This window comes from Humidesulfovibrio sp. (assembly GCF_031082295.1).
In the GTDB taxonomy this organism is placed as follows: Bacteria; Desulfobacterota; Desulfovibrionia; order Desulfovibrionales; family Desulfovibrionaceae; genus Humidesulfovibrio.
The window spans coordinates 1-115343 of sequence record NZ_JAVHLD010000001.1; the positions used below are offsets into that span (position 1 = coordinate 1).

The window sequence follows — 115343 nt, forward strand, 5'->3', positions numbered from 1 at the left end:
CTTCTTGGCGCCGCAGGCCAGGTGCTTGGCCAGATCCTCGCGCTTGGTCAGCTTGCCTGTGGTCTCGATGACCAGCTCGACGCCCAGCTCCTTCCAGGTCCACTCGCCGGGGGCGCTACGGGTCACGAGCACCTGGCGTCCGTCGATGAGCATGCCCTTGTCGTTGGGCTCCACGCGCAGGAAGCGGCCATGCACGGAGTCGTATTTCAGGAGATGCGCCAGGTCCTTGTTCTCGGCCCGGGCGTTGATGGCGACAAGCTCAACGTCTTTCACGTCGGCCAGAAGCCGGGTCAGGTAGCGGCCGATGCGGCCAAAACCGTTGATGCCTACTTTCATAGCCATGATCTCTCTCCTTGCGGTATTGGGGTGGCTAGGCCTTGCCGGAGCAGCCGAGCACGTTCTTGATCTTGCGCTGGACCATTTCCTTGACCGCCGTGCGGGCCGGGGCCAAGTACTGCCTGGGGTCGAAGTCAGCCGGGTTCTCCACGAAATGCTTGCGGATGGTGGCAGTCATGGCCAGGCGGATGTCGGTGTCGATGTTGATTTTGCACACGGCCATGCTTGCGGCCTTGCGCAGCAGGTCCTCGGGCACGCCGCGAGCGCCGGGGATGTTGCCGCCGTACTTGTTGGCCATCTCCACGAACTCCTGGGGCACGCTGGACGCGCCGTGCAGCACGATGGGCACGCCGGGCAGAAGCTTGCCGACTTTTTCCAGGCGGTCGAAGTCGAGCTTGGCCTCGCCCTTGAACTTGTAGGCGCCGTGGCTGGTGCCGATGGCGATGGCCAGGGAGTCGCAGCCGGTGCGGGTGACGAAGTCCTTGGCCTGTTCAGGGTCGGTGTAGATGTGCTCGTCGGAGTGGACGTCGTCCTCCACGCCGGCCAGGCGGCCGAGTTCGGCCTCGACCCAGACGCCGCGAGCGTGGGCGTATTCCACGACTTTCTTGGTCTCGGCGATGTTTTCCTCGTAGGGCAGGTGCGAGCCGTCATACATGACAGAGGTGAAGCCGCCGTCGATGACATCCTTGCACAGCTCAAAATTCGGGCCGTGGTCCAGGTGCAGCACCACGGGCAGGTCGGCCAGCTGCAGCGCGGCCTCCATGAGCTTCATGATGTAGACCTGCCCGGCGTACTTGCGCGCCCCGGCGGACACCTGAAGAATGAGAGGCGCGTTTTCGGCCTTGCCCGCCTCCATGATGCCCTGGACGATTTCCATGTTGTTCACGTTGAAGGCGCCGATGGCATAGCCGCCAGCGTAAGCTTTCTGGAACATTTCCTTGGGTGATACGAGTGGCATGGACTCCTCCTTGGGGCTCGAAAGGACGTAGTGTGGTAATGGCTCGTTCAATCAGTACATATTCTTGGCACGCAGACCAGATTCTGTCAATCGGGCTTACGTAATTATTGATTCCAACAGGCTCAAAGTCTCATGGTCGTTGAAGTCGAAACGCAGGGCAGTCAGGGTGATGAAGCCCTCGGAAAGCAGCCTGCGGTCGCGCCCCTGGCTGATGGACTCCGGCTTGAGCTCGCCGCACATCCAGTAATACTTGCGCCCGCGCGGATCCAGACGCTCCTCGTACCAGTCGGTGTAGGCCACGCGGGTGTGCGCGCAGACGCGCAGCTCACCGGCCTCGTCTATCGGGCGGTTCGGAAAGTTCAGGTTCAGCACGCACTTCCGCGGCAGTTCGGCAAAGGGCAGCCGGGGCAGCAGCGCCGCGGCATAGGCCGCCTGGCCGGAGAGCTCCGTCGGGTTGTGGTCGTCCATGGACACGGCCAGCGCCGGGAAGCCCATGAGCGCGCCCTCCGTGGCGGCGGAAACCGTGCCGGAGTACATGATGTCCACGCCGACGTTGGCACCGGCGTTGATGCCCGAGACAACGAGGTCCGGCGCAGGCGAAACGAGGGTCGAGATGCCGAGCTTGACGCAGTCGGCCGGGGTGCCGGAGACGCCCAGTCCGAAGAAGCCCTCCTCGCGGAACTCCTTCACGCGAAGGGGGGCAAGCAGCGTGATGGCGTGCCCCACGGCGGACTGCTCCGCGATGGGCGCGACGACCTGCACGTCGTGCCCGGCAGCCACCAGCGCCTTGTACAAAGCCCGCAGGCCTACGGCCTGGATGCCGTCGTCGTTTGTGAGGAGGATGCGCATGGAGTCTCCCTGGCTCACGCCTTAGAGCGCCCTTCGGTTTTACAGCAGAGTTTGACAATCAAGGCTGTCGGGGGCAATGAATTCTGTTCAAGACATAATCGCCGCCGCCTGAACGCGGTAGGCTTGAACTATCCCAACACGATGGAGAAGGCAAGGCCGTGATTGCGAAAGCCGTGTACATACGGGACATTAGCCCCGGGCAAACGATACAGGACACCTTCCTCCTGGCCGACGCCCGCACCGGCCAGTCGCGCAATGGGCCTTACTGGAGCCTGGTCCTGCAGGACTCCACCGGACAGATGGACGCCAAGGTCTGGAGCCCGCTCTCGCAGCAGCACCCGGGCCTGAGCGCCGGGCAGTTCGTCACGGTGCGCGGCCTGGCTGCAAACTACCGCGACAAGTGCCAGCTCACCCTCGACCAGCTCGCCCCGGTCTCCGAAGCCGAGGTCGACCCGGCGGACTTCCTGCCGCCAAGCCCCGTGAGGCCCGTCGAGCTGCTGGCCGAGATTGAGGCCTTGTGCCGCCGTGAGCTCACGCACAAGCCCTGGCGCAATCTCATGAAAAAGATCCTCGGCGACGAGGAGATCCGAGCGCGGCTGCTGCCCGCCACCGGTGCCAAGACCGTGCACCACGCCTACGTGGGCGGCCTGCTTGAGCACACCCTCTGCGTTGCCCGCACCTGTCTGGCTCTGTGCGACCTCTACCCCCAGCTCGACCGGCAGGTGCTGCTGGTCGCGGCCATCCTGCACGACATGGGCAAGGCCTGGGAGCTGACCAGCGGCCTCACCACGGACTACACCGACGAGGGCCGCCTGCTGGGCCACGTGCAGCTCGGCCTGGAGCGCCTGGAAGGCTTCCTGGCCAAGGCCAGGGACCTCGACCCGGCGCTCATCCTGCACCTGAAGCACTTGATCATCAGCCACCACGGCGAGTACGAATTCGGCGCGGCCCGGCGCCCCAAGACCCCGGAAGCGTTCATCCTGCACTTCGCGGACAACATCGACGCCAAGATGAACACCATCCGCGGCGCCTATGAAGAAATCGAGGGCACCGGCCAGGCGTGGACCCCCTTCCAACGCTATCTCGACCGGTTCATCTACCGTCCGGTTCAAACCCCGGCCCCGGAGCAGCAGACGAAGCCCGATGCGCCCAAGCCAGACGCCCGCATCCTGCTCCTGCCGCTGAGCCCGGAATAGAACCACCGCCGGTGCCGAGCGCCCAGGATTTTGATAAGAAGGAACCGCATGGCCGCTGCCGCTCAAGACACACCGAAACTGACCGCGATCAGGCTGTTCCAGCGCCTGGTCAAGAGCTTCAGCGGACTGCACACCAGCGACGCCCTGCGCATCATCGTCCTCGGCAGCATCATCGGCGTGCTCTCGGGCTTGCTGGCTGTAGGGTTCTATGCCGCACTGAACGCGCTTCAGGAGTTGCTGCTGGGACAGCTGGCTGGCGCCCCCATGCCCACCCACGGCGTTGAAGCGCTCACCGCGTCCACCTCCTCGCCCCTGTACATCCCGCTCATGACCACCGCCACCGGCGCGCTCATCGGCCTGTGCATGCACTACATCCTGCCGGACAATCCAGACCTCGGGACCGACGGCACGGACATCATGATCCGCGCCTTCCACGGCGCCACCGGCCGTGTGAGCGGGCGCATCACCACCGTGCGCGGGGCGGGCGCGATCCTGACCATCGCCAGCGGCGCCAGCGCGGGCCAGGAAGGCCCGATCTCGCTCATCGGCGCGGGCGCGGCCTCCTGGCTGGCCGACAGGCTCAAGCTCACCGCGCGGGAACGCCGCACGCTGCTGCTGGCTGGAGCCGCGGGCGGGCTCGGCGCCATCTTCCGCGCGCCCTTGGGCGGGGCGCTCACAGCCATCGAGGTCATCTACCGCGAGGACTTCGAGGCCGACGCCTTGCTGGCAGCGCTGTTCTCCTCCACCACTGCCTATTCCATCTTCACCATCTTCTACGGAGCCGACCCCATCTTCCACGTGCCGGACCTGAAACTGCACAGCGTGGCCGAGCTGCCCTTCTATGCAATGCTGGCGGTGGTCTGCTCGGTGGCGGCCTGGGCCTTCGTGACAGGCTTCCGCAGGGCCAAATATCATTTCTTCGCCCCCCTGCGCTCACGCATCGGGGTCATCGGCACCACGGCCCTGGGCGGCTTCATGGCCGGTGTCGTGGGCATGCTCTTTCCGCAGCTGCTGGGCGGCGGGCTGGAGTGGGTGGAGCTGGCCCTGCGCGGCGACCTGCCCATGCTGGCCCTGTGCCTGCTCGCCCTCGGCAAGACCGTGGACACGGCGCTGACCATCGGCTCAGGCATGAGCGGTGGCATGTTCGCGCCCTCGCTCTACGTGGGCGGAATGACCGGCACGGCCGTCGGCACGCTCTTCCAGTCGTGGTTCCCCGAGATCATCACCAAGCCCGCCGCCTTCGGCATCGTGGGCATGTCGGTGTTCTTCTCCTGCGCCACAGGAGCCTCCCTCGGGCCGCTGGTCATGACCTGCGAGCTCACCAGCAGCTATGGCCTGCTCGTGCCCCTCATGCTGGCCACGGGCTGCGGGCTGCTTTTGTCGCGCAACGTCTCGCTCTACAACAACCAGTTGCCCAACCGCCTGGCCTCCCACGCCCACACCCACGAGGCCGCCGTGAACATGCTCAAGGGCAGCACCGTGTCCAAGCTCTCCCTGGCCCCGCCACCGCCCGTGCTGCTGGAATCGACCAAGCTGGGCGACCTGCGCGGGCTGGTGACCAGCTCTCAGGCCCTGTGCTTCCCGGTGTTCAACGCCCAGGGCGACCTGACCGGCATCGCCACCCTTTCCGACCTGCGCGAGGTGCTCTACGAGACCTGCCTGTTCGACATCGTTGTGGTGAAGGAAGTGGCACGCGCACCGGTCTTTGTGACGCCCGACGCCGACGGCTACGAGGCGCTGCTGACCATGCTCGACACGGGCCTGGACGAACTCCCCGTGCTCGACACCGCCACCGGGAAGATCATCGGCATGCTCGACCGCAAGGCGCTGCTCAGCATCTATCGCCAGACGCCGCCCCAGGCCGCAAACGTACAAGACCCCACAGGGCTCGCATGTTCATAACATTTGAAGGCATCGAAGGCACCGGCAAGTCCACGCAGATCGCCCTGCTCCAACAGCACCTGGAGTCGCAGGGACACAAAGTGCGCGTGACGCTTGAGCCGGGCGGCAGCCGCATCGGCGCGGAGCTGCGGCGCGTGCTGTTGTCGCTGGAGAACCGCGACCTGACGCCCCAGGCTGAACTGTTCCTGTACCTGGCCGACCGCGCCCAGCACGTGGCCCAGGTGGTGCGCCCGGCGATCGCCGCCGGTGCCGTGGTGCTCTCGGACCGCTTCGCCGACTCCACCGTGGCCTACCAGGGCTACGGGCGCGGCATGGACCCGGAGCTGCTGCACAGGCTCAACGCCGTGGCCGTCGACGGCCTCTGGCCCGACCTCACGCTGCTGCTGGACCTGGACCCGGTCATCGGGCTTGAGCGGGCCATGTCGCGCAACAGCCGCGAGGGCAAGACCAATGCCGAGGGACGCTTCGAGGCGGAGAGCATCGCCTTCCACACCCGCGTGCGCCAGGGCTTTCTGGACCTCGCCGCACGTTCGCCAGAGCGCATCAGCATCGTGGACGCCACGGGCGCGCCGGAGGACATCGCCCTGCGTGTGCGCGCCCTGGTGGAGGCCAAGCTTCATGCATAAGGGAACACATGCCTGAGCCTTCCGGCAGGCCCGCACACCCCCTCTCTTCCGTCCTGAGCGACTGGCTGCTCTTCCTGCTTGCGGCAACCGGCTTCGTGTGGCTGGTGCTGCGCGGCGCCGAAAATCTCGGCTACAACTGGCAATGGTACCAGGTGCCACGCTCCATCTTCCTCAGCCAGGACGGTTCCCTTGCCCCTGGCCCGCTCATGCAGGGCCTCTCTGTGACGCTCAAGCTCACGGCCCTGAGCTTTGCCGGGGCCTTCGCCGTGGGGCTTGCAACAGCCATGCTGCGGCTCTCCGGCTCGTGGTCCGGGCGGGCGCTGGCGCGCGGCTACATGGAACTGGTGCGCAACACGCCCCTGCTCATCCAGCTCTTCTTCCTCTACTTCGTGCTTTCGCCTGTGCTTGGAATGGACGCCTTCGGCACCGCCGTGCTCGGCCTGTCGCTGTTCGAAGGGGCCTACGTGTCGGAGATCCTGCGCGCCGGGGTGCGCTCCATCGAACAGGGCCAGTGGGACGCCGCCCGCAGCCTCGGCATGGGGCCGGTCACGGCATATTCAACGGTGATCCTGCCCCAGGCCATGCGCCGCGTGCTGCCGCCCCTGGCGGGCCAGGGAGTGTCGCTCATCAAGGACTCGTCCCTCGCCAGCGTCATCGCCATCAACGAACTGACCCTGCGCGGGCAGAATATCGTGTCCGAGACCTTCCTCAGCTTTGAAATTTGGTTTACGGTTGCGGCCATATACTGGCTTGTGACCACGATCCTTTCCGGCGCGGCGGATGCCCTGGAGCGCCGTCTGGCCTTTCCCGCTTGATCAAACTCGCTCAAGGAGGAACCCATGCGCACAGCCCTTTCCACCAAGCATTCCCTGTGGTTCGCCGCAGCCGTCCTGATGCTGCTGTTGGCCGCGAGCGCGGCCAGCGCCGCCACCCGCGCCGACCTTGCGCGCGAAAGCACCCTTGAGCAGGTGCTCCAGCGCGGCGTGCTGCGCGTGGGCTTCAGCACCTTCGTGCCCTGGGCCATGCAGGACAAAAAGGGAGACTTCGTGGGCTTCGAGATCGACGTCGCGCGCAGGCTGGCCAAGGACATGGGCGTGCAGGTGCAGTTCGAGCCCACCCAGTGGTCGGGCATCATCCCGGCGCTTTTGTCCGGCAAGTTCGACATCATCATAGGCGGCATGAGCATCCAGCCCCAGCGCGGCCTCAAGGTCAACTTCACCATCCCCTACGAGTACTCTGGCATGTCGCTTGTGGCTGGCAGGAAGCTGGCGGGCAAGCTCAAGACCCTGAACGACTTCAACCAGCCGAGCATCATCCTGGCCGTGCGCCAGGGCACAACCGCCGTTGAGGCCGCCAGGAAGCATCTGCCCAAGGCCCAGCTGAAGTTCTTCGACAACGAGGCCCAGACCGTGCAGGAAGTGCTCAACGGACGCGCCCACGCCGTGGTCGCCTCGGAGCCCTTCCCGGCCTTCCAGGCGCTCAAGCACAAGGACCAGCTCTTCCTGCCCGTGACCAAGGCCTTCACCCGCGAGCCCATCGCCTTCGCCGTGCGCAAGGGCGACCCGGACTTCCTGAACTTCCTCGACGGCTGGATCCGCGTGGTCGACGACGAGGGCTGGCTGACGGAACGCCACAACTACTGGTTCCGCACCGACGCCTGGAAGGGCATGGTGGAGTAGCCCCGCCCAATGCCGCAGAGCAAGACGAGCCCGTCCGCAAGCGCACAGGCCGCCGCCCGGAGCAACCCGCTGGCCCGCCTGCACATCGTCGACCTGGCGGTGCTGCTACTGGCTGGCGCGGGCCTGGCCTGGCTGGTGCTGCGCGCCCGCGCCACCCTGCCCTACAGCTGGGAATGGTCCGTCATTCCGCAGTTCCTGGCCTACGTCGGGGAAGACGGCGCGTGGCACGCGGGCCGCATCGCCACAGGCATGGCCGCCACCATCCGCCTGAGCCTCTGGGCCGGGCTGCTGGCGCTGGCGCTGGGCACCTGCGCCGGGCTCATGCGCGTGAGCAAGCGCCTGTTCTGGCGGCTCAGCGGCGGCACTTACGTGCTCTTCGTGCGCAACACGCCGCCTCTCGTGCTCATCTTCCTGTTCTCGTACTTCCTGAGCGGCCAGCTCATCAACGCGCTGGGCCTGGACCTGGCCGTGAACAACATGCCGCCGGTCCTGCGCCCGATCGCCGAGACGCTGTTCGGCCCCCTCCGGCAGATGCCCGCGTTCCTCACCGCCATCGTCACACTGGGCCTCATCGAGGGCGCGTACATGGCCGAGATCGTGCGCGCGGGCGTGCAGTCCGTCGAGCAGGGCCAGTGGGACGCGGCCTACGCCCTGGGCCTGTCGCGCCGACAGACATTGGCCACCGTCATCCTGCCGCAGGCCTTCCGGCGCATGCTGCCGCCGCTCACCAGCCAGTTCGTGTCCACGGTCAAGGACTCGGCCATCGTGTCCGTCATCTCCATCCCCGAGCTGACCTTCCAGGCCCAGGAGCTCGTCAGCGCCACGTACCGCAGCTTCGAGGTCTGGACGCTGGTGCTGGTGCTGTACCTGGCGCTGAACCTGCCCTGCTCGCTGGCGTCCAGGTGGCTGGAGCTACGGCTGCGGCGCTCGGACACGAGCTTTGGCCAGGGCGCCACGCAGCGCTAGCCGCGCGGCATCGCGACACCACGAAAATAGTCAGCGGCACGACTGCGCAACATGGCTTTGACAGCCGTGGGTATTTCGCGCATTAGGAAATTATTCCGAAAGGATGTTGACCCCCTGTTTGCCCGCGCCACCGGCGCAGCACCTACCAGCAAGGAGAACCGCATGGCCCCGGAAATCAAAGTCTACGCCCTGTCCACCTGTGTGCATTGCAAGAACGCCAAGGCCTACCTGGACCAGTGCGGCGTGAAGTACGACTGCGTGCATGTGGACCAGCTCACCGGCGACGAGCGCAAGGCCATGATCGAGGAAGTGAAGAAGCTGAACCCGAGCGTGTCGTTCCCCACGCTGGTCATCGACGGCAAGACCCTGGTGGGCTTCGACAAGGCCAAGGTCGACGAGGCGCTGGGCAAGAAATGAACGCGCAACAGCTCTTTGATGCGCTGAAGAAGATCCAGGAGGCCAAGGGCTGCTACTTCAACGCGGACATGGACATGACTATGGCGCTCATGGAGAGCCTGCTTACGAACAAGGAGCGGCTTGGCTACATGGCGTGCCCGTGCAGGCTCGCCAACGGCACCTTCGAGGCCGACCGGGACATCGTGTGCCCGTGCGAGTACCGCGAGCCGGACATGGCCGAGTACGGGACTTGTTTTTGCGGACTATATGTGACAAGCGATTGGAACGAGGGCAAGCGGGAGAAGGTGTACGTGCCGGAAAGAAGGCCGGTGGAGAAGATATTGGGGTAGTGACCAAGTCTAAAGGACACCCAATTTAAGCCCAGTGCATTTCTTACAGGATAACCATATATGCCATTCCATTTCAAATTCGACAACCCACCAGTTGGCTACTCCTTGGAGGATGCAGCAAAGGAAGATGCAACTATCAAGATAATCTCACGTGAATTTGTCTCTTCTGAAGATGGCGACATTTTTATTTCAAGGCTTGATGGCTTTCCTTCCGAAGTATTAAGAAAACTTCCACAGAACATAGATCTAAAGCGCTCAAACGTTGACCATTTACTAGCAATAATTGATAAGGATGGCAACTGCAGTGCATATGTAAATGAATTGCAAATAATTGCATTAACAAAAGTTAGGCGTTCACTTGAAAAGGGTGAAACAATTTTTGAAAATGACATCTATGATATATTACAGGTCAAATTTGAGGATGTTGAGATACCGAACGATTGTGGCATTGCTTTTGTATTTTCTAAGGGCTGGAGAAAAGGGTATTTCTATGATTTTACACCACTAGTTCCAGGGAATAAACCAAGAAGCATAGACCTACACACACTGCTTGGAAGCTACTACAATTATTTAATATTCCAAGATTTTTTCAAAATTTGCGATGATGATTGGGCAAAATTCTATATGGAAGGCTGGTTTCCATTTATCTCGCTAGATCATGACACGGCCTTAAATTTGATAAAGCACATAAAATACAACTGGAACACTGACGAATTGATACAAAGCATCACTGGAGAAGTCAAAAATAAAGCCAACTTATTATTAAATAACTGGATACTCAATCCCGTATTTGCTGAACATGAAGAATTCCTTAAAACTGCAATTGATCGATACTTAAACAACGACTATATTAGTTGCCTAACCATACTCTACACAAGAGCAGAAGGCATTCTCAGGGCTATAGTTAAAAATCTTAACGAAAAGGATTACAAGCAAGACAACCTTGCCAATGCTGCAAGGAAGGCGTTTGACGACAATCGTTCTTTTTCAAAAATTCTTCCACACCGATTTAGCGAATATCTTCAGAAGGTATTATTCTCATCGTTTGATCACAACAAAATTATTAATCTATCTCGCAACTCTGTTTCACATGGCGTAGCACCAAACCACCTATACAATGCCAAGTCAGCAACAATTGCAATTTTAACGATTGAACAGATATACCAGCACCTTCAGTCGTACAGTTAGAACTTTAGCATTCCCAAACCAAAAAAGCCCCGGTCCGCTTGCGCAGACCGGGGCCAATTAATGTGCTTCGTTAGATCTTAGTAATCGCGACGGGGCGGACGGGACTCACGTTCCTGAGCCTCGTTGACCTTCAGGGCGCGGCCGCCGAGCTCCTTGCCGTTCAGGGCCTGCACGGCCTCACGAGCGGAGTTGTCGTCCATCTCCACGAAGCCGAAGCCGCGGAAACGGCCGGTCTCACGGTCGCTGATGAACTTGACGGAGTTGACTTCACCGAACTGGGAGAACAAGTTGCGGATGTCGTCCTCGGAGGTGCTGAAAGCGATGTTACCGACGTAGATAGACTTAGGCATGTGATAAAACTCCTAAAGAGAAACTGTAAAATTTTGTCGCCCATTTCGCCTGAGCAAAAAGCCTCCAGAACTCAAATCCAGATGTTGTTAACTAGGCTCACTCTGCGCACTTGTAAAGCCCTAAATCGCAGAAATTAAAATTATTTTCGCGTCCATAAACCCCGTTATCCATGCACTTCTCCAGGGCATGAAAATACTGCATCTTCTACTTGCAGTAGCAGATGCAGACTTTACTCACCGCCGATACAGTCCTTTTTCCACTCCGCGAATGCATCTCTGGCCCGCTGGCCGTACAATTCTTTTCTGATCTTTTTTCCCGCGCGGCGGTTCAATTCAGGCGTGAGCCCGAAGTGCGCGTTGGACGGCTGGAAGTTCTTTGGCGGCGGCGTGCGCAAGTGGCCCAGCAGCGCGCCCAGGGCAGTGGTGGTGGGCGGCGGCGGCAGGGTCTCGCCATTGAGCTTCCTGCCCAGCATGAGGCCCACCCACAGCCCGCAGGCCGCGCTCTCCAGGTAGCCCTCCACCCCGGTGATCTGCCCGGCGAGGTGGACGTTCGGGCGGAGCTTGAGCGCCAGCTCCTCGTTCAGCACCTGGGGCGCGTCGACGAAGGTGTTGCGGTGGATGCTGCCCAGGCGCAGGAACTCGGCCTTTTCGAGCCCCGGAATCAGCCGGAACACGCGCTCCTGCTCCGGGTACTTGAGCTTGGTCTGGAAGCCCACGAGGTTGAAGGCGGTCTTTTCCTTGTTCTCCGCGCGCAGCTGGACGACGGCGAAAGCCTCCTCGCTGGTGCGCGGGTTGGGCAGTCCCACGGGCTTCAGCGGGCCGAAGGCCAGGGTGAGCCGCCCGCGCTCGGCCATTTCCTCCACGGGCAGGCAGCCCTCGAAGTGGATGTGCTTCTCGAACTCGTGCGGGGCGACCTTTTCGGCCTTGATGAGCGCGTCGAGGAAGGTGTCGTACTGCTCCTCGGTCATGGGGCAGTTCAGGTAGTCGTCTTCCTCCGGCCGGTAGCGGCTGCCCCAGAAGCAGATGTCCATGTCGACGCTCTCGCGGCTGATGATGGGCGCGATGGCGTCGTAGAAATACAGGCGCTTGCCGCCGCCCTCGCCGCCGGTCATGTCGACGGTCAGGTCGGCCAGGCTGGCGGCCAGGGAGTCGCTCACCAGCGGCCCGGCGGCCACCACGATGGCCTCGAACCCGTCCAGCAGCGGGGAGTCCAGGCTGTCGATCTCCTCGCGCACCACCTCGATCTTGGGGTCGTGCTCCACGATGGCGGTGATGTAGTCGGCAAAGAGCTTGCGGTCCACGGCCAGCGCCTTTCCGGCGGGGATGCGCGTCTCGTCGGCCACCTTCATGACCAGGCTGTCCAGCTCGCGCATTTCGGCCTTCAGCACGCCGATGGCGGTGGTCAGCTCCTCGGAGCGCAAGGAGTTGGAGCACACCAGCTCAGCCAGCTTGCCGGTTTCGTGCGCGGGCGACATCTTGTGCGGGCGCATCTCGAACAGGCGCACGCCGATGCCCGCCTTGACCAGGGCCAGGGCGCACTCGCATCCGGCAAGGCCGCCGCCGATGATGGCCACGCGCGCGACGGCGTGGGCCTGGGGCTTGTCGTTCAGGAGCTTGTCGTTCTGGGCCACGTTCGCAGGAGACTCGTTGTGATCTGGCATGTTTTCAGCTATCCTCATGAAAGATTTGCATTGTGCGACATTCACGCAGCGACAGGCGACGGCAGATGAGCGAGATTCTACTGGACATACGCGGACTCACCACGGCTTTTGCCGCGCACACCGGCGCGGGCGGCGCCGTCGCCAAGGCTGTGGATACCGTGAGCCTGACGGTTCGGCAAGGCGAAACCCTGGCCGTGGTCGGCGAATCGGGCTGCGGCAAGACCGTGCTGGCGCTCTCGGTGCTGGGGCTGATCCCCGACCCGCCGGGCCGGGTCATCCACGGGCAGGCGCTGTACAAGGGCCGCGACCTCGCCGCCATGGACGAGGCCGAACTGGAGAGCGTGCGCGGCAACCACATCGCCATGATTTTCCAGGAGCCCATGACCTCGCTGAACCCCGTGTTTCGCGTGGGCGAGCAGATCGCCGAGGGCTACCGCCTGCACAAGGGCGCCAGCAAGGCCGAGGCCGACGCTAGGGCCGTGGAGATGTTGCGGCTGGTGGGCATCCCCAACCCGGAGGAGCGCGCCGGGAGCTACCCTTTCGAGCTGTCCGGCGGCATGCGCCAGCGGGTGATGATCGCCATGGCGCTGGCCAACGACCCGGACCTGCTCTTCGCCGACGAGCCCACAACCGCCCTGGACGTTACCATCCAGGCCCAGATTTTGGACCTCATGCGCGAGCTGCAGCGACGCCGGGGCTCGGGCATCCTGCTCATCACCCACGACCTGGGCGTGGTGGCCGAGATGGCGCATCAGGTGGCCGTCATGTACGCCGGGCAGGTGGTGGAGCAGGCCCCGGTGGCGGAGCTGTTCGCCTCTCCGCGTCACCCCTACACCCAGGGCCTGCTGGCCAGCGTGCCGCGCCTGGGCCAGCGGCGCACCCTTTCGCCCATCCCCGGCATGGTGCCGGGCATCTTCAACCTGCCCTTCGGCTGCCGCTTCCGTCCGCGCTGCGCGCACGCCTTCGGCCGTTGCGAGTCCTGCCCGCCCCTGTTCGAGCTTGGCCCCGGGCACTCTGCCCGCTGCTGGCTGCACGACGGCGCGCCCCTGGCCGAACCGGTCCATTGCGACCACAGGGAGGCCGACGCATGAGCGCCCTGCTGGAACTTGAGAACGTGTCCCGGCACTATGCCGTCAGCGGCGGGCTGCTGGGCCTCCGGCACGGGCTGGTGCGCGCCGTGGACGGCGTGAGCCTGACCGTTGACGCGGGCGCGAGCCTGGGCCTGGTGGGCGAGAGCGGCTGCGGCAAGTCCACCCTGGCGCGCTGCATCCTCGGCCTGGAGCAGCTTGAGGGCGGGGCAATCCGCTTCCAGGGCCGCGACATCACCGACTGGCCGCAGACTGAACTGCGCCGCCAGATGCAGATGGTCTTCCAGGACCCTTACTCGTCCCTCAACCCGCGCATGAGCGTGGGGGCAATCGTGGCCGAGCCGCTGACCATCCACGGCCTCGGCACGGCGGCGGAGCGCAAGGCCAAGACGCTCGCGCTGCTGCGCACCGTCGGCCTGGACACGGACATGGCCCGGCGCTACCCGCACCAGCTCTCCGGCGGCCAGCGCCAGCGCGTGGCGGTTGCGCGCGCCCTGGCCCTCAGCCCGGCGCTTGTGGTCTGCGACGAGCCCGTGAGCGCGCTCGACGTCTCCATCCAGGCCCAGGTGCTGCTTCTGCTGCAGGACCTTCGGACGCGCCTTGGGCTCACCTACCTGTTCATCTCCCACGACCTGGCCGTGGTGGGCCAGATCTGCGACCGCATCGCCGTCATGTACCTGGGGAGAGTGGTGGAACTCGGCCCGGCCGAGACGCTCATCAACGATCCCCGGCACCCGTACACGCGCGTGCTGCTCTCCGCCGTGCCAGTGCCGGACCCCGGCCACAAGCGCAACCGCGAGAACCTGACAGGCGAGCTGCCCAGCCCGCTGAACCCGCCCAGCGGCTGCCCGTTCCACCCCCGCTGCCCGCAGGTCATGGACATCTGCCGCCATGAGTTCCCCCAGGCCTTCAGCACCGGCGAGGCCCGCCTGGCCCACTGCTGGCTGCACAAACCGGCGTAGCCACGCCAGACAAGGAGTTCCCCTTGCGCGTTTCCGTCATCCTCGGCCATCCTGACCCCAAGAGCCTGAACCACGCCATTGCCGCCGCCGCGGTGAACACGTTGCGAGAGCTGGGGCATGAGGTACGCTTCCACGACCTCCAGGCCGAGGGGTTCGACCCTGTGCTGCCCGCTGGCGAGGCCGCCCGCGATGCCGAATTGCCGCCGCTGGTTGCGCTGCACTGCGCGGAAATCGCCGAAGCGGACGGGCTCATCCTTATGCACCCCAACTGGTGGGGCCAGCCGCCCGCAGTGCTGAAGGGCTGGGTGGACCGCGTGCTGCGACCCGGCGTGGCCTATGAATTTCTGCCCGGCGACGGCGGCGAGGGCGTCCCCGTCGGGCTGCTGAAGCCAATGACAGCCCTGGTGCTGAACACCTCCAACACCCTGGCCGCCCGTGAGCAGGCCGTCTTCGGCGATCCTCTGGAGCGCCTGTGGGCCGACTGCATACTCCGCTTTTGCGGAGTCGGTAAGGTGGTCCGGCGCATGTTCGGGGTGGTCTGCACCAGCACGGCCGAACAGCGCCACGCATGGCTTGCCGAGGTGGCCGAGCTGGTGCGCCGGGAGTTCCCGGCCTAGGCCTTTTTTCCGCATCACAACCAAGGAGATTCGCCCATGCTCACCCGCGACGAAGCGCTCGCACTCCTGCACAAGCATGTCCCCGACCCCCAACTTGTCTGCCACAGCCTGGAGTCCGAGGCAGTGCTGGCCGCTCTGGCCCGCAGGCTAGGCAAGGACGAGACCCTGTGGGGCATCACCGGGCTGCTGCACGACCTGGATTACGCCACCACCAAGGACCAGCCCGAGCGGCACGGTCTCGCGTCTGCGGAGCTGCTCGCCGGGCTGCTGCCGGACGAGGCTCTCACTGCCATTCGCGCTCACAACGGCGAGCGCACGGGCGTCGCGCCGAGCACAGAGCTGGACTTCGCCCTGCGCTGCGGCGAAACCGTCACCGGCCTCATCCACACCAACGCCCTGGTGCGCCCGGCGCGCATGGACGGCATGGACGCAAAGAGCCTGAAGAAGAAAATGAAAGACAAGGCCTTCGCCGCCAGCGTCTGCCGCGAGACCATCGGCGAATGCCAGAAGCTTGGGCTTGAACAGGCGGAGTTCTTCACCATCGCCATCGGCGCGGTGGCGGGCATCGCCGGACAGGTGGGCCTGGCCTAACGACGCGCCGTGCCGGACATCGCTTGCATTCATGCGCCGGTTCGCGCAGAATGGGTAGGATTGATATCAACCCTCTCACCAGGGAGCGAGACATGAAACGCATACCGACAATCGTCGCCAGCCTGGCTTGCATGGCGCTCTTCGCCGTGCCTGCGCTGGCCCAGGACAAGCTCTTCGTCGCCTCAGAAGGGGCCAAGCTCAAGGCTGACAAAAGCGCCAGCTCAGACACCGTGGCAGAGCTGCCCGTGGGACAGGAGCTCAAGGTCGCAGGCCAGGAGGAGAGCTGGTACAAGGTCAGCGCCAACGGGAAATCCGGCTGGATATATCGCGGCAAAGTCTCCGCCACGGCGCCTGAGCCCTCCAGGCAGGGCGGCGACAACCTCTTCGGCGGCGCGGGCTCAAGCACCATCATGGTCAGCGAGGCCGACAGCGCGCGCAGCATGCGCGGCCTGAACGAGAGCGAGCAGGCCGCGGCCAAGGCAGCCGGACGTCCGGCGCGCCCCTTGTCCGACTACAAGAACGCCCTGGACAAAATCCTGGCGGAGAAGGTGGACAAGAAGGAGATCGAGAACTTCCTCAAGGCCGGCCACATCGGCGAGTATGCGAAATAGGGGGCCTGAAATGAACGCCAAACGCATTCTCACCACCCTTGTCCTGTTTGTCCTTGTGGCCCTGCCCGCCATGGCGACAGCCGGGTTCCTCGACGCCATCCTCGACCCCAACTCCAAAGAGGCAAAGATCCTCTCCGGCGCGCAGAGCGTGCTCAGCAGTTCGCAGCAGATGGACTACAAAAGCGAGCGGGCCATCGGCGAACGCCTGGCGGTGGAAGGCCTGCGCCGCTACGGAATGCCCACAACGAACCAGCAGATGCAGCACTACGTGAACCTGGTGGGCATCGCCGTGGCCATGAACTCGCCCCGGCCCGACATCCCCTACCGCTTCGTGGTGGTGGACAGCCCGGTGCAGAACGCCTTTGCCTGCCCCGGCGGCATCATCTTCGTCACCTCCGCGCTCATGCACACCATCCAGAACGAGGCCCAGCTCGCGGGCATCCTGGCCCATGAGGTCGGGCACGTTGCCCTGCGCCATGCGCTGAAGAGCATTCAGCGGGCGCAGTTCTTCTCCGGCGTAGGCCAGATCACCGCCGCCACCATGAAGGGCGACAAGGGCGCGCAGTTCGAGAGCATGATCGCCGACATGCAGAATGTGCTCTTCGACAAGGGCCTGGACCAGAACATGGAGTACGAGGCCGATGCCTCGGCCATGGAGACGGCCTACCGCACTGGCTACAACCCGGCGGGGCTCATGGAGGTGCTGGTGGAACTCAAGCGCATCGAGGCCAGCTCGCCCGACAAGAAGGGCTCCTGGTTCTCCACGCACCCGCCTTTGGCCTCACGCATCGCCAAAAACCAGACCCAGATGAAGAAATATCCCGACGCCGCCAAGCTAGCCGTGCTGGCCGACCGCTTCAAGGCCAAGGCCCGCTAGATCATTCGCACTTCCACGTCAGGGGGCGGGGGCTGAAAGGCCTCCGCCCTTTTGCGTGGGAGGCGGGCCAGGGTCCAAATACCGCCGCAGCCCTAAAGATAGCGCCAAACCGGGCCGATAAGAGGGATGTCAACGTCTGAAAAGCAATATGGAGAGCCCCATGTCAAAGAAACTGCTCCACGCCACTGGGTTCGGAAGAATCCACCAGCTCATTACCGAGGGCAGGGATGACGAGGCCAGGGAACTTCTCAAGGCCTTGCAGGACGAATACATCGGTCTTGTTGAGGAAAACGAAGCCCTCAAGAACCAGATCATCGAGGTGGCGCAAGTCTTGGACATGGCCGAGTGCATGGAGTTTGACGGCCAAAAGTACTGGCTGACGGACGACCTGCGCCACAAGGGCCCCTACTGCCAGCTCTGCTATGACCGCGACGGCCTGCTCATGCGCTTGCAGAAGCAGCAGCGCCACTGGAAGTGCCAGTGTTGCGGCAACGTGTTCGTGGACACCAAGGCCGTGAAGGAAACCGCCGCCAAGCGCTCGTTCCCCGCCGCCGTGCCCCGGCCGCCCATCCCGCTGTTCATGAAATAGTCGCAACCCCTGCAAAAGCGAAGGGCCGCGGAGTGATCTGCGGCCCTTTTTTGTCGGCGCAAGCGCGAGGCCTGCCGGAGTCGAAACGCAGCCTAGCGTTTCGGCAACAGCACCACGTCACGCCACCAGAATTCCTTGAGGCGACCATCCTCGTAAAACCGGGCCACGGCATAGGCCAGCCCGGCCTTGTCCATGCCTTGCAGCAGCACCTCCACCTGAAGGTCCTCGCCCTTGCGGCGCTCGGCCTTCCAGATCTCACGCACGATCTTGCGCAGGGCCTCGGTCGTGGGGGCCGTCGACGCCTCGATGCGCACGCGCAGCACCACGGGCGCCAGGGGGCGAAGGCTGTCGCCCTGGCGGCCAAGCACGGAATAGGCAACCGTGTCGCTGTCCGCGGCGTTGTGCTTCGGCTTCTGGGCAGAGGCGTCCGGCGTTTCCCTGGGCGCGGCGGACTTGGCCGTGGCATCGCCAGCGGTGGAGGCGGATGCCTCCGGCTGGGGCTGTCCGGCGTAGTCCTTCTCCGGCACCAGGTACTTGTCCCGCCCATAGCCCCAGGCTCGCTTCAGGTCGCGCACCTTCTCGTCCGGGTCGAAGATGGCGAACCAGCCATCCTCGTGGAAGTCGACGCGCACACGCCGCCCGGCCTGCAGCAGGCGCACGAAGTCCGTGTCCTTGTCGCGCCCGGCGCGGATGGCCATCTTGCGGTCCGCCACGCGGATCTCGCCGAACTCCTGGCCCTGCGCGGCCTTCTGCGGAGGTTTCTTCGCGGCCTTTTCAGATGTTGCCGATTTGCCGGACTTGGCGGACTTCTCTTGCTTTTCGGAGCTGTCGGCGCGGGGGGCAGGCTCGGCCTGGGCGCCGGAGCGCAGCTCGGCCAGGCGGACGTATCCCTGGGCGCGGGTCTCGGCGCGGACAGTCTCTGCCGGGTCGAACACCGCGGCCCAGCCGTCGGATTCGAAATCCACGCGCACCTTCTGGCCGCGCTTGAGCACGCGCACGGCTATGGCGCCCTCGGACGGGTTCTCGCGCACCGTGACCTTGCCGCTGGCGGTGTACACCCTGCCCCAGCCCGCGTCCTTGGCCTGGGCCACGGCTGCGGTGGTCACGGCCAGCAGCGCGAAGATGAGGAGAAAGACAGCTCTGCGCATGGCTATTTGCTGCGACCATCGAGTTCGCGGGCCACGCGCTCGGTCAGGTCCGTCGAGGCCTTGTCCACATAGCCGACTGAAGCCGGATCCGTGAAAATGATGGCGTAGCCGCCCTTCTTGCCCAGCTCCTCAAGCACGGCTTCGGCCTTGCGCATGACGTACTGCAAAAGCTTGGTCTCCTCGGCCTTGATGTCGCGGGCGTTCTCGGCCAGCAGCTGCTCGTGCTGGGCGGCCTTGCGCCGCAGCAGGTCCTCGCGCCGGGTACGGTCCTGGGGCGAAAGCCCGTGCGCCTCGGCCTCCTTGCGCAGGGTCGCCACCTGTGCGGCGCTCTCCTTGGCAAGGCGGTCCTTTTCGGCCACGTAGCGCGCCAGGTCGGCCTTGGCCGACTGCCCCAGGCGCGTCTCGTTGACCACGCGCTGCGGGTTCACGAAGCCGATCTTCTGCTCTGCCAGCGCAGCCGGAGGAGCGAGAAGAAACACAAGCATTACAGCGAGGAAGCACGGCGCGAAGAAGATGTTGGAGCGGCTCATTGGGGTTTGATACATGCGTGCGCCCGTCTTGTCGAGAGCCACGGAAACGGTGTGTGGCCCGACACGCTCACAGCATGTTCACAGGATCCTGGTCCAGCTCCAGGCGGAAGCCCGCAGGCGCGACGCTCCCGCGGGACACGGCGGCGAAGAGCGTGCGTATGGGCTGCCAGTCGGCGCACTTGAGCAGGCAGTTGAAGCGCTTGCGGCCCCGGAGCATGGCCATGGGCGCGGGCGCAGGGCCGAGCACATCGACGCCGAGGGGCCGTGCCTTCTCGCGCAGGGCCTTGGCGAAGGCCAGCATGGCCTCGTGCAGATGCTCCTGATCCGCAGGGCAGGAAAGGCGCAGGAGCGCCAGCCGCGTGAAGGGCGGATAGCGGAAGCGTTGACGCTGCTCGATCTCCCTGGCGTAGAAACCAGGATAGTCGGCACGGAGCACGAAGTCCCAGAAGGGGTGCGCCGGGTTGCGCGTCTGCACCAGCACGCGCCCGGGCTTTTCTCCGCGCCCGGCCCGGCCGGAAACCTGGACGAGAAGCTGGTAGGTGCGCTCAGCCGCGCGGTAGTCCGGCAGGTACAGGCCCATGTCCGCGTTGGCCACCACCACGAGCGTCACGCCCGGAAAGTGGTGTCCCTTGCTGAGCATCTGGGTGCCGACGAGCACCTGGGCCTCTCCCTCGCGGAAGCGGCGCAGAATCTCCTCCAGGCGCTCCTGCCTGCGGGCGCTGTCGCGGTCCATGCGCAGCACGGAAACCTCGTGCCCCAGCGTGCGCAGGAAATACTCCTCCAGGCGTTCGGTGCCCTCGCCCATGGGCACGAAGGTCACGCCGCCGCACTTGCCGCAGGGGATGGGATACGGGTAGGTCAGGCCGCAGTAGTGGCAGACCAGGCGCTCGCGCAGTTTGTGGTAGGTCAGGCCCACCTGGCAGTCCGGGCACTGGACCACCTCCTCGCAGGCCATGCAGTACATCACCGGGGCGTAGCCGCGTCGGTTCAGCATGACGATGACCTGATCGCCCGCGTCGAGGGTTTCCTTGATGGCCGCGAGAGTCTCCGGCGCAAAGGGCTCGTCCGGGTCCTTCTGGCCCGCTATGTCCACCAGCCGCACATCTGGCATGGCCCGGCTGCCAACGCGATTGGCCAACGTCTGCACGGGCAGTTGCCCGCTCTGCCCCGCGTGGAAGGTCTTCACATCCGGCGTGGCCGAGCCCAGCACCAGCAGCCCGCCCGAACGCTTGATGCGCGAGTACGCCAGTTCCTTGGCGTGGTATGGCAGGCGCTCCTCCTGCTTGTAGGATTCGTCATGCTCCTCGTCGAGCACGATGAGCCCAAGGTCACGGATGGGCAGGAACAGCGACGAGCGGGTGCCGACCACAAGCACGGGGCCTCTTTTCATGCTGGCGGCCGCGGCGATCTTCGAGAAGGTCTCCTCGCGGCGGCGCGGGGTCTGGTAGCCGTGGGAAAAATAGGCCTCCGCGTGCGGCAGCGCAGCCTTGGCCTGCCGCCACAAGTGACAGGCCAGGGCCACCTCCGGCGCGAGCAACAGCGCCGAGCGCCCGAGCTCCAGGCAGCGCCGCGCCAGCTCCAGGTACACGTGCGTCTTGCCGCTGCCTGTGACCCCGTGCATCAGCGCCATGCGCGCCGAAGCGGACGCAAGCGCCGGCAAAAGCTCATCCAGGGAGGCCTGCTGCTCCGGCGTGGCGGAAAGGGCATCCATGTCGTCGTCGGGAAGGGGCGCGCAGGCAGGCGCCTCGTCGGCGGCGTCCGTCGTCTCCAACGGTTCGCCCAGGCGCACAATGCCCGCCGTGGCCAAGCGCTTCATGGCCTGGATGCCGGGGTCGCCGTAAACCGCGCGCACCGCGCCAAGGCTCATGGGGCCGGACTCGAACAGGCGCTCCAGCAGGCGGATCTGGTTCACGGCGTTGGGCCGCACGGCCCAGGGCGGGTCCGCGTTCAGCATGACGAAGAGTTCTTCGGCCTGCCTGCGCGGGGCCAGCCGCACGCGCATGCGGCCCTCGTCCCAGAGCAGCGCCAGGGCCTCCAGCCGGTCCGTGGGCAGCTCCTGCAACGCCTTGGGGCTGTATGTGGGGCGGAAGTCCGGGTGCTCGACGGAGTACGACACCTGCGAGGTGCGCAGTCCGCGCGGCAAAATCAGCTCCAGCACCCGGCCCGGATGCGCCATGTGACGGGAGGAGAGGTCGCGGACAAGCTCCAGCATGCCGGGGTCGAGCACGGGTTCCTGCTCAAGCGTCCAGACCAGGGGCTTCAGGTCCACCCCCTCGGGCGGCACCTTGGTGGGTTCCTGCAGGATGCCCACGCGCAGCCCGCGACCGAGCGGCGCGAGCACGCGCAGGCCGGGCCTGGGGTTCGGGAACCAGGCCGGGCAGAGGTAGGTGAGGGCCGCGTACGGCGGGCTGGCCAGCCAGACCTGCCAGGCTGTCGGCTGCACGCCGGGCCGGGCGCTGCTCACGAGAGTTCCACGCATGTCCCCAGCGGGGCCTTACCTGCCCTTGCAGGGCACGAGCTCCTGGATGCGCTTCACCAGATCGTCGTGCAGGTCTTCGTCGTGCAGGGCGAAGTAGATGTTGGCCGTCAGGTACTCCACCCAGTCGCCCGCGTCGAAGCGCTGCCCGCGCAGCTTCACGGCCAGCAGGCGGTTCTCGTTGGCCAGGCCCTGGAGGGCGTCGGTGAGCTGGAGCTCGCCGCCAACGCCGGGTTCGAGCTTTTCCAGGTACTTGAAGATCTCCGGCACAAGCACATAGCGGCCCACGATGGCCAGGCGCGACGGGGCCGTGCCAATGGCCGGCTTTTCCACCAGGTTGCGCACGCGGAAGACGCCGGGCCGGAACTCCTCGCCCTGAATGATGCCGTAGCGGTCGACCTTGTTCTCCGGCACCTCGATGACGCCGACAACAGCCATGTTCTCGGTCCTGGCCACGTCGAGCAGCTGCTGGATGCCGGGTTCCTTGCCGAACATGAGGTCGTCGCCCACCATGACCGCGAACGCCTCGTCCTTGCAGACCTCCTTGGCGCAGAGCACGGCGTGGCCCAGGCCCAACTGGACCTTCTGGCGCACGGCGATGATGTTGACCATCTCCGACACGTCGCGGACTTCCTGCAGCAGCTGGGACTTGCCCTTGCGCTCCAGCAGGTTCTCCAGCGTCAGGTTGTGGTCGAAATGGTCCTCGATGATGGTCTTGTTCTGGCTGGTGACGAGCACCACCGTGTCGATGCCCGCGGACTGGGCCTCCTCGACAACGTACTGGACCACCGGTTTCTTGAAGATGGGCAGCATTTCCTTTGGAATGTTCTTCGTCGCCGGAAGTGAACGGGTTCCCCAGCCAGCAACGGGAATGACGACCTTGCGCACTTCCATGGACTTCCTCCTCCGGTCTTGATGCCGCTGCCCGCGCCTAGCGCAGGGAGCTCTCCAGAACAGCCGCGATGTCGGCGGCATACCGCTCCACGCGGGCGATGTCCTCGCCCTCGACCATGACCCTGGCCTTGGGCTCGGTGCCGGAGTAGCGCAACAGCACGCGCCCCCGGCCAGCCAGTTCGGTCTCGACGGAAGCGACGGCTCGCCCGACCTCCGGCAGATCCTCGAAAGGCACTTTGCGGCTCAGCTTCACGTTGACCATGACCTGCGGGAACGGCTCGATCAAGTGCGCAAGCCGCGACAGCGGCATGTTCTTCTGGCACATGATGCGCAGCAGTTGCAGGGCAGCCAGCGTGCCATCGCCGGTGGTCGAATGGTCCATGAAGATGAGGTGCCCGGACTGCTCGCCGCCGAGAGCCGCGCCCTCGCGGCGCATGGCCTCCACCACGTAGCGGTCGCCAACAGGGGTGCGCAGCAGGCGGCCGCCCTGGTCGCGCATGAACATCTCCAGGGCCATGTTGCTCATGACGGTGGCGACCAGCGTGTTGCCGGGCAGCGCGCCGCGCTCCAGCATGTCCTGGGCGCACAGGGCCATGATCTGGTCCCCGTCGAGCACGTTGCCCTGCTCGTCAACCACGATGAGCCGGTCGGCGTCGCCATCAAGCGCCAGACCGATGTCCGCGCCGACCTCGCGCACCTTGGCGGCCACCACGTCGGGGTACAACGATCCGCAGCCCTCGTTGATGTTCACGCCGTTGGGGTTCACCCCCAGCGTGATGACCTCGGCCCCGAGTTCCTGAAAGACCAGCGGAGCGCCGCCATAGGCCGCGCCGTGGGCGCAGTCGAGGACGATCTTCAGGCCGTTCAGGTTCATCTCGCGCGGGAACGTGTTCTTCAGGTACACGATGTAGCGGCCCCAGCTGTCGACCATGCGCTTGGCGCGACCGACGCGGTCGGGAGCGGGGAAGCTCCAGTCCGGCTTGTCGGCCAGGGTCAGCTCGGCGATCTCGGTCTCCAGGTCGTCGGGAAGCTTGAAGCCGCCGCTGTCGAAGAATTTGATGCCGTTGTCGTGGAAGGGGTTGTGCGAGGCGGAAATGACCACGCCCAGGTCCGCGCGCATGTTGCGCGTGAGGAAGCTGATGGCCGGGGTGGGCATGGGGCCGACCAGATACACGTCAAGCCCGATGGCGCAGAGGCCGGAGGTCAGCGCCGTCTCGAAGACATAGCCCGACAGGCGCGTGTCCTTGCCGATGATGACCTTGTGCTTGCGTCCGCCGTTGCGAAACTTTTGCCCCACGGCCATGCCCAACTTAAGCGCAATGTCCGGGGTCATGGGATATTCGTTCACCCGGCCGCGCAGGCCGTCGGTGCCAAACAATTTGTCACGCATTAAACTCTCTCCAGCTTCAAGCGGGCTGTGCCGCTTGACTATGTTACTTGTGCACGATGACGACGACGCTCTCGTCCTTCGCCGTCACCACGCGCGTTCCGTCGGGAACGACCATTTCATACTTCAGGGCGTGGCGGCCAGGCTTGAGACCGCCGGGGACCTTGACCAGCGCGTTGAGGCCGGTGATGTCGCGCCCGGCCTCGGCCTCGCGCATCAAGGCCACGGGCGCCTCCACCTGCACGCGCACATGCTTCACGGGCGTCTGGGCCGAGGTGCCCAGCGTGGTGCTGAGCAGCACAGGAACCTTGACCCAGGCGGTCTTGACCTCAGGTCCGAAGCGCAGGGTCATCTTCACCTGGCCGGGAGTCGCCTCCAGGCCTTCGGCGAGCTTGATGGGCACGTCGTCGGACCAGGTGGACAAGGGTTCCTCGAAATCATTCTGCAGGAGCACGCGCACCTGGGTCATGGGGCGCACCTGGCGCTCGGCGCCGCGCACCTCAACCTGCTCCGGCACGGCCTTGACCTCCAGCAGGCGATAGTCCTTGGGCAGCGCGCCGCGCCATTCGGCAACCACGGGCAATTCCTTCTTGGCCAAGCGGTCCACGGAGAGAATGAGCCGGGAGGGTTTCACCTCGACCACCTCGTAGGCCATGGACAGGGGGATGCGCTCGCGGTCGATGTCCACGAGATTCTCACCCACCTTGAGCTTGCTCACGTCCAGGGAGTAGGTCCACTTGCGGCGGTCCAGCGAGCGCACAAGGCCCTTGGGACCGCGCACGCGCACCTCGATCTTGCTGATGAGCCCCTTGCGGATGATGAGGCCCTCGGGGGCGTTCGACATCTCCACGCTCATGTCCACCCAGGTCTCGACCTTCTCGCGGCCGGTGATGAGGTACCAGGTGAGTATGGCCAGGGCCAGGGCGATGCCGATGTCTTTCCAGTTCTTGAGCATGGCTAGCGTTCCAGGGCGTTCTTGATGACCCGGCGCAGGCGCTGGTCATTAAGTGAGGTTGTGAGCCGTCCGCTCATGGCGATGGACACGGTGCCGCGCTCCTCGGAAACGACGATGGACAGGGCGTCGGACTCTTCGCTAATGCCCAGGGCGGCGCGGTGGCGCGTGCCGAAAAGGCTCTGGGCCTTGAGCTTTGAGGACAGCGGCAGGATGCACCCGGCGGCGGCTATGCGCCCGCGGCGGATGATGACGGCGCCGTCGTGCAGCGGGGTGTTGACCTGGAAGATCGTGGTCAGCAGCGAGCCGGTGACAACGGCGTCCAGGGGCACGCCGCGTTCGATGACATCGCCCAGCGGCACGTGGCGCTCGATGACGATGAGCGCGCCCACGTTGCCCTTGGCAAGCGTCATGACGGCCTGGGCGATCTCATCCACCACGGCCTCGGAGAGTTGGGGCTTCTTGAAGAACCGCCCCGCGCCCATCTGGGCCAGCGCCCTTCGCAGGTCGCCCTGAAAAAGAATGATGATGATGAGCACGATGGAGCCCAGGAAATTCGTCAAAAGCCAATTGAGCGAGTACAGGCCGAGCTCGCTCGAAAGGTAGTAGACCAGGAGCACCAGGACCAGGCCGTAGATGACCGCCACGGCGCGAGTGCCGCGCACAAGATGGATTATGTAAGCGTAGATGACCGCCACGAGCAGGATGTCCAGGGCCTCCCGCCAGGCGATGTTCAGGCTGATGAGATACTCCATCGATTCCTTCTTACGTGCTTGGGCTCATGGCCGTTGCAACCGTTGCCGCCTGATGCGCGCCTGCCACGTCGTGCACCCGGTGCACAAAGACCCCGCGCGCCACGAGCAGCCCTGTGGCAACCGCCGTGGCGAGCTGCCTGTTCGCGGGTTCGAGCCCAAGCAGCTTGCCCCAAAGGCTCTTGTTGGACAATCCCATGTACAGTGGGCGGCCAAGGACGCCGAAGCGCTCCACCCCGCGCAGGATTTCCAGATTGTGCTCCAGCAGTTTGCCAAATCCGATGCCGGGGTCAAGCACGATGTTGGCCTCGGGCAGCCCAGCCTTGGTCAACGCGCTCAGCCGCTCCTCGAAAAACCGCAGGATCTCGCCCACAACGTCATCGTAGCGAGGGTCGGCCTGCATGGTCTGGGGTCGGCCCAGGCTGTGCATCAAGACGTAACCGGGCTTGTGCTGGGCCAAAACGTCCAGCAATGCCGGCTCAAATCGGCAGGCCGAGACATCGTTGACGATCATGGCCCCGGCGCTGAGGGACTCCGCCGCGACCTTGGCCTTGTAGGTGTCAACGCTGATGACCGGATTGGCGCAGGGCAGGCCGTCCGGGCAGGATGGCGAGAGGTCGGCCAGGGCTCGGATCACCGGAATGACGCGGGAAAGCTCCTCGGCCTCGGAAACGGCCGCGGCGCCCGGGCGCGTGCTCTCGCCGCCAACGTCCAAAATGTGCGCCCCGGCGCAGAGCAGTTCGCGGCCCTGGTCCACGGCGCTGTCGGGGTCGAGATAACGCCCGCCGTCAAAAAACGAGTCCGGCGTCACGTTGACGATGCCGGACACAAGAAAAGGGGCAGGGCCTAGCACCCTGCCCCCAGACAAATGCCATGTGTTCCCGCCGATCATTCACCGTCCCGGTCGTCATCGCGGCCAGGCTTTCTGACCACGGGCGGACGCTGCGGCGGGGCCTCTTCCAGCTTGAACTCGCCGGGCTCTGGCGTGTCGGCGGGGGGCGCGGCATCCGGCGGGGTGTCGCCGAACTTGCGGCTCATGTCCTCGTAGGCCCTGGCCGCGCGGCGCACGTTGTTCTCGTCGGTCAGGGGGGGCAGGGTCTCGCCCTTCATGAGCAGGTCGATCTCATCGCCGCTGATGGACTCGCGCTCGAGCAGGGCCTCAGCGATCTTGTGCAGGTGGTCCATGTTTTCGGTCAAGAGCTTCTTGGCGCGCTGGTAGCCATGGTCCACGAAGCTGCGGATCTCTGCGTCGATAAGCCGCGCGGTGTCCTCGCTGTAGTCCTTGTGCTGCATGAAGTCGCGGCCCAGGAACACCTGCTGGCCGTCGTCGCCGTAGCTCATGGGGCCGAACTTGTCGCTCATGCCCCACTGGCAGACCATGCTGCGGGCCATCTTGGTGGCACGCTGGATGTCGTTGCTGGCGCCGGTGGTGAGCTGGTTCAGCACCAGTTCCTCGGCCACGCGGCCGCCGAAGAACATGGCCATGGTGTTCTCAAGGTACGTGCGCGAGTAGTTGTGGCGGTCGTCCACGGGCAGCTGCTGGGTCAGGCCCAGGGCCATGCCGCGAGGGATGATGGTCACCTTGTGCACGGGGTCGGTGCCGGGGATGAGCTTGGCCACCAGGGCGTGACCAGCCTCGTGGTAGGCCGTGGTCTTCTTCTCCTCGTCGGAGAGGATGATGCTGCGGCGCTCCTTGCCCATGAGGACCTTGTCCTTGGCCTCTTCGAAGTCGCTCATGTTCACGTGGTTCTTGCCCATCTTGGCGGCGTGGAGCGCGGCCTCGTTGACGAGGTTCTCCAGGTCCGCGCCGGAAAAGCCCGGCGTGCCGCGGGCCAGGATGTCCAGGTCGACCTCCTCGGCCAGGGGGCTCTTGCGGGTGTGCACGGCCAGGATGCGCTTGCGTCCGCGCACGTCGGGCGTGGGCACCACCACCTGGCGGTCGAAGCGGCCGGGGCGCAGCAGCGCCGGGTCGAGCACGTCGGGGCGGTTGGTGGCGGCGATGAGGATGACGCCGTCATTGGACTCGAAGCCGTCCATTTCCACCAGCAGCTGGTTCAGGGTCTGCTCGCGCTCGTCGTGTCCGCCGCCCATGCCGGTGCCGCGCTGGCGGCCCACGGCGTCGATTTCGTCGATGAAGATGAGGCAGGGCGCGTTCTTCTTGCCCTGCAAGAAGAGATCGCGCACACGGGCGGCGCCAACACCGACGAACATCTCGACGAAGTCCGAGCCGGAGATGGAGAAGAACGGCACCCCGGCCTCGCCCGCCACGGCCCGCGCGAGGAGCGTCTTACCCGTGCCCGGAGGGCCGACGAGCAGCACGCCCTTGGGGATGCGGCCGCCCAGGCGGGTGAACTTCTTGGGCTCGCGCAGGAAGTCCACGATCTCGGAAAGCTCTTCCTTGGCCTCGTCCACGCCAGCCACGTCCTCGAAGGTCACCTTCTGGGTGTCCTCGCTGATGAGACGGGCCTTGGAGCGGCCGAAGCTCATGGCGCCCTTGCCCCCTGCCCCGCCGCCCTGCATCTGGCGCATGAAGAATATCCACACGCCAATCAGAAGCAGCATGGGGAACCAGGAGACCAGCAAGGTCATGTACCAGGGGGATTCCTCAAGGGGCTCCGCCGTGACCTGAATCTTGCCGGAAACCAGGGACGGGACGAGGTTCGGGTCGTCCGGGGCGTAGGTGATGAATTTCTTGTCGCCCGCCAGAACGCCGGTGATTTTCGGGCCCTGGATCTTTACCGACACGACTTCGCCTTCCTTCACGCGCGACACGAAGTCGCTGTAGGAGAGCTTGAGTTGCGGCGCGGGTTGCTGACTGAAGAGATTGAACAGAACGACCATGACAAGGGAGATGGTCGCCCATATGAGCAAATTCTTGGTGAAGCTATTCAAGCGGAAGTCCTCCGGTGGCGGACAGGCACGTTGTGAGCCGCTGGCCTGTGGTTGTGCGTGGGGAGACGGTTCCCGGCGCGGCCCGGTCAATGAAATCCAAGATAAGGCATACTCCTGAAAAAGCAAGTGCTGGCCTGGGGCCTCCGAAACTTGCTCTGCCAATAATTCAACAATCACGTAATCGCATCGTTTTGTCGGATTGCTGACAGTTCTTGTCGGATTCTTCGTGCATGATCACCGCAACAATCGCGGCTGCAGCGGACGAGCGCAACCGCACAACCGGAGGTCTTGCACATGGTTAAGGAACGTAAGGTAAGGGACATCGCGGACTTGTCAATATGGGAAGACGCCAAACACATGATCGCCAAGGCCAAGGAGGAAGGCATCCAGACCGCCTGGGACCGTCTGGAAACCCAGACCCCGCACTGCAACTTCTGCGAGCTTGGCACCACCTGCCGCAACTGCACCATGGGACCCTGCCGCATCACCTCCAAGCCCGACGGCAAGCGCAAGCGCGGCGTGTGCGGCGCCGACGCCGACGTGGTGGTGGCGCGCAACTTCGGCCGCTTCGTGGCGGGCGGCTCGGCCGGACACTCGGACCACGGGCGCGACCTCATCGAGGTGCTCGAAGCCATTGTCGAGGGCCGCACGGCCGACTACGCCATCCGCGACGAGGCCAAGCTGCTGCGCATCTCCGCCGAACTGGGCATCGCCACCGAGGGCCGCCCGCTCATGGACGTGGCCCGCGACCTCATGGACGTCTGTTTCGCGGACTTCGGCAGCCGCAAGCACGCAGTGTCGTTCCTGTCCCGCGTGCCGAAAAAGCGCCGGGCCATCTGGGACAAGCTCGGCATCACCCCGCGCGGCGTGGACCGCGAGATTGCGGAGATGATGCACCGCACCCACATGGGCTGCGACAACGACGCCCCGAACACCATGCTGCACGCGGCCCGCACCGCCCTGTCCGACGGCTGGGGCGGCTCCATGATCGGCACCGAGCTCTCGGACATCATCTTCGGCACGCCCGCCCCGCGCATGTCCACCACCAACCTCGCCACCATCAAGAAGGAGCTGGTGAACATCCTGGTTCACGGGCACAACCCCGTGGTCTCCGAGATGATCCTGGCCGCCGCGCGCTCGCCGGAGCTTCTGGCAGAGGCCAAGGCGCTGGGCGCCTCGGGCATCAACGTCGTGGGGCTGTGCTGCACCGGCAACGAGCTGCTCATGCGCCAGGGCATCCCCATGGCGGGCAACCACCTCATGACCGAGCTGGCCATCCTGACCGGGGCTGTGGAAGCCATCGTGGTGGACTACCAGTGCATCATGCCGAGCCTGGTGCAGATCGCCCACTGCTACCACACCAAGTTCATCGACACCGCCCAGAAGGCCCGCTTCACCGGCGCGATCCACTTCGACATCCACCCGGAGAACGCGCTGGTCAAGGCCAAGGAGATCGTGCGCCTGGCGGTGCAGGGCTATGCCGAGCGCAACCAGTCCCGCGTGGACATCCCCGGCGAGCCGGTGGAGATCATGACCGGATTCAGCAACGAGGCCGTCATCGGGGCCCTGGGCGGCACCCTGACCCCGCTCATTGACGCCATAAAAGCGGGGCAGATCCGCGGCGCGGTAGGCATCGTGGGCTGCAACAACCCCAAGTTCCAACAGGACTCCATGAACGTGGGCCTGGCCAAGGAGCTCATCAAGCGCGACATCCTGGTGCTGGCCACGGGCTGCGTGACCACGGCTGCGGGCAAGGCCGGGCTGCTGGTGCCGAAGGCCATCGAGATGGCCGGGCCGGGCCTCAAGGCCGTGTGCGGGTCGCTGGGCATTCCGCCGGTGCTGCACTACGGCAGCTGCGTGGACAACTCGCGCATCCTTCAGCTCTGTGCCGCCCTGGCCAACGAGCTGGGCGTGGACATAAGCGACCTGCCCGTGGGCGCGTCGTCGCCGGAATGGTACTCCGAGAAGGCGGCCGCCATCGGCCTGTACGCGGTTGCCAGCGGCATCTACACGCACCTCGGCCACCCGCCGCACATCCTGGGTTCCAAGGTCGTCACCGACCTGGCCGTGTCCGGGCTGGAGGACCTGGTGGGCGCCACCTTCGTCATCGAGCCTGACCCCGTGAAGGCGGCGGAGCTGTTCGACAAGCGCATTACGGCGAAGCGGCTGGCCCTGGGCCTTTCCGCCTAGTCAGAATAAATGGCGGACCGGAGAGACCCCCCTTTCCGGTCCGCCGCACTCAAGCACAGGAGCAGAATTATGAAGATCGCATTCGCAGGCAAGGGCGGCGCGGGCAAGACCAGCCTTGCCGCATGGCTTGGCGACTACCTGGCCCGCAGCGGCGAGAACGTCTGGCTCGTGGATGCCGACACGGCACTGTCCCTGGGCCAGGCCTCGGGGCTGGACCCCTCTCTCCTGCCCACGCCCCTGGCCGAGCGTGAGGACATCATCCGCACGTACATCGGGCAGGGCTACATGAGCCTGAACCCGGAGGTCTCCGGCCTGCCGGAAACCCTGAGCGTGCCACTGCCACTGGGCGGCCCCGCCTTTGCCGGGCGCACCGCCGGTGACAAGAAGCTGCTAGTCATGGGCACGGTGGCCGGGGCTGCAAGCGGTTGCGCCTGCGCCGCAAACGCCCTGCTCAAGTCCGTTCTTGCACACCTGATCCTGGAGGAGCGCGCCTGGGTACTGGTGGACATGGAGGCCGGGGTGGAGCACCTGGGCCGCGGCACCGTGGCCGACGTGGACGCGCTGGTGGTGGTGAGCGAGCCCAGCCTGCGTTCCCTGCACACCGCCGCCGAGGTCGCTCGGCTGGCAGAGGGGCTCGGACTCGCGCGTCAGGCGCTTGCGCTCAACCGCAGCGAGGCGGGCGACGCCCTGCCGGACATCGCCGGCCTGCCCGGCCACGTGCTTCGCATTCCGGTCCTGCCGGGGCTGCGCAAGCGCCAGTTGAGCTCCGGGTCCGTGCTCGGGCTGCCCGAAGACGCGCTGATAAACGCCCTCTGCGCCGAACTGCTCCGCGCGCTGGCGACGGAAAGCTCTCCACCGGCCCAGGCATGAAACGCCCGTTGTTTGCATCTCCATCGATTACGGCTATAGAGTCAGGATGACCATGGAGGGCGCTCATGATCCATACCCGCATCGACATCCTGGCGGAACTGCAAAAGCCCGGCCTTGAGGAACTGGCAAAATCCTTCCAGGCGCGGACCTATGCCCGGAAGACGCAGATTTTCTTGCCCAACCACGAGCAGGACCTGATCTTCATCGTCTCCAGCGGCCGCACGCGCATCTACCTGGCCTACGAGGACAAGGAGTTCACCCTGGCCATCCTGGAACGCGGCGACGTGTACAGCACGCACACCCGCGCCTACGTGTACGCCCTGGAGGAGACCACCCTCCTCTGCGCCCCAACGTCGCAAGTGCGCAAGCACATGCTGCGCATTCCGGAATTCACGGGCACAATGGTTCGCGTGCTGAGCGAGCTGCTCAAGCATTCCATCAGCATCATTGACGACTTGGCCTTCCGCGACGTGCAGTCCCGCATCGTGCGCTTCATGCGTTTCGTCTCCAAGCAGAGCGGCGTAGCCGAGGCAGGCGGCGTGCTGCTCAACCTGGGCCTGACCACGGAGGAATTCGCAAGCCTCGTCGGCACCACCCGCCAGACCCTCTCCACCATGCTGAACAGCCTGGAACGCGATGGGCTGATAGAGCTGCGCGGGCGTGGAGCCATTTTCATCCCGGATGCAGCCGCCCTGGAGTAACCCCCTGCGTTGCCCAACGTTTTCGGCGTTGCCTGCTTGCAGAGCCGTGGCAAAGGGGATAGAGACTTTTTCCGGCATGGAAGCGTATCGTCACCGGTGTGGCGCCTGGACTTCAAATCCAGTGTGTGGCCGAGAGGTCACAGGTAGGTTCGACCCCTATACGCTTCCGCCACCATCCCTCCCAAGAATCGCCGGAGCCCCCGTGGACAGCATCGCCATACGAATCTGGGTCGACGCCGACGCCTGCCCCGGCGCCATCCGCGACATCATTGTGCGCGCGGCCATGCGTCGCGGCGTCATGACCACCTTCGTGGCCAACAAGAGCCTCAACATCCCCGGTTCGCCGCACCTGGCCGCCATGCGGGTGAGCCAAGGCTTTGACGTGGTGGACGAGACCATCGCCTCCCTGGTGCAAGCCGGCGACCTGGTCATCACCGCCGACATCCCCCTGGCGGCAAAGGTCGTCGAACGCGGTGGCACGGGGCTGAATCCGCGCGGCGAACTCTACACGCACGAGAACATCGGCGCTCGGCTGACCATGCGCAACATGCTCGACGAGCTGCGCAGCACAGGTGTGGCCACCGGCGGGCCCGCGCCCCTGAGCCTGGCCGACCGCAACGCCTTCGCCAACCAGCTGGACAAGTACCTGACCGCCCAGGCCCGACCCGCCACCTGAATCCGCCCCTCCCATATCCTCACACGCCAGCCCCCACCCAGGACACCGCTTGCCGCGGCGCTTGGCATTGACCACGGCATGTTATTCGCATAGATTATTCCTACCTATAGCGTATCCGAAAAACTCTATCAGGGGATGATTCTGACGTGGACGAGAGCAGCCAGCCGAACAACCGCACAGGCGGGCTCTTCGTTTGGGTCGTGGCGCTGGGGTTGCAGACCGCCTGCCTGTTGTCGGCCTGGCGCTTTTACACCGGCGGGCAGCCCTTCATGGCGGAGCTGGCCCTTGGGTTGCTTGTGTCCTCTTCCCTGGTCTTCGTCCTCCCCTTGCTGTTTGCCCGGCACTGGTTCGCCCCGCGCAGCACGGTGTACGGCTTCGCAGCTGCTCTCAGCCTGTGCCTGCCCGGCATAGGCATCATCGGCTGCCTGTTTTCGCTGCTTTGTGCGCAAGTGGTCATGCGTCAAAAGAACAAGACCAAGGAATTTCTGGAAAGTCTCGAAATGGCGCTGGGCGACGACTCCGGCCGGATCACCCGCAAGCGCGTGGGGCAGGTGCTGGCGGACGAGATCGCCATCGAGCCCGTGGTGGACGTGCTCAAGGGCGACGACCCCGACCTAAAGCGCGGCGCGGTGAAGCTCTTGCAGCGCATCGGCACCAGAAGCGCCGTCAGCCTGCTGCGCCAGAGCCTCTCGGACCAGTTCCCGGAGGTCCGCTTCTACGCGCACTCCGCCCTGACCGAGCTTGAGGACGGCTACACCAAGCGCATTCAGGACATCGAGAAGAATATCGAGCAGGCTCCCAGCGCGGCCTTGTACCGCCTTTTGGGGCAACAGTACCGGGCCTACGCGGACTCCGGCCTGGCCGACGAGATCGCACGCGGGCAGCACCTGGAAAACTGCCGCGACGCCCTCAACAAAGCCCTTGAGATTGAGCCCGAGCACGCCAAGACCATGCTGCTGCTGGCCCAGGCCTTGCTGGACCTGAACCTGCTGCGTGAGGCCTGGCGCCTCTTCGAGAAGTGCACAAGCTACGACGAGACCGTCTCCGAGGCCCAACTCGGCATGGCACAGATCGCCTACCAGATGCGCGACTTCGGCCAATTGGCCCGGCTGGCGCGCAGCATGGCCAACTCCGAGGCAGCCCGCCCCGAAAAGGCTGACGCCCTGGAGCTGTTCGAATTCTGGGCAGGCTTGGGCAAGGTGGGCCATGGCTGAGAAAACCTACGACGTTTGCCTGATTCTCGAGGGCACGTACCCGTATGTTCCAGGCGGCGTGTCCACCTGGGTCCACCATCTCATCAAGTCCATGCCGGAGCTTTCCTTCACCTCGGTCTGCATCCGCGCCACGGCCAAGGAAAAGGCCGAGTACCGCTACCAGGTGCCGGACAACTTCGTTGATCCCCGACTCGTCTATCTGCACGACCACGACACGCAGAAAACGGCCAAGATGAGCAAGAAGAACCGGGCGGAGCTCATGGAGAACATCCGCCTGTGGCACCACAGCGCCGGCAAGGCCGATTCCGGCGGCATCCTTGACCTGGTTCACGCGCTGGATCGCTCCGGCGGGCAGCTCGACGTGAAGGACATGGTCTTTGGCCGCACGCCCTGGAATATCATGCTTGAGCTTTACAACACCAAGCATCCGGACGTGTCGTTCCTGGACTACTTCTGGACGTACCGCTTCACCCACCTGCCCATGTGCAACGTTATCAACGCTAGCCTGCCCAAGGCCAGGGTCTACCACACCATCTGCACCGGCTTTGCCGGGCTCATGGCCGTGCTGGCCAGCCTGCGCATGAACAGGCCCATGCTCCTGACCGAGCACGGCATCTACACCAAGGAACGCAAGATCGAGGTGGCCCAGTCCAAATGGATCCACACCGAGCAGGACGAACGCCTGCGCATCGAGCGCGACCTGGGCACCTTCCAGAACCTCTGGATCCATATTTTCGAGACCCTGAGCCGCCTGACGTACGCCCACGCCCACCGGGTCATCACCCTGTTCGAGGGCAACCGCAAAATGCAGATACTTGGCGGCTCCGACCCGGAACGCACCGAGGTCATCCCCAACGGCATCACCATCTCGCGCTACGAGAATCTGAAGCCGCGCGCCGAGACCATTGTCGACGAACGCAGGGCCGAGGGACCGTTTGAGATTGGGTTCGTCGGACGCGTGGTGCCCATCAAGGACGTCAAGACCTTCATCCGGGCCATCAAGATCGTCACCCAGGAAGTGCGCAACATCCAGGCCTACATCATCGGGCCCGAGGACGAGAGCGAGGAATACGCGCGCGAATGCCACGAACTGGTGCACATGCTGGGCCTGGACAAAACAATCATCTTCACCGGCAAGGTCAACGTCAACGACTACTACGCCAAGCTCGACCTGCTGGTGCTCACAAGCGTCAGCGAGGCGCAGCCCCTGGTGATCCTTGAGGCCAACTGCGCGGGCATCCCTGTGGTGGCCTCGGACGTGGGCGCATGCAGCGAACTGCTGCACGGCCGAACCCCTGAAGACGAAGCCTTGGGACCGTCCGGCTACATCACCCGCCCGGCCGAGCCCATGGACACGGCCCAGGGCATCCTGACCATTTTGCTCAACCCCGAGCTGCGCAGGGCCATGTCCATCAGCGCCAGGGAACGCGTGACGCGCTTCTACACGGAGGCAGACCTCATCAACAAATACAGGGCGCTGTACAACGAGTGCATGGCGCTCCCAGGCAGGATGGCCTAAGTCATGGCAGGCATCGGCTTCGAACTTCGCAAGCTTCTGGATAAGGACAACTTCACGGGCGACCTGCGCGCCTTTCTCTACGCCGCGCTCCTGTCGTCCGGCCCCTGGCTTCTGTCCATCACCTGCCTGGGCGTGCTCACGGCGCTCTCTTCCACGGGCGGCAATGAGCAGGATGGCGAAGTCTTCCGCACGACGGTGGTCTACGTCTTCGCCTTCTCGCTCATCTTCGTGGGCATTTTCCAGCTGGTGCTGACGCGCTTTCTGGCCGACAGGCTGTACCTGAAGGACAACGCGGCGCTGCTTTCGGCCTTTGTGGCCTCGGCCATACTGGTGCTCGTGGGAGGACTGTTCGTGGGGCTGGCCGTATTCCATTCCGGCCCGCTGCCCTGGACCTACAAGGCGCTGGCCATCATGCTCTTCGACGTGGTCTGCCTGCTCTGGCTCACCATGATCATGCTCTCGGCGGTGAAGGACTATAACAACATCGTCATCGGCTTCGCCGTCGGGGCCATACTCTCGGTGGGCGGCGTGTGGGCGCTGGAGCCGCTGCTCGGCCTGCACGGGCGCATCCTTGGCTACACCTTGGGGCTTGTGGTCAGCGTATTCTGGTTCTTGGCCATCATCTTCTCGGAGTTCGACCAGAACACGAAGCTCACCTTCGACGTGGTAAGCTATTTCAAAAAGTACTGGGACCTTGCGCTCATCGGCTTCGTGTACAACCTGGCCATCTGGTCGGACAAGTTCATGTACTGGATGGACCCCGGCGCCCGAGTCATCGTGGTGCCGCTCACCGTGCACGACTTCTACGAAGGCCCGGTGTTTTTGTCCTACCTGAGCATCGTTCCAGCCCTGGCAGTGTTCATGGTCAAGATCGAGACCGGCTTCTACGAGCACTATCGGCGCTACTACCAGTGCATTACCGAGAAGCGCCCCCTCTCCGCCCTGCTGGAGGAAAAGGAAGGCATGGCGAACATGCTCAAGGCCAGCATCCGCGAGATGTTCATCATCCAGGGCGGCATCTCGACCCTGTGCGTCGTCTTCGCCCCGGAGATCTGCGTCGTGGGCGGGCTTTCCCCGGCCCAGGTGCCGCTGTTGCGCATCAGCTGCATCGGCTCGTTCCTGCAGGCGCTCATGTCGCTTACGGTGACCATCCTCTTCTATTTCGACCTGCGCCAGCGCGTCCTGCTCATCAGCCTCTGCTACCTCGTCCTGAACGCGGGGCTGACCCAGCTGACCCTTTGGCTTGGTTTCCCGTTCTACGGTTATGGCTACACTTACGCCTGCTTCATCTCACTCATGGTCGGCTTCTACCTGCTGGTGGACACTGTGCAGGATCTGGAGTTCATCACATTTGCGCGTCAACCCATCTAGACAAGGCTTCACATGAATCCTGACTCCATCACCATCGAAGAAAAGCTAGAGCACATTGCGGGAAAAACCTGCCTGGTGACCGGCTGCGCAGGCTTCGTGGGCAGCCACCTGACCCAGAGCCTGCTCGACATGGGGCATCGCGTCATCGGCGTGGACAATTTCTTCTCCGGCAAGCCGGAAAACATGCAACCCTTCATCACGCATGAGCGCTTCCTTTTCGTCGAGCGCTCCATCGCCGAGCCCATGCTGTTCGAGGAGCTCTTCAATGAGCATGCCCCGATCCGCGCGGTCTTCCATCTGGCGGCCATCGTGAGCGTGCCCTACTCCATGAACCACGCCGACGAGACGTACGACATCAACTTCCTTGCCACAGAGCGGCTGCTCGCGGCGGCGGAAAAGCACGGCGCCACGCGCCTGGTCTTTGCCGGGTCCGCGGCGGAATACGGCACCGAGGACCGCATGCCCGTCAAGGAGATATACGCGAACGACGATACCCTCCAGCTAAGCCCCTACGGCACCGCAAAGTACCTGTCCACCCGCGCGGTCAGCACCAGCCCAATCGGCGTCTCGCTGCGCTTCTTCAACATCTTCGGCCCGCGCCAGGATCCGTCCAGCCCCTACAGCGGCGTCATCTCCAAGTTCATGTCCCAGGCGCTGACCGACCAGTCCCTGACCATTTTCGGCGATGGCCAGCAGACGCGCGACTTCGTGTATGTGCACGACGTGGTGCTCGCCTACCTGACGGCGGCCGGGATGATCGGGGAGAAACTCCTGCCTAGCGGCGTGTACAACATCGGCACCGGCAAGGCCGTGAAGATCGTCGGACTGGCGCGCATCGTGCTCATCCTGTCGGACAAGCCCAACGCCATCGTGCTGGACATCGGGCCGACCGAGAACCTCATGGTTGGGGGCGATCCGGTCTGCCTGTTCTATCCCTCGCGCGAGGGTGACATCGTGCACTCTGTGGCGGACATATGCGAGATGACGACCAAGTCCGACTGGAAGGCGGAAACTGTGCTGAGCGTGGGCCTGGCACGGACCATCGCCTGGTACCGGCAGGAGCTGGCCAAGGCTCAGGCCGCAAAGACGAGCGACTAGGGCAAGAGGCTAGTTCAGGAAAGAGAAGATGGCGTGCGCCCACTGCATGGATTCGGTGTAGCAGGCAGCCACCACCACGGGGTCGATCCCCAGGGCCTCGAAACGCGACGAAAGATCATCCCATTCGGCGCGCTCAAAACTGTGCACCAACTGAAGCCAGGGGACCAGGGGGGTAGGCTTCAGGCACAGGGTATCCTTGAGCTCCTGGTCCAGCGGCAGCGAGCCGACAATGTCAATCATCTGCATGTCGAAGATGCTGTCCAGCAGCGAGAACAGCCCGAGCAGCAACATGCGCTCGGAGTTCACGCGGCGCCCGCCCGTGCGCTGGGCCGCAAGCTCCAGAAAGCGCCCGCGCTGGGCGGAGAGAAAAACCAGCTCGTTCGGCTTGTGCTTGGGCTTCATCTCCGTGATGAGCACCAGCCGGAGCCAGGTGCGCATCTGCTGCCAGCCGGCCAGGATCAGCGCGACCTTGATGGAAGAGACCTCGCGCGCGAAGCCGAAATAGGGCGAGTTCAGGAACTTGAGCAGCCGGTAACTCAGGGACACGTCCTTCTGGATGGCCTGGGCCAGGGCGCTTATGTCTGGATCCTCACGCTCAAGCATCTGCAAGATGCCGAGGCTTCCGGCGAGGCTTGACGAAACGACCTTGCTCGAGATGCGCTCCGGCTTTTGGAAGAAGAAGCCCTGAAACAGGCTGCAACCGGCGTTCTTGGCGACGGTGAAGGTCTGCACGTCCTCCACCTTTCTGGCCATGATCTGCACCGGGTGTTGCCCCTGCTGCCTGCGGACCGCCTCGAAGAGCTCATCGAGGTTGGCGCGCTGCATGTCCACGGCGATGATGTCCATCATGTTCAGCAGCGAAGCGCCCTCGACCTGGCCTGTATAGTCGCTCAGCGCCATGAGATAATTCTCCTGGCGCAGGTTCAGCAGAGTGTCATGCATGCCCGGCGCGAAGAGGGCCTCTTCGGAAAGGGTGAATACGGACCGGCCCTTGGGCAGCACTCCGGTGATGCTGGAGGATGCTGTATTGGGGTCCAGAGTGACCATCAGATAGGAGTTCGGGCTTTGCTGCCACTGGGGGCTGAGGAACGCCCTTGTGGCCACTTCCAGCATGGTCTTGTGGTCCGTCGCGCCCTGGGCGTGCTCCAGACTCTGGCGGTAGAGGATCTCATAGCCCCAGATGTTGCGCTTGATGTCAAACAGCGCCTGCCGCGCGATAAAGCCCTGGTAGAATGCCGGATCGACGGGGGGAGTCGTGTTCATTCCTGTTGCAGCTCTCTTGCAGCGCTCAAGCTCGCGCTAGACCCGTTTCTCCCCCCTTCTTCGCGTCCAGGTCCGTCAATGCGGCCGCAAGGATGAGTTCAGGGGTGTTGTTCGTTTCATCAAAGGCGCTGACGCCCATGCCGACCGGCAACGACCCGGTGACGGAAGCCACCACGCCGCCCAGGTCGCCGACCATGGTCACGATCTTTCCGCCCACGACCTTTGCGCCGACGAGCGGTGTGTTCGGCATGAGGATGATGTAGCGGCCCGGCACGTCTCCAGAGAAAAGCAGGTCGATGTTCCTGAGCAGCGTCTTCAAGGCCTTGCTGAGCTGCGTGAGGATCTCCCGCTGTTCCTCTTCTGAGTAATCAACATATCCCAGGATGTCCAGAATGATCATGGCAAGATCAGTCTTGTAGCGTCTGGCACGGGCGCACTCCTCCAAGAGCCGGGCATTCATGTAGTTGATCGTGTAGGCGCCGGTGATGTCGTCGGTGATGGTCTTGGACTTGGTGTCCGTGTAGAGCAGCGCGTTTTCCAGCGCGTCCGCGCACCAGCCGGAAAACACCTCGGCCATGCGGATGGTCTGGGAGTTGAACTTGAGGAAGGGCAGCCTCTCGATGCTGAGCACCCCGAGGACCTTGCGGCTGCTGGTCAGCAGAGGCGCGGCGATGAGGGCGTCGCCATCCGGCAGGACGCCCTTCTCGTACATCTCGAGCAGCACGTTGGCGGAGGCCACATGAGTGCTGGTGAAGGCGCGGCCGAGGAGACCGTCGTCCGGGAGAAGGCTCTCCGGGCGCGTGCGGTTTTGCAGCTCGCCGTGCACGGCCTTGAGCTTCAGTTGGCCGTCCTCAAAAAGATAGATGGAGCTCGCCTCCGCGCCCAGGAACTTGGCCACCATGTCCAGTGCCGCCGGATAGAGTTCGCCCTCGCTCAGCGAGCGCAGCGCCTGGGCCGTCTCGTGCATGGTGGTCAGGGTCTGCTCCTGGGACAGGATGCGCGTGTCGACCTCCTGCTTGGCCTTGACAACGGCGTCGTAGCGCTCGCGCAGCTTGTCGAAGGTTTCCTTGAGTTCCTCGTGCTCGTCCAGCAAGGCCTCGTAGCGGCTCTTGATGGTCTGGCTGATCTCGCCCAGGGTGCAGCCAACAGCGATGAAGAGGACAGGCTCGCCCAGGAGCAGCTTCCACAGCTCATAGATTGTGGTGCCTTGCCGCCCGATGATGGAAAGCCCGATGGCCAGCGCCGCGGAGACGATGCCGCTGAACAGCCCGGCCAGAAAGCCGTAGCGCGACGCCAGCAGCAGCACCACCGCCCAGTACGGATGCGGGCTGACCCCCACAAAGCCCAGATTGGCACGGAACCACATGACGTTCACGGCAGTGATCAACGCAAAGCCGAGCAGGGCCTCGACAATGTAGCCCATGGACGATGATTTCCCCGGGCGTGCGATCAGACGATTCCTGTCCATACTGCTACCACACCCAATAGAACTTCGCGCTGTAAGTGCTCGACTCGCCGCCGCCGGTGGTGTCGGCCTCGCTGGCGTAATCCCAGCCGATCTCCAGGCGCATGCGCTGCACGGGCCTGAAGGTGAACTTGGGGCTCAGCTGCACGGCCTCGACCTTGCGCTTGTAGTCGTGCTTGATGCCGCCGCTCACGGAGCCCTCCAGCCAGGAGAAGAACGGATAGCTAACCGTCAGAGTGCCGCCGTGGCTCTCCTCGCGACGGAGCAGGTCAAAGGGGATCTCGACGTTGGGCTGCGACTCGGCGCGCTGGTACGTGTAGGTCGCATAGACGTCGGGACGCGTCCAGAGGCGCCTGGTCAGGCTGGCTGTGCCTTCCCAGCGGTAGCCCGCGTCGTCCAGGTCGCTCAGCCGATAGGAATCCCTGGTGTATCCGGCGTAGGCAACCCAGACATCACGGAAGGGAACCTCATATTCGGCCTGGAAGCGATCCCTGGAGCCACGCAGGGGCACGGCGTCCATGTTGTCGTACCAGGGGGCGTGGAAGGTGAAGCTTGCCCTGGCCCGGCCATAGCGCTCGAAGTTGTATCGCGCCCCGACCATCGGCGAGAGGCCGTCGCCCAGCCCGAGGTAGCTTTGCAGGCCCACGTCGAGGGTGATGCTGCGGTTGAATTCATGCTCGATGCGCGCGCCAAAGGCGCTCAGATCCTCGCGAATGCCGTTCACGTCATCCGGGCGCGAGAGGTGCACCTGGTTGTAGTCGATGAACAGGCGGGTGTGGTCGCCCGTCTGGGCGGACCAGCCAGTGGACCATGTGGTGGTCTGGGTCTTCTTGCCCTGGTCGTACAAGCTCACGCCGGCCTCGAACCTGGGCCGCTTCTCCAGCAGCATCCCGTGCAGGGCGTCCTTGGCGGCCTGGTTGTCAGGATCAAGCTCCAGCACCTGCGAGAAGGCCTGGATGGCGCCGTTGATGTCACGACTGGCCTGGCGCTGCACGGCAAGATCGCTCCACAGGCCGGTGTCGCTGGGATTGCCGCGCATGGCGCGCTCGAGAATGTCGAGCCCGTACTGGGGCTTTTCCAGCTCGGCGTAGAGTCCGGCCTCGATGCGTTCGGAACGCGAGGTGCTCCCGAACTTCTTGCGGAACTTGACCAGCTCGAACAGCGTGCGCTCGTACTGGGCGTTGGCGACCAGGGTCTCCAGAAAGTCCTCGTAGACCTCCACGTCGTTTGGATATTCCAGCCGCAACTGCTCGTACAAGGCAAGGCTCTTTGGGAAATCACCCTGGCGGCTCAGAATGCGCGCCTCCATGAGCGCCATCTGGCGTTCCGTGAGGGGCTCGTCCTGGTCGCGCACGGCGCGCTGGGCCGTTGCGTTCGCCTGGGCCGTTGCCTGCGTGGGCGATGGCGCCCCTGTTAAAGTCGGCTCCATGGCCGGAGCTTCCGCCGTGGCCGGGACCTGGGCCAGCGCCAGCGCCTGCCAGGTCAACACAAGCAGAACGGCCATGGTGCGGATATGCGAGCGGGTCATTGGGGCACGCTCCTTGCGGCGTTTTTGCCTGCCGCCCTGGCCTGCCTGGCCTGGCGGATGAGGCTCAATGTCTTCTTGTATTCCCCGGAGGCCTCGCCTTCGCGGTCAGTCGAGAAATACAGCTCGCCCAACTGGTAGCGGGCTTCGATGTCCTTGGGATTCTGCACGCGGTAGTGCTCAAAGCCCTTGATGGCGCGCTCGGCGTCGTTGTTCCAGGCATGGATCTGCGCCTGGCCCTTGAGCGCGGCCCGGTTGCGCGGATCGACGCGCAGCGCGGCGGCGTAGCAGTCCATGGCGAAGTCCATGCGCTTGCTCAGCACGGCCATGTCGCCTATGGCAGCAAGCCGCACGGCGTCGGACTCATAGTCGCTCTTGAGACGGCGCATGGCCTGCTGGGTCAGCTCCAGGCGGTTCATGAGGGTGTAGGTCTGCACCAGAAGCGCGCCAGCGTCCCAGGGGATTGGCTTCATGTTCTCGAAACGCGCCAGCACCGCCAGGGCCTTCTGGCTCTGCTTGCGGTCCAGGTAGTGCTGGGCCACGAACACGGCCTCATCCTCCGTGAGCAGGCCGCGCGCGGCCAAAGGCTCCAGGGTGGCGGCCTGCCGGTCCACATAGCCCAGCCAGCCGAAGGTCTCCGCCAGCAGGCGGCGCACCTCGATATCGTCCGTCTTGAGCGCCAGCGCCCGCTCCAGGTACGGCAGGGCGCGCTTGGGCGCATTGGCGGCCAGGAAGGCCTCGGCGGTCTGTCTGGCCTTCTGGAGATTATGCGGCTCGCGGTCGGAGTCCTCGGCCAGGAGCGCGGCGCTCTCGCTGGTGCGCCCGGTCCACTCGGCCAGGCGCATGAAGTTCTCCCGCGCCTTCCTGTCCTTGGGATTCTGGCGGTAGATCTCTGCGTAGATGCGGAAGGCGTCGTTGTCCTTGCCCGCCTCCTCGGCGTAGCCCGCGGCGAGCTTCAGCAGGGCCTTGTCGCCGGGGTAGGCCGTGAGCAGCCTTTCCACCACGCCGAAGGCCAGGTCCGGGGCTTCGCGCCAGGAGTGCACCTGGGCCAGCTTGAGCGCGGTGGCGCGGTCGCCTGGGCTGCGGGCCAGATAACGCTGGTACACCGTGGCCGCGCCCTTGAGTTCGCCGTTGTCCGCCAGCATGTCGGCTACTTCGAGCAGCAGCGCAGTGTCCGCGAAGTCCGGCCGCTCGATGAGGGCCAGCACCTCGCGCATGGTGGCCGGGTTGTTGGTCTGCGACGCGGCCTGCACGGCCTTGCGGATGAGCACCGGGTCTCCGCCGGAGTTGGCGGCAAGGGAACGCAAGATCCCCCAGGCCTCCACCGGGCGGTTCACGTCCAGCCAGGCGTCGGCCAGCTTCATGCCGACCACGGAATCACTCTGGGCCATGTCCTTCACGGCAAGCGCCGCGCCCGCCACGGCCTCGGGACTTCTTGTGCCGCCAGCGGCGTCGAGCAGCAGGTTGGCCTCGCCCACCGTGCCAACGGGCAGCGGCTGCAGCATGGCGTAGGCCTCGGGGGCCCGGTTGGACGCGAGCAGCGCCTCGCCCAGCAGGCGCCTGGCGTCCGTGTTGGCGGGGTCGAGCTCGATGACGCGCTGCAGATGCTTCACCGCGTCGAGCGGCAGGTTGGCGTTCAAAGCCATCTCGGCCAGGCCGCGCAGCAGGTTGGCGTCGTTCGGCCTCTCCTTGACCAGATCGGACATAAGCTGCGCGGCTGGTTTCTCGGCGCCATAACCGCCAAGGGCCACGGCCACGGCCAGGCGCGAGTTGGCGCCGCCGTCCTGCTGGTCGAGAAGCGTGGCCAGTTGCACGGCCTCCTGCGTCAGCCCGCCGCGAACGAACAGCTCCAGGGAGTCGTTGACGAAAATAATCTCAATCTGCGCGGTGGCTGCCCCTTCCAGGACATTCTCCAAATAGCCGCGCCGGAGGTTGTAGGCGTCAACCAGGAGGGCGCGGGCCACGGCGTCGTCATTTTTGGAGACATCGGCGGAAAGGGCCTCAAGCACCCTGCTGATCAGCTGCAAGGGCTTCCTGCTGGCGATCTCCTTGGCCACCACGACCTTGTCCAGCGGGATGAGGCGCTGCACGGTCGTGTACATGGCCTCGCGGTCGCCCTGGTAGGTGTAGTTCGAAAGCAGATGCAGCAAGACCTCGCGCCGGTTGGCGTAGGTTTCGGGCTTGCGCTCGTTCAGCTCGGGCATGACCTGGAGCGCGGCCTCCATGCTCTCGTTGGCTTCCTGGGGATGCCCAGCCCATTCCTGCCATTCGGCCAGGCGCAGGATCAATTCCTTCCGGCCGGGCCGAAGCTGCATGACCTTTTTCAAGAGGTCGATGGCCTTTTCCACCTCGCCGTCGGAGTGGGCGAGCTCGGCCGCGTCCATGATCAGGTCAGGATCATTGGGATGCATGGCCAGCAGCCGTCCCAGCATGACCCTGGCCAGGGCCGCCTTGTTGTCGTTGATGTAGATGGAAATGAGCGTGCGCGGGCCTGGAAACACCAGCCACGTAGCCCCCACGATGAGGACGACGAAAAGGATGGTCTGCCAGGCGCTTATCTTCATGGCGCGGCAACCTCCAGATTCCCGCTGCGCAGGCCAGCAATGTCGACGAAACCGGCGGCATCGACGCGCGCGTTGGCGGGCTTGGCCAGTGCGGTTCCGCTGGCCTGCAGCGTTGCGCCGGGCGCAAACCCCGCCAGACGGATGCGACCCGCTGCGCCGAAGCCGTTGTAGCCCAGCGACACCCTGCCCTTGCCCGGCCTGAAGTCCGAGACATGGCCCGTGGCCTCGGCCAGATACGGCAACGGCTCGGGCTTGCCCGTCCTCGGCTCGAAGGACAGCACGGCCCTGTCCGCCCCAGGCGCCAGGGACACGTACAGCCCCTCCTTCTGCCGGGAATACCCCAGGACGTTCTGCGAGCGCTCCAGGTTGGGCGCTGGCGCGTCGGCGTCCAGACGCAGGGTCAGGCTCTTGCCATAGTTCTCGATGTGATAGACTCCAGGCCCTGCGCGCAGGACGCGGACCTTGATGTAGTCGCGCGCGGCCTCCAGGTACTGGGTGGTGAACACCGGGGCCAGCGGCAGGGTCATGACGAAGCCGTACACGTCTTCCAAGGCCCGCACCGAGGCCTCGTGCTCTCCGCTGAAGAAGTGGTAGTAGATGTCGATGGGCTTGAGCCGCCTGGGCGAGCCAGTGCGCTTTATGGTCTCGATGACCGCGCGGTAGCCGTAGAACGGCCCGGTCCAGAGATTGGTCATGACGTTCTCGTTGGCCATGGCCGTGAACATCTGCACCCTGTTTCCCACCACACGGAACATGGGCGAGACGCTGGACAAGGAGTTGCTCCGCTGGTCCAGCATGGTGTCGCCGCCGTTGATGTTGAACAGGCCCTGGTCGTCGACGCGGGCGATCTGCTGCGCCGTGGGCAAGCAGTCGCCCGACCACTGGAGCAGGCGGCAGGGCTTGTCCGGCGGGCTGAGCGAGCTGACGAACCGCATGGACCCGTCGATCTCCTGGGCCAGATTGAAGGTATACCCAGGGATCTTGTAGGGGAACCGGTTCTCGTACCTGGTCTTTGTCTTGCCCTTCTCGTTCCAATAAAACGGATGCGAATACGTGTGGCTTCCCGGCTCGACGTTGGGCATGCGGAACAGTTCCCGCGCAACGTCCTGGGCCTGCCTAGCGCGCTTGGAGTCGGTGGCGATCTTGGGGTCCACGTCTGCCACGATGAGCGAGAGGGTCACCGGAAAGTTGACGCGCTTGTAGATGCGGTCGCGCAGGACCTCGGCGCACATCTGCTTGCTGCCCACCTGCGAATACCCGGCGAAGCCGTCGGCATCCACATGGGAGAAGGCCATGCGCAGGCCGTTCAGCGTTGTCACGTCCGGGACGGGGATGTTGCGCCCCTTGAGACCGAAGCAATCCGCCACGAAGGCGAAGGGATCCAGGTACCACTTCCGGCGGTTGTCGCCTGTGGACTCCTCCCAGTAGATATGATGCTCCGCAGCGAACCCGCCGGATGCGCCGACGAACACGGCAGGATACTCCTTGCCGGGACGAGCCGGGTGCTTCAGGCTCGCGTAGACCTTGAGGTCGGGGCTCTTCTGCTCGAAAAAGCTGGTGACGACGGGCTGCGGCGGCAGCCGACGCTCGAAGTCCATGAGGCCCGGCGCCTTGTGGGCGTAGCGAAAGGCGCGCTGATCCAGACCCAGCAGGCTGGACGGGGCCACGCCAAGCTGCGCGAACACCGCGCGCGAAAGCTGGTCCACATCGGCGAAGTCGGCCCCCTGGGCCAGAGACACGCCGAGATGCCCGAGAATCATGACGCGCTTGCCCGCCTTGAGCTGCCTGAGCAGCCAGGGCAGATAGGGCCGTGGCTTGCGCACCGCGTTCTGGCCGAGGGTCGTGACCACGCCAAGGGTGTCGGACATGGCCGCGTCATCCGGCAGCGCCTGCGAGTTGATGTCCTGGAAATAGGGTACGAGGCCGTAGTAGTCGAAGACCATCTGGAAGCCCTGGTGCACGATGTTGTCGTCAGGGCCGGCCCCTGCGGAGCCGTCGTACAGCACGAGCACCCTGCGCGGCACAAGCTCCGGCGCCGCGGGCGCAGTCTTGCCGCCCGCCTTGGCCGCCAGGGCGCAAAGGGGAAGCAGGGCCAGCGCGAACAGGCAGAGGAGGCTAGCGGTCCAGCGTGTGATAGAACACCTGGTCCAGCGCAAGCGTGCTGACATAGGGCACAAATCCTTTGCTGCGTGAATAGTCGATTGCCTCTTTAATGCGGGCCTTCTGGTCCGGTTTCGCGTAGTCGAGGGTCAGCACGGTCAGCTCCGGGTTGGCGGCAAGCCCCCGGCGCGCCGCGGCAACCAGGGCCTGTTGCACCTGCTTGGGTACAGCACGGTACTCCTTCTTCTCAAAGTCGTACTCGAACGAGAGATCTTCAATCAAAAGCGAATTGATGATGGGCGCGGCGTCCGGCAGGAGGTCGAGCCCCCGGTTCATGCAGATGTGAATGTCCGGGAAGCGCTCCCTGATCGTGCGCAGGAAGCCGAGGATGCTCGCGCGCATGCCCTCGTACTTGGCCGCGTCCTTGCCCTCGGCCAGGGCCATGGCCGAGTCGATGGTGTCGAGGAAGATGCCGTCGAAGCCCTGGGCCAGCACCTTGGGGATGACCAGATCGAGCAGGATGCCCTGCCACTTGGGGCTGCGCATGTCGATGATGAGCGAGCCCCAGTTCTCGTTCTTCCCGGCGATGAAGCTCTGGTGCTGGGCAAGCATCCAGGTGGGGCTGGACGGATCTGACTCGCCGACGGTGACGTAGCCGAGCAGCAGCGGTTTGCCCGGCTCCTTGCGCTCCAGCGGCGGGTGCTTCATGCCGTCCAGCACCACCAGATCGAAGCGTCCGTAGTGCGCAGGCCCGAAGTCGGTGCCGTAGTAGCACAGCCAATTCCTGTAGCGCGGGGCCTGGGCGCCCTGCGCGTCGTGAGCGGCGACGGGCAGCAGTCCCGCCAGCGTAAGCAGCAGCGTACAGAGCAGATGGCGCCTGATCATGTCGACTTCTCCACCGTTCCGGCTACTTCAACTTCGAGGCCAGGGTCTTGACCATGTCTGAGCAGACCATATGCGCCAGCGAACTGAGCGAGGTGCGACCCGAGTACATGGAGCCGGTGGCGGTGACGCTCTCGGCCCAGAGGATGCGCGTCTCGGGGATGTCCAACATTTTGACGGAGATGCCCACCACGGGATCCTCGTCCACGCCCTTCTTGTAGCGGTACTCGGTCACAGCGCCATAGATGACTGTGTCCACACCCAGCGAACGGCCGACCTTGGCGGCGGCGGACTTCTCCAGCACCTCCTCCACCTCGATCTTGCCGCTGGACAGATGCTCCATCATTTCGGAACGTTCAAGCATCCTGAAGTCCGTCTGGGCGATGATCTCCGTGCTCAAGAGCTCGCCCACGATGCGGCCCGCGTTGGGCATGGAGGTCAGGTTCACCAGAGGCAGCACGACGACTTTGCGCGCACGCGAGTTCAACTGGGCCTGGTCGAGCGCCGTGGTGCGCTGGATCGTGCCACAACCAGTGACAAGGAACAGAGACAGTACGAGTAAACAGATGGCCCGCCGCATAATGAAACCCTCCGAATGAAATCTACATCAAATTATATTCCAGGCATTTGCAGTCAACCAAATGCCCAAGCTGGTGAACCCGTTTCCACCGGATCACGCCCTATTGCCATCGACCAATAAAATCAAAACATCACCAATAACTATTAATCGGTCTGGTCCTTTCAAAGATTTAGATGCACGGGATACGTATCCGCGCACTTCTTCAGGCAAAATCTGCCCGCTCAATTTTTTCTCAAATAAGCACGAAGCATGCCATGTATAGGATGTGGTTCTGCAAGCAGGAGGAGACACACGCCTCGTGGCTCTACAGAAAGCATCAGGATTTCGCAACCGTCATAGAAATTTTCAATACTGCAGGATCGTCTCATTTGCTCGCCAGCAGGCAAAGACAAATCAAATGAATTCGTGCCGACAGGTCCTGTGCGACAAAAGGTTGGGATAATGTCGGTTCGCATGCAAAAATTTCTTGCCAACGCAGGGGGGCTTGGATTAGACAATCCTTCCCTGTGGGCGATTAACTCAGCGGTTAGAGTGCCACCTTCACACGGTGGAAGTCCCGAGTTCAAATCCCGGATCGCCCACCACCGGAAATTCGGCCCTGCAATGCGGGGCCTTTTTCGTTTCAGCCCTGCGCCATTGCCCAGCAGAACCAGAGGACAACCGCCATGCGCCTCGTGCTCTACCAACCGGAGATTCCGCCCAACACCGGCAACGTCGCCCGGCTCTGCGCGGCCCTGCGCACGCCCCTGCACCTCATCGAGCCCCTTGGCTTCAAGATCGACGACAAGCACCTCAAGCGCGCGGGGCTGGACTACTGGCCCTTTGTGGACCTCTCGGTGCACCCGCACTGGGCGGCCTTCGAGTCCGCCGCCATCGCAAGCGATCCCGCAGCGCGAGTGGTGCTCACCAGCGCCCGCGCCGGCACGCCGTTGAACGAGTATGTCTTCCGCCCCGGCGACGCCATCGTGTTGGGCCAGGAGACCAAAGGCCTGCCGGACTTCCTCCACGACCTGTACCCGGACCGGGTGCGCATCCCAATCGCGTGTGAAGGCGTGCGCAGCCTGAACATGTCCACCGCCGCGGGCATCCTGCTCTTCGAGGCCCTGCGGCAAACCGGTGGATTGGCCGGCGGCCTGGGCAAGTAGCTTCCGAGCCCGCGCGTCTGCCTTGCGAATCCGCCGCCGAGCGGGTACTAAGCCCTGAACAACAATCCCAAGGAGCCCTCCATGCGCCTGCTCGTTACCGGCGGCTGCGGATTCATCGGCGCCAACTTCCTCTACGCCATGCGCGCGCGCCACCCGGAGTGGCAGCTCGTGAACCTGGACAAGCTGACCTATGCCGGCAACCTGGGCAACCTGCGCGCGCTGGAGGCAGAGGCCGGAGCGCACTACTCCTTCGTCCACGGCGACATCTGCGACCGCGAGCTGGTCACCCGCATCCTTGCGGAGCAAGGGATCGACGCGGTGGTGAACTTCGCGGCGGAGTCCCACGTGGACCGCTCCATCGACGACCCCTCGCCCTTTGTGATCACCAACGTCCTGGGCGCGCAGAACATCCTCGACTGCGCCCGGCGCGCTGGCGTTGAGCGCGTGGTCCACGTCTCCACGGACGAAGTCTACGGCAGCCTCGGCCCCACCGGGCAATTCCACGAGACCACGCCGCTTCAGCCCAACAGCCCCTACTCCGCTTCCAAGGCCGGGGCGGACATGCTGGCCCGTGCCTGCCACGAGACCTACGGACAGAACGTGGTCGTCACCCGCTGCTCCAACAACTACGGCCCGTACCAGTTCCCCGAGAAGCTCATCCCGCTCATGTACGTCAAGGCCACACGGGGAGAGGCGCTGCCCGTCTACGGCGACGGCAAGAACGTGCGCGACTGGATATTCGTGGACGACCACTGCCGGGGGGTGGAACTGGCGCTGCTGAAGGGCCGCCCTGGCGCGGTGTACAACTTCGGCGGCGCGGCGGAGATGCCCAACATAGAAGTCGTGCGCACCATTTTGCGCCTCACCGGGCAGGACGAGGGGCTCATCCGCTTCGTTACCGACCGGCCCGGCCACGACCGCCGCTACGCCATGAACTTCGACCTCGCGGCGGCGGAGCTCGGCTTCGCGCCCAGCGTGAGCTTCGCCGAGGGCATGGAACGCACCATCGCCTGGTACCGGGCCAACCCGGACTGGCTGGCCGAGGTGCAGAGCGGCGAATACCTGAAGTTCATGGACACCTGGTACAAGGAGCGCGCATGAGCCTGCCGAAACGAGTTCTCGTCCTGGGCGGCGCCAACGGCATGCTGGGCCGGGCAGTGGTGACGGCTCTGGCCAGCGCCGGTGTAGCCGCCGTGGCCGCCTCCAGCGAAGATGTGGACTATTTCGACGCCGACGACCTTGCCGACTACCTGGACGAGTTGGACGAGGACGGCGCCGAGAAAGGACTTGGGGCCGTGGACTGCATCGTCAACGCCGTGGCCTACACCCAGGTGGACAAGGCCGAGGACCAGCCAGAGGAAGCATACAAGCTCAACGCCTCCATGCCCGCGCTGGTAGGCGTCGTGGCGTTGGAGCGCCAGCTTCGGCTGGTGCACTACTCAACCGATTTCGTCTTCGACGGCAAGAAGGGGGCGCCCTACCTGCCCACGGACGACACCAATCCGCTCTCCGTCTACGGCGCGAGCAAGCTGGCGGGCGAACAGGCCCTGCTGGCGCTGGAGGTTCCGGGCCTGCTCATCCTGCGCACGGCCTGGCTCTTCGGTCCCGGCAAGATGAATTTCGTCCGGCGCATCCTGGAACTGGCGGCGGAGCGCAAGGAGCTGAAGGTCGTGGCCGACCAGTTCGGCTCGCCCACCTGCACCACGGACCTGGCCCGCATGACCGTGGAGCTTCTGGACGCGAATGCCACCGGACTTCTCCACGCCGTGAACAGTGGCGAGGCCTCCTGGCACCAGCTGGCCTCCGAGGCCGTGCGCTTGGCCGAGCTGGACTGCCGCGTGCTGCCCATCCCCACCAGCGGCTACCCCACGCGCGCCGTGCGTCCGGCCAATTCAGCGCTCGACATGGCGGACACCCTGCGGCTGCTTCGGCATCCCCCGCGCCACTGGCGAGAGGCCTTGGCCGAGTATGTGGCGAGCTTTCCGACTATCTGATGCGGGAATCTGACGCTGGCATTTGACGCGACGGTCTGGCACGGCTCTCTGGCGCGGCCTTCTGACGAGACGAGCTGGGCCGACTTGCCAAAGCCTGAGGATTATGGTTTGCAAGTGGCCATGAAGTCCTACTTTTTCCTGCCTCCTGTGCGCCAGGCCGCTGGCGGCGTCACCGTGCTGCGGCGGATGGCGTCCTTTCTCGCCGCCTCCGGGCGGGAGGCGCACCTCGTCCCGCGCGAGATGCAGGGCGAAGGTCCCGGCTGGGCCCCTTCCGAGTCCTTTGTCGAAGCGCCCATCGTGGCCTGGGACAAGCTTGCGCTCAAGTCCGGCGACCTCTGGGTCGTGCCCGAGGGCTGGGTCAACGCCCTCACCCCCGGACTGAGCGCGGGCGCGCGTTGCCTGGTGTACGTGCAGAACTGGGCGTACCTGCTCTCGGCCCTGCCCGAGGGCGTGTCCTGGCGCATGCTGCCCGTGGACTTCCTCGCCGTGTCCGATCCGGTGGCGCAGTTCGTCGCCGCCACCACGGGACGCGAAGCGCCGGTTCTCAGGCCCGGCATCGACACGAACCTGTTCAGCGCGCCAAAGCAGAAGCCCTCTGTTTCCGACGGGGTGCGCATCGCCTACATGCCACGCAAGAACAAGGCCCTGGCCAAGCAGATCCGCGAGACATTCAGCGCCCTGGACGAAAGCCTCGCCGCGCGCTGCCACTTCGTCGAGATCGCCGGAATGACGGCCCAGGGCGTGGCCGAGGCGCTGCAAAGCGCGCACATTTTCCTGGCCACGGGCTTCCCCGAGGGTTGCCCCCTGCCGCCGCTGGAGGCCATGGCCTGCGGCTGCCTGCCTGTGGGCTACATGGGCTTCGGCGGCGCGGACTACATGCGCCAGGCCATCGCGCCCGAAAGCGACCCCGCGCCTTTCGCCCCCTGGTGGCCCGTGCGCGATGTGCCCTGGGCCGCACACGGCGGCGGCAACGGCTTGTGGAGCGCCGACGCCGACATCCTGGGCGCGGCCCTGCATCTCAAGACCGCCGCCGAATGGTTTCTTTCCGGCAGCCCGCAGGTTGCACAGACCCTGGCCGCCACCCTGGCGAACGGGCGCGCCACCGCAGCGGCCTACACCCTGGACGTCCAGCGCCAAAACGTGCTGGACCTCTGGCAGCGCTACGAATCCACCTGAGCCCCTCGCACAGCATGTCAAAAAAGAACAAGCCCCCCCGCCCGGAGCCTGAAAGCCTGGCTCTGCCGCCCTGCGGCGTGGATTCCCACGCGCACCTGGACATGGTGGAGTTCGACACCGACCGCGTGGAGCTCATGGAGCGCGCCCTTTCAAGCGGCGTGGCCCGCACCGGCAACGTGTTCCTCGGCCCCGAGGCCTATCGGATGAACCGCGCCATGTTCGCAGACCGCCCGGAGATCTTCTTCATCCTCGGTGTGCACCCCGGCAATGCCGACCAGTGCCCGCCCGAGGCGGTGGAGGCCATGCGCCAGGCCTTCCGCACCGACCCGCGCCTTCGGGCCGTGGGCGAAATCGGTCTGGACTTCTACTGGGACGACCACCCGCGCGAGCTACAGGAGAGAGTGTTTCGCGCGCAGTTGGCCCTGGCGCGGGAACTCGGCCTGCCGCCGGTGATCCACTGCCGCGACGCCTTTGACGACACCATCCGCGTGCTCAAGGACGAGGGGTTTTCCGGCCGCAAGCTGCTCTGGCACTGCTTCGGCGGCGACGAGGACCAGGCCGGGATCATCCTCGGCCACGGCTGGCACGTGAGCATCCCCGGTCCCGTGAGCTACGCCAGGAACGAGGCCCTGCACCGAGCAGTTGCCGCCATTCCGCTGGAGCGCATGCTGCTTGAGACCGACTGCCCGTACCTTTCCGCCGAGCCTTGGCGCGGCAAGCGAAACCACCCTGCCCTGCTGGGCTTCACCGCCCAGGCCGTGGCCCGCATCAAGGGCATGCCCGTGGATGCGCTCTGGCGCGCCACCGGCGACAATGCCGTCGAGTTTTTCGGCCTGACAAAATCCCCCAGCTTTCAGGAGGACCACGCATGACCCCGCACATGAGCGACGCCGAACGTTTCCAGCGCCTCAAGCGCTTCTTCAACAATCGCGACAGGTTGTGCAAATGCCTGGGCATCGAGGTCACGGACATCGGGCACGGCACCGCCACCACGCGCATGGTCATCGAGGACAAGCACATGAATGGCGCGGACGTGGTGCAGGGCGGAGCCATCTTCACCCTGGCCGACCTGGCCTTCGGCGCGGCCTGCAACTCCCACGGCACGCTGGCCCTGGGCGTGAACATGAGCATCGCCTACACCAAGCCCGGCGTCAGCGGCAGCCTGACGGCCCATGCGCGCGAGACCGCAGCTGCCGGACCGCTCTCGACCTATGTGGTGGAGGTGAAGGATGACAGCGGCGAGACCATCGCCACCTTCCAGGGCACGGCCTACCGCAAGCGCGACAAGATCGACCTGTCGGCCTGGGGCTAGTTCAAGAGAAGGGAATGCGCGCTAGAGTTGCGCGGCGCGGTTCTTGGCGTTCTCTTCGGCCAGGCGTTCTGCCAGCAACGTCACAATGAAGCGGTTCACCGCGGCGGCAAGCTGCGGGGCCTTGTCTTGGATGAGCTTGAAGCGCTCCACCGAAAGCCGGTAGACCACGCAACGCTCCGTGGCGATGACCGAAGCCGAGCGAGGGGCGCTGGTGTACAGGCCCATCTCGCCGAAGACCGTGCCCGGCCCCATCTTCTTCAGGCGCAGAATCTTGCCGCCAGGCAACGCCAGCTCCACCTGCACCTTGCCCGCCTGCAGGAAATACAAGGAATCCGACTCGTCGCCCTGGCGGATGACATGCTTCTTTTTCAGCACCTCCACGCGCTCCAGGCACTTCACGAGCGTGGGCACAAGGCGCGGCTCTGGGAAGGTGGCCGCCAGCAGCTCCTCCAGGGTATCCTGGGTCTGATGCACCTCGCCCGCCTCGGACAGAAGCTGATCCTCGCAGGACTCCAGGGCGTAGTCCAGGTTCAGGTAGATGCGGCCCAGGCCAGCCTCGTCGCTCAGGCTATAGCCCAGGGCCTCCAGGTGGTCCTCCATCTCCAGGGGGACGCTGGTGAACATGAACTGAAGGCCGTTATCCTGGGCCAGATTCTCCAGTCGCCGGAAACCGTGCACGCAAGAGGCCCCAAGCCCGCTCACCGCGCCGAAATCAAGCAGGACGTACCTGAGGCCAGCCGATCCGGCGGCGTCGATGCGTTGGCGAATGAGCCGCAGCAGGCCGTAAATGCTGCCCAGGAAGAGGAAGCCCTGCAGGCGCAGAATCAGAATCTGGCCGCCGCGTTCACGCAGGATGCGGCGTTCGGAGGGCGAGCGGTCCACATTGCTGTGGAAAACGTCGCCAGTCTGGATGAGCTTGATGCCAGCGCCTTCCACTGCGCGCGCCAGGGCGACGGCCAGCCCAAGCCCCAGGCAGGCGAACACGCCGAGCACCGGGCCAAGCAGCAGGATCAGGAAGCAGGCCACCCAGGCCTTGCGCTGGTCGTCCTTGCGGGTGAGAGGGTTCCTGCTGTCGCGCAGGAGCCAGCTGACCGGCAAGGACAGCGCCGTGGCCAGAAGAATGCCCAGCGGCACGAACAGGGGGATGTGCGCCAGAAGCAGCTGGCCGCGCAGGGCAAAGGCCAGGCACACAAGCCCAACGGTGAAGCCCGCGAGCGGCCCCTTGGCGCCCAGACCACGCAGACCGAGGCTGCTCGAAAGAGACAACGTCGCTGGCAAACCGCCAAGGAAGCCGGAGCACATGCTCGCAGCGCCCACCATGCGCAGTTGCGAGTCGGGTTCGGCATCGCGGGCCAGAACAGACTCCAGAATGGTGGTGCGCAACAGCGTCGGGCCTATGGCCACCACGGCCACGGCTGCGAAGAACTCCTTGTGGTCGAGCAACGCCGCCCAGTCGATATGCGCGAGATTGTTCACGTCGAAGAGCGCCAGATAGCAGCTCTGCTCAAGGACGTTCGGCACCTTGGGAAGATGCGCGGCCAACTGTCCCAGCGCACCTCCGCCCTGCAACGACGCATAGTTCCATCCGCCGATGGCCAGAAGCGCAAGCGATAACGGCCACAGCATGCCCTTCAGGCTTGTCCGCACGACAAAGAAGACGAGGCCGAAGGCCACGGGTGGCCCCCATGCCTGAGCGTGGGTCACAAGCAGCGTGCCCATCTCGTGCGCGGGCAGGTTGAAAAGACCAGCCAGTTCCGGCGTGCCACGGGTCAAGATGAGAAACCAGGGCTTGAGCAGCAGCAGGCCAAAACCGGCCAGCATGCCGCCAAACACCTCGGCGGGCAGGAAGCGGACGCGTTCGGCAAGCCCGAAGCGCGAAGAAAAGACGCTGACCAGGCCAGTCGACAGCGATGCCAGCGCCAACGCTGCGGTCAGCGTGAGTGCGATCTGCTGCGGAGAGGCGCGGCCGTCCAAGTCGGCCCCCAGCGCGGTGAGCAGAAGCACCACGCAAAGGGTTGCTGCCGGTCCGGGCCCGCCCACTGCCACCGGTAGCCGCCCGTGCAGCGCAAAGAGCACCGACCCGAAAACGGCCGGCATCAACGTCAAAAGCAGTGCATGCGGGAAGGCGGTGGACAGGTGCGGGACGGAAAAAACGAGGAGCGCTAGGGACAGGCAGACCAGGATCTCCTGCGCACCCCCGACAAGGCCGGTGAGCAGATTAATGGCGGGGTTGCCGGCAAAAAACTGCCGGACATGGTCAAGCGCCCCCTCGGGCTTTTTGACGGCCTCAAGGGCCAGGGAGTCCGGGGAGGGCATGGGCGCGGCAGGCCGGGGCAACGCAGCGGCCGGATCATCCTCGGCCAGGTCGTCGACGCGGACGTCGTTGATATCAGGCTCGCGCGCGGGCGTAGGCGGCCGGTCCACAAGGCCGAGCTGCCCACAAGCGGGGCACTTGGCCTGGCGTCCCAGGAGCCCCTCGGGCACGGCCTGGGTGTGTCCACAGGACGCGCACTGGAACACGGCCCCTTCCGGGGCAACCGTGGACGCGCTTGCGGCCTCCTGCGTCTTCTGCTCGTCGGGCACTCAGTTCTCCGATTGTGGTGGCGGATGTACACCGTCTGTTGGACTATGGCAAATTCAACAAAAATTCTCAAGGCCGCATTGAGTATTCGTTCCCTCTCAGCCGAAACTCGCGCGCATCACCTTAATCAGCCTAGCCAGCCTGTGCTCGTAGGTGTGCTCCGCCAGAATGCGGCGCCTTGCCGCCTGGATGATTCGCGTGCGCCCGGCTTCATCGTCAAGGTAGCGCTGGGCGAGTTCCGCGATCTCCTCCGGCCCGTCGTAAACGACCACTTCGCTGCCCGGTTCAAAAAGCGCCTCAAGCTGGGCGCGCCGGTCCGTCAACACAAAACTTCCGCAGGCAGGCACGTCGAACACGCGCTGATTCACCGCGCCCTTCATCTGTCTGCTGGTGCAGTTCAGGTTCACCGCGCTCAGGGGGTAAAACGCAGGCAGGTCCCGATAATAGTCCAGGCGGGGCAACAGGCGCACCGTTCCGCCCGGCGCGAACTCATGGCTCCAGCCGTCGGAATCCCCCGCCACCACGGCGTCGAAGCCTGACAGTGCGCGCACGCAGCGCGCGCGATACTGCCGCGTGGCTTCCCAGGTCAGCAGCGACTCGCAGGCCAGACGGCTGGCGTCATCATCCAAAGACTTGAGGGCGGCGGCATGTTCGGGGTGCCGGGCCTCCAGAAAGTCCTGCACCGAACGCTCGGTGGCCTCGCCAAACTCTGCCGCCAGCGAAACATGGTCGGCCACGAATTCCTTGGGACCGCCGCACGCCGCGAGACTATCCGCAACGGCGCGGCGCATGGAGTCGCCCACGAAGGAGACCTCGGCCCGCCAGGCGTCGGCCTGCCTGGAATCAAGCCCCTGCCCCAGGCCGGGACGAAAACGCGTGGCGTCCGTGGCAAGCGGCAGGTAGTGCACGTTGGCGTAGCCCTGGGCTGTCAGGCTCGGCACGTTGTCCGCGTCCCAGGTGAAGATCACCGTGCCCGCGCGGGCCAGCCCGGCATGGCGCGAGAGGATCAGATGCGGGTTGTCGACAAACCACGAGGCGAGGGGCAGGTTCAGCCGCTCCAGGAGTTCGGCCAGCCTGCCCTGGCTGTCCAGGCCGAAGTGGTTCACGGTGAGCAGGAAGTCCGGCTTGCACTCCAGCACGCGCCGCAGCAGGTCCTCGACGAACCGCGTGCTGCCGCGCTCTTCCAGGCCGACTGGCAGGGCCGACCAGGGGATGCCCAGGCGTGTGAGGGCATCCTTGATCTCGGTCTGCAAAAAATAGGGGCGGTCGAGCAGCAGCACGCGCGGGGCGCTGCCCTGAAATTTTGGGTACGCGGCCCTGTCCCAGAAGTTGGCCTTGGCGCTGGCGGCAAGCTCCGCCTCCAGCCGCGCATAGTGGCCGGGGTCGATGCGACGGGCGGTGGGAGCAATGAGCGGCGCGAAAGGCAGCCCGCCCTGCGCCGCCTGCCAACGCGTCAGATCGCCAAGAACCTGCTCCGGGTCGTCAGCGTCGAGCCACAGGACATTCGCAGAGGCGCGGTGGCGCTCCCGCGCTCCCGTGACGTCCCAGACCGCCGCCTCTCGGTCCACCACGGCGACAGGGCGCCCAGTTGCGGCCAGCAGGTCCAGGCACAGGCCCAGGCTCGGGCCGAGCAGCACCGGAAGGCTGCGCTGCGACGGCGAGCCGGCCAGTGCCCGCTCCCGCGCCCTGCCGTCACGTCCCCAGAGATGCCAGTCTTTCCCGTTCACCAGCAGGCGCACGTCGACGAGCTCGCCATCGGCAAGACCGCCTTCGCGAACGGCGGCGGCTGCAGCCACGGCCTGAGGCCGGGGCATGACCGCGTCAGATTTCTTACGTGTATTCCGCATGGCGCACCTGTCCGGGAACAATCATGCAAGGATCGTGACAGGAAATTGCGGCGAATATTGCCGAAGATGCTGATCAGGCTAAAGTATTGCCCAAAGATGACCGATAAGTGCTGCGAAAGGGGTCTACTCCGGCACACGGATTGTGCCTGCCCCAGTCTATCCCAAGGAAGGGGTGCCACATGGTCGCAACGAACCGAATTCGGGTTCTGGTCCGCTCACGCGGGACCGGGACAGACATATTCCGCACTCTCGTCACCCTCGCCTGCCAGGACATCGGCCCCAAGCGGCTGGAGGTCGTCCTTGCCGCAACGTCCCCGGACCTGCACACAGGCCCGGAGGCGAAACTGCTGCACAGCGCCCTGGGCTTCAGCGCCGTCGACGTACTCGACACGCGCGGCCTGACCCCGGCCCAGGCACTGAACGTGGCCGCAGAAGACGGACACGCCGGCCACCTGGCCCTGGTGCCCGAAGGCGCCCGGCTGCATCCGCAGCTCCTGTCGCGTTGCCTGTCGACCATGCGCGGGCAAATGAGCCCCCAGGTGGTCTTCTGCGAGCATACCGCCGGAACAGAAGACATGCGCCCCTTCTTGCGCCGCCCCTCCTTCCGTCCGGAACAACTCCTCCGGCGAAACGCTGTCGGGCCAGTGGCGCTCATCCAGCGCACGGCCTGGGACATCCTGAACGGCCTGCACCCCAACCTGGAATACTCCCTGTGGGACTTCTGGCTCCGGCTGGCACTGGCCGGGGGCCGTCTGTCCCAGCTACCCGGGCTGTTGGCCTCGACCCCGCGTTTGAACAGGCTCACGCCCGAGCAGGACGGCCGCGCAAAGGCCATGCTCGTGGTGCACACGCCCGGAGCCTTTGAGCCGGATGTCTGCCGCTGGGCCATGGCCCTCTTGCGCGGAGACGCCTGGGCCGGGCCCTTTGAGCCGGGCGTGATCCCCTCCTCGCGCGACGTTTCCGCCCTGTTCGCGGGCATGGGCATGCCGCTGCGCCCGGGCAGCTTCAGCTGGGAGAGCCGACAGCGCTGGAGCGCCTGAGTTCTGGCCTACTCCGCAAGATTCTTTCCTCGGCGAGTTGTCTTGAGCTGCTTGCCGACGTTCCAGCAGGGCGCGACCTCCGCGCCAAGGCTCCAGTATTTGACGCTCGCCATGTCGAAGAGCAGCGGCCGCACGCGGGAGATGTCGATCTTGCCGTTCTGGTGCAGCACGGTCTCCTCCGCGTGGGTGGCGACGATCTCGCCAATGAACACGTCGTGGGTGTTGAAATCAACCACCTGCTTCAAGCGGCATTCCATGCACACCGGGCAGCCCTGGATCAGCGGCGCATGCGCCAGCTCACCCTGGAACAGGTCGAACACCTTCGACTTGTCCGTGTTTTTGCCGCTTACGAGCCCGACGTAGTCCGTCTCGACCACCATGTCCTCTCCGGGGAGGCACACGCTGAACTCTCCGTGCTCCACAATACCCCTGTTGGAATAATGCGACTTGCTGATGCCGAAGGACAAATACTGCGGCTGGCCGTGGTTCATGATGCCCACGTGGGCGATGGCAAGAAAGTTCGGCTTGCCGTCCACGATCGCCCCGACGATGGTCGTCAGCGAAGGATAGAGCGCGTTCACAGGTCCGAGATTGCGTTTCATATGCCCCCCTTCAAGTGTTGTGTGTACAAACAATCAGCATGGCGCGCGACTGCCTCGCGCAGACGCGCCGGCTACTCTTCGCCCTCCAGCTTGAGGCAGGCGGCGTTGATGTCCGCAGCAAGCCGGTCGCCGTCGGGACCAAGGATGTCGACATAGGCCGTGTGCAGTCGCTTCCACGCCTTTTCCACGCCCTTCAGCAGCGCAAGCCCTGCGGGGGTTGCCGCCAAACGAGACGCCCTGCCCTCGGAGGTGCGCGTGAGCAGGCCCTTGGCCACCAGAGCGTCGGCGAAACGCGTCACAGTGGAGGGGGCCAGGGACAGCTTGGCGGCCAACTCGCCGGGGCCGATGCCGGGGTTCGTGGCCGCTGTCATGAGCAGGAAGGCGTGGGACGGCGACAGGCCCGTGGGACGGAAGGCCTCATCCGCGATGCGCGTGATGGTCCGGGCCAGACTGTTGGCCGTGAAATACAAGCAGCTATGCAACATATCGCAAGATTCTGTCATGGCGTCCTCTATTGCATGTACAACTAATCGATCTTTGGGGTAATGTCAACGGGAATTGCAAAAAAAGGCCGCGCCCAGTCGCCCGGACGCGGCCGTGAAGCCGTTTGTGCATGACGGGAGGCTACTTGCCGCCGCCCTGCTTCTTCTCGATCTTGCCCCAGGTGTCGCGCAGGGCGGCCGTGCGGTTGAACACCGGTGCGCCGGGCTTGCAGTCCTTCTCATCGGCGCAGAAGTAGCCCAGGCGCTCGAACTGGCAGTGCCAGCCGGGAGTGGCATCGGCCAGGGCGGGCTCCAGCTTGCCCTGCACGACTTCCAGCGACGCCGGGTTGATGCAGGAGGTGAAGTCATCCTCGGCGCCGGGATTGGGCTTGGTGAACAGCAGGTCGTACAGGCGCACTTCGGCGTCCAGCGCGTGGGCCGCGCTGACCCAGTGCAGCGTGCCCTTGACCTTGCGGCCATCCGGCGTTCCGCCGCCCTTGCTCTCGGGATCATAGGTGCAGCGCACCTCCGTGACGTTGCCCGCGTCGTCCTTCACCACGCCCACGCAGGTGATGTAGTAGGCGTAGCGCAGGCGCACCTCGTTGCCGGGGTACAGGCGGTGGTAGCCCTTGGGCGGCTCCTCGCGGAAGTCGTCCTGCTCGATGTACAGGACCTTGGAGAACGGCACCTTGCGCGTGCCCATGTCGGCTTCCGGGTGCCAGGGGAAGTCGAACTCGTCGACCTGGTCTTCCGGATAGTTCTCGATGACGACCTTAAGCGGCCTGAGCACGCCCATGGCGCGCGGCGCGCGCGCGTTCAGGTCCTCGCGCAGGCAATGCTCCAGCAGGGCAAACTCCACCATGTTGTCGCACCGCGCCACGCCGATGCGCTCGCAGAAGTCGCGCAGGGCCTCGGGCGTGTAGCCGCGCCTGCGGATGCCCGAGAGGGTGGGCATGCGCGGGTCGTCCCAGCCCGTGGTGATGCCCTCCCTCACCAACTGGATGAGCTTGCGCTTGGAGAGCACAGTGTAGGTGAGGTTCAGGCGCGCGAACTCGATCTGCTGCGGGTGGAACACGCCCAGCTGGTCCAGGGTCCAGTCGTAGAGCGGGCGGTTGTTCTCGAATTCCAGCGTGCAGATGGAATGGGTGATGCCCTCGATGGAGTCGGACAGGCAGTGCGCGAAGTCGTACATGGGGTAGATGCACCAGGCGTCGCCAGTGCGGTGGTGGTGCACGTGCTTGATGCGGTAGAGCGCCGGATCGCGCATGACCACGTTGGGCGAGGCCATGTCGATCTTGGCGCGCAGCACGCGGGCGCCGTCGGGAAATTCACCGGCGCGCATGCGGCGGAACAGGTCCAGGTTCTCCTCGACGCTGCGATCTCGCCAGGGGCTGTTCTTGCCGGGCTCCTTGAGCGTGCCGCGATTGGCGCGGATATCCTCGGCCGTCTGGTCGTCCACGTAGGCCTTGCCCTGCTTGATCAGCGTCTCGGCGAAGTCGTAGAGCTGCTGGAAATAGTCCGAGGCGTAGTAGAGGCGGTTTTCCCAGTCGAAGCCGAGCCACTTCACGTCGCGCATGATGCTCTCGACGTATTCAACCTCTTCCTTGGCCGGGTTGGTGTCGTCGAAGCGCAGGTTCGTGACCCCGCCGAACTCCTTGGCGAGCCCGAAGTTCAGGCAAATGCTCTTGGCGTGGCCGATGTGCAGGTAGCCGTTGGGCTCCGGGGGGAAGCGGGTCATGACGCGGCCTGCGTTCTTGCCGCTGGCGATATCCTCGGCCACGCGGGCGCGGATGAAATTCACGGGAGCGGGCTGGCAGCTCTCGCCAGACGGAGTCGAGGCGGCCGTGACCGGTGCTTTCTCAGGGGTGCTCATGCGCGTGCGTCCTTCACGTTGAGTGGTGTTGCAAAAACCAAACGGCCAGGCGCATGCCAGCCGTAAACATTAATAATATGGCAAAGCGCCTGCGCGGTCAAACGTTAGGCGTCGGACCTGCAGGCGCAGAAGGGCTTGGCGGATTGCGGAGCTAGTTCGGCGGCGGGCCGGGAGGCATTCCGCCAGGAGGAGGTCCGGGCGGCGGGCCGGTCATTCCACCGGGAGGAGGTCCGGGCGGCGGCCCGTGAGGCGGGCCGGGCGGCATGGACCGGCGGAACTTCTCCATGCGGGCGCGCAGCTCGGCAAATTTCACCTTTTGGGCCGCATCAAGCTTTTCGGCGATGGCGTCGTCCAGTTGCTTGAAATTGGCATCCATCGCCGGACGCACGGACTCCTGCAAGGCGCCCCCGCGCTCGAGTCCCGCCTTGATGAGCGGGCGCAGCTCCGCGCGCTGGGCGTCCGTCAGTCCCACCTCGGCATCGATATGCGACAGGATGCGATCCTCAAAACGCTCGGCAGGCCGGGCAAGCATCTCCGGCAGATGCCGTAATATGTACGCGCGCATGCCAAAGGCACCGGCGCAAACGCCGGTCAGGAATATTACGGCCACAAGGGCCCAGGCCTTCCAGGATGTCATGGAACCCGCTCCGTTCAAGGCATCAGCCCGGCCAGGATGTACGTTCCGCCCGTGCCGTGCAGGGACAGCGAGACCACAGCCTGAGTCAGCAACCGTTCGGACATGAGGGCATAGGCGCAGGCCGCGCTGGCAACCAGAGCCCCGGCTGGAGCGAATCGGCTGCCAGCGAGCGAAAAGAGGCTCCAAAAATCGTTGCGGGCCTCGACCATTGCGCGCACCGCGCGCATGACGCCCTCCGTGAAGCCCGCAGGCGCCGCCATCGGCGAACGTCCCCGGGCATGCCGCAGCAACACCTGTTCAAGCTGGTCGAGTCTGCCATCATCCATGATCGCGACCTCCCTCATGTCTGTCCACTTTCAGCGCTCAAGGAGCCGCCCCAGCAGTTCCCGCAGCTTCCTCCGCGCCCGGAACGAGCGCACCTTGACCTTGGCCAGGCTCCAGCCCAACAACTCCGCCGCCTCGGAAAGCGCCTGCCCCTCCATGTGGGTCATGGTCAACACCACTCGGTCGTCGGGGCTTAATTGCGCCAGCGCCCAGTCAAGGAGCGTCCCGGCTTCCTTGTCCGCCGCCAGGGACTCCAGCCCGCCGGGATCGGCATCGGACGGGATGCTCTCTATCCAGTCCATGGCCTCCGGCCCCAGGGCGCTGAACACCGTTTCGCGGCGGCGGGACTTCTCGCGCCAGAAATCCGCGCAGAGCCGGAGCGCGATGCGCACAAGCCAGTGGCCGAAGGGGCTCTCGGACCGGTAGGTACCGAGCTTCTCGAAGGCGCGGACAAAGGTCTCATGCGCCAACTCGGGGGCTCGATCCGGCGGCACATGGCGCGAGATGATTCCGACCACGCGCGGCCCATGGCTGTCCACCAGGAGCGCGTAGGCGTTCACATCACCCGCCAGCACGCGGCGCACGATCTCGGCCTCGTTCATTCCCGCATCTCTTGCTGCGCCCCTGCTTCCCCGGCATACGCACCGGCTACAAACATCTATGCCATGCGACCCGTCCCGTCAAAGCGGGGAGCGGTTGACCAGACCGCCCCCCTTGGGAGGGAGGACAGACCCGCCGTCTGCGCCGCTAGGCGCTGAGCGACAAGGACTGCGTGTCGATGTCTGAACCGAACAGGTCACCAATCAGCCTGTCCATGTTCAGATACGAACTGCTGGCCTTCTGCCTCAGCATGAAGTCCGCCAGACTCCCGCTCAGCGAGGAGGAGGCGGTGGACGACGTGGAGTCCGACGAGCTTGACGAGGAACTGGTGCTCGCGGTGTCGCCGAACAGGCCGCTGATGAGGTTGTCCAGGTTCGGCGCGCCCTGGCCGCCGCCCATTGCGCCCGCACCACCGGGGGGCGGGGGCATCACGCCGCCGTTCTCGGCCATCATCTCCTCGCGGTGCGACTTGAGCGAGGCCGTGAGCTCCGATTCGCTCACGCTGCCATCGCCGTCGTTGTCGACAGCGGACAGGTTGTCCGCGCTGACGCCGAGTTCCGAAGCGGAAAGCACGCCGTCCTTGTTGGTGTCTTTCTCATCAATGATGCTCTTGGACATCTGGGTGTCCATCTTGGACATGTCCATGCCGCCCATGCCCTGAGCCCCCTGCCCCATGCTCGCCTGCAGCATGCCCATGTGGCCGCTCTGGGCCATCTGGTTCTGCATGGACGCCTGCATCTGCTCGCGCTTGGCCTTGAGCCCGGCCTGCAATTCGGTAGAGCTGACCTCGCCGTTGCCGTCTGTATCGTACTCGGCGAGCTTTTCGGCGCTGGTGCCAAGCTCCGTGGCGCTCAACGCGCCGCTCCCGTCGGAGTCCTTGGCCTTGAGGATCTCACTGGAAAGCTTTGCGTCCATCTCGTCCATATTCTTGGAGCCCATGGCTCCGAACATGGCGCTCGCGGATCCGCTCCCACTCATGGATGTGTTGATCTGCATACGTTCGCTCCTCGATAACCCCACCACGCGCATCGGCGCGGAGGGCGTGTCTCGTCTGATTTCATCCTCGCCTTTGACGACTGACCTCGAAGAGGCGGCCACTGGCCGCAACGGTTATCATGGCATGGCGTCCTCCATCGCCTCCCCTCCCGAGGGACGCAAAAGAGTCCTTGCACTACATGACGCGCAGGCCTGGACAACGGTTACACACCTTTTGCAGATTGCTCTTGCTGGTCCCACCGACAGATCGCCCCGACCCCGCCTTGCGGGCTTGCCTGCCAGTGGTCGCGGATGCTAACATAATATATGGACTGGACGAGCGCCCTCGCCCCAGGCCGAATCAACACTTTCAGGAGCTGGCATGACCCCGAACAAGCCTGTGCGCACCGATTTCGACGTAATCATTGTGGGCGGCGGCCCGGCTGGGCTTTTCGCCTCGGCCTGGCTGGGCGAGCACACCGACCTCTCGGTGCTGGTCATCGAGCGCGGCAAGCCCGCGCCCAAGCGCGACTGCCCGGTGGGACGCTCCGGCTGCATCCACTGCAAGCCCTGCAACATCCTCTCGGGCATCGGCGGGGCCGGGCTGTTCTCCGACGGCAAGCTCAACTTCATCCACAAGCTCGGCAAGACCGACCTGACCCAGTTCATGGGTGAGGCCGACGCACGCGCCCTCATCGACGAGACAGAGGCCATGTTCAACCGCTTCGGCATGGACGGCCCAGTGTACCCCACGAACATGGAACAGGCTGCCCGCATCCGCACCCAGGCCAAGAAATGCGGCATCGACCTCTTGCTCATCCGCCAGAAGCACCTGGGCAGCGACAAGCTCCCCGGCCTCATCGCCGACATGACCGAGTACGTGAAGTCGCGCGGCGTCACCTTCCACACGTCGGAAGAGGTCAAGAGCGTGCTGACGGAAAACGGTGCGCTCAAGGGCGTCGTGACCAACCGCGCCGAGTACACCGCCCGGGCGGTGATCCTGGCCCCTGGCCGGGTGGGCGCGGAATGGGTAGGCAACCAGGCGCGCGAGCTGGGCCTCGGGCTGTCGCAGCGCGGCATCGAGGTGGGCGTGCGCGTGGAGGTCCCGCGCGAGGTCATGCAGGAGCTCTGCGAGACCATCTACGATCCGACCTTCTTCATCCGCACCAACAAGTACGACGACCAGACGCGCACTTTCTGCACCAACGACGGCGGCTTCGTGGCGCTGGAGAACTACCAGGACTTCGTCTGCGTGAACGGCCACGCCTACATGGACAGAAAGAGCCCCAACACCAACTTCGCCTTCCTGTCCAAGGTGGTGCTGAACGATCCGGTGACCAACAACCAGGCCTACGGCGAGCACATCGGGCGGCTGGCCTCGCTCATCGGCGACGGCAAGCCCATCCTGCAGCGTTTCGGGGATTTGAAGCGCGGACGCCGCAGCACCTGGTCGCGCATCAAGAACAGCTCGATTGAGCCCACGCTGAAGAACGTGGTCTGCGGCGACATCGCCATGGCCCTGCCCGAGCGCATCCTGACCAACCTCGTGGAGGGCCTGGAGAAGCTCGGCCAGGTGGTGCCGGGCGTGGCCAACGACGAGACCCTGCTCTACGCGCCGGAGATCAAGTTCTTCGCCACCCAGGTGGAGACCGACAGCAACCTGGAGACCGCCGTCAGCGGGCTTTTCGTGGCGGGCGACGGACCCGGCGTGGCCGGCAACATCGTCTCCGCCGCGGCCACGGGTCTCATCCCGAGCAAGGAGATCGCCAGAAGGCTGGCTGGCTGAACAGGCCTAACCGCGGCAGCTCCCATTGGCGTACGACGCTGACAGGCGCTCCCGCTTTTTTTTGCGCGCGCAACCAAAGGCACCCAGAGATCACCAATGCTCCGAGACACGCTGAAATATGACGCTGGCCAAACGCCCCCCCTGCATCTGGCGATTTGCCTCGCCTTAATGCATGTGCTGCTTATTTTCGACGCCATCATCTTCATCCCCAACGTGTTGAGCAAGACCGCCAACCTGGAGCCCCAGGCCCTGGCCTTCATCACCTTCAGCACCATCACCATCTCAGCCCTGTTCACCTTTCTGCAAAGCAGGACGAGCTTCGGCATCGGCTCCGGCTTCTTGCTGTTCACCGGCTCCTACAGCGCTTTCGTGCTCTGCTCCGTGGACGCGGTGAAGATGGGAGGTCTGCCGCTTTTGGCGACCATGTCCCTCCTCACCGTGCCCTTGGTGTTCCTGTACACCTTCTTCATCCGATTCTTCCGGCACATCATCACCCCGGCCGTAGGCGGCGTGGTGGTACTGCTCATCGCCATGTCCATGGTGCCCATCGGCCTGGCGCTGTGGGCGGGCGACCCGGTGACCGGAGCGACCGTATCCCCGGCCCGCATGGCCACGGGCACGGTCACAGTGCTCAGCCTGGCGCTGTTGATGCTTTTCGGGCGGCCCTCGCTACGCCTGTGGAGCCCGCTCATCGCCATGGGCTGCGGCTACGCGGTGGCCTTCGTCACCGGCGAGGTAAACTTCGAGCACACCCGGCGCGGCGCCTGGTTTGGCCTGCCGCAGCTGTCGGCTTGGCCCGGCATTGAGCTGGACTTCCGCGGCGCGCACATGCCCCTGCTCCTGGCCTTCGGCATGGGCATGGTCGCCAGCGTCATAGAGTGCACGGGCAACATCATGCTGGTGCAGCAGATCTCCACGCGCAACTTCCGCCGGGTGGACTATGACAAGGTGCAAAGCGGCTTGTATTGCGACGGCCTGAGCAAGGTCGCCGCCGGACTCATGGGCACCGCCGTTCCCTCCATCTACTGCGACAACCTTCCGCTCATCGAGATGACCGGCGTTGCCTCCAGGCGCATCGGCAGCATCGGGGCCTGCATCCTGCTTGTGCTGGCCTTCATGCCCAAGGTCAGCGGCGTAATCCTGGACATGCCCGGCCCGGTCATCGGGGGGTTTCTCATCGTCATCGCCGCGCTGCTGTTCCACGCGGGCTTCGGGCTAGTCGCCATGACCAAGCTCAGCAACCAGCACGGGCTTATCCTCGGCCTGTCGCTGGTGGTGGGCCTTGTGGCCGGGGGCAAGTCGTTCTTTCCGGGCGTCATTCCCGACAGCTTAAGCCCGCTGCTCCAGAACAGCGTAGCCGTGGGCGGGTTCACGGCCTTTATGCTGAGCACCCTGGCATACCTGGCGCCCAAAAGGGGCGCCAACGGCGTGTTCAAGGCGGATGCCTCGGAGTTGGAGTCCATGCAACGCATGCTCACCGCCAACCGCGAGCGGCTCAAGCTGTCCGCGGAGGAGTTCAACAGGCTCTCCCTCTGCTGCGAGGAGGCCTTCAACCACATGGTATACGCCCGCGGCGTGAACAGCGGGCACAGCCTGACCATACGCGTAACGCTCACCGAGGACGGCTGCTTCACGGAGATGGTCTGCGGGCATAAGATGGACGACATCAACAACTTTGCCCTGCCGGAATCCCTGCTCCAGGCTAACCCCGACGAACTGAACAACATCGGACTGCTGCTCTTCTCAAAGTATGCTCGCAATGTGAAGCACCTGGAGATTTCCGGCTATTCCTACATTTCCTTCCTTGTCTAGCTTGCCAAACTCACCTGGCCCCTGCTCCGTGTCGAGTATATATTTTTTCTAGAAAACGGTTGACTTTGCGTCATTTCATTGACAGTGACTGGGAAACACCTCGCGGGCGTCTATACGCGCGCCCGCGATCTGGGAAGGCAAACCGGGAGGAGCAATGGCGCTCAACATCGACGGCATGATCGGCAACAGCCCGGCCCTTCGCGAGGTCTACAAGATTCTGGAGAAGGTCGCGCCTACGGACAGCACGGTGCTCGTCACCGGAGAGTCAGGCACTGGCAAGGAGCTCCTGGTGCGCGCCCTGCACAAGAACAGCAGACGTCGCGACAAACCTTTCGTGCCCATCAACTGCGGGGCCATCCCCCGCGAACTGCTGGAAAGCGAACTCTTCGGCCACGAGAAGGGCGCCTTCACGCACGCCATCCGCTCGCGGCCCGGCCGCTTTGAGCTGGCCGACGGCGGCACCATCTTCCTCGATGAAATCGGCGAGATGGACTTAAGCCTCCAGGTGAAGATTTTGCGCGCGCTGCAGGAGAAAGAGATCGAGCGCGTGGGCGGCACGGCGACCAAGAAGGTGGACGTGCGCGTTGTGGCAGCCACAAACCGCGACCTGGAGACCGAGGTCGCTGCCGGGCGCTTCCGCGAGGACCTGTTCTACCGCCTGAACGTCATCCCCATGCAGCTGCCGCCCCTGCGCGAGCGCGGGGAAGACATCCTGGTGCTGGCCGAGTACTTCCTGCGCAACTTCTGCTTCGAGAAGGACCGCCCGAACATGCAGGTCAGCCCGAAGGCGAAGGCCATGCTTGTGGCCTACTCCTGGCCAGGCAACGTGCGCGAGCTTGAAAACTTCATGGAGCGCCTGTCCATCCTGTGCGAAGGCGCAAAGGTCGAGCCGGAGGACCTTCCGGAAAAGATTCAGCGCGCGGCGGGCATGCCCGAACCCGAAAGGGCTACGCAGATCATCACCATCGAGGGCACGAGCCCCGGTGTGAGCGCCGGGTTCGCCTGGCCCGAGCTGAAGGACATGCGCGACAAGGGGCAAGGCCTCAAGGAATTCCTCGACGAGATCGAGGAGAGGCTTTTGACCGAGGCTTTGAAGGAAGCGGGCGGCGTCAAGAACCAGGCCGCGGAGATCCTCGGCATCAAGCGCACGACGCTCATCGAGAAGCTCAAGAAACGCAACCTTCTCGACGGCTGAGTCCGGCCATGCGGGTTTAGGACACGAGAACCAAGCAGGCCCATGCCATGACCTGGAGACGACCGACAGCGCCCCTCTGGCTCGTGGCGGCCCTGGCCGCCGGGGCGGTTCTGTGCCCGACGCACGGGAACGCGCTGCAGACCGGCTTCCAGGCCGGACAGGGCTCCGACACGATCACCGTCTCCCCCGAATCCGGTCCATTGCCGAAGTACAGCGTGCACCGCACCGGGGCGCAGGAAATCACTGTGCTCATCCAGCCCGCGCCGGGCGAAAAGGCCGCCGCAGCGCCACGCGTGGGCGGGTCCAAGCTCGTGAAAAGCGTGCGCGCCATTCCCGGGGGCTTCAAGATCCAGCTGAGCACCAGTGGTTTCGGCTATGTGCACTCCGCCCCATCCGGCAAGCTGCAGATCCAGCTCTTTTCCGACCCCATCGGCTCGCGCTGGGAAAACGTCAACAAAAAGGCTGAGCCCAAGGCCGCCCCCAAGGCCGAGACGAGTGCCGAGACAAAGCCCGCCGCAAAGACGGAAGCCAAGACCGAACTCCCCAACAAGCCGCCGCAGGAAAAGCCCCTTTCCGCCAAGGAGCAGAAGCTTGCCGAGCAGAAGCGCCTTCAGGAGGCCAAGGCTGCGGAAGCCGCGCGACGCAAGGCTGAGACCGAGGCACGGCTGGAGCTTGAGGCCGCGGCCAAGCGGGAGAAGGAAGCGGCGGCCCGACAGCCCAAACCTTCGGCGCAGGCCGCGACGCCAGCCCCCGCGCCCCCGTCAACTTCTGCACCTCAGGCTCCCGTAGCGCCCCAACCCGCGCCCCAGCCCGCGCAAGTTACTCCGGGCAAAGCCGACGCAGCCACAGGCCAGCCCTATTTCTCCGTGCCCTATTCCATGCGCGCGCCGGTGAGCAAAACCGTCCTCGGCATGCCCAGCGGAAGCACTGCGACCCTGCCCATGGTATCCGGCCAGGGTCAGGCCCCTTCTGCTCCGGCGCCGACCCCGGCCGCCCCCAAGCAGGCTGCGCACGAAAGCACACCGGCCAAGGTCGTGGGCGGCAAGCTGCCCGCCGGGGTGACGGAGAAGCCGATCCTGCAGGATCAGCACGTGCCGCAAGCCGCGCCCGCCACCGCACAGACGCCAATGCCGCCCGTTGCCGCAGAGCATGCCCAGCCCACATTGCCGCCTCCAGCGCAGCCCACCCCCATCGACGTTCAGCCTGAGAAGGGCAAGGCCGATGTGCGCTTCCGCGCCGACCGCAACACCCCGGAGCAGGCGCGGCTGGCCGAGATCGTCTCAGGCACGGCGGCATTTCCCAAGGCCGCAGCTCCTGGCCAGGCGGCCGCCCCGGCCAAGATCGCACCGGCGGCGCAAACCCCGGGCGCGCGCCCCTGGGAGATTCGCCAGCAGGTGCAGAAGACGACGATGCCCACCGTCGCCGGCACCACGGCACCCCTGCCTGCAGTGGCCCCGGGCGCAGTGGCCGAACACACGCCCGCTGCACCTGCAACCCCGCAACCGCTCCCGGCAGAAGGCGGGGGCAATGCCTCGGCGCACGGCCCGACAAAGGAGCCAGCCAAAGACGCCGCCAAGGAGCAGGCCAACAACACGAACGGAGCAGCTCCGAAAGAGCCGGGCAAGGAAGAAGCGAAAGACGCGCACGGCGCTGCCCCGAAAGAGGCGGGCAAGGACAAAGCCCCTGAAGGCCCGCACACGGAGCAGCAGATCAAGGACATGCTGCTCAAGGCGCAGTCGGACATGTCCGCTGGCCAGTGGGACTCCGCCGTCAAGTCGCTTCGGGCGATGCTGAACGAGCCGAACCTCAAGGGCGCCCTGCGCGAAGAGGTCCTCTACTCCCTGGCGGACGCCTACATGCAGGCATACAGGGACAACTACGCCGCCAATTACGACAAGGTCGCCGGGGCGCAGATGATGGCGATGAACTCCAACCAGAAGTCCAGACAAGTGCCGCGCGCCCTGCTGAACCTGGGCTTGTTGAACCTCAAGGTGGGCAACCTGGGCGAGGCCAAGGCCTATTTCAACATCATCAAGAAGAAGTACAAGATCGACCAGAACGCCGCCATGGTTCCCTACTCCCTGGGAGAGTACTACCGCGGCAAAGGCGACCTGAAGAAGGCGGCCGACAACTACCAGGAGCTCATTCAGGACTACCCTGACAGCAAGCTTGCCAAGGAGACCGCCTACACGCTGGCCCAGACCCTGCGCAAGCTCGGCGAATACGAAAAAGCCTACAAGATCATCGACTACATCGACAAGCGCTGGCCGCTCTTCTACATGGAGGCGCCGGACTTCCTGCGGCTGGAGGCGGAGATCGAGGAGAAGGTTGGCAAGCTGGCCCAGGCCAAGGACCACTACTGGACCTATTACAACCTGAACCCGGCCGCCGAGTTCGCGGACGTCACCCTTGTGCGCGTCGGCGACATCTATCTGCGCCAGGACAAGCGGGCCGCCGCCAAGGAAGTCTACCAGAAGGCCGTGCACGATTTCCCAGGCAGCGAGGGCGGCCTGGTTGCGCGCATGCGCATCGCCGAGGAAGGCATCTACGACGACCCCACCATGACCGAGATGGTCTCACTGTTCGGCAAGCCGCAGTCGCTCAAGCCGAACGAGACCTACGAGTACATCGTCAAGAAGTACCCGCAGAGCCCGCTGGCCCCGCTGGCCCTCATCAAGCTCGGCATGTGGCAGTTCTACTCGAAGGCCTACCTCGATGCCATCGGCAGTGCCAACTCCTTCCTGGAAAAGTATCCGAAAAGCCCGCTCATCGGCAAAGCCAAGGAGCTCGGGTTCCAGTCCTTCCTCCTGGCGCTGCCCCAGCTTGTGCAGGAAGGCAACTACCAGCGCGTGATGCAGCTGTTCGACTCCGCGCCGTTCGTCAAGGAGAGCCAGGACAAGATCGGCGACGAAGCGCGCATGGCCATCGCCGTGAGCGCCTGGAAACGGGGGGAGCCGGAACGGGCGCTTCAGCTCGCGGGAAAATTCCTCGGAAAGACCCAGGTGCCGAAATACTCGGAGATGGCGCTCGACCTTGCCATGAACATCTTCATGGAGCGCAAGGAGTGGGGCCGCATAGCCTCGCTGGCGGCCAAGGCCTCAAAGGCCTGGAAGCTCTCTCCGCGGCAGCAGGCCCAGTTCGAGCAGGCCAGGGCCATGGCGCTTGAGAACCAGGGCGAATCCGAGAAGAGCATTCCGCTCTGGACGCGCATCGCCTCCGACCCCGCCACGGACCTGCCTACCCGCGCCTTCGCCACGTATACCTTGGCCAAGGACGCGGCCCGCAAGCAGGACATGCACCGCCTCTTCGCCCTGTCCCAGGAGGCCCTGGGGCTGCTCCTCGAGGCCCGCGGCGACAAGGACAAGATCAAGGACTGCCTGCTCATGAGCATTACCGCCACTGAGCGCTCCGGCCGCTACAACGAGACTCTCAAGTGGGCCAAGGAGTTCGACCGCATCATCTCCGACAAGGACCCGGACTGGGCGCCCCTGCGGCTGCGCCTGGCAGGCATCTACCGCCAGGGCGGCAAGTTCGATGAGTGGAAGGCGCTCCTGTCCGACATCGTGAAGAAGAAGCCCGGCACGGTATATGCCCGCATGGCCGCCCAGGAGCTGGAGAGCAGCGCCCTGGACCAGCGGCTTCAGAAGTACCTGCAGAACAACGTCGGGCGCTAGCGCCCAAGCCCTCAGGAGTTGCGCATGCCCATGCCCTTTACGGAAGTCCTGGACCGTCAGCCCGCTGTCGCCGGGCAATTCTACACGAACGACCCCGACGCCCTGCGGCTTGAGGTGCGCGGCTACCTGGAAGGGGCCGAGCAGAAGTCGAGCGTGCATTCCGTCCTGACCATGGCTCCGCACGCGGGCTACTATTTCTCCGGGGCCGTGGCCGGGGCCACCCTGGGCCGCGCCAACCTGGCCGAGACAGTGCTGCTGCTCGGCCCCAACCACACCGGCCTGGGCAAGCCCTTCGCCGTGTGGCCTTCGGGCCGCTGGATGTTCCCTGGCGGGGCGCTCAGCGTGGACACCGAACTGGTGGAGCATCTCCTGGCCCAGGAGGGCCGCCTGGTACTCGACACCCTGGCCCACCAGCGCGAGCACTCCCTGGAGGTTTTGGTGCCCTTCCTGGCCGAGCTGAACCCGGACACGCGCATCGTGCCCATCGCCGTATCCCAGCCCGACCTGCCCACCCTGCTCTCCGTAGGCAAAGCCATCGGGCGCGCCCTGCGCGCCTTTGAACGGCCCGTGAGCATGGTCGTCAGCTCGGACATGAGCCACTTCGTGACCCATGAGATGGCCCAGGAGCTTGACTCCAAGGCGCTGGACCCCGTCATGGCCCTGAACCCGGTTGCCTTCTACGAGACCGTGCGCGGCGAGAGCATCAGCATGTGCGGCGTGCTGCCCATGACCCTGGCCCTGGCCGCGGCGCTCGAACTCGGCGCGAGCCAGAGCGAGATCACGGCCTACGCCACCTCCGGCGAGGTCAACGGCGAGATGCGCCGGGTAGTGGGCTACGCCGGGTTGGTCATCAGCTAGCCGCTGGCTGGTTCTCAACGCAAAAAGGCCCGGAGCGCTCTGCCCCGGGCCTTTTCATTCCCGCCGCAACCACTAGTGCGGCTGGACGTGGGAATACTTCGCCAAAAGTTCCGGCGTCTTGAAGTGAAAGCCGAGCTCTTTTGGGCTGCCCTGGCGGATGTTGCAGTTGCGGCAAAAGGCCGGAGCCTGCGGCGTGTTCACGGTGCGCCGGAAAATGGCGGCCTGCTTGCCGTTCCACATGGGCTCGAAGTCGCCGTCGGCAAGATTGCCGATGCCCGTCGGACCGGAGCAGCACAGCGCCATACTGCCGTCCACATTGACGATGAGCTTGGTCCACGGGTCCAGGCAGGTGTGCTTGTCCGAGATGACCTCTCTGAAGCCCGGCTCCGGAGCATCGCGGAAGAGCGTCGGCGCGTTGAGCTGCAGGCCCAGGCGCTTGGCGATGTCCATGGCCGCCAGCTAGAGTTCGTCGCTGCGCTCCTGCTCGAAGAACAGGCAGTCCTCAGCGAGCGCCTCCTTGTGAAGCCCGGATAGAAGACGTTGACCTCGCGGACGCCAATATCCGAGGCGATGCGCAAAAGTCGCGGCAGCTCAGGCAGGTTCGAGCGCATGGCCAGGAAATTGAAATCAATGGCCGGAAATGCAGCGCGCTTGGACCGCTTGAGCTTGGCGATGAGCTCGATGCCGCCCATGACCTTGGCGAAGTCGCCGCCGCGGATACGCTTGTAGGTGGCGGCTGTCCCGGCGTCGATGCTGAACTTGATGCACCCGACCTTGTAGCGGACGATCTCTTTGCACATGTCCTCGGTCAGCAACGAACCGTTGGAAATGGTGGAGATAAAGCACTCGTGCTTGTTGGCGATGCGGTAAAGGTCAGTGATGCGAGGATACAAAAAGGGCTCGCCGCCAAAAATCTGCAGGGTCTCCGCAAACGGAAGCAGCGGTTCGATCTTCTCCACCACCGACCAGTCCAACTCGCCCTCGTAACTGCCCTGGTAGCACATGGGACAGCGGTAGTTGCACTTCAAAAGGGTCGTGATCGTGATTTCCTGCGGGAAGGTGACAAGCTCCTCGACGTTGCCTCGGCCAAAGACCTCGGCCAAACTTGTATTCATCACCTTGACATTACTAATGTATTGCAACGATCCCCCTGAGTGTTTCCCTGTGCTGAAGCATCCTAGTATCCTCTCAAGCCATCGGTGCGGACCATGCGGCCCATCTCCTTGCGAGGGTTGCCCTGCGACCTGGCCTCGGCGTCCACGCGCTCGCAGACCAGCGGAATCTCGGCACCCTTGGAGCCTTCCAGGTCGCCGACGCATTCAATGGTGCGCACCAGCGCCGTTCCGCGCGTGCCCCCCTGACTGTCAACCGAGTCCTGGTTCCGCCTCGCCCCGGGGCGCCTCTGCCCCTGGCCGTTCAGAAGATCGCGCAGCAATCGGGCGGGCTCGAATGGTTCTTCGGGGGGGCGCCTGATGTCCAGGCGCACGTGGAGGTTGCCGTCCTCCACGGCCAGGCCGGAAAGCTCCATGCGGTTCACCAGGCGCGGCTCGCCCACCAGGGTGCCGTAAAGGGTGTCGCCGCCGGGCTTGAGCTGAAGCATGGGATAGTTGCGCGGGCCTTGCGTTTCAATGCGCCAGACCCCGGCGAGGCGGTTCAGCACCTGGGCGCGGTCCTCCACGCGGGGCCGTTGCTGCTGAGTGGGCTGCGGGCTCGGCGTTTGCGGCGCCTGCCAGGGCTTGGGCACATTGACAGAGGCCTGTTGCCCGACGACGGAAACTGACCCTGCGCCGGGGCCGGCTACCATGACGCTTGAGGCCTTCTGCTTGGCCTTGGCAGCCTGCTCGGCCTGCATGCGCTCGGCCTCGCGACGCGCTCCCTCCAACGCCATGCGTTCCTGCTCCAGCTTCCTGCGCTCGGCCTCAAGCACGGCCAACTGCTCACGCAGGCGCTTGTCCTGAGGGGCCTGGGCCTCGGCCAGCTTCTTGGCGGCCTCCTGGTCCAGCTGCTGCCTGCGGCGCGCAAGCTCGGCGCGCTCCTGCTCCACTTGGCGCTTCTCCGCCTCCAGCCCGGCAAGGTATTCCTTGAGGCGCTGCTCCTGCTGGCGCTGCTGGAGGGAGGCCTGAGAGGCGTTGATGGCCAAGGGCTGCTGGGGCTGCCCAGCAACGTAGAAATATCCTGCGATGGACGAGGACTCCCAGGGCACCTGCTTCTTGCCCGTCTCGCTCATGACGCCGATGCGCACGCGCTTGAAGACTTCCTCGATGGGAATGCCCGGAGTGGTGATGTTCTGGAGCAGATACTTGGTGTAGAGGCCGTTGGTTCCCTTGCCGTCGGATGCGACGGAATTGGGGGCCGTGGCATAGGCAACGATGGAGCCGGTGGGCGCGTCCATGCGCGCCAGGCCCTGTTCCGCGCTACGGAAGCTGCGGGTGAAGGGATTGTTGCGGCAGGCGTCCAGGATGACGATGTTGAGCTCGTTGCCCGCGTCCTCCATCTTGCCGAGCACCCTGCCCGCGTCCACGCACTCGAACTTGGCGTCGGACTCGCTGGAGACATTGGAGTTCACCGGCACCAGATAGTTGACGCCCTGAACCTGCACGCCGTGCCCGGCGTAGTAGAACAGGCCCACGCCGCCGCGCTTGAGGCGCTCGCCGAACAGGCGGATGGCCTCCTCCATGTCGCGCAGGGAAACATCAGTCTTGAGCTGCACGTCGAACCCGAGGCGCTCAAGGGTGCGCGCCATGTCCTTGGCGTCGTTGGCGGGATTCTTCAGCGGCTTGTTCTTGTAGGCGGAGTTGCCGATGACCAGGGCGTAGCGCCCTGGAGCCGCAAAGGCAGTCGTAGTGAGCAAAATGAGCGCAGCGAGCGCAAGAATGAGTCTGGTTGCGGTGCGCATAGGTTGCTCCTGAACTCTGTGGATTGGCTGTCATGCTATCCGACAACGCCCCTGCTGGCAACGTCGGCGGCGGCGTTTCGCCCTGCCTGGACATCCGCCGGGAGCAAGGGTAATTGCATATTCATGTCGACCTATGCACTCCTAGCAAGTTCAGGGCCAGCGAAATGATCGCCTCACGGCTCCGGGCCTGGTTCCGCGACCACCACAAACCCCGCTTTTCCGGACTTGAGATTCTCAAGTACATCGGGCCGGGCATGCTGGTCACCGTGGGCTTCATCGACCCCGGCAACTGGGCCGCCAACGTGGCCGCAGGCGCCGGGTTCGGCTACTCGCTGTTGTGGATGGTGACGCTGGCCACGCTTATGCTCATCGTGCTCCAGCACAACGCCGCGCACCTGGGCATCGCCACGGGCCTGTGCCTGTCCGAGGCCGCGGTGCAGCACATGCGTCCCCTGGCCTCACGCTCGCTGCTGGGCTCGGCCATGATCGCCGCCGTTGCCACGGCCCTGGCCGAACTGCTTGGCGCGGCCATCGCCCTGAACATGCTCTTCGGCCTGCCCATCTGGCTCGGCACCCTGCTGACCACGGTCTTCGTGGCCTGGATGCTCTACTCCAACGCCTACCGGCGCATCGAGAAGATCATCATCGCCTTTGTTTCGCTCATCGGCCTCTCCTTCATCTACGAACTGACGCTGGTGAAGATACCCTGGGGAGAGGCGGCCGTGGCCTGGGTCACGCCGAGCTTTCCCCACGGCTCCATCCCCATCATCATGAGCGTGCTCGGCGCTGTTGTCATGCCGCACAACCTGTTCCTGCACTCCGAGGTCATCCAGAGCCGCCAGTGGAACCTGGAGAACAAGGACGTCATCAAGCATCAGCTGCGGTTCGAGTTCGTCGACACGCTGTTCTCCATGCTCGTGGGCTGGGGCATCAACAGCGCCATGATCCTTGTGGCCGCCGCGACGTTCTTCGCCCAGGGCACGCCCGTGGACCAGCTGGAGCAGGCCCAGGCCATGCTGCGGCCCATCCTGGGGGACGCCGCGGCAGTGGTCTTCGCCCTGGCGCTGCTCATGGCGGGCCTGTCCTCCAGCGTCACGGCGGGCATGGCCGGGGGCAGCATCTTCGCGGGCATCTTCTCCGAGCCCTTCGACATCAAGGACCCGCACAGCCGCCTGGGCGTGGCCTTGACGCTCGTCCCGGCCGCCCTGTGCATCCTGCTCATCACCTCGCCCTTTCAAGGGCTGGTGGTCTCGCAGATCCTTCTGAGCATCCAACTCCCGCTCACCATCTACCTGCAGTTCCGCCTCACCGCCTCGCGCAAGGTCATGGGCGAATTCGTCAACACCGCCTGGCACAACTTCGTGCTGGGCGGCATCTCCATCGTGGTGGTGGGCCTGAACATGCTGCTGCTCTGGGACACCTTCTTCGGCTAGATCGACCGGACGACTTGTGCCAGAGGCTGATCTTTCCGAAGACGGTTGATTTGCCGCGCGCAAACGCATACCTTTCTAGAAGGAAAAGAGAGGTTTTATGCCCGAGTCATCCCCATTCGAGATCACCGAGTACGGCCCGGACGGCCCAGCGCAAAAGCACATCGAGGCCATCCGCGAGGTGCCCCTGACCATCTACCTGAACGACCGGGAGGTGGTGACGCTGCTGTGCACCGGCAAACATCCCCGGCACCTGGCGGTCGGCTTTCTCAAGTCAGACGCGCTGCTCACCGACCCGGCGCAGCTGCTCGGCGTGGACGTCAAGGACGAGGACGGGCGCATCACCGCGCGCGTGAGCGTGAGCCACGACCCCTGGGCCAAGGGCCGGGAGATCCAGCGCTCCATCACCTCCGGCTGCGGCAAGGGCACCAACTTCGACCGCAACGTGGCGACCATCTCCAAGCGGCGCGTCACCTCGGAGCTCAAGGTGACGCCAGGGCAAATCCTGGCCCTGGCCAACGAGCTGAAGCGCCGCAGCACCCTCTATGGCCGCACTCGCGGCTGCCACAACTCGTCGCTCTGCACCCCGAAGGAGATGCTGCTCTTCCGCGAGGACATCGGCCGCCACAACGCCATCGACATGATCGTGGGGGAATGCTTTCTGGAAGGGGTGCCGACCGATGACAAGATGATCGTGTCCACGGGCCGGGTGGCCTCGGAAATTCTGCTCAAGACCGTGCGCATCGGCGTTTCGGTGCTGGCCTCCACCGCCGTGGCCACAAGCTTCTCGGTGGAGTTGGCGCGCAAGATCGGCCTGACCCTCATCGGCAACATCAAGGCCGACAGCTTCTGGGTCTACAACGATCCGGGCCGCATCATTCAGGAATAACGCAGAAATACGTGAGGCGCGGCCTAGGCGCGGGCGGAACGCAAGCCCAGCTGCGGACTATTTCCCTACAGCCTGTTTGCCGCCGGGTTCCAGCATCAACTCCTTGAGCCACTCCGCCACAAAACGCGCTGAATGCGCCGGGGTGCCCTCATGGTCCGCCAGAATCTCCTCGTAGCGGCTCTTCGGGTGGTCCGGAGCCTTTGAGTAGACGTAAGACCGGCCCAGGCGCGACAAAGAATCGTTGGTCCCCACCACCCACAAAAGCGGCACCGCCGGACGTATGCCCTGCACCGTGCGCGGCATCACCGCCAGGCCTTCGGGATCGCTGTAGCTCAGGTAGATCTCCGCCGTGGTGGACAGATCGTAGTCCTTGCCGTGGCGCACGTCCATGAAGGCGGAGCGCTGCCCACCGCGACCGGAGAGTATCATGTGCTGGGCCTTGCGCAGATCGGCCACCAGCACGTCGCTGAAGCGCTCCGGGTCGTGAGACGGGGCCAGGGCAACGAGGGCGAAAACCCCTGGGCGGGTGGCGGCATAACCGATGGCAGCGTTGGCGCCCAAGCCATGCCCCACGAGGGCCACGCGGGTCGCGCCTTTGGAGCGCAGTTCGCCAACGGCGAGGCCAATTTCCACAAGGGCCTGCTGGTAGGAGGCGTCAAAGGAGCGTTTGCGCGACCAGGGCATCTCCGGCGCTTCCACCACGAACCCGACGTTGCGCAGGGTGCGGATGGTTTCGGCCAGGTGCCTGTCAGGCGTGTCGTTCTTGTCGTGCAGGGCCACAACGCCCAGCAGCTCCGCGGCAGAGGCCGACAGCGGAAAATAGACGCAAAGCAGCAGCAACAGGAGGCAGAAGGAGTGGATCGGGCGGGGGCCAATGCCTGAACCAGGACAGGCGGGGAACGCTTGCGGCATGTGGGGGAGCCTCCAGCGGAATTCAGACGGAGCACGCCCCATCCTTCTCATCCTTTACCGCGCAGGCCCATGCTTGGCAACCTGCGAGGCACGAAAGCCGGGCGCCTAGCCCCCGCAGCGCTCCAGGAACTGGCGGTGGCGCTCGCCATAGGGCGGGAAGCCGAAGTAGGCCGAACCGGACACAAGCACGTCGGCCCCGGCCTTGACCAACTCTGCGCAGTTGTCGAGCGTCACGCCGCCGTCAACCTGAATGAGCGTGGCCGCCCCGGCCTTGGTGATCATGGCCTTGAGCTCGCGCACCTTGTCCATGCAGAAGGGGATGAAGCTCTGCCCGCCGAAGCCTGGGTTCACGCTCATGATGAGCACCATGTCGAGCTGCGGCAGCAGGTAGCGCACGACCTCAAGCGGGGTGGCCGGGTTCAGCGCCACGGCGGGCTTGCAGCCGGCCTGGCGGATGGCGGCGCATACCCGCTCCAGGTGGTTGGTGGCCTCGGCGTGCACGCAGATGAGGTCGGCCCCGGCCTTGGCGAAGTCGTCGATGTAGCGTCCCGGATCGTCGATCATCAGGTGGCAGTCGAAGAAGAGCTTGCTCGTCTTGCGCATGGCGGCGATGACCGGCGGCCCGAAGGTGATGTTCGGCACGAAGGAGCCGTCCATGACGTCCAGGTGCGCCCACTTGATCCCGGCGGCCTCCAGGGCGGCCAGCTCGTCGGCCAGGCGGGCGAAATCGCAGGAGAGAAGCGAGGGCGAGAGGATCATGCTTTGGCTCCTTGGCTGGCGTTGCGCGGCTTCTCGCGGCCTGAGGCGGCTACTCGCCGCCCATGCTGAAATCCACCTTGATCTTGAACAGCGTGCTGGCGGGCAGGTTCATGATTGCCACCCCTGTCTTGGCCGTGATGTCGGCCAGGATCTCCTCCACGGCCTCCTCGCTCGGCGCGATGAGGGCGAACCAGACGTTGAACTGGTGCGCGCGCAGGTAGTTGTGCGTCACGCCGCTGTGCTTGTTGACCTCGGCCACGAAGATGTCGAGCTTGTCCTCGGGCACCTCGGCTCCGCACAGGGTGCTCTTCCAGCCTAGCTGGCGGGAGCCGAAATTGGCGCCCATGCGGCGGATGACGCCCTGCTGCTTGAGACGGCGCACACGGGCCAGCACCTCGGCTTCCGTCAGTCCCACCTGCTCGCCCACGACCTCGTAGGGCCGTGAAGCCAGCGGAAAGCTCGACTGGATGATGTCGAGGATCTGTTTGTCGTAGGTGTCCATCAGGCACCGGCCTTGGCCAGCTTCACCGGCGTGTGCGAGCACAGCGGCTCCTCGCGCAGGTAGCCCCCGCGCATGGTGGCCGCGCGGGCGCGGCAGCCGCCGCAGACCTTCTCGTATTCGCAGACCCCGCACTTGCCCTCGTAGACCTTGGGGTTGCGCAGGTTCAGGAACTGCTGGGATTTCTTCCAGATCTCCGGGAACGGCGTCTTGCGCACGTCGCCGCAATGGAGGTCCAGGTAGCCGCAGGGCTGCACGATGCCCGAATGGGAGATGAAGCAGAAGCCCACCCCGCCCAGGCAGCCGCGGCTCACGGCGTCGAGCCCGAAGGTCTCGAAGTTCACCGGGGTGCCGTCCTCCTTGGCCCGCTGGCGCAGGATGCGGTGGTAGTGCGGCGCGCAGGTGGCCTTCAGCTGCATGTCCGTGGTCTTGCGGAAGTCATAGAACCAGTTGAGCACGTCCTCGTACTCTTCGGCCGTGATGACCTGCGCGCCCAGTTCGGCGGCGCGGCCCGTGGGCACCAGCAGGAATATATGCCAGGCGCTGGCGCCGAGGTCCTCCGCCAGGTGGAAGATCTCCTTGAACTGGTGCAGGTTGTCCTTGGTGACCGTGGTGTTGATCTGAAACTCCATGCCCGCGGCCTTGAGGTGCTCGATGCCCTGCATGGAGGCGGCGAAGGCGCCCTTGACCCCGCGGAACTCGTCGTGGGCCGGGGCGTTGGGCGCGTCGATGGAGATGGAGCAGCGCTCGATGCCCAGTTCCTTGATCTCACGGGCGTTCTGGGCCGTGAGCATGGTGCCGTTGGGCGCCATGACGCAGCGCAGCCCCTTGCTCTTGGCGTAGGGGATGAGCTCGTACAGGTCGTGGCGCATGAAGGGCTCGCCGCCCGTGAAGATGATGATGGGGCTGCCCGCCTCGGGGAAGGTGTCGATGAGGGCCTTGGCCTCCGCGGTGGAAAGCTCGCCCTCATAGGGCTCGGGGTGCGCCTCGGCCCGGCAGTGCTTGCAGGCCAGGTTGCAGGAGCGAGTCACTTCCCAGGCGATGAGCCGAAGCTGCGGCACGCCGTCCGTGGGGCCTTTTATGTGCTGCTCGCCGGGGTGCGAGCCGGGATGGCCACCACCGGGATGTCCACCGCCAGGATGGCCGGGGCGCATGCCGCTGGGGTGCCCGCCCCCGGGGTGTCCTTTCGCATGATCGTGCATAGATCGCCTGTTTTTTCGTTTATTTATTGAGCCATTTGAGGACGTCTTCGGCGAAGTAGGTCAGAATGATATCCGCCCCGGCGCGCTTGAAGGAAGTCATCATCTCCATGACCATGCGCTCCTCATCCACCCAGCCGTTGGCGGCCGCGGCCTTGACCATGCTGTACTCGCCGCTCACGTTGTACACGGCGATGGGCGTGTCGAAGCCGTCGCGCAGTTGGCGCACGATGTCCAGGTACGGCAGGCCCGGCTTGACCATGAGGATGTCCGCGCCTTCCGCCAGGTCGGCCTCAGCTTCGCGCAGGGCCTCGCGGCTGTTGGCCGGGTCCATCTGGTGGGTCTTGCGGTCGCCGAACTTGGGCGTGCTCTCGGCGGCCTCGCGGAACGGCCCGTAAAAGGCCGAGGCGTACTTCACGGCGTAGCTCATGATGGGCACGCCGGAGAAGCCGTTCTCGTCAAGCGTCTCGCGGATGGCCAGCACGCGGCCGTCCATCATGTCCGAAGGGGCCACCATGTCCGCCCCGGCGCGCACGTGCGACAGCGCCGAGCGGGCCAGCAGGTCCAGGGTGGGGTCATTGAGAATCTCTCCGCCCTTCTGCACGATGCCGCAGTGGCCGTGGGAGGTGTATTCGCAGAGGCAGACGTCGGTGATGACCACCAGTTCCGGGAAGGCCTGCTTCAGGCGGCGCACGGCCTCCTGGACAATGCCCTCGTCGGCGTAGGCCTGGCTTCCCAGCTCGTCCTTCTCCTTCGGGATGCCGAAGAGCAGCACGGCTTGCAGCCCGTTCTTGACCGCCGCGCCCACCTGTTTCTCCAGTTCCTGGAGCGAGAGCTGGAACTGCCCGGGCATGGAGCCGATGGGCTTCCTGAAGCCGGAGTCATCGGTCTCCACCACGAAGTAGGGCATGACCAGATCGGCGGGCCTGATCTCGTTCTCGCGCACCAGGGCGCGGATGCCGGGGCTGCGGCGCAGGCGGCGGCCCCTGTAGAAGTCCGAATCGAGCATAGAGCCCTCCTAGTCCTTCTTGATTTCCTCGTCCGTCAGGTAGCAGGCGGGATCCTGAGCCCACACGTCGCCGTAGTAGGCCTCGGCCCGGGCGCGGAAGTTGCCGCCGCAGATGTTCAGGAACTTGCAGGTGGCGCAGCGGCCCTTCACGTGGGGCTTCTTGTCCTTCAGTTTGTGCAGCAGCTCGATGTTCGGGTCGTCCCAGATCTCGGAGAACGGGCGCTCCAGCACGTTGCCGAAGCTGTGCTGGCGCCAGAACTGGTCGGCGTGCACCTGGCCGTCCCAGGAGATGCAGCCGATGCCGCGGCCGGTGCTGTTGCCCTCGTTCATCTGGAGCAGCTCCATGACCTCGGCGGCGCGCTTGGGGTCTTCCTTGAGCAGGCGATAGTAGACCAGGGGGCCGTCGGCGTGGTTGTCCACGGTCAGCACTTCCTTGGGCCGCCCGGCGTCAAACAGGGCGCGGGTCTCGTCCATGATGAGGTTCACCACGGCTCTCGTCTCGGCGTGGTCCAGGTCTTCCTTGATGAGGTCGGAGCCACGGCCGGAGTAGACCAGGTGGTAGAAGCAGATGCGCGGCACGTCGAGGTCGCGCACGATCTTGAAGAGCGTGGGCACCTCGCCCTGGTTGCGCTTGTTGATGGTGAAGCGCAGGCCGACCTTGAGGCCCTCGGCCATGCAGTTCTCCACGCCCTCGATGGCCTTCTTGAAGGAGCCGGGCACGGCGCGGAACTTGTCGTGAATCTCCTCGCCGCCGTCGAGCGAGATGCCGACGTAGGACAGGCCGACGCTTTTCAGCTCCCTCGCCTTTTCCTTGGTGATGAGGGTGCCGTTGGTGGAGATGACCGCGCGCATGCCCTTGGAGGTGGCGTAGCTGGCGAGTTCCACCAGGTCCTTGCGCACCAGCGGCTCGCCGCCGGAGAAGAGCATGACCGGAGCGCCGTAGGCGGCCAGGTCGTCGATGAGGGTCTTGGCCTGGTCGGTATTGATCTGGTCCGTGCCCTCGGGGTCAACGGCCTTGGCGTAGCAGTGCACGCACTTCAGGTTGCAGCGCTTGGTCATGTTCCAGACCACCACGGGCTTCTTGTCCGCGGAGAACTGGAGCAGGTGCGAGGGCAACTTGCCGGAATGGCGGTTGTAGCGCAGGGCGTCGGCGGCCTCGACGGCGCCGCAGTAGAGCTTGGATATGCCGATCATGAAAACCTCGTTGGTGGCAGAGCGTTTTTAATGCGAGGCACTCCCCTATCACATTCGAGGCCGGTGGCAAAGCCGAAAAAAAGGGGCGGAAATTCCGCCCCCTGGATGTGAATGTCGTGCGCCGTGGCCGCTGCTCGGCCCGGGCTACCTGTCCAGACGGACCTCCACGCGGCGGTTGCGCTGCTTGTTGGCCGGGGAGGTGTTCGGCACCAGCGGGCGCGTCTTGCCATAGCCCTCGGTGCGCAGGGTCGCGGGGTCAACCCCGCCGCGCTCAACCAGGAACGCCTTCACAGAGGCCGAGCGCCGCTCGCTGAGCTTCTGGTTGTACTCAAGCGAGGCGTCTGAGTCGCAGTGTCCGGCGATGACCACCCGCTTGCCCTTGAGCACGTCGGAATTGAGCGCCTTGGCCAGCTCGTTCAGGAGCGTGTAGGATTCCTCGCGGATGCGCGAGGAGTCGACGTCGAACTCGATCTTGAGCTTCAGGCCGCCGCTGTCGCGCTTGCCGCGCTTGCCCGGCTTGCCGCCGCTTTCCAGCAGTCCGGCGGCCATGCCGCGCGATTCGGCGTCGTCAGCGTCTCCGGCCAGGGGCGAGCCGCTCAGCATGATGTTCTTTGTCATGCCGGCGTAGGAATCGGCAAAGCCGAGCTCCTCGTCGGTCGGCGGCATCCACGACTTGATGGGCACGGCCATGTCGCGGGCCATGGAGGCCATCGCCTCGGCCAGTGCAGAGTCGGACAGGCGGGTATGCAAGTCGAAGAGTATCCAGTCCTGGGTCAGGCGTGCGTTGACACGGGCGGACTGGTCCATGGCCAGGACGAGGTTGCCCCCCTGGGTCTCGTAGACGCGGATCTGCAGGGTCACGGCGGTGCTGTCGATGGTGCCGCCGGTGTAGAGGTACGGCACGATGCCCACCACCACGAGGTCGGCCCCGGCGCGCCGGGCCACGCTCACGGCCTGTTCCGGCCCCCGGTAGGTCAGCTGCGGATCGAGCATGATGGATTCGAAGGCGGCTTCCTCGGTCCAGGTCTGGTGCACCAGCCGGGCCAGCTCGCGGCCCACAAGCGGGGCGTTTTCCATCTTCTGGCTGATCCAGAAGGGGTACATGAGCACCTGCGGCGCGTCGTTCAGCTTGCTCTTCGGCTTGACGGAGATGGCCAGCTTGCTCTTCTCCACCGGCGCGTCGCGGTAGACCTTGCTCGGGTTGACGACGCTCGGGTCCACGTGGGCGCAGGCCAGCAGCCCGAACATGGCGCAGGCGATGACGGCCAGGGTGCTCAGGGCGCGGAGGCATTTGGCGATGTTGTCGGGTTTCATGGGCGCACTCTCGCAAGTATGCATGTTGCCCGCGCGCGACGGAATCCCGACGCGGACGCGGTCCTGTGCAGCCATACAAGCAAAATGCGTACCGCCAGCCCTGAAATGAGGGCATGCGTGGACGGAACACGAAGCGGTTACTGCAGAAGCCGAGTGGGCGCGGGAGCCTGCCCCATGACGCGAAGCAGCTGCTCGCGCGAATCGACCAATCCCCGGCGCAGCAGCTGGCGCTTCTCCGGCGCCAGGCGGCGGAAGTCCGGTGTGGCGGCTATTTCGGTCAGGCGGCGCATTTCCTCGTTGATGCCCCGGATGCGCGATTGCAGGCAGCGCTCCGGCGGACAGACGCGGCGGGCGGCCTCGGCCAGGGTGCGCACTTCCTCGGCCAAGCGCAACAGCCCGTTTGGGTTGACCTGTGCGGCGCTGCGACGGACGGAACAGTAGGCCCGCCACTTGCGGCGCACCCAGTCGAGAACGGGTTTGCGCCTGGTCACGGCCTTAGGCCTTGGGCATGGACTGCATCAGGCCAAGCACCACGGCCAGAAGCAGCAGGATGGGCAGGAACACGGCGAACATGGCCACGGAACCGCGCGTGCGGTGCGCCTCGCGCAGGCCGATGACGGTGAGTCCAAGGCTCCAGATGCCGCCGATCATGGGGCCGATGAACGGCAGGAACCCGAGAACCAGCGGCGCCGCGGAATAGCACAGCACCCGGAAGGTGGCCTCGGCGCCAAAGCCCTGCCCGCCAGTGAACCGGAAGACGGCCCGCAGAATCAGGTGGATGACGCCGGTCATGAGCATGAGCCGCATGATAAGCAGCAAGGGGTAGAACATGAGGACCAGGATCGCTCCGCCTCCAGCCACTCCAAGGCCCAGATCCATGAGTTCCGGGTTGCCGGTGTATTGCGACAGGCCACCCAGGCTCGTGAGCCCCCAGAAGTACTGGCAGAGCACCATGAACTCGGCCAGGAGCAGGTGAAAGATCAGCGGTTTGGCCATGCCGCCGGTGACGGGCATGGTGCGGAAGAATTCCGAGGGAGTTTTGAGCACCGCAGTGATGGTGCCCCACAGGCCGGGGAAGAACCCATGACGCGGCAGGTCCTCGAAGGGCACGGGCGAGCCGGTTCCCTGCTGCCCGGACTGAGCGGACGACCGGGCGGACCAGGGCTCGGGAATGGCGTTCTGGTCCGAGGACTGGGCCGGAGCCTGATACGGGGGCGCGGCCTCCGGGCTGGAGGGCTCGGCGCTGGAGATCTCGGTGGGGGGGCCGTCAACCTTCGAGGCATCCGGTTTCGGGGCGTCCTGATTCGGAGCGCCTGGCTTCACGCCCTGGAGGTGCTTCCAGGCCTGCTCCGCTGCGGCGCGCTGGGCGGCCATGGGGTCTTGGCTGGGCGTCGTCGGGGGGCGGGCCGAGAGGTCCTGGCCCGTGCCGAGAGGCGAAGGCTGTTCGGGACGCAGGTCGGACGGACGCGTGGTCAGAGGGGCGCGTTCAGGAGCCTGGGCGTAGTTCGGCGGCAGGTCGTCCACCACGCGGAAACGAAACTTGTGCTCGCACCGGGGGCAGGTGGCCATCTGGGCGCGCGGTGGTATCTTGGCAAGGTCCATTTCCCGGCCAAAGCCGCAGTTGGGGCAGAGAATCCGCATCACGATCCTTGGGACTAAGGTTGAATCAGGACTGTTCCAATAGCCGTTTTGCGCGAAGGAGGCAAGACACTCCGGCTATCAGCCGAATTCCGGCGGCAACAGCAGGCAGCGCGGCCCTTCGTCCGCAATGCGGGCGGCGAGAATCCCGCGCGGCTGGCTCGGGTATTCCAGGCTGAGCGCGTGCCGCACAAATCCGGCTCCGGCCTCGTCGAAGCCGACCAGCTTGCGTCGCAAGTCATCGACACCCTTGCGCAGGCGGCTCAAGTGCTCGATCTCCACATTGAGGGCCAGGGCCTGCACCCCGCTGATGCCTGTCAGGCGCTCGTGCACAGGGTTGACGAAGGAAACGCCCGGCGCGTTGCGGAACAGCCGGAGCTGCACGTCGGGCCAGAGGCCAAAGCCGGTGATGGCGTTTTCCGCGTCCGGGTAGGGCGAAAGGCGCGGAAAGTGCCAGGCCGAGACCTCCGGCATGGCGCACAGTGCCGGCAGCGCGGCCCAGGCCGCTGGCGACAGGCGCTCGTCGGCGTCGAGGTACAGCACCCAGTCGCCCGAGCAGGCGGCGAGCATGGCGTTGCGCTGGGCCGAGAAGTCCGCGCCGAGCGGCCGGGCGCTCTGCCGCACCGGGATGCCCTGCGGCACGGCGATTTCCGGCAGCGTCTCCGCATCCCAGACCAGCACGAGCTCGTCCAGCCAGTCCGGAAACTGCGCGAAGAACTCCTGCAGGTCCGGCTCCGAAGGCGCGAGGATGGCCGCCGCCGTCAGCCGGGGCCTGGGCGGAGCGTGCGGCAGCGCCAACGCGCGGGAACGCGTGAGCAGCAGCTCCAGCGGCTTGTGCGCGGCCTTGGCCCGGGGCGGAAGTTCCGGGTTCGGCAGGACAAGGACGTCCTGAAGGGTGACGCCTGCGCGGTCGAGCAGAAAGAACAGCGCCCAGGGCGAGGTATCCGCCGCCAGTCCGGCCGCAAGTCCAGCAGTAGCCCCCTCGCGCCACCATTCGAGACGTTTGTCGTCGCGCAGGGCGCGCACCAGGGGCAGGTCATGCTCGAACACCAGAACGGATCCGGCAGGCAGGCGTTGCGCCAAGGCGTTGGCCAGCGCGGCGGAGCCGAGCCCCAGCAGCAGAAGGTACCCGCGGTCAGAGCGTTCGAAGGCGGCGACGGCGCGGGTGGTCAGGCGCTCCAGGTCCGCTGGCGCGGGCACGGGCGGCAGAGCCACGGGCCCGTCCTGGCCCACGAAACAGAAGCCAACGACTTGTGCGCTGTATTCGTTCAATATTTTATGTGCCTGCTTCACGCCCCCCCCTGCCCTTGCGGGCCAGCCAGTCCAGGTACAGCCCGCCCAACTTCGCGGCCACGTCCTGGGCTCGGTACAGGCGCTGGGCCTTGTCGCGGCCGTTGCGGCCCATGATCCCGGCCTCGGCCGGGTGGGCGAAGAGCCAGGCCACGGCCTGGGCGTATTGCTCCGGCGTCTCGGCCACGAGCCCAGTGGAGCCGTGGTCCACCAGCTCCAGCTGCGCGTTGTCGCGGTCGCCCGCCGCCGGGTGCGTGACCACGGGCAGGCCGCAGGCCATGGCCTCGGCGATGACCAGCCCGAAGCTCTCGCCGGTGTCGTTGGCGTGGGCCAGCACCGCGAGCCCGCCGTAGAACGTCGCCAGCTCCGCGTCCGTGAACACCGGCGGCAGGAACTCCACCCGCGCCTCCAGCCCGTGCTGGCGCACGAAGGCCTCGGCCTCCGGTATGCCGCCGATGATGCGGCAACGGAAATCCGGCACGCTGCGGGAGAGCAGTGGAAGGATGTCCAGGGCCAGGCGCGACCACTTGCCGGGGTCGGCCCGGGAGATGCGGCCCAGGACGTGCCCCACAGGCGCAGGGCCGTTCGGCAATGCGCGAGCGAAAAAGTCCGTGTCCACAGGGTTGTACAACACGCCGTAGTCCGGCCAGCGGGCAGGGATGCCCGTGAGCCGCGCGAAGCGGTCCGCGCAGAACTGCGAGACGAACAGGTGGCAGTCGATGACCTGGCCCGAGGGCGAGGGGTCGTGGCGGCCGAAGACGTTGGTCTCCACCACCACGGTCTTGGGCTGCGCGGCGAGGTAGTCGCGCACGGGCCGCAGGAAATCCGGCTCGGGCCAGCCCGCCCGGTGGACGTGGACGACCTGGGGCTGGAAAGCCGCGAGCGCGCGGTCCAGCGGCTGGCCCACGAAGGTTGTCAGGCCAGCCTCGCGCAACTGGAGTGCACGGGGACCGTCCTCCGGGCTGTGGACGGCCACGTCGAAGCGGTCGCGATCCAGGTTCGCGGCCAGAAGCTGCATGACCTTTTCCGTGCCGCCCAGACCCAGGGTCTTCACCGCATGCACCACCCGAATGCGTCCGCTCATGCGGTCCCCTCCTTGCCGGAGAGCATGGACCGGATGTCGGCCAGCATCTTCTCGCGCAGCACGTCCGCAGCGCCCCGGTCGGCCATGGCCATGTCGATCTGCCGGGTGTGCACGAGCAGGTAGCCCAGGATGCGCAGGCGGTCCAGAACGAAGTCGTGGCGGCGGCTTTCGGCCTTGGCGAAGAGGTTGTCCCCGCGGATCTTGACCTGGAAATCGAAGTGCTCAAGCACCTCGCCGATGAGTTCCGCGCGCAGCACGCGACGGCGCTCGTCGGCGGCGCCACCGCTGAACTTGAAACCCGCGTAGGAGTCGAAGTCGCCCTCGGAGAGCATGGACTCGATGGTGGTGAAATGGAAGCCGAAGCGCGAGTTCAGACAGGCATAACGCCGGGAGATCATGAACACGTTGCGTTCGCAGAAGCCCCCGCCGCAGCCCTCGCCCAGTTCCGGGTTCATGGTGGCCTGCAGGAACACGCTCATCATGCTCCCGGCGCTGGCCGCCGGAGGCCCGGCCCAGGGCACCGCGACGATGCCCTCCCAGATGGCCAGCATGGGCGGGCTGGCGATGTCCTCCAGCCGGACGAAGCGCTCGCTGATCTCGCGGTTGAAGCCGTCATCCAGGTTGATGACCCACCACTGCATGGGCACGTCGCACACCAGCTGCTTGCTGGCCTGGCTCGACAGGCCGTGGCGCGAGCCGAACTCGAACATGTCGCGCACGCTCATCTCGTGCGCGTAGCGGGTGATGTCGTGGTAGGTGGCGCAATTGGCGATACGAAAATCGGTCGACTCCGGGTCGGTGAGGTTGAGCGGCAGGATGAGCCGGGTGGCCTCGCGCAGGGTCTCGTACACCGGACTTCCGGCCATGACGCTCGGCGGCGGCTCGGCCTGGGCCAGCAGCTCTTCCACGCGGCCCTCGAACACGCGCCGCCCCAGGGCGTCCACGGTGACGGGCTGGCCCTCGGCAAAGCGCGTCGTGGCGTCGGGAACGTCGAACAGCGCAGGCACCCCGAACTCGCGCGCCACGTTGGCCAGGTGCCCGGTGATGCCGCCCTGCTCCGTCACCAGGGCCGAGGCACGCGACAGCAGCGCGGCCCAGCGCGGCAGGGCCATGGAGGCAACCAGCACCGCGCCCTCGGGAAAGCGCAGGGCGTCCACCTCGCGCCGGGCCACGAACACCGGGCCGTAGCCCACGCCAGGGCTGGCCGTGACGCCACCCGCGAAAAGCTCCGTGGCGCCCGGCACAACCGCCCGGCTCAGGGGCGCTCCCGCGTCGGGGCTCGCCATCTGCTGGAGCGGACGGCATTGCAGCAAAAAGACCTTGCCCGCCTGGTCCACGGCCCATTCGATGTCCTGGGGGCCAGCGTAGGCGTCCTCCAGCATCCCGGCCAGGCGCGCCAGCTCGCAGGCGGTCTCGTCGGAGATGGACGGCAGCGCGGCCTCGGCCTCGTCCAGGGCCTCGCGGCGCAAACCTTCGCCCTCGTCGGGCACGGTGCGGGAGTCCTTGTGCTTGATGACGCGCTCGCGCACGCTCGCTGGCGCATGGGCCGTGGCCGGGCTGACCACGAACAGGTCCGTGGGCGTGGTGCCGTCCACCACCGCCGTGGGCAGGCCCCACACGGAGTTGATGACCACCGAGGCGTCGCGCACGTCCAGTGGGTTGCGCGAGTACATGACGCCGCCAGCCCGGGCGTCCACAAGGGTCATGCAGCCCACGCACATGGCCACGTCCTCGTCGCGGATGCCCCGATTCAGGCGGTAGGTCATGGCGTGCAGGGTGTGCTTGCTGGCGACGATCTCCCGGTAGGCGTCGAGCAGGTTCTCGCGCGGGACGTTGAGCAGGCTTTTGAACTGCCCGGCGAAGGTGGTCCCGGCGGCGTCCTCGCCCAGGGCGCTGGAGCGCATGGAGACGCGCACCGTGCCTCCGGCGTCGGCGCAGAGGCGGTCGTAGGCAGACAGAATTGCCTCGGCCAACGCCGCTGGCACAGGCGCCGCCATGATGCGCTGCTGAATCTCCGAGGCCAGGCGGAAGCGCGCGTCGAGGCTGTGCTCGGCTTCGTCTCCGGTGGCCGTGGCGGAGCTATCATCGGGCATGGATTGGAGCCGGGCGTTGATCTCGGCCTGAAGGTCGCCAGCGGCCATGAAGGCGTCGAAACCGCTGGCCGTGACCACGAAGCCGTCCGGCACGGGCAGCTTGATGCGCGAGCGCATGTCGCCCAGGTTGGCCATCTTGCCGCCGGTGTGGTCAGAGGAGGTGCGGTCGATCTCGTCGAAACGCAGGACAAGGGGCACGTCGCGCACCTGCTGCCTGCGCGAGAGGGTCTCGTCGATGCCCGCCTGGATGGCGGAAAGGCGCTCGTACAGCGCGTCGTAGCGGCCGGGCTCAAGCTCGCACAGGGCGCGCACGAGCTTGAAGACGTTGACGCCAACGGCGGTGCAGCTGGCGCGCACGAAGCTCATGCCGAAGATGCTCCGGCCGCGCAGGGCTTCCTCAAGATCGCTCATGATCTCAAGCGCCTTGCCGTTGGCCTCCAGCACGCGGGCAAAGGCCTGGGAACGGCTGGCGAACAGGGTGCGCAGCTCCTCCTGGCTGGGCGCCTGGCAGGACCGGCCACCCGTCAAGGCCTGCCTGATCCTGCCGAAAAAGCCTGTGCGCTGTTCCATTTCCACCCAATCGCAGAAAAGCCCGCCATATACAAGCCGCGCGTCGATGGTGACGCATTCCGGTAACCTCGGCGCAACGCACGGCATACCCACCCCAAATCCCTTGCATATCCGCAATCCACGGGGTAAATACGCACAGTAGCGCGAGCCCTTTGCGGCACGCCGGACGGCGCAAAGGCGCGCACATCACCAACAGACAAGGCGGCGAGCATGCTCGAAAGCTCCGGATACACGAAGCTCCGCGTCAAGATGATCCTGACGACGCTCGCGTTCTCGCTCATCCCGCTGCTCATCCTGGGCTACACCATCTATCGCCAGTTCGAAATCTCGCACACCAGCAAGATCCTCCAGAACCTGAACCACATCACCGAAAACAAGCGCCGCACGCTGGACCTGTTTTTGAACGAGCGGCTGTCGCAGCTCACGGCCATCGCCTACACGCACAAACTCTCCTACTTCCTTGAGCCGGGCACCTTCGAGAACGTCTTCACGCTGCTCCAGGCCCGCTCCAAGTACTACATCGACCTCGGCATCATCGACCAGAACGGCGACCACGTGGTCTACACGGGTCCTTACCAGTCCATCCGCACCGCCAACTACAAGGACGAGGACTGGTTCCACCAGGTCCAGGCCAAGGGCATCTACATCAGCGACGTGTTTCTCGGACGGCGCAACTATCCCCACTTCATCATCGCCGTCATGCGACGCGACGGCGACAAGAGCTGGATATTGCGCGCCACCATCGACTCGGACATCTTCGACTCGCTCGTCCAGAGCGACCAGCTCGGCACCGGCGGCGACGCCTTCCTGCTGAACACCGAGAGCATCCTGCAGTCCAAGCCGCGTTCAGGCCCCAAGCTCCTGGGCAAGATGAACCTTGGCACCATCTCGCGATTCAACGGGGTGCGCTCGGAAATGATCGAGATGGACGGCAAGCGCTACCTCTTCGGGCTGGCCTGGCTGGAAAACAAGAACTGGCTCCTGGCCATCCGCGACGACCCCGCCGAGGAGCTCATGCCGCTGACGCGCACGCGCCACCTCGTCTGGTTCATCCTGGCGGGAGGGCTTCTGCTCATCGCCGGGGGCACGGTGTTCACCAGCACCACCATCATCAGCCAGCTTGTGCGCTCCGAACGCGAGAAGGCAGCCTTGAACGCCTCGCTCACCCAGTCGAGCAAGATGGCCTCGCTGGGCAAGATGGCCGCCGGCGTCGCCCACGAGGTGAACAACCCGCTGGCCATCATCAAGGAGAAGGCCGGCTGGATGCGCGACCTCCTGACCGAGGAGGACATCAAGGCCAGCCCGAATTTCAAGGAGTTCGAGGACGCCATCGGCAAGATCGAGTACCATGTGACCCGGGCCAAGGACGTGACGCACCGCCTGCTCGGCTTCGCCCGCCGCATGGACCCGATCCAGGAGGACATCAACATCAACGAGGTGCTGAACCAGACCGTTACCTTCCTCGAAAACGAGGCCCGGTACCGCTCAATCGAGATCAACACCGACTTCCAGAAGAACCTGCCCTTCGTCGCCAGCGATTCGGCGCAGCTCCAGCAGGTTTTCCTGAACATCATCGACAACGCCATCGACGCCATCGGCAAGGACGGCAGCATCACCATCCGTACCCGCGCCACAAGCGACCCCGACGAGGTGGCCATCACCATTTCCGACACCGGGCCGGGCATCTCCAAGGAGAAGCTGGACAAGATCTTCGACCCCTTCTTCACCACCAAGAAGGTCGGCGAAGGCACGGGCCTGGGGCTCACCATCAGCTTCAGCATCATCCAGAAGCTCGGCGGGCGCATCAACGTGGAAAGCCAGGAAGGCCACGGCGCGAAGTTCATCATCAACCTGCCGCTGCGCAAGGCCTAAGGCCGCACCCGGCCCGCAAAAGGAGCGCGAATGGACATCAAGATTCTGCTCGTGGACGACGAGAGCGACTTCGTGGAAACCATGGTCAAACGCTTCGGCATCCGCAAGATGCCCATCGACAGCGCCAAAAGCGGACAGGAGGCCCTTGCCGCCCTGGAGACCAAGGAATACGATGTCATCATCCTTGACGTGCGCATGCCCGGCATGGACGGCCTGCAGGTCTTGAAGCTGATTCGGGAGCGCGCGCCGCTGACCGAGGTCATCATGCTCACCGGCCACGCCTCGCTGGAGACAGGCATGCAAGGCATGAACCTGGGCGCCTACGACTATGTGCTCAAGCCCGCGGATTTCGACGACCTTCTGGACAAGGTGCGCAAGGCCTTTGAGAGGAAAGAACTCAATGCAAAGGCCCGCAAGCAGGGGACCTGACCCCGTCGGCGACAACCCGGGCATCGGGCAGGGCATTCTGGCCAGGGCCACCGGCGCCAAGGGTTGGAAGGACCACGGCCTGCTCCTGTGGACGCACTTCCTGGTGCCGCCGGTGCTGGCCGCCCTGGTCGTTGCGGCTGCCTTCGCAACGCCAGTTGTGGCCGGAATCCTGGCCGCGGCAGTGCTTGCCATCGCCGCCGTCTCCGCGCGCGGACTCTTGAGCCGCCTGAGCCGGACCGAGGAGGCGCGGCTCAGCCTGAACAGCCAGCTCATCCAGTCCCAAAAGCTTGCCGCCATCGGCGAGCTCTCGGCCGGGCTGGCGCACGAGATCAACAACCCCATCGCCATCATCGCCCAGGAGGCCGAATGGGCTGAGCATGTGGTGCGCGAGGCCGAAAAGAACTGCAACGCCGATTTCGCCGAGGTCAGGGACTCCCTGCGCGAGGTGCGCGCCCAGGTGGACCGCTGCAAGAACATCACGCACAAGCTGCTCGACTTCGCCCGCAAACGCGAGCCCGTCCTGCAGGATGTCGACGTGGGCCGCATCATCGAGGACATGGCCCGGCTGGTGGACAAGGAGGCCGCGTACAAGAACGTGACCCTGACGCGCGATCTGCCCCAGGACCTGCCCCTGCTGCGCACGGACTCTCCCCTGCTGCGCCAGGTCGTGCTGAATCTCATGACCAACGCCCTCCAGGCCGTGGACACAGGCGGGCGCATCGAAGTCTCGGCCAGGGCCGACGACGAGGTTATGGAGATACGCGTCAAGGACAATGGCTGCGGCATCGAGCCGGAAAACCTTGAGAAGATCTTCAACCCTTTCTTCACCACCAAGCCGCCGGGGCAGGGAACCGGGCTTGGGTTGTCCATGTGCCACACGCTGGTGACCGGCATGAGGGGCGAAATCTTCGTTGAGAGCAAACCCGGCCAGGGCGCTGCGTTCACCGTGCGCCTGCCACGCAAGACTTAGTGTCGCGCCGGGACGACCGAGGACAGGACGGAAGGAATGATCCGCATCAACACGCATGACGGCAAGAGCCTTGAGCTCGCCACGGCAGAGGGCCAGACCCTGGCCCAGGCCATATTCCTGGCCGGGTTCTGGGACGGCGTGCCCCTGTGCGCGGGCCTGGGCAAGTGCGGCCTGTGCCGTGTGCGCCATGTCTCCGCCCCGCCCGAGCCCACCGCCGAGGAGCTGAAGCGCCTGGGCGCTGCGGCCCTGGCCGAGGGCTGGCGTCTGTCCTGCCTGCATCCGGCCGGCGCCTGCCACGTGGAGCTGCCGAGGCCCAAGCGCTCGGCCCGTCCGCGCACCACCGTTTCCACCGCCAAAAGCGGGTCCGCGTCCTTGGCCGCCGCCCTGGCAGTCGACCTGGGCACCACGAGCATCCACTGGGCCGCTCTTAATGCGGCGGGCGAGGTTCTGTCCTCGGGCCAGGGCTTGAACCCGCAGATGGGCCTGGGCAGCGAGGTCATGTCGCGTCTGGCCTATGCCGCCAAACCCGGCGGGGCCGAAGTGCTCGCCCGCCTGGCGACGGACCGCCTGCGCTCACTGGTGCACGGCGCCAAGGTCGCCCACGGAGGCGCGATCTCCCGGCTCTGCGTGGCGGGCAACAGCGCCATGACCTGCCTCCTGCTCGGCCTGCCTGTTACAGGCCTGGCCAGCGCTCCGTACCGCCTGGACTACGCCGGGGGCGGCCTGCAGAGCCTCGCCCCGGACCTGCCCGAGGCCCTCGTGCCGCCGCTGCTCGCGCCGTTCGTGGGCGCGGACCTGAGCGCCGGACTCGCGGCGTTGCAGTTTTCGCAAGGCGGCCACCCCGCGTATCCCTACCTGCTGGCCGACCTGGGCACCAACGGCGAGTTTGTGCTGGCCCTCTCGCCCGACGAGTATCTGCTGGCCAGCGTGCCCATGGGTCCGGCGCTGGAAGGCGTCGGCCTGAGGCACGGCCGCACCGCCGCGCCAGGCGCCGTGCGCGGCTTCGCCCTGACCCCGGTGGGCCTGCGGCCGGAGTACATCGAGCGTCCGCCGCTGCCCGGCCCTGAGGGCAAGGGCGAAGACCCCGGCATCACCGGCGTGGGCTATCTCTCCCTGGCGGCCACGTTGCGCCGGGCCGGAGTGCTGGACGAGTCGGGGCGCTTCGTGGTACCCGCCACGCCCCTGGGCAAGCGCCTGGCCAAGGGACTGGCGAGCCTCGGCAACGAGCAGGCGCTGGACCTGGGCCACGGCCTGCTGCTCCCGGCCTCGGACGTGGAGGAGCTGGTCAAGGTCAAGGCGGCCTTCAACCTGGCCCTGTCGCGCCTGCTTGCCGAGGCGGGCCTCGCCCCCGGAGCGCTCAAGAGCCTGCACCTTGCAGGTGCCATGGGCGAGCATGTGGACATGTCCGACCTGGCGACCCTGGGCTTCCTGCCGGAGGCGCTGGCTGGCCGCGCCCGCCGCGCGGGCAACACGTCGCTCGCCGGCGCGCGAACGCTCCTGACCCGGCCCGAGGCCTGGGACTGGGTGCTGAAGCTGCCCGGAAAATGCCGGACGCTCGATCTCGCTTCCGAGCCGGGTTTCGGCTCCCTCTACGTTGAAAGGATGGTACTGCGCCATGTCGCTTGAACAAATCTTCCCGCGCCCCGGCGGTGACTTCCTGGCTCTGCTGGCCGGTCTGCCCAAGCACCTGGACGCGGCCATGCCCATGCGCAGGCAGCACCGCCGCGAGCTGCCCGGCGACATCCGCCACCTCTCGCACCTTTTGACCGACGAGCGCGGCGACCTGCGGCGCGACTACCTGTCGGACCCGGCCGCGCTCTCGGCCTATATGCGCTACTTCCTGCCCTGGAACATCTATCGCCTGGGCGTGCTCTTCAACGGGCTGGCCCTTGATCCGGGCGGCGACAACCCGGACGAGACCACCACCATCGTGGACCTGGGCACCGGCCCGCTGACCACGCCCTTGGCCCTGTGGATGGCCCGGCCGCACCTGCGCCGCCGCAAGCTGCACTTCATCTGCGTGGACCGCGCGCAGAGGCCCATGCGCCTGGGCCTGGACACGCTGGCGCACATGGCCGAGGCCCAAGGCGGCCCCGAGGGGCTGAAGCCCTGGCGCGTGACCCTGGTGAAGGCGCCGCTGGACGCCCGCCTCCGCGAAAAGGCCGACCTGCTGGTGGTGGCCAACGCCCTGAACGAAGTCCTGCACCGTGGCGAGGGCGACCTGCTGGAGGACGCCGGAGCCCTGGCCGGGCATCTGGCCTCAAGCCTCACCCCCACCGGGCAGCTGCTGGTGGTGGAGCCGGGCATCCGGCCCTCGGCGCACCTGCTCTCGGCCCTGCGGCGCGGACTCATGCATCGCGGCCTGAAGCCGCTGGCCCCCTGCCCGCACACCGAGCCCTGCCCCATGAGCGGGCGCGGCTACACCGCGTGGTGCCACTTCAATTTCGACGCCGACGCCGCCCCGGGCTGGCTCAAGAAGCTCTCCGAGGACGCCCGGCTGACCAAGGAGAACGTATCCCTAAGCTTCCTGCAGTTCTCGGCCAAGGGCCGCAAGCTGGAGGCGGGCGTAGGCAAGAGCCTTGTGCGCGCGGTGTCCGGCCCCTTCGACCTGCCGGGCGCGGACGGCACCCGCCGCTACGGCCAGTATTGCTGCTCCGACCGGGGCCTGACGCTGCTCTCCCTGCCCAGGAAGCACCTGGTGCCCCTGCCCGGCATGCTGATCGAAGCCGCCTGGCCGGAGACCCCCATCACCGACGCCAAGTCTGGCGCTCTGGTGCTGCCCTTGGGCCACGGCCCCGGAGCAGTTCCCGCGAGCCGACGCGGCACCCGCCCAGACGATATCGACGATGACGACGACTGGGATGATGAGCTTGATCCCGCGCTGGACGTTGAGCTGGGCATCGACCGCAGCAAGCTCCCGCCCGAAGCGCAGGCCGGGGCAAGGCCTCGGGGCAAGGCCACGGCCAAGCCTGGGCGAAAGCCTCCGCGCCTGCCCTCGGAGCGCCCTGCGGAGAGAGCGCCCAAGCCCCGCAAGCCCAAGGCCGCAAAGCAAGCACCCGAAGCCATGGATGCCGCCAAGGACGCCAAGGCGCCGCGCGCCGTCAGGCGAGCACGGGCTCATGCAGAAGACTCGACACGCCCCAAGGCCGATCCCGCTGTCATTCCGGCTGGCATCCCGGCAGATATCCTCGACGTCGATAATTATCCCGACGAGCGCTTCGAGGAGTCCACGGGCCAGCAGCCGGTCGGCATCCCAAGCCGCAGGCCCGGCAAGAAGAAGCCCGGCCGCCCGCCGGTGAAAAAGGTCAACGCGCCCAAGTCTGCCAAGGGCGGCAAGTCCGCGCCAAAGGCCGATTCGCGCGCGGCCCGCAAGGCCAAGAAACAAAAGGCCAAATAGAAGCGCATGCGCGTCGTCGACCTGGGATTCATGGCCTATGGCGAGGCCGCGGCGCTGCAACTCTCGACCCTGGCCGAGGTGCAGTCCGGCGGGGAGCAGACGCTGTTCCTGGTGGAGCACCCCAAGGTCATCACCCTTGGGCTCCAGGGGGGGCGCGAGAACCTGCACGTCAGCGCGGCGCACCTGACGGGCTTGGGCATCGAGCTGGCGCAGACCAGACGCGGCGGCAACATCACCTGCCATTTCCCCGGCCAGCTGGTGGCCTACCCCATCTTTCGCGTGGGCCAACGCAGGGGCGGCATTCGCAAGTTTTTCGCGGACATGGAAGAGATTGTCATCCGCACTTGCGCGCATTTCGGCGTAGCCACGGAGCGCCGCGAGGGCTTCCCCGGCGTGTGGACCAGCGCCCAGGCGGGCCAAAGGAAAATCTGCTCCATGGGCATCGGCGTGAAGCGGGGCGTAACCTACCACGGGCTTGCCCTGAACGTCGGGCCGGACGTGTCGCTGTTCGAGCTCATCACCCTGTGCGGCATCGGGGGGGCCACGCCCACCTCCCTGGCGCGCGAGGCCGGACGAGAGATGAATATGAAGGAAGTGAAGGATGTCCTTGCCGAAGAATTCAGAGCCGTGTTTACGCATCCCCCCCTGGCTTAGGGTCAAGCTGCCCAGCGGCAGGACCTTCGCCAGCACCAAGGGTCTGCTGGACGATCTGCGGCTTCACACCGTGTGCCAGAGCGCACGCTGCCCCAACACCTGGGAATGCTTCTCAAACTCCGTCGCCACGTTTCTCGTTATGGGCCGGGATTGCACGCGCAACTGCGCGTTCTGCAACATCAACCCCGGCGCGCCCACGCCGCTGGACGACGACGAGCCCCGGCGCGTTGCCGAAGGCGCGGCCAGGCTCGGCCTCAAGCACGTGGTCATCACCTCCGTCACCCGCGACGACCTGCCGGACGGCGGGGCCGCGCATTTCGCCGCCACCATCCGCCAGGTGCGCCAGCGCCTGCCGCATTGCACCATAGAGGTGCTCATCCCGGACTTCCGTGGCGATGCCTCGGCGCTGGAGACCGTGCTGGCGGCAAGCCCGGACGTGCTGAACCACAACGTGGAGACTGCCTCCCGCCTGTACCCGGACATCCGCCCCCAGGCCGACTACGAGCAGAGCCTTGAGCTTTTGCGCCGCGTCGCAGCCGACTCGCGCGGGATACCGGCCAAGAGCGGGCTCATGGCGGGCCTGGGCGAAACCGACGACGAGCTGCGTCAGACCATCCGCGACCTGGCCCGTGTCGGCTGCTCCATGATCACCGTGGGCCAGTACATGCGCCCCTCGCGCCAGCACCCGCCCGTGCAGCGCTACATGCCGCCGGAGGAGTTCGAAGCGCTGGCGGCGTTCGGCCGTTCCCTCGGCGTTGCCAAAATGTTCTGCGCGCCGCTGGTGCGCAGCAGCTACCACGCGGCGGAACTGGCCGGAACAGCCCAGCCCTGACCCGGCGCTCATCAACAAAACAAGTCCCCGCAGGCCAAGCACACGGGGACTTTTCTTTTGCGCTTCGGCAAGATTCTAGCGCAGCAGGATCCAGGTCAGCTCGTGCTTGTTGTGGGCAAGATGCAGCAGGCGCGAACCGGAAATGGCGGCGAAAGCCCGCGCGGTTTCGTGGTCGGTCTCGGCCTGGAACTTCAGCGTGCACACGAAATTGCGGCAGGCTCCTGCATCAAGCCAACGTTGTATCAACGTCAGCAGGCGCTCCGGGTAGCAGGCCATGTCCGAGAACAGCCAATCCACGGGTTTCTCGGGCGTGGCGGCAATGGCCGGGTCAAGCCCGAAGCCGCTGCCCAGGCAATGGTCCACGTTCCGCATGGCGCCGATGCGCGGGTCGAGCGGAGCCTTGTCCACGCTGAACACCCGCGCGCCGAGGCTCGCCAGCACCCAGGTCCAACCGCCGGGGCTGGAGCCCAGGTCCAGGCACAGCTCGCCGGGTTTCGGCGCCACGCCGACCAGCGTGAAGGTCTCCCAGAGTTTGAGGTAGGCTCGGCTGGGGGCGCTTTCGCGGTCCTCCACGAACTGCGGCAGGCCGTCCGGGTAGGGGCTGGTGCACGCGGGCGAGGCGATGAGCCAGCCCTCGTTCCACAGGGTCCAGGCGCCCAGCGGGGCCGTTGGCGCGGGCTCTCCGAACACCTGCGGCCGGGCCGAGACCTTGGGCAGCTTCTCGGTGACGAGGGCGCTGCGCCGGGCCAGTCGCACCGGGTGCACCCACCAGTTGCGCTGCATGTCCTTCAGGGCCTTGGCCGCCTGCCCGATGCTCGGGGCCGGGATGAGCCGCGCGTCCAGCCACGTGTTCTGCGCCCAGCCGGCCGGTTTGGCCCGGTTGACGGTGAAGACGAGGTCGCCCAGCACCACATGCCCCGGCCCGGACGCGCCGGAGAGGCCCAGCTCGTCCAGCAGCTCGCGCAGGAAGCCCGACGCGGCCTGGTAGCCCGTGAACGTGCCGGAGTGCATCCAGCCCGGCAGCTCTGTGGGCAGGGGAAATTGAAGGTCTACGCGCTCAGCCTGCATGCTAGGACTCCAGATCGCCCACGGACTGGCCGCAGAGGGTGAGGCCCACAGCCTCGGCCACGCGCAGGCCGTCCACGGCGCTGGAGACGATGCCGCCCGCGTAGCCCGCGCCCTCCCCCGCCGGGAACAGGCCGGGCAGGCTCACGCTCTGCATGTCCGCCCCGCGAAGGATGCGCACCGGCGAGGACGAACGCGTCTCCACCCCGGTGAGCACGGCGCTTGCTTCGGCAAAGCCGCGCAGCTTGCGGTCAAAGGCTGGGATGGCATCGCGCAGGGCCGCGGTGACGAAGTCCGGCAGGCAGCGCGAGAGGTCCGCCGGGCGCACCCCGGGCTCGAAGCTCGGGCGCACCAGGCCGAAGCCCCGGAACTCCTTCGACGCGCGGCCCTCCAGAAAATCGCCCACGCTCTGGGCCGGGGCCTTGTAGTCGCGCCCGCCGAGATCAAAGGCCAAACGCTCCCAGTGGCGCTGAAAATCCACCCCAGCCAGGGGGTTGTCGCTGCCCAGGTCCGCCGGGCCGACGTTCACCAACAGCGCGCTGTTGCCATTGACCTCCGCGCGGGCGTGCAGGCTCATGCCGTTGGTCACCACCCCGCCCTCCTCGCTGGCCGCGCCTATGACCGAGCCGCCGGGGCACATGCAGAAGCTGTAGGCCGAGCGCCCTTTGGCCGCCTGATGCGAGAGCTTGTAGTCCGCCGGGCCAAGGGCCGGGTGCCCGGCCAGGTCGCGCAGCTGCGCCCGGTCTATCTCCCACTGCAGGTGCTCCACGCGGCAGCCCATGGCGAAGGGCTTCTGCTCCAGGCGCACGCCGCCTGCATGCAGCATGGCGAAGGTGTCGCGGGCGCTGTGGCCCACGGCCAGCACCACAGCACGGGTCGAAATCTCGGTGCCGTCGGCCAGGCGCACGCCAGCCACGCGGCCTTCGCGCTCCACGACGGCGTCCACCCGAGCGCTGAAGCGCACCTCGCCGCCCAGGGCCAGGATGCTCTTGCGCAGGCCCAGCACCACGCCGCGCAGCAGGTCCGTGCCCACGTGGGGCTTGTGCTGCCAGAGGATGTCGCCTGGCGCGCCGTGGGCCACCAACTCGGCCAGCACTTTCCGGCAGCGGCCCCGGCGCTCCTTGATCTGGGTGGTCAGCTTGCCGTCGGAGAACGCGCCCGCCCCGCCCTCGCCGAACTGCACGTTGGATTCCGGCTCAAGCGCCCCGCCCGCCCAGAAGGCGTCCACGCTGGCGGCGCGCTCCTCGATGGCCTGGCCGCGCTCCAGCACCAGCGGCGCGAACCCGGCCTGGGCCAGGGCCAGCGCCGCGAACAGTCCGCACGGCCCCGCGCCGATGACCACGGGCCGCTCCGCAATGGCAACCGGTGCCTGCACCGGGAAGCGGTACTGCTGCTCGGACAGCAGCGCCACGCCGGAGCCTTCGCCGCATTTCGCCAGCACGCGGGCCTCGTCGGGCAGCTCCACGTCGAGGCTGTACAGGAAAACGGCGGCGTTCTTCTTGCGGGCGTCCAGGCTGCGGCGCGCCACGCGGAAGGAGGCCAGGTCGCCGGGGGAGACGCCCAGGCGCTGGGCTGCGGCGTGCCGAAGCTCGGCCTCGGCGTGGGCCGGGCCGTCCGGCAGGGGCAGGCGGATGTCAGTCAAACGCAGCATGGAGATCCTTGGATTGTGGGAAGAGCCTTCGGCGGCCGGAGGGAATGATTTCCCCCGGACCCCCTCGTTTGCACGCGGATGGTTCGGTTCACGAGAGCAAAAGCAACGTGCCGTGCTCGGACAGTATCTTCAGGCCGATGGCGACCAGCACGACGCCTCCCAACACCTCGGCATAGCGGCTGATCACGGCGATGCGCCCGGCCAGGCAGCCCAGCTTCAGGCCAAAGGCCGTGATGACGAAACATACCGCGCCAATGACCCCGGAGGCAAGCCAGATGGACTCGTTCAGCACGGCGAAGGACAGGCCCACGGCCAGGGCGTCGATGCTGGTGGCCACGGCCAGGATGAGCAGGCGCATGCCCCGGGTGTTGTCGCGGGGCTCGCAGCCGATCTCGTCCTCGCCCCCGGCCAGTCCCTGCCAGACCATCTTGCCTCCCACGAAGGCCAGAAGCGCGAAGGCAACCCAGTGGTCGAAGCTCTCGATGTAGACGCGGAAGGTCAGGCCCAGAAGCCAGCCCGCAACGGGCATGAAGGCCTGAAAAAACCCGAAAGCCCCGGCCATGCGCAGCATCTGCGCCGTGCGCACCCGGCACAGGCAAATGCCCGTGGACAGCGACACCGCGAAGGCGTCCATGGCCAGGGCCACCGCTATGGCGAAGAGGGTCGACAAAGGCATGGTCAGCTTTTCTCCAGGGTTGCGACGTGGCGCACAGCTACCACGCGGACGACGCAAGCTCAAGCGCTCCGGCCTCGAGCCTTTTGGCGGGGTGCGGGGGCAGCGCCCCCGGTCAATGCCCTCAGGCCTGCCAGCGCGCGAAGATGGAGCGCGGCAGCAGGCGCGCCTCGGCTCCCGGCGCGGTGTGCGGCACGGCCAGTTCGCCCACGGTGATGGCTCCGGGCATGCCGCGCAGCACATCCTGCATGAGGTTGCCGAGCATCAGCGCCGAGGCCTCGATGTTGTACATGGTGAGCAGCAGCAGGCGCGCGTCGTCGGCCAGCAGCGTGCGGCAGTCGGCCAGGAGGTCGCGCACCATGCCCTCCACCTTCCAGACCTCGCGGTTGGGGCCGCGGCCGAAGGACGGCGGGTCGAGCAGGATGGCCTGGTAGCGGTTGCCGCGCCTGATCTCGCGCTGGACGAACTTGACCACGTCGTCGAGCAGGAAGCGCACGGGCTTGTCGCTTAAGGCCGAGAGCTCCTGGTTGCGCTTGGCCCAGGCGATGGCCGGGCGCGAGGCGTCCACGTGGGTGGCGGCGAAGCCGCTGGCCTGGGCGGCCAGGCTGGCGGCCCCGGTATAGCCGAAGAGATTCAGCAGCTTGGGGGCCTCGCCCTTTTTGGGGAACTGGGCCGCGACCTCCGCCAGAAGCCGCCAGTGCGGGGCCTGCTCCGGGAACAGGCCGATGTGCCGGGAGGTCTCGGACACGCGCGCCTCCAGGGTGATCTGGCGACCACCGGGCAAATCCAGACGCAAGGGCCAGGCCTTGGGCACCTTTCCGGTGATGGTGAGGCGCCCCTCCTCGTCCTGGCTGGCGTGGGCCATGGCCCAGTCGCGCTCCGGCAGGGCGGGCCGCCACCAGGCCTTCGGCTCGTGGCGCACGATGACGACCTTGCCGAAACGTTCAAGCTTGCGGCAGTCGCCGGAGTCGATGAGCTCGTACTCGGGCCAGCCGGGGGTCACAACGGGAATATGGGTCACTCGCTCACTCCAAAATCGCTCTCGCTAAAGATTGTTCCCACCACGTGCGAGGATTCGCCGGGGGTGTAGCCCGGCTCAAGGCCGCCGCCGTGGTGGTACACGGCGTAGAAACGCCCGTCCGGCAGTTCCACCCAGCCGGAGTAGCCGAAGTCCGCCGGGCTGGCCTGGCGGTCGTTCTTCAGCTCCAGCACGCGCCGGTTGATGTGCTCGTCGGGCAGAAGCCCGCTCTGGTGGTCCCAGGACCAGGCGTAGTGCCGGCCCAGGCTCGGTTCCTCGGTCGCGAGGGACATGCGCCGCCACACGGCCTCGCAGGCGTTGTCGCCCTTGCGCACGATGGCCCCCACGAGGATGGGCCGCGTCTCGCCGCTCATGCGGTCCACCGGGTACTCCCCGCGCGCGTGGCCGTCAACAAACAGGCGGCACAGGCCGGGCTCGTACTCGATGCGCACCGTGTGGAAGCGCCCCGGCGTCCACGGGATGGGCAGGGCGTCGTCCACGTCGGGCGCCAGGCAGTCCGGGTACAGCTTCCACCACAGCCCCAGGCGGATGCCGCAGCCGTTCACGTCCGCCGAGACCACCTTGACCTCGGCCTCGAACACCGCCCGGGCCGAGGCCGGATCAGTGAGAGGGCGCAGAGAGTAGCGCACGGGGGAGGACTGGGCGCTGGGCTGACCGGCCTCGTTCTTGACCACCAGCCCCTTCTTTGTCAGGCGCGGGTTGCCCGCCACCGGGTGCAGGCCGTGGACCTCGAAGTCCGAGCAGAGGTCGTCCAGCGAGCCGAGCCAGGCTTTGGTGCCGGGGTCCGGCCCCACGTCGCGGTAGGTCACCAGCAGATTCCCGCCGCTGGTCCACCCAAGGGTGGGCCGGTGGCCGATGAGCGGGGTGGGCCTGGGCTGCCCCCAGCTGGCTCCGCCGTCCTCGCTGATGCAGTAGTACATTGGCTCGCCCACGAAGGAATTCTCACGCATGAGGGCCAGCAGGCGCGGCGGGCCGCCCACCAGCTCCTGCGGCAGGAGGATCACCGAGGCCTCGCAGAGCACCAGGCATTTTTCGTAGGCGATGACGGAGAACGGCTCCCAGCTGCGGCCCTGGTTGCGCGAGAGGTAGCTCATCTGCTCGCTCGGGGCCTGTCGGATGCGCGGCTGGGGCTGGCTGCCCCGGTGCATATGGCCGGTGGTGAGGAGCATCTGGCCGCCCAGCTCCACCATGCGGTCCTGCAGGCCGTGGCCCAGGCCCGCGCCCGGCTGCTGCGCCCAGGTGCGGCCCTGGTCGGCGCTGAAGTACAGAAGCGGCCCGGCGTCATCCACGATGATGAGCAGGCCGCCTGACAGCTTGGTGATGCGCGGGCAGTGGGACTCGGTGCAGCACAGGATGCGCGCCTCGCCCCAGGTGCGGCCAAGGTCGGCGCTCTCCTTGAGCATGAGCTTGCGCCGGGTGCCCACATGGCGGTCGAACTCGTTGTAGACGCATAAAAGCCGCCCGTCGTCCGTCAGGCAAAGGTCCGGGAAGCACAGGTAATGCCCCTGGCGGCGGTCGATGACAACGTGCCTGTCGGCCAGGCTGTCGAGGCTCGGCATGGCGTCCTCCGAGTTGTTAGAAAAAGTCTAGAAAAAGTATAATATGCTGTTTTAACTATTAATCCTTTTCCCTCTCGTCTACAACGCGCTTGGTCTTGGCAAAGCTGCGCGGCAGGGTGCCAGGGGCCAGTATCTCGACCTTGGCCGTCACCAGGATCTGGTTCTTGATCTCCAGGGCGATGGCCTTGGCCAACTGGTCGGAGTCCGACTCCGGCACACCCGCCTGGCGCTCGGCGCGCACCACCATGTGGTCCAGGCCGTCGGCCCGCGTCAGGCCGATCTGGTACTCGCTCTGCATCTGGGGGTGCTTGTCCAGCACAGCCGCCACCTGGCCGGGGTAGATGTTCACGCCGCGGAAGATGATCATGTCGTCGCTGCGGCCCTGGATGCGCTCGTGGCGCGGCATGGTGCAGCCGCAGGGGCAGAAGCCGGGGATGAGCCGGGTCATGTCGCGCGTGCGGTAGCGGATGAGCGGGCTGGCCTCCTTCTTCAGACTGGTGATGACCATCTCGCCCAGCTCGCCGGGCGCCACGGGTTCAAGCGTGTCCGGGTCGATGAGCTCAAGGATGTACATGTCGGCCCAATAGTGGATGCCCTCGTGGGCCTCGCATTCGATGCCGGCACCGGGGCCGTAGATCTCGGTCATGCCGGAGATGTCGAAGCTGTGCTCCAGGCCAAGTGCCTCCTCGAAGCGCCTGCGCATCTTTTTTGTGTGGGCCTCGGCCCCGAAGATGGAGCGCTTGAGCTTGAGCTTGCCGCGCAGGTTCTGTTTTTCAACCTCCTCGCCCAGCAACAGCGCCATGCTCGCCGTGGAGCCCAGGCAGGTGGCGCCCAGGTCGGTGAGCATCTGCAGCTGGATGTCGAGCATGCCGGGCCCAACGGGCAGGGCCATGGCCCCGAAGCGCTCGCAGCCGATCTGGAAGCCCGCCCCGGCGGTCCACAGGCCGTAGCCGACGCAGATCTGCACGCGGTCAAGGGTCGTCAGGCCCGCCAGCTCATAGCACCGCGCGAACATGTCCGCCCAGTCGTCAATGTCCTTGCGCGTGTAGCTCAGGATCTTGCGCTTCCCGGTGGTCCCGCTGGAGCCGTGGATGCGCACCACCCGCTCCTCGGGCACGCTCAGCAGCGGGAGCGGGTATTCGGCTTGCAGGTCATAGGCCGTGGTGAAGGGCAGCCGGGTCAAGTCGGAAATGTGTTTGATGTCGCCGGGATGGATCCCGGCCTCGTCCAAACGGCGCTTGTAGAAGGGGCTTCCCTGATAGGCGTGGTGCACGGTCCATTTGAGGCCCTCCAGCTGCACGGCGGCGAGTTCGTCAGGGCTCATGTTCGGGATGAAGCGGGCGTTTTCGGGCATGGAACGATTCTCCTCACTGGGGGGCGCTTGTGGGGCCGGGGAAAATGCGGTAGCTCCGCCAGTGGATGGAGGAAATGGCGCATTCTGCACGGCTTATTGCATCATGCAGCAGATTCGCCTGATCTTCAAGCCTGGACACCCGGTGAACACGCCATAACACCTGCCTGTGGAGAGCATAGCCTGTGGACCTGCCCCTGTTCGAACCGCTCGCCGCCGCGCTTGGCCTGATCCTCGGCAGCTTCGCCACCTGCGCCGGGCACCGGCTGGCGCATGAGGGCAGCGTCATGAGCCCTGCGCGGTCCTTCTGCCCGGCCTGCGGCCACACCCTGTCCTGGCGCGAGAACATCCCGCTGCTGGGCTGGCTTTTCCAGGGCGGGCGCTGCCGTTTCTGCAAGGCCGCAATCCCGCTGCGCTATCCCCTGTCGGAGCTGTTGAGCGCAGGCTTCGCCCTGGCTGCGGCGGCCGTGTTCGGGCCGGGCTGGCATTTCCTCGTTGCCGTGGGATTCGGCACGCTGCTGCTCGTGCTCTCGCTCATCGACCTGGAGACGTTCCTGCTGCCGGATGTACTGACCCTGCCCGGCGCGGTGGCGGCCTTGCTCGTCTCCACCCTGCTGCCGCGCGCGCACACCCTGGGCATCGGCTGGCAGTCGGCGCTTTGGGGCGCGCTGGCGGGCGGCGGCGGGCTGTGGTTCATCGCCTGGGCCTACCGGCGCATCCGGGGTGAGGACGGCATGGGCCTGGGCGACGCCAAGCTTATGCTGCTCGTGGGCGCTCTGCTCGGCCCTGTCGCCGTGCCGCTGACGCTCTTCGCCGGGGCTGTGCTGGCCCTGCCCGTGGGGGTCGTTGCGGCACGAAGCGCCGCGCGGCGCGGAGAAGGCGAAGGCCTGCGCACCGCCCTGCCCTTCGGTCCGTTTCTCTGCGCCGGGGCCGCGGCCTACCTTCTGCTTGGGCCGCAATTCCTGCGCTGGTGGCTCGGTGCGGCCCTCGCCTGATTTGACACTCCACGCACATTTCCATAAGTTCACGATAGTGGAGGATTGTTATGAACAATTACTATCTGCGAGCACCCTTTCGCGTTCTTTTCCTAACGGTCGCCCTGGCCCTCTCTTCCGGTTTCGCCCTTGCGTCGGAGCCCGATAACCCCGTCGGCAGCGTCAAATCCATTGAGGGACATCCCATGGTGACCAGGGGCGCCGCAGCGCCAAAGCCCCTTGCGCCCGGGCAGCGCATTTATGAAAAAGACGTGCTGACCACGGGCGCTACCGAGACCCTGGGCCTCATCATGCGCGACAATTCGCTGCTTTCGCTTGGCCCGAACACAAAGCTCGTGGTGGAGCGCTTCCTCTTCGCTCCCGAAAAGGGCGCCCTGGCGTCCATCCTGCGTGTCGCCAAGGGCTCCTCTGCTGTCGTCACCGGGGAGATCGCCAAGCTTTCGCCGAAGGCAATGCAGATCCACACCCCCACCTCCACCATCGGCATCCGGGGCACGCACTTCCTGGTCAATGTTGAAGAGGGAGCCGAGGCGGCACCGACCGAACCGGCACCGACCGAAGCAGGAGGACGCTAGCATGCGCGCCTCAAGAAGCCTCGCGCTGCCGCTCTTTTTCCTGTTGTGCGTCTTGAGTGTAACCGCCTGCGGGAAAAGCAGAAACGTTGTCCTTCTGCTGCCCGATCCCGACGGCCACGTGGGTTCCGTGGTGGTCTCGAACGCCCAGGGCAGCCAGACCCTGACCCAGGCGGGAACTGCCACGCGCATAGCTCCGAAGGCAGCACCCAGCGCGCCTGAAGTTTTGAGCGCCGAGGAACAGGCCCAGCTCTTCGGCCCGGCGCAGCGCGCCCTGCCCACCAAGGCCGTCCGCTACATCCTGTACTTCTTGAGCGATGGCGTGCAGCTGACGCCGGAGTCCAAGGCCGACCTGCCCAAGGTTCTGGCAACGGCAAAAGAGCGCCAGTCGCGCGACATTTCCGTGGTGGGCCACGCCAGCAAGGCCGGGGAAGAGTCATTCAACATCGAGCTCTCGCGCAGGCGCGCCGAGGCCGTGCGCAAGATGCTGGTCAAGGACGGCCTGGCCCCGGACATCTTTGACGTCACTTCACACGGGTCGAGCAACCCGCTGGTTGAAAGCTCCAACCCGCACGAACCAAAGAACCGCCGCGTGGAGATCACCATCCGCTGAGGAGAGGGCTTTCCCACTCCTCGACAACGGCAACGCTTTGACCTAGATTGCCGCCTCTCGGACGCATGAACGCGCCCGGCACTTTTTCACGCACCCAAGGAGGCTCCATGATCCTGCTCGACGGCAAAGCCACGGCCCAGTCCATTCGCTCCGAACTCAAGGTCGAGGTGGCCGAAATCACCGCAGCCCAAGGCCGCGCGCCCGGTCTGGCCGTCATTCTCGTGGGCCAGGACCCGGCCTCCCAGGTCTACGTTCGCAACAAGGAGCGCGCCTGCGCCGAGGTGGGCATCGCCTCGTTCCCCCACGTTTTGCCCGCCAGCACCACTCAGGCGGAGTTGGAGGCGCTCATCGCCAGCCTCAACGCCGATGTGCTGGTGGACGGCATCCTGCTGCAGTTGCCGGTGCCGGGCGGGCTCGACAGCCGCGCGCTTCTGGAACGCATCGCCCCGGACAAGGACGTGGACGGCTTCCATCCCCAGAACATGGGCAGGCTCGCCCAGGGCCTGCCGGGCTTTGCCCCGTGCACCCCGGCCGGAGTCATAGAGCTTTTGCGGCGCTACGACCTGCCCACCCAGGGCAAGCACGCCGTGGTGGTGGGCCGCAGCAACATCGTGGGGCGCCCCCTCTCCATCATGCTCTCACAGCCGGGCCGCTTCGGCGACGCCACGGTGACGCTGTGCCACTCGCGCACCCCGGACCTGACCGAACAGTGCAAGCGCGCCGACTTCGTGTTCGCGGCCATCGGCAAGCCCAAGTTCGTCACCTGCGACATGGTCAAACCCGGCGCGGTTGTGGTCGACGTCGGCATCAACCGTGTGGAGGAAGGCCTCGTGGGCGACTGCGACTTCGAATACCTCTGCGCCACGGCCAGCGCCATGACGCCCGTTCCCGGCGGCATCGGCCCCATGACCATCGCCATGCTGCTCAAGAACACGGTGCAGGCCTTCAAGGAGCACACCGCGGCGTAGCAACCGCCCGGGCTGCAAGAACGTCCAAGACCAGCGCGCATACCTTTGGCATTCAGGCGGCTCACGCCAACCTGAAACCAATGGAGGACTCGCATGGACATGGACCTGAAGACCATTGTGGGGACCGGGCACCTGGCCCGGCCTGACGGCGAACGGGATATTTCCGCCCTGCCCTGGAACCCGCACCCGCGCTTTGCCGGGGTCGCGCTCCGGCACCTCGTCACCGGGGCCGACACCGCCGGGGCCTTGAGCACGCACTTGGTGCGCATCGACGCCGGGGCCGAGCTTGCGGCCCACACCCACGACGGCAGCGTCGAACTGCACGAAGTGCTTCTGGGCAGCGGCCGCTGCTCCCTTGGGGCGAAAGAGGTCGTGTACCAGCCTGGCGCCTGCGGGCTCATTCCGCCCGGCGTGAAGCACAGCGTGAGGGCCGATGCCGAAACAGAGCTCTACATCCTCGCCAAGTTCGCACCCGCGCTTCTCTAGCCGAAACACCGGGCAGGGCGTCCGGCTCCACTGCGCGGACAAACTGCCCGGCGTGACCCTGACCGTCGCCAAGGCATCCGGCGCTGTCCAGCCGCGCCATGTGCATGACTCCCTCGTGCTGGGCGTGGTCACAGCCGGGACAAGGCGCATCGACGTGGGCGGGACCGAGTTTCTGGTGCCACCGGACACGGCCTTCGTCCTCGCGCCGGGCCTGGCCCACGCCTGCGCGCCCGCCACTCCCGGCGACTGCTTCAACGACAACTTCAACGGCAAGTTCAACGACAAGTACGACGACAAGTACGACGACAAGCCTGGGTGCTGTTCGTACCTGGCGCTCTCGATCCGCACGGAGGCGTTGCCGCCGGAACTCTCGAAGCTGACGCGCTGGGGCATGCCTTTGCCGCTCCCAGTCCCGGTGCGAACGGACGATCCCGCCCTGGTCGAGGCGCTGCTGCGCCTGGCCGAGGCCATGACTCGCCCGGCAGGCGCCTTGGAACGCCAGTCCCTGCTGGCGGTGTGCCTGGAGCGGCTGATCGGACTGTGCGGCACCGGCGGCAATGCGCCCCCGCCAGCCAAGCCCTTGGCGGGGATGGCCGGAGCGGACAAGCTGGCGGAAATGGTCCACGTGGCGCGAGCGCGCATTGACGAAGGATTTCCTGAAGGAATGGACCTCTCCGAACTGGCCGAGGCCTGCGGCGTGGGCATGTTTGCTCTGCACCGGGCCTTCACGCGGGTGGTGGGGCTGCCCCCCCACGCCTATCAGACGCACCTGCGGCTGCGCCGGGCCAAGGAGCTGTTGCGCGGCGGAGCCTCCTTGAGCGAGGCGGCGCTTGACGCGGGCTTCTGCGATCAGGCCCACATGACCCGACATTTCGCCCGCTGCGTGGGCCTGAGCCCGGCGCAGTACGCCCGGGCGCACCGGCACGCCTAGCGGCTAAGGCTTGCTCGCCAATCCACAGGCCTGCTGCAAGGCCTGCTGCAACTCGTGCACCTGCACGGGCTTGGCCACATGTCCGTCAAGCCCCGCGGCGAGGAACCGCTCGCGATCCCCGCTCATGGCGTAGGCCGTGAGGGCGATGATGGGAATATCGGCCTTTTGAGCCAGATCGGGCGAGGTGCGTATGAGCCTGGTGGCCTGCACACCGTCCATCACCGGCATCTGGATGTCCATGAGCACGCAGTCGAAGTCCCCGAACTTGAGGGCCTCCACCGCCTCCTTGCCGTTTTCCACCGAGGTCACGGTGTGGCCCATGCGCGTCAACATGACCGTCAAGGCCAGCTTGCCGATGGGTTCGTCCTCGGCCAGCAGGAGCCTGAGCGACGAGAGAGGCATTGTCGATCCGGTAACCGGCCTGTGCCTTGGTGCAACGCCTTCCGCAACCGCCAGGGACAAGGTCAGGTGCATGGTGGTGCCCTTGCCAACTTCACTCTCAACGGTCAGGTCGCCATGCATCAGGTCCACGATGCGCTTGATGATGGTCAGCCCGAGGCCCGCCCCCTCATACTGGCGGGTGTACGTCCCATCCACCTGGGAAAAGCGCTCAAAAACCTGGCCGAGCTTGTCGTCAGGGATGCCGATGCCCGTGTCGGACACGGAGAGATGCAGCCAAACCTGGCCTGGGTACTGGGCAGCGGTGCGGCCCCAGGCGGAAACGCGCACTTCGCCGATATTGGTGAACTTGATGGCGTTGCCCACTAGATTGAACAATATCTGCCGGATACGCGCCTCGTCGCCCACCAGATACTCCGGCACCGAGGCATCGACGTCCAGGGCGAAGATCAGCCCCTTCCGCTGACAGCTCAGCTCAAAGACCTGGTGCACTGAACGGAGCAACTCCGAAAGGCTGAAGGGCTTTTCCTCAAGGGTGACCGCGCCCGCCTCGATACGGGAAAAGTCCAGGATGTCGTTCAAGAGCAACAGCAGGCGCGAGGAGGCGTCGAAAGCCTTGGCCGCGTAGTCGCCCAGTTCGCCTTCCAGGTTGGCCGACATGAGCAGGTGCAGCATGCCCAGCACACCGTTGAGCGGCGTGCGTATCTCGTGGCTCATGTTGGCCAGGAATTCGCTCTTGGCGCGGTTAGCGGCCTCGGCCGCCTCCTTGGAGGCGATGAGCTGGACCTGGGCGTCCAGGCGCTCCAGCTCGGCGGCGGCGCGTACCCCGACCAGCCTCAGCATGGACTCCAGCGGGCCGCGGTCCGGCATGGGACGGCGGCTGATGACCGCGATGAGGCCGATGGCGCGCCCCTTGTGGTCCCAAAGGATTGTCCCGGCATAGCCTTCGGCTTCCATTTCCTGCAGGGCTTGATCGTGGGGAAACTTCCGCCGGACGCCATCAGGGTAGAAGCAGACGCTGTTGGCAACGAGTTCGCCGCAGGGAGTGTCCGCCAGGGCGTAGCGCACGTTGTCCAGCTGCCTGCCATCGAAGTACACGGCCACCGTCTGGGCGTAGGCCCCGTCCGGCTCCAAACGGTCGATGCAGATGTAGTCCATGTCCAGGGTCTGGCCGAGGTAGCGGGCCAGGGAGCGGAAAAACTCTTCGCCCGCGCAACCGGCCGCTGAATCCGCGCCACAACTCACCAGGAAGTTCAGGGTTTCCTCGGTGCGCTTGCGTTCGGTGATGTCACGGGCGATGCCAAACAGGCCGATGACCTTGCCATCGCTGTCGAACAGGGGGCCTTTGGTGGACCAG

The 115343-nt window shown here is 65.5% G+C and carries 102 protein-coding genes, 2 tRNA genes and 1 pseudogene (1 of these 105 running past the window's edge); 53 read left to right on the forward strand and 52 right to left on the reverse strand.

The features are described from left to right. The 3 genes from RDU24_RS00005 to surE form a co-directional block, all read right to left on the reverse strand. A partial coding sequence (locus RDU24_RS00005) for a glyceraldehyde 3-phosphate dehydrogenase N-terminal domain-containing protein (protein ID WP_308733665.1) occupies positions 1-342 on the reverse strand: 342 nt, incomplete at its 3' end. Positions 343-370: 28 nt separating this feature from the next. Beyond that, complete coding sequence (gene fba / locus RDU24_RS00010) at positions 371-1294, reverse strand: class II fructose-1,6-bisphosphate aldolase (protein WP_308733666.1); 924 nt, start codon at positions 1292-1294, stop codon at positions 371-373. 96 nt (positions 1295-1390) lie between these two features. Next, complete coding sequence (gene surE, locus RDU24_RS00015; protein ID WP_308733667.1) at positions 1391-2143, reverse strand: 5'/3'-nucleotidase SurE; 753 nt, start codon at positions 2141-2143, stop codon at positions 1391-1393. 158 nt (positions 2144-2301) lie between these two features. Here surE and RDU24_RS00020 point away from each other — a divergent pair, with 158 nt between their 5' ends. The 9 genes from RDU24_RS00020 to RDU24_RS00060 all read left to right on the forward strand — a co-directional run bounded on the left by RDU24_RS00020 (position 2302) and on the right by RDU24_RS00060 (position 10446). Continuing rightward, a complete protein-coding gene (locus tag RDU24_RS00020; protein ID WP_308733668.1) occupies positions 2302-3339 on the forward strand; it encodes a 3'-5' exoribonuclease YhaM family protein in 1038 nt (345 codons plus the stop codon). Positions 3340-3387: 48 nt separating this feature from the next. Further along, a complete protein-coding gene (locus RDU24_RS00025) occupies positions 3388-5241 on the forward strand; it encodes a chloride channel protein (protein WP_308733669.1) in 1854 nt (617 codons plus the stop codon). Continuing rightward, positions 5232-5867 (forward strand): dTMP kinase, encoded by a 636-nt coding sequence (tmk, locus tag RDU24_RS00030; RefSeq protein ID WP_308733670.1) that lies wholly within the window; start codon positions 5232-5234, stop codon positions 5865-5867. Before RDU24_RS00025 ends, tmk begins: the two co-directional genes overlap by 10 nt. Before the next feature lie 8 nt (positions 5868-5875). After that, on the forward strand, positions 5876-6682 hold the full coding sequence (locus RDU24_RS00035) for an amino acid ABC transporter permease (protein WP_308733671.1): 807 nt from the start codon (positions 5876-5878) through the stop codon (positions 6680-6682). Positions 6683-6706: 24 nt separating this feature from the next. After that, complete coding sequence (locus tag RDU24_RS00040) at positions 6707-7546, forward strand: transporter substrate-binding domain-containing protein (protein WP_308733672.1); 840 nt, start codon at positions 6707-6709, stop codon at positions 7544-7546. Between the two features lie 9 nt (positions 7547-7555). Further along, on the forward strand, positions 7556-8512 hold the full coding sequence (locus RDU24_RS00045) for an amino acid ABC transporter permease (protein ID WP_308733673.1): 957 nt from the start codon (positions 7556-7558) through the stop codon (positions 8510-8512). Positions 8513-8674: 162 nt separating this feature from the next. Beyond that, the gene (locus RDU24_RS00050) at positions 8675-8929 is read left to right on the forward strand and encodes a glutaredoxin family protein (protein ID WP_308733674.1); all 255 of its coding nucleotides are present in this window, start codon (positions 8675-8677) and stop codon (positions 8927-8929) included. Continuing rightward, positions 8926-9258: a ferredoxin-thioredoxin reductase catalytic domain-containing protein gene (locus tag RDU24_RS00055; RefSeq protein WP_308733675.1), complete on the forward strand. Its 333-nt coding sequence runs from the start codon at positions 8926-8928 to the stop codon at positions 9256-9258. The genes RDU24_RS00050 and RDU24_RS00055 overlap by 4 nt, the downstream gene beginning before the upstream one ends. A 60-nt stretch (positions 9259-9318) precedes the next feature. Further along, a complete protein-coding gene (locus RDU24_RS00060; RefSeq protein ID WP_308733676.1) occupies positions 9319-10446 on the forward strand; it encodes a hypothetical protein in 1128 nt (375 codons plus the stop codon). Between the two features lie 77 nt (positions 10447-10523). Here the strand turns inward: RDU24_RS00060 and RDU24_RS00065 are convergent, their stop codons facing one another. Together RDU24_RS00065 and trmFO are read right to left on the reverse strand one after the other, a co-directional pair. Further along, positions 10524-10796 (reverse strand): RNA recognition motif domain-containing protein, encoded by a 273-nt coding sequence (locus tag RDU24_RS00065; protein ID WP_308733677.1) that lies wholly within the window; start codon positions 10794-10796, stop codon positions 10524-10526. Between the two features lie 230 nt (positions 10797-11026). Further along, the gene (gene trmFO, locus RDU24_RS00070; protein WP_308733678.1) at positions 11027-12457 is read right to left on the reverse strand and encodes a methylenetetrahydrofolate--tRNA-(uracil(54)-C(5))-methyltransferase (FADH(2)-oxidizing) TrmFO; all 1431 of its coding nucleotides are present in this window, start codon (positions 12455-12457) and stop codon (positions 11027-11029) included. 65 nt (positions 12458-12522) lie between these two features. Between trmFO and RDU24_RS00075 the strand changes: the two genes are divergently transcribed. From RDU24_RS00075 to RDU24_RS00105, 7 genes are all read left to right on the forward strand, one after another. Further along, positions 12523-13548, forward strand: coding sequence for an ABC transporter ATP-binding protein (locus tag RDU24_RS00075; protein ID WP_308733679.1), 1026 nt, complete (start codon positions 12523-12525; stop codon positions 13546-13548). Further along, on the forward strand, positions 13545-14507 hold the full coding sequence (locus RDU24_RS00080; protein ID WP_308733680.1) for an ABC transporter ATP-binding protein: 963 nt from the start codon (positions 13545-13547) through the stop codon (positions 14505-14507). The genes RDU24_RS00075 and RDU24_RS00080 overlap by 4 nt, the downstream gene beginning before the upstream one ends. 23 nt (positions 14508-14530) lie before the next feature. Further along, complete coding sequence (locus tag RDU24_RS00085) at positions 14531-15124, forward strand: NAD(P)H-dependent oxidoreductase (protein WP_308733681.1); 594 nt, start codon at positions 14531-14533, stop codon at positions 15122-15124. A gap of 36 nt (positions 15125-15160) precedes the next feature. After that, a complete protein-coding gene (locus RDU24_RS00090) occupies positions 15161-15715 on the forward strand; it encodes an HD domain-containing protein (protein WP_308733682.1) in 555 nt (184 codons plus the stop codon). A 92-nt stretch (positions 15716-15807) separates the two neighbouring features. Further along, positions 15808-16326 (forward strand): SH3 domain-containing protein, encoded by a 519-nt coding sequence (locus RDU24_RS00095; protein ID WP_308733683.1) that lies wholly within the window; start codon positions 15808-15810, stop codon positions 16324-16326. A 10-nt stretch (positions 16327-16336) separates the two neighbouring features. After that, positions 16337-17203 carry a M48 family metalloprotease gene (locus RDU24_RS00100; protein WP_308733684.1) on the forward strand — a complete coding sequence of 289 codons (867 nt, stop codon included), beginning with the start codon at positions 16337-16339 and terminating at the stop codon, positions 17201-17203. Positions 17204-17363: 160 nt separating this feature from the next. Beyond that, positions 17364-17792 carry a hypothetical protein gene (locus RDU24_RS00105; protein WP_308733685.1) on the forward strand — a complete coding sequence of 143 codons (429 nt, stop codon included), beginning with the start codon at positions 17364-17366 and terminating at the stop codon, positions 17790-17792. 92 nt (positions 17793-17884) lie between these two features. Here the strand turns inward: RDU24_RS00105 and RDU24_RS00110 are convergent, their stop codons facing one another. From RDU24_RS00110 to ftsH, 9 genes are read right to left on the reverse strand one after another with little or no spacing between them, the layout of a single operon-like run. Then, a complete protein-coding gene (locus RDU24_RS00110) occupies positions 17885-18940 on the reverse strand; it encodes a hypothetical protein (protein ID WP_308733686.1) in 1056 nt (351 codons plus the stop codon). A 2-nt stretch (positions 18941-18942) separates the two neighbouring features. Continuing rightward, positions 18943-19485, reverse strand: coding sequence for an OmpH family outer membrane protein (locus RDU24_RS00115; RefSeq protein ID WP_308733687.1), 543 nt, complete (start codon positions 19483-19485; stop codon positions 18943-18945). 52 nt (positions 19486-19537) lie between these two features. Further along, positions 19538-21949, reverse strand: coding sequence for a replication restart helicase PriA (gene priA / locus RDU24_RS00120; RefSeq protein WP_308733688.1), 2412 nt, complete (start codon positions 21947-21949; stop codon positions 19538-19540). A gap of 15 nt (positions 21950-21964) precedes the next feature. Continuing rightward, positions 21965-22840, reverse strand: coding sequence for a UTP--glucose-1-phosphate uridylyltransferase GalU (gene galU, locus RDU24_RS00125; RefSeq protein ID WP_308733689.1), 876 nt, complete (start codon positions 22838-22840; stop codon positions 21965-21967). A gap of 37 nt (positions 22841-22877) precedes the next feature. Further along, on the reverse strand, positions 22878-24230 hold the full coding sequence (gene glmM, locus RDU24_RS00130; protein WP_308733690.1) for a phosphoglucosamine mutase: 1353 nt from the start codon (positions 24228-24230) through the stop codon (positions 22878-22880). A gap of 43 nt (positions 24231-24273) precedes the next feature. After that, positions 24274-25182: a CdaR family protein gene (locus RDU24_RS00135; RefSeq protein WP_308733691.1), complete on the reverse strand. Its 909-nt coding sequence runs from the start codon at positions 25180-25182 to the stop codon at positions 24274-24276. A 2-nt stretch (positions 25183-25184) separates the two neighbouring features. Further along, positions 25185-25934 (reverse strand): diadenylate cyclase CdaA, encoded by a 750-nt coding sequence (cdaA, locus tag RDU24_RS00140; RefSeq protein ID WP_308733692.1) that lies wholly within the window; start codon positions 25932-25934, stop codon positions 25185-25187. A gap of 10 nt (positions 25935-25944) precedes the next feature. Further along, entirely contained in the window at positions 25945-26823 is an 879-nt protein-coding gene (gene folP / locus RDU24_RS00145) for a dihydropteroate synthase (protein WP_308733693.1), read from the reverse strand. Then, positions 26820-28823 carry an ATP-dependent zinc metalloprotease FtsH gene (gene ftsH / locus RDU24_RS00150; protein WP_308733694.1) on the reverse strand — a complete coding sequence of 668 codons (2004 nt, stop codon included), beginning with the start codon at positions 28821-28823 and terminating at the stop codon, positions 26820-26822. Before ftsH ends, folP begins: the two co-directional genes overlap by 4 nt. A gap of 294 nt (positions 28824-29117) precedes the next feature. Between ftsH and cooS the strand changes: the two genes are divergently transcribed. The 9 genes from cooS to RDU24_RS00195 all read left to right on the forward strand — a co-directional run bounded on the left by cooS (position 29118) and on the right by RDU24_RS00195 (position 38462). Further along, positions 29118-31013, forward strand: coding sequence for an anaerobic carbon-monoxide dehydrogenase catalytic subunit (cooS, locus tag RDU24_RS00155; protein ID WP_308733695.1), 1896 nt, complete (start codon positions 29118-29120; stop codon positions 31011-31013). Positions 31014-31082: 69 nt separating this feature from the next. After that, positions 31083-31883 (forward strand): nucleotide-binding protein, encoded by an 801-nt coding sequence (locus RDU24_RS00160; protein ID WP_308733696.1) that lies wholly within the window; start codon positions 31083-31085, stop codon positions 31881-31883. Positions 31884-31948: 65 nt separating this feature from the next. Then, entirely contained in the window at positions 31949-32584 is a 636-nt protein-coding gene (locus tag RDU24_RS00165) for a Crp/Fnr family transcriptional regulator (protein WP_308733697.1), read from the forward strand. 78 nt (positions 32585-32662) lie between these two features. Continuing rightward, positions 32663-32756, forward strand: a tRNA-Sec gene (locus RDU24_RS00170). Between the two features lie 45 nt (positions 32757-32801). Next, positions 32802-33260 (forward strand): YaiI/YqxD family protein, encoded by a 459-nt coding sequence (locus tag RDU24_RS00175; RefSeq protein ID WP_308733937.1) that lies wholly within the window; start codon positions 32802-32804, stop codon positions 33258-33260. A 146-nt stretch (positions 33261-33406) separates the two neighbouring features. Then, positions 33407-34474, forward strand: coding sequence for a HEAT repeat domain-containing protein (locus tag RDU24_RS00180; RefSeq protein WP_308733698.1), 1068 nt, complete (start codon positions 33407-33409; stop codon positions 34472-34474). Next, on the forward strand, positions 34467-35993 hold the full coding sequence (gene pelF / locus RDU24_RS00185; RefSeq protein ID WP_308733699.1) for a GT4 family glycosyltransferase PelF: 1527 nt from the start codon (positions 34467-34469) through the stop codon (positions 35991-35993). Before RDU24_RS00180 ends, pelF begins: the two co-directional genes overlap by 8 nt. A 3-nt stretch (positions 35994-35996) precedes the next feature. Beyond that, positions 35997-37364, forward strand: coding sequence for an exopolysaccharide Pel transporter PelG (gene pelG / locus RDU24_RS00190; RefSeq protein WP_308733700.1), 1368 nt, complete (start codon positions 35997-35999; stop codon positions 37362-37364). Positions 37365-37376: 12 nt separating this feature from the next. Beyond that, positions 37377-38462, forward strand: coding sequence for an NAD-dependent epimerase/dehydratase family protein (locus RDU24_RS00195; protein WP_308733701.1), 1086 nt, complete (start codon positions 37377-37379; stop codon positions 38460-38462). Between the two features lie 9 nt (positions 38463-38471). Here RDU24_RS00195 and RDU24_RS00200 read toward each other — a convergent pair whose 3' ends face one another. The 7 genes from RDU24_RS00200 to RDU24_RS00230 are packed head-to-tail and all read right to left on the reverse strand — an operon-like array spanning position 38472 to position 48841. Then, positions 38472-39725 (reverse strand): EAL and HDOD domain-containing protein, encoded by a 1254-nt coding sequence (locus RDU24_RS00200; protein ID WP_308733702.1) that lies wholly within the window; start codon positions 39723-39725, stop codon positions 38472-38474. A gap of 25 nt (positions 39726-39750) precedes the next feature. After that, a complete protein-coding gene (locus RDU24_RS00205) occupies positions 39751-41148 on the reverse strand; it encodes a sensor domain-containing diguanylate cyclase (RefSeq protein WP_308733703.1) in 1398 nt (465 codons plus the stop codon). Between the two features lie 49 nt (positions 41149-41197). Beyond that, on the reverse strand, positions 41198-42718 hold the full coding sequence (locus tag RDU24_RS00210; RefSeq protein ID WP_308733704.1) for a tetratricopeptide repeat protein: 1521 nt from the start codon (positions 42716-42718) through the stop codon (positions 41198-41200). Beyond that, a complete protein-coding gene (locus tag RDU24_RS00215) occupies positions 42715-45279 on the reverse strand; it encodes a tetratricopeptide repeat protein (RefSeq protein WP_308733705.1) in 2565 nt (854 codons plus the stop codon). The genes RDU24_RS00210 and RDU24_RS00215 overlap by 4 nt, the downstream gene beginning before the upstream one ends. Further along, positions 45276-47447: a polysaccharide deacetylase family protein gene (locus RDU24_RS00220; protein ID WP_308733706.1), complete on the reverse strand. Its 2172-nt coding sequence runs from the start codon at positions 47445-47447 to the stop codon at positions 45276-45278. The genes RDU24_RS00215 and RDU24_RS00220 overlap by 4 nt, the downstream gene beginning before the upstream one ends. Further along, positions 47395-48264, reverse strand: coding sequence for an endo alpha-1,4 polygalactosaminidase (locus RDU24_RS00225; protein ID WP_308733707.1), 870 nt, complete (start codon positions 48262-48264; stop codon positions 47395-47397). Before RDU24_RS00225 ends, RDU24_RS00220 begins: the two co-directional genes overlap by 53 nt. Before the next feature lie 22 nt (positions 48265-48286). Beyond that, positions 48287-48841 (reverse strand): GNA1162 family protein, encoded by a 555-nt coding sequence (locus RDU24_RS00230; protein WP_308733708.1) that lies wholly within the window; start codon positions 48839-48841, stop codon positions 48287-48289. Between the two features lie 508 nt (positions 48842-49349). Between RDU24_RS00230 and RDU24_RS00235 the strand changes: the two genes are divergently transcribed. From RDU24_RS00235 to RDU24_RS00265, 7 genes are all read left to right on the forward strand, one after another. Continuing rightward, positions 49350-49425 (forward strand) — tRNA-Val (locus tag RDU24_RS00235). Between the two features lie 81 nt (positions 49426-49506). Continuing rightward, a complete protein-coding gene (locus tag RDU24_RS00240) occupies positions 49507-49986 on the forward strand; it encodes a tRNA (cytidine(34)-2'-O)-methyltransferase (RefSeq protein ID WP_308733709.1) in 480 nt (159 codons plus the stop codon). Between the two features lie 81 nt (positions 49987-50067). Then, positions 50068-51087, forward strand: coding sequence for a dTDP-glucose 4,6-dehydratase (gene rfbB, locus RDU24_RS00245; protein WP_308733710.1), 1020 nt, complete (start codon positions 50068-50070; stop codon positions 51085-51087). Beyond that, the gene (rfbD, locus tag RDU24_RS00250) at positions 51084-51980 is read left to right on the forward strand and encodes a dTDP-4-dehydrorhamnose reductase (protein WP_308733711.1); all 897 of its coding nucleotides are present in this window, start codon (positions 51084-51086) and stop codon (positions 51978-51980) included. Before rfbB ends, rfbD begins: the two co-directional genes overlap by 4 nt. A 120-nt stretch (positions 51981-52100) precedes the next feature. Continuing rightward, positions 52101-53156, forward strand: coding sequence for a glycosyltransferase (locus RDU24_RS00255; RefSeq protein WP_308733712.1), 1056 nt, complete (start codon positions 52101-52103; stop codon positions 53154-53156). 14 nt (positions 53157-53170) lie between these two features. Further along, the gene (locus tag RDU24_RS00260) at positions 53171-54028 is read left to right on the forward strand and encodes a TatD family hydrolase (protein ID WP_308733713.1); all 858 of its coding nucleotides are present in this window, start codon (positions 53171-53173) and stop codon (positions 54026-54028) included. Further along, positions 54025-54468, forward strand: a complete 444-nt coding sequence (locus RDU24_RS00265; RefSeq protein ID WP_308733714.1) for a PaaI family thioesterase — start codon at positions 54025-54027, stop codon at positions 54466-54468. The genes RDU24_RS00260 and RDU24_RS00265 overlap by 4 nt, the downstream gene beginning before the upstream one ends. A 21-nt stretch (positions 54469-54489) precedes the next feature. Here the strand turns inward: RDU24_RS00265 and RDU24_RS00270 are convergent, their stop codons facing one another. Continuing rightward, a complete protein-coding gene (locus RDU24_RS00270; protein ID WP_308733715.1) occupies positions 54490-57051 on the reverse strand; it encodes a cyclic nucleotide-binding domain-containing protein in 2562 nt (853 codons plus the stop codon). Positions 57052-57147: 96 nt separating this feature from the next. Further along, positions 57148-58896 (reverse strand): CgeB family protein, encoded by a 1749-nt coding sequence (locus RDU24_RS00275; protein ID WP_308733716.1) that lies wholly within the window; start codon positions 58894-58896, stop codon positions 57148-57150. Between the two features lie 179 nt (positions 58897-59075). Between RDU24_RS00275 and RDU24_RS00280 the strand changes: the two genes are divergently transcribed. Next, the gene (locus RDU24_RS00280; protein WP_308733717.1) at positions 59076-59936 is read left to right on the forward strand and encodes a hypothetical protein; all 861 of its coding nucleotides are present in this window, start codon (positions 59076-59078) and stop codon (positions 59934-59936) included. 8 nt (positions 59937-59944) lie between these two features. Here RDU24_RS00280 and RDU24_RS00285 read toward each other — a convergent pair whose 3' ends face one another. From RDU24_RS00285 to RDU24_RS00315, 7 genes are all read right to left on the reverse strand, one after another. Then, the gene (locus RDU24_RS00285; RefSeq protein WP_308733718.1) at positions 59945-60538 is read right to left on the reverse strand and encodes a flavin reductase family protein; all 594 of its coding nucleotides are present in this window, start codon (positions 60536-60538) and stop codon (positions 59945-59947) included. Between the two features lie 71 nt (positions 60539-60609). Next, a complete protein-coding gene (locus RDU24_RS00290) occupies positions 60610-61023 on the reverse strand; it encodes a MarR family winged helix-turn-helix transcriptional regulator (RefSeq protein WP_308733719.1) in 414 nt (137 codons plus the stop codon). Between the two features lie 139 nt (positions 61024-61162). Beyond that, positions 61163-62893: a glutamine--tRNA ligase/YqeY domain fusion protein gene (locus tag RDU24_RS00295; protein WP_308733720.1), complete on the reverse strand. Its 1731-nt coding sequence runs from the start codon at positions 62891-62893 to the stop codon at positions 61163-61165. Between the two features lie 151 nt (positions 62894-63044). Then, a complete protein-coding gene (locus RDU24_RS00300) occupies positions 63045-63530 on the reverse strand; it encodes a hypothetical protein (RefSeq protein WP_308733721.1) in 486 nt (161 codons plus the stop codon). A gap of 14 nt (positions 63531-63544) precedes the next feature. Then, positions 63545-63856, reverse strand: a complete 312-nt coding sequence (locus RDU24_RS00305; protein WP_308733722.1) for a hypothetical protein — start codon at positions 63854-63856, stop codon at positions 63545-63547. Positions 63857-63886: 30 nt separating this feature from the next. Next, entirely contained in the window at positions 63887-64456 is a 570-nt protein-coding gene (locus RDU24_RS00310) for an RNA polymerase sigma factor (protein ID WP_308733723.1), read from the reverse strand. A 145-nt stretch (positions 64457-64601) separates the two neighbouring features. Next, positions 64602-65450 carry a hypothetical protein gene (locus RDU24_RS00315; protein WP_308733724.1) on the reverse strand — a complete coding sequence of 283 codons (849 nt, stop codon included), beginning with the start codon at positions 65448-65450 and terminating at the stop codon, positions 64602-64604. Positions 65451-65811: 361 nt separating this feature from the next. Between RDU24_RS00315 and RDU24_RS00320 the strand changes: the two genes are divergently transcribed. The 5 genes from RDU24_RS00320 (at position 65812) to amrB (ending at position 74754) form a co-directional block, all read left to right on the forward strand. Next, positions 65812-67215 carry an NAD(P)/FAD-dependent oxidoreductase gene (locus tag RDU24_RS00320; RefSeq protein WP_308733725.1) on the forward strand — a complete coding sequence of 468 codons (1404 nt, stop codon included), beginning with the start codon at positions 65812-65814 and terminating at the stop codon, positions 67213-67215. Positions 67216-67311: 96 nt separating this feature from the next. Continuing rightward, on the forward strand, positions 67312-69027 hold the full coding sequence (locus RDU24_RS00325; protein WP_308733726.1) for a uracil-xanthine permease family protein: 1716 nt from the start codon (positions 67312-67314) through the stop codon (positions 69025-69027). 154 nt (positions 69028-69181) lie between these two features. Beyond that, a complete protein-coding gene (locus RDU24_RS00330; protein ID WP_308733727.1) occupies positions 69182-70222 on the forward strand; it encodes a sigma-54 interaction domain-containing protein in 1041 nt (346 codons plus the stop codon). A 47-nt stretch (positions 70223-70269) separates the two neighbouring features. Further along, positions 70270-73896, forward strand: coding sequence for a tetratricopeptide repeat protein (locus RDU24_RS00335; protein WP_308733728.1), 3627 nt, complete (start codon positions 70270-70272; stop codon positions 73894-73896). 24 nt (positions 73897-73920) lie between these two features. Further along, positions 73921-74754, forward strand: a complete 834-nt coding sequence (gene amrB, locus RDU24_RS00340) for an AmmeMemoRadiSam system protein B (RefSeq protein ID WP_308733729.1) — start codon at positions 73921-73923, stop codon at positions 74752-74754. 72 nt (positions 74755-74826) lie between these two features. On the opposite strand, the gene RDU24_RS00345 is transcribed toward amrB, so the two are convergent. From RDU24_RS00345 to RDU24_RS00350, 3 genes and pseudogenes are all read right to left on the reverse strand, one after another. Continuing rightward, complete coding sequence (locus RDU24_RS00345) at positions 74827-75204, reverse strand: SPASM domain-containing protein (RefSeq protein ID WP_308733730.1); 378 nt, start codon at positions 75202-75204, stop codon at positions 74827-74829. A gap of 224 nt (positions 75205-75428) precedes the next feature. Beyond that, a pseudogene (locus RDU24_RS15930) lies at positions 75429-75869 on the reverse strand (radical SAM protein); the annotation flags it as partial. Between the two features lie 62 nt (positions 75870-75931). Next, the gene (locus tag RDU24_RS00350) at positions 75932-77650 is read right to left on the reverse strand and encodes a caspase family protein (protein WP_308733731.1); all 1719 of its coding nucleotides are present in this window, start codon (positions 77648-77650) and stop codon (positions 75932-75934) included. A gap of 164 nt (positions 77651-77814) precedes the next feature. Here RDU24_RS00350 and RDU24_RS00355 point away from each other — a divergent pair, with 164 nt between their 5' ends. Then, positions 77815-79083 carry an Nramp family divalent metal transporter gene (locus RDU24_RS00355; protein ID WP_308733732.1) on the forward strand — a complete coding sequence of 423 codons (1269 nt, stop codon included), beginning with the start codon at positions 77815-77817 and terminating at the stop codon, positions 79081-79083. A gap of 97 nt (positions 79084-79180) precedes the next feature. After that, on the forward strand, positions 79181-79969 hold the full coding sequence (gene fdhD / locus RDU24_RS00360; protein ID WP_308733733.1) for a formate dehydrogenase accessory sulfurtransferase FdhD: 789 nt from the start codon (positions 79181-79183) through the stop codon (positions 79967-79969). Between the two features lie 57 nt (positions 79970-80026). Here fdhD and RDU24_RS00365 read toward each other — a convergent pair whose 3' ends face one another. The 12 genes from RDU24_RS00365 to RDU24_RS00420 all read right to left on the reverse strand — a co-directional run bounded on the left by RDU24_RS00365 (position 80027) and on the right by RDU24_RS00420 (position 93530). Next, positions 80027-80881, reverse strand: coding sequence for an alpha/beta hydrolase (locus RDU24_RS00365; RefSeq protein WP_308733734.1), 855 nt, complete (start codon positions 80879-80881; stop codon positions 80027-80029). Between the two features lie 105 nt (positions 80882-80986). Beyond that, positions 80987-81640, reverse strand: a complete 654-nt coding sequence (rpe, locus tag RDU24_RS00370) for a ribulose-phosphate 3-epimerase (protein ID WP_308733735.1) — start codon at positions 81638-81640, stop codon at positions 80987-80989. Between the two features lie 49 nt (positions 81641-81689). After that, the gene (ahbA, locus tag RDU24_RS00375) at positions 81690-82142 is read right to left on the reverse strand and encodes a siroheme decarboxylase subunit alpha (protein WP_308733736.1); all 453 of its coding nucleotides are present in this window, start codon (positions 82140-82142) and stop codon (positions 81690-81692) included. Continuing rightward, on the reverse strand, positions 82142-83341 hold the full coding sequence (ahbD, locus tag RDU24_RS00380; RefSeq protein WP_308733737.1) for a heme b synthase: 1200 nt from the start codon (positions 83339-83341) through the stop codon (positions 82142-82144). The genes ahbA and ahbD overlap by 1 nt, the downstream gene beginning before the upstream one ends. A 19-nt stretch (positions 83342-83360) precedes the next feature. Further along, complete coding sequence (gene hemB / locus RDU24_RS00385; RefSeq protein ID WP_308733738.1) at positions 83361-84347, reverse strand: porphobilinogen synthase; 987 nt, start codon at positions 84345-84347, stop codon at positions 83361-83363. A 9-nt stretch (positions 84348-84356) separates the two neighbouring features. Further along, entirely contained in the window at positions 84357-85541 is a 1185-nt protein-coding gene (ahbC, locus tag RDU24_RS00390) for a 12,18-didecarboxysiroheme deacetylase (protein WP_308733739.1), read from the reverse strand. 144 nt (positions 85542-85685) lie between these two features. Then, complete coding sequence (locus RDU24_RS00395; RefSeq protein WP_308733740.1) at positions 85686-86855, reverse strand: OmpA family protein; 1170 nt, start codon at positions 86853-86855, stop codon at positions 85686-85688. Positions 86856-86992: 137 nt separating this feature from the next. After that, the gene (locus RDU24_RS00400; protein ID WP_308733741.1) at positions 86993-87346 is read right to left on the reverse strand and encodes a hypothetical protein; all 354 of its coding nucleotides are present in this window, start codon (positions 87344-87346) and stop codon (positions 86993-86995) included. Between the two features lie 4 nt (positions 87347-87350). Beyond that, positions 87351-88496, reverse strand: coding sequence for a YIP1 family protein (locus tag RDU24_RS00405; protein ID WP_308733742.1), 1146 nt, complete (start codon positions 88494-88496; stop codon positions 87351-87353). A gap of 78 nt (positions 88497-88574) precedes the next feature. Continuing rightward, the gene (locus RDU24_RS00410; protein ID WP_308733743.1) at positions 88575-89786 is read right to left on the reverse strand and encodes a glycosyl transferase family 2; all 1212 of its coding nucleotides are present in this window, start codon (positions 89784-89786) and stop codon (positions 88575-88577) included. Next, positions 89770-90867: a glycosyltransferase family 4 protein gene (locus RDU24_RS00415; protein WP_308733744.1), complete on the reverse strand. Its 1098-nt coding sequence runs from the start codon at positions 90865-90867 to the stop codon at positions 89770-89772. The genes RDU24_RS00410 and RDU24_RS00415 overlap by 17 nt, the downstream gene beginning before the upstream one ends. Beyond that, positions 90864-93530 carry a PEP/pyruvate-binding domain-containing protein gene (locus tag RDU24_RS00420; protein WP_308733745.1) on the reverse strand — a complete coding sequence of 889 codons (2667 nt, stop codon included), beginning with the start codon at positions 93528-93530 and terminating at the stop codon, positions 90864-90866. Before RDU24_RS00420 ends, RDU24_RS00415 begins: the two co-directional genes overlap by 4 nt. A 210-nt stretch (positions 93531-93740) precedes the next feature. Between RDU24_RS00420 and RDU24_RS00425 the strand changes: the two genes are divergently transcribed. Genes RDU24_RS00425 through lipA form a run of 7 tightly spaced genes read left to right on the forward strand, consistent with a single transcriptional unit; the run spans position 93741 to position 101684 of the window. Continuing rightward, the gene (locus tag RDU24_RS00425) at positions 93741-95402 is read left to right on the forward strand and encodes a sensor histidine kinase (RefSeq protein WP_308733746.1); all 1662 of its coding nucleotides are present in this window, start codon (positions 93741-93743) and stop codon (positions 95400-95402) included. A 30-nt stretch (positions 95403-95432) separates the two neighbouring features. After that, the gene (locus RDU24_RS00430; RefSeq protein WP_308733747.1) at positions 95433-95831 is read left to right on the forward strand and encodes a response regulator; all 399 of its coding nucleotides are present in this window, start codon (positions 95433-95435) and stop codon (positions 95829-95831) included. Continuing rightward, complete coding sequence (locus tag RDU24_RS00435; protein WP_308733748.1) at positions 95803-96801, forward strand: sensor histidine kinase; 999 nt, start codon at positions 95803-95805, stop codon at positions 96799-96801. Before RDU24_RS00430 ends, RDU24_RS00435 begins: the two co-directional genes overlap by 29 nt. A 36-nt stretch (positions 96802-96837) precedes the next feature. Continuing rightward, complete coding sequence (locus RDU24_RS00440) at positions 96838-98427, forward strand: ASKHA domain-containing protein (protein WP_308733749.1); 1590 nt, start codon at positions 96838-96840, stop codon at positions 98425-98427. Continuing rightward, complete coding sequence (locus RDU24_RS00445) at positions 98417-100198, forward strand: small ribosomal subunit Rsm22 family protein (protein ID WP_308733750.1); 1782 nt, start codon at positions 98417-98419, stop codon at positions 100196-100198. The genes RDU24_RS00440 and RDU24_RS00445 overlap by 11 nt, the downstream gene beginning before the upstream one ends. Positions 100199-100204: 6 nt before the next feature. Further along, the gene (gene lipB / locus RDU24_RS00450) at positions 100205-100852 is read left to right on the forward strand and encodes a lipoyl(octanoyl) transferase LipB (protein WP_308733751.1); all 648 of its coding nucleotides are present in this window, start codon (positions 100205-100207) and stop codon (positions 100850-100852) included. Next, a complete protein-coding gene (lipA, locus tag RDU24_RS00455; RefSeq protein WP_308733752.1) occupies positions 100800-101684 on the forward strand; it encodes a lipoyl synthase in 885 nt (294 codons plus the stop codon). Before lipB ends, lipA begins: the two co-directional genes overlap by 53 nt. A gap of 75 nt (positions 101685-101759) precedes the next feature. Here the strand turns inward: lipA and RDU24_RS00460 are convergent, their stop codons facing one another. The 6 genes from RDU24_RS00460 to RDU24_RS00485 all read right to left on the reverse strand — a co-directional run bounded on the left by RDU24_RS00460 (position 101760) and on the right by RDU24_RS00485 (position 109025). Further along, positions 101760-102695, reverse strand: coding sequence for an SAM-dependent methyltransferase (locus RDU24_RS00460; protein WP_308733938.1), 936 nt, complete (start codon positions 102693-102695; stop codon positions 101760-101762). 58 nt (positions 102696-102753) lie between these two features. Further along, the gene (locus RDU24_RS00465; RefSeq protein ID WP_308733753.1) at positions 102754-104400 is read right to left on the reverse strand and encodes an NAD(P)/FAD-dependent oxidoreductase; all 1647 of its coding nucleotides are present in this window, start codon (positions 104398-104400) and stop codon (positions 102754-102756) included. Positions 104401-104488: 88 nt separating this feature from the next. After that, a complete protein-coding gene (locus tag RDU24_RS00470; protein ID WP_308733754.1) occupies positions 104489-105076 on the reverse strand; it encodes a manganese efflux pump MntP in 588 nt (195 codons plus the stop codon). Between the two features lie 121 nt (positions 105077-105197). Further along, positions 105198-106094 (reverse strand): class I SAM-dependent methyltransferase, encoded by an 897-nt coding sequence (locus tag RDU24_RS00475; protein ID WP_308733755.1) that lies wholly within the window; start codon positions 106092-106094, stop codon positions 105198-105200. Then, positions 106091-107671, reverse strand: a complete 1581-nt coding sequence (locus tag RDU24_RS00480) for a sialidase family protein (RefSeq protein WP_308733756.1) — start codon at positions 107669-107671, stop codon at positions 106091-106093. The genes RDU24_RS00475 and RDU24_RS00480 overlap by 4 nt, the downstream gene beginning before the upstream one ends. Positions 107672-107729: 58 nt before the next feature. Beyond that, positions 107730-109025: a phenylacetate--CoA ligase family protein gene (locus RDU24_RS00485; protein WP_308733757.1), complete on the reverse strand. Its 1296-nt coding sequence runs from the start codon at positions 109023-109025 to the stop codon at positions 107730-107732. Positions 109026-109207: 182 nt separating this feature from the next. Between RDU24_RS00485 and RDU24_RS00490 the strand changes: the two genes are divergently transcribed. The 6 genes from RDU24_RS00490 (at position 109208) to RDU24_RS00515 (ending at position 113587) form a co-directional block, all read left to right on the forward strand. Beyond that, positions 109208-110017, forward strand: coding sequence for a prepilin peptidase (locus tag RDU24_RS00490; RefSeq protein WP_308733758.1), 810 nt, complete (start codon positions 109208-109210; stop codon positions 110015-110017). Between the two features lie 50 nt (positions 110018-110067). Continuing rightward, positions 110068-110592: a FecR family protein gene (locus RDU24_RS00495; RefSeq protein WP_308733759.1), complete on the forward strand. Its 525-nt coding sequence runs from the start codon at positions 110068-110070 to the stop codon at positions 110590-110592. A 1-nt stretch (position 110593) separates the two neighbouring features. After that, positions 110594-111202, forward strand: a complete 609-nt coding sequence (locus RDU24_RS00500) for an OmpA family protein (protein WP_308733760.1) — start codon at positions 110594-110596, stop codon at positions 111200-111202. 107 nt (positions 111203-111309) lie between these two features. Further along, the gene (folD, locus tag RDU24_RS00505) at positions 111310-112170 is read left to right on the forward strand and encodes a bifunctional methylenetetrahydrofolate dehydrogenase/methenyltetrahydrofolate cyclohydrolase FolD (protein WP_308733761.1); all 861 of its coding nucleotides are present in this window, start codon (positions 111310-111312) and stop codon (positions 112168-112170) included. 93 nt (positions 112171-112263) lie between these two features. Further along, positions 112264-112656 carry a cupin domain-containing protein gene (locus RDU24_RS00510; protein ID WP_308733762.1) on the forward strand — a complete coding sequence of 131 codons (393 nt, stop codon included), beginning with the start codon at positions 112264-112266 and terminating at the stop codon, positions 112654-112656. A gap of 52 nt (positions 112657-112708) precedes the next feature. After that, positions 112709-113587 carry an AraC family transcriptional regulator gene (locus RDU24_RS00515; RefSeq protein ID WP_308733763.1) on the forward strand — a complete coding sequence of 293 codons (879 nt, stop codon included), beginning with the start codon at positions 112709-112711 and terminating at the stop codon, positions 113585-113587. A 3-nt stretch (positions 113588-113590) separates the two neighbouring features. Here RDU24_RS00515 and RDU24_RS00520 read toward each other — a convergent pair whose 3' ends face one another. Beyond that, a protein-coding gene (locus RDU24_RS00520; protein ID WP_308733764.1) for a PocR ligand-binding domain-containing protein crosses the window boundary here: on the reverse strand, positions 113591-115343 show its 3' portion. The gene runs 1640 nt beyond the window's last position; only the last 1753 of its 3393 coding nucleotides appear in the window; the start codon falls outside the window, past its right edge; it ends in the stop codon at positions 113591-113593.

Coding starts and splice junctions, on each gene's coding strand:
- RDU24_RS00080 (WP_308733680.1), top strand. CDS start 13,545: ATGAGCGCCCTGCTGGAACTTGAGAACGTGTCCCGGCACTATGCCGTC.
- RDU24_RS00240 (WP_308733709.1), top strand. CDS start 49,507: ATGCGCCTCGTGCTCTACCAACCGGAGATTCCGCCCAACACCGGCAAC.
- RDU24_RS00255 (WP_308733712.1), top strand. CDS start 52,101: ATGAAGTCCTACTTTTTCCTGCCTCCTGTGCGCCAGGCCGCTGGCGGC.
- RDU24_RS00025 (WP_308733669.1), top strand. CDS start 3,388: ATGGCCGCTGCCGCTCAAGACACACCGAAACTGACCGCGATCAGGCTG.
- RDU24_RS00335 (WP_308733728.1), top strand. CDS start 70,270: ATGACCTGGAGACGACCGACAGCGCCCCTCTGGCTCGTGGCGGCCCTG.
- RDU24_RS00195 (WP_308733701.1), top strand. CDS start 37,377: ATGAATCCTGACTCCATCACCATCGAAGAAAAGCTAGAGCACATTGCG.
- RDU24_RS00230 (WP_308733708.1), bottom strand. CDS start 48,841: ATGCGGCGGGCCATCTGTTTACTCGTACTGTCTCTGTTCCTTGTCACT.
- RDU24_RS00165 (WP_308733697.1), top strand. CDS start 31,949: ATGATCCATACCCGCATCGACATCCTGGCGGAACTGCAAAAGCCCGGC.
- RDU24_RS00280 (WP_308733717.1), top strand. CDS start 59,076: ATGGTCGCAACGAACCGAATTCGGGTTCTGGTCCGCTCACGCGGGACC.
- priA (WP_308733688.1), bottom strand. CDS start 21,949: ATGCGTGGAACTCTCGTGAGCAGCGCCCGGCCCGGCGTGCAGCCGACA.
- ahbC (WP_308733739.1), bottom strand. CDS start 85,541: ATGATCGGCATATCCAAGCTCTACTGCGGCGCCGTCGAGGCCGCCGAC.
- RDU24_RS00440 (WP_308733749.1), top strand. CDS start 96,838: ATGATCCGCATCAACACGCATGACGGCAAGAGCCTTGAGCTCGCCACG.
- tmk (WP_308733670.1), top strand. CDS start 5,232: ATGTTCATAACATTTGAAGGCATCGAAGGCACCGGCAAGTCCACGCAG.
- glmM (WP_308733690.1), bottom strand. CDS start 24,230: ATGCGTGACAAATTGTTTGGCACCGACGGCCTGCGCGGCCGGGTGAAC.
- RDU24_RS00330 (WP_308733727.1), top strand. CDS start 69,182: ATGGCGCTCAACATCGACGGCATGATCGGCAACAGCCCGGCCCTTCGC.
- RDU24_RS00345 (WP_308733730.1), bottom strand. CDS start 75,204: ATGGACATCGCCAAGCGCCTGGGCCTGCAGCTCAACGCGCCGACGCTC.
- fdhD (WP_308733733.1), top strand. CDS start 79,181: ATGCCCGAGTCATCCCCATTCGAGATCACCGAGTACGGCCCGGACGGC.
- RDU24_RS00480 (WP_308733756.1), bottom strand. CDS start 107,671: ATGCCGAGCCTCGACAGCCTGGCCGACAGGCACGTTGTCATCGACCGC.
- RDU24_RS00445 (WP_308733750.1), top strand. CDS start 98,417: ATGTCGCTTGAACAAATCTTCCCGCGCCCCGGCGGTGACTTCCTGGCT.
- RDU24_RS00055 (WP_308733675.1), top strand. CDS start 8,926: ATGAACGCGCAACAGCTCTTTGATGCGCTGAAGAAGATCCAGGAGGCC.
- RDU24_RS00065 (WP_308733677.1), bottom strand. CDS start 10,796: ATGCCTAAGTCTATCTACGTCGGTAACATCGCTTTCAGCACCTCCGAG.
- RDU24_RS00320 (WP_308733725.1), top strand. CDS start 65,812: ATGACCCCGAACAAGCCTGTGCGCACCGATTTCGACGTAATCATTGTG.
- pelF (WP_308733699.1), top strand. CDS start 34,467: ATGGCTGAGAAAACCTACGACGTTTGCCTGATTCTCGAGGGCACGTAC.
- RDU24_RS00210 (WP_308733704.1), bottom strand. CDS start 42,718: ATGACCCGCTCGCATATCCGCACCATGGCCGTTCTGCTTGTGTTGACC.
- RDU24_RS00060 (WP_308733676.1), top strand. CDS start 9,319: ATGCCATTCCATTTCAAATTCGACAACCCACCAGTTGGCTACTCCTTG.
- RDU24_RS00090 (WP_308733682.1), top strand. CDS start 15,161: ATGCTCACCCGCGACGAAGCGCTCGCACTCCTGCACAAGCATGTCCCC.
- RDU24_RS00215 (WP_308733705.1), bottom strand. CDS start 45,279: ATGAAGATAAGCGCCTGGCAGACCATCCTTTTCGTCGTCCTCATCGTG.
- folD (WP_308733761.1), top strand. CDS start 111,310: ATGATCCTGCTCGACGGCAAAGCCACGGCCCAGTCCATTCGCTCCGAA.
- RDU24_RS00200 (WP_308733702.1), bottom strand. CDS start 39,725: ATGAACACGACTCCCCCCGTCGATCCGGCATTCTACCAGGGCTTTATC.
- cooS (WP_308733695.1), top strand. CDS start 29,118: ATGGTTAAGGAACGTAAGGTAAGGGACATCGCGGACTTGTCAATATGG.
- RDU24_RS00225 (WP_308733707.1), bottom strand. CDS start 48,264: ATGATCAGGCGCCATCTGCTCTGTACGCTGCTGCTTACGCTGGCGGGA.
- cdaA (WP_308733692.1), bottom strand. CDS start 25,934: ATGGAGTATCTCATCAGCCTGAACATCGCCTGGCGGGAGGCCCTGGAC.
- RDU24_RS00315 (WP_308733724.1), bottom strand. CDS start 65,450: ATGCAGATCAACACATCCATGAGTGGGAGCGGATCCGCGAGCGCCATG.
- RDU24_RS00295 (WP_308733720.1), bottom strand. CDS start 62,893: ATGAGCACCCCTGAGAAAGCACCGGTCACGGCCGCCTCGACTCCGTCT.
- RDU24_RS00470 (WP_308733754.1), bottom strand. CDS start 105,076: ATGCCTTTGTCGACCCTCTTCGCCATAGCGGTGGCCCTGGCCATGGAC.
- RDU24_RS00050 (WP_308733674.1), top strand. CDS start 8,675: ATGGCCCCGGAAATCAAAGTCTACGCCCTGTCCACCTGTGTGCATTGC.
- lipB (WP_308733751.1), top strand. CDS start 100,205: ATGCGCGTCGTCGACCTGGGATTCATGGCCTATGGCGAGGCCGCGGCG.
- RDU24_RS00135 (WP_308733691.1), bottom strand. CDS start 25,182: ATGCTCAAGAACTGGAAAGACATCGGCATCGCCCTGGCCCTGGCCATA.
- RDU24_RS00160 (WP_308733696.1), top strand. CDS start 31,083: ATGAAGATCGCATTCGCAGGCAAGGGCGGCGCGGGCAAGACCAGCCTT.
- RDU24_RS00395 (WP_308733740.1), bottom strand. CDS start 86,855: ATGAAACCCGACAACATCGCCAAATGCCTCCGCGCCCTGAGCACCCTG.
- rfbD (WP_308733711.1), top strand. CDS start 51,084: ATGAGCCTGCCGAAACGAGTTCTCGTCCTGGGCGGCGCCAACGGCATG.
- RDU24_RS00115 (WP_308733687.1), bottom strand. CDS start 19,485: ATGTATCAAACCCCAATGAGCCGCTCCAACATCTTCTTCGCGCCGTGC.
- RDU24_RS00100 (WP_308733684.1), top strand. CDS start 16,337: ATGAACGCCAAACGCATTCTCACCACCCTTGTCCTGTTTGTCCTTGTG.
- RDU24_RS00350 (WP_308733731.1), bottom strand. CDS start 77,650: ATGCGCACCGCAACCAGACTCATTCTTGCGCTCGCTGCGCTCATTTTG.
- RDU24_RS00310 (WP_308733723.1), bottom strand. CDS start 64,456: ATGAACGAGGCCGAGATCGTGCGCCGCGTGCTGGCGGGTGATGTGAAC.
- amrB (WP_308733729.1), top strand. CDS start 73,921: ATGCCCATGCCCTTTACGGAAGTCCTGGACCGTCAGCCCGCTGTCGCC.
- ahbD (WP_308733737.1), bottom strand. CDS start 83,341: ATGCACGATCATGCGAAAGGACACCCCGGGGGCGGGCACCCCAGCGGC.
- RDU24_RS00075 (WP_308733679.1), top strand. CDS start 12,523: ATGAGCGAGATTCTACTGGACATACGCGGACTCACCACGGCTTTTGCC.
- RDU24_RS00325 (WP_308733726.1), top strand. CDS start 67,312: ATGCTCCGAGACACGCTGAAATATGACGCTGGCCAAACGCCCCCCCTG.
- RDU24_RS00500 (WP_308733760.1), top strand. CDS start 110,594: ATGCGCGCCTCAAGAAGCCTCGCGCTGCCGCTCTTTTTCCTGTTGTGC.
- RDU24_RS00260 (WP_308733713.1), top strand. CDS start 53,171: ATGTCAAAAAAGAACAAGCCCCCCCGCCCGGAGCCTGAAAGCCTGGCT.
- folP (WP_308733693.1), bottom strand. CDS start 26,823: ATGATCGGCGGGAACACATGGCATTTGTCTGGGGGCAGGGTGCTAGGC.
- rfbB (WP_308733710.1), top strand. CDS start 50,068: ATGCGCCTGCTCGTTACCGGCGGCTGCGGATTCATCGGCGCCAACTTC.
- surE (WP_308733667.1), bottom strand. CDS start 2,143: ATGCGCATCCTCCTCACAAACGACGACGGCATCCAGGCCGTAGGCCTG.
- RDU24_RS00300 (WP_308733721.1), bottom strand. CDS start 63,530: ATGACATCCTGGAAGGCCTGGGCCCTTGTGGCCGTAATATTCCTGACC.
- RDU24_RS00110 (WP_308733686.1), bottom strand. CDS start 18,940: ATGCGCAGAGCTGTCTTTCTCCTCATCTTCGCGCTGCTGGCCGTGACC.
- rpe (WP_308733735.1), bottom strand. CDS start 81,640: ATGATCCTCTCGCCCTCGCTTCTCTCCTGCGATTTCGCCCGCCTGGCC.
- lipA (WP_308733752.1), top strand. CDS start 100,800: ATGTCCTTGCCGAAGAATTCAGAGCCGTGTTTACGCATCCCCCCCTGG.
- RDU24_RS00415 (WP_308733744.1), bottom strand. CDS start 90,867: ATGAGCGGACGCATTCGGGTGGTGCATGCGGTGAAGACCCTGGGTCTG.
- RDU24_RS00105 (WP_308733685.1), top strand. CDS start 17,364: ATGTCAAAGAAACTGCTCCACGCCACTGGGTTCGGAAGAATCCACCAG.
- RDU24_RS00285 (WP_308733718.1), bottom strand. CDS start 60,538: ATGAAACGCAATCTCGGACCTGTGAACGCGCTCTATCCTTCGCTGACG.
- RDU24_RS00420 (WP_308733745.1), bottom strand. CDS start 93,530: ATGGAACAGCGCACAGGCTTTTTCGGCAGGATCAGGCAGGCCTTGACG.
- RDU24_RS00465 (WP_308733753.1), bottom strand. CDS start 104,400: ATGCTGCGTTTGACTGACATCCGCCTGCCCCTGCCGGACGGCCCGGCC.
- RDU24_RS00435 (WP_308733748.1), top strand. CDS start 95,803: ATGCAAAGGCCCGCAAGCAGGGGACCTGACCCCGTCGGCGACAACCCG.
- RDU24_RS00275 (WP_308733716.1), bottom strand. CDS start 58,896: ATGCGGAATACACGTAAGAAATCTGACGCGGTCATGCCCCGGCCTCAG.
- RDU24_RS00290 (WP_308733719.1), bottom strand. CDS start 61,023: ATGTTGCATAGCTGCTTGTATTTCACGGCCAACAGTCTGGCCCGGACC.
- pelG (WP_308733700.1), top strand. CDS start 35,997: ATGGCAGGCATCGGCTTCGAACTTCGCAAGCTTCTGGATAAGGACAAC.
- galU (WP_308733689.1), bottom strand. CDS start 22,840: ATGGAAGTGCGCAAGGTCGTCATTCCCGTTGCTGGCTGGGGAACCCGT.
- trmFO (WP_308733678.1), bottom strand. CDS start 12,457: ATGCCAGATCACAACGAGTCTCCTGCGAACGTGGCCCAGAACGACAAG.
- RDU24_RS00305 (WP_308733722.1), bottom strand. CDS start 63,856: ATGGATGATGGCAGACTCGACCAGCTTGAACAGGTGTTGCTGCGGCAT.
- RDU24_RS00095 (WP_308733683.1), top strand. CDS start 15,808: ATGAAACGCATACCGACAATCGTCGCCAGCCTGGCTTGCATGGCGCTC.
- RDU24_RS00460 (WP_308733938.1), bottom strand. CDS start 102,695: ATGCACTCCGGCACGTTCACGGGCTACCAGGCCGCGTCGGGCTTCCTG.
- RDU24_RS00045 (WP_308733673.1), top strand. CDS start 7,556: ATGCCGCAGAGCAAGACGAGCCCGTCCGCAAGCGCACAGGCCGCCGCC.
- RDU24_RS00405 (WP_308733742.1), bottom strand. CDS start 88,496: ATGCGGATTCTCTGCCCCAACTGCGGCTTTGGCCGGGAAATGGACCTT.
- fba (WP_308733666.1), bottom strand. CDS start 1,294: ATGCCACTCGTATCACCCAAGGAAATGTTCCAGAAAGCTTACGCTGGC.
- RDU24_RS00365 (WP_308733734.1), bottom strand. CDS start 80,881: ATGCCGCAAGCGTTCCCCGCCTGTCCTGGTTCAGGCATTGGCCCCCGC.
- ahbA (WP_308733736.1), bottom strand. CDS start 82,142: ATGGACACCTACGACAAACAGATCCTCGACATCATCCAGTCGAGCTTT.
- RDU24_RS00495 (WP_308733759.1), top strand. CDS start 110,068: ATGAACAATTACTATCTGCGAGCACCCTTTCGCGTTCTTTTCCTAACG.
- RDU24_RS00425 (WP_308733746.1), top strand. CDS start 93,741: ATGCTCGAAAGCTCCGGATACACGAAGCTCCGCGTCAAGATGATCCTG.
- RDU24_RS00220 (WP_308733706.1), bottom strand. CDS start 47,447: ATGTCAGCACGCTTGCGCTGGACCAGGTGTTCTATCACACGCTGGACC.
- RDU24_RS00355 (WP_308733732.1), top strand. CDS start 77,815: ATGATCGCCTCACGGCTCCGGGCCTGGTTCCGCGACCACCACAAACCC.
- hemB (WP_308733738.1), bottom strand. CDS start 84,347: ATGCTCGATTCGGACTTCTACAGGGGCCGCCGCCTGCGCCGCAGCCCC.
- RDU24_RS00040 (WP_308733672.1), top strand. CDS start 6,707: ATGCGCACAGCCCTTTCCACCAAGCATTCCCTGTGGTTCGCCGCAGCC.
- RDU24_RS00035 (WP_308733671.1), top strand. CDS start 5,876: ATGCCTGAGCCTTCCGGCAGGCCCGCACACCCCCTCTCTTCCGTCCTG.
- RDU24_RS00485 (WP_308733757.1), bottom strand. CDS start 109,025: ATGCCCGAAAACGCCCGCTTCATCCCGAACATGAGCCCTGACGAACTC.
- RDU24_RS00430 (WP_308733747.1), top strand. CDS start 95,433: ATGGACATCAAGATTCTGCTCGTGGACGACGAGAGCGACTTCGTGGAA.
- RDU24_RS00205 (WP_308733703.1), bottom strand. CDS start 41,148: ATGGGCTACATTGTCGAGGCCCTGCTCGGCTTTGCGTTGATCACTGCC.
- RDU24_RS00265 (WP_308733714.1), top strand. CDS start 54,025: ATGACCCCGCACATGAGCGACGCCGAACGTTTCCAGCGCCTCAAGCGC.
- RDU24_RS00510 (WP_308733762.1), top strand. CDS start 112,264: ATGGACATGGACCTGAAGACCATTGTGGGGACCGGGCACCTGGCCCGG.